The sequence below is a fragment of the Haladaptatus rarus genome (genome assembly GCF_054177585.1).
Genome location: NZ_JBPEHG010000009.1, coordinates 1 through 115,343 on the forward strand (window position 1 = coordinate 1; position 115,343 = coordinate 115,343).

The 115,343-nt window shown below is 54.2% G+C and carries 106 protein-coding genes and 11 pseudogenes (1 of these 117 running past the window's edge); 71 read left to right on the plus strand and 46 right to left on the minus strand.

Translation table 11 applies throughout. The annotated features are described in order from the left end of the window. Positions 1-110, plus strand: a 110-nt coding sequence (locus ACR3FE_RS17985; RefSeq protein ID WP_458208790.1) for an integrase core domain-containing protein, incomplete at its 5' end; no start/stop codon positions are given. 297 nt (positions 111-407) lie between these two features. Here the strand turns inward: ACR3FE_RS17985 and ACR3FE_RS17990 are convergent. The 3 genes and pseudogenes from ACR3FE_RS17990 to ACR3FE_RS18000 form a co-directional block, all read right to left on the minus strand. Further along, entirely contained in the window at positions 408-1,544 is a 1,137-nt protein-coding gene (locus ACR3FE_RS17990; protein ID WP_458208792.1) for a DUF1214 domain-containing protein, read from the minus strand. 106 nt (positions 1,545-1,650) lie between these two features. Beyond that, positions 1,651-3,171: a DUF1254 domain-containing protein gene (locus ACR3FE_RS17995; RefSeq protein ID WP_458208793.1), complete on the minus strand. Its 1,521-nt coding sequence runs from the start codon at positions 3,169-3,171 to the stop codon at positions 1,651-1,653. A gap of 392 nt (positions 3,172-3,563) precedes the next feature. Beyond that, a pseudogene (locus ACR3FE_RS18000) lies at positions 3,564-4,061 on the minus strand (IS5 family transposase); the annotation flags it as partial. Positions 4,062-4,280: 219 nt separating this feature from the next. On the opposite strand from ACR3FE_RS18000, the gene ACR3FE_RS18005 reads away from it, so the two are divergent. The 8 genes from ACR3FE_RS18005 to ACR3FE_RS18040 all read left to right on the plus strand — a co-directional run bounded on the left by ACR3FE_RS18005 (position 4,281) and on the right by ACR3FE_RS18040 (position 13,653). After that, positions 4,281-4,931 carry a helix-turn-helix domain-containing protein gene (locus ACR3FE_RS18005; protein WP_458208965.1) on the plus strand — a complete coding sequence of 217 codons (651 nt, stop codon included), beginning with the start codon at positions 4,281-4,283 and terminating at the stop codon, positions 4,929-4,931. Between the two features lie 241 nt (positions 4,932-5,172). Then, positions 5,173-7,074 carry an ABC transporter substrate-binding protein gene (locus ACR3FE_RS18010; RefSeq protein WP_458208967.1) on the plus strand — a complete coding sequence of 634 codons (1,902 nt, stop codon included), beginning with the start codon at positions 5,173-5,175 and terminating at the stop codon, positions 7,072-7,074. Between the two features lie 25 nt (positions 7,075-7,099). Beyond that, on the plus strand, positions 7,100-8,320 hold the full coding sequence (locus tag ACR3FE_RS18015; RefSeq protein ID WP_458208795.1) for a CaiB/BaiF CoA transferase family protein: 1,221 nt from the start codon (positions 7,100-7,102) through the stop codon (positions 8,318-8,320). Next, positions 8,313-9,170, plus strand: coding sequence for an HpcH/HpaI aldolase/citrate lyase family protein (locus ACR3FE_RS18020; protein WP_458208797.1), 858 nt, complete (start codon positions 8,313-8,315; stop codon positions 9,168-9,170). The genes ACR3FE_RS18015 and ACR3FE_RS18020 overlap by 8 nt, the downstream gene beginning before the upstream one ends. After that, positions 9,167-10,162 (plus strand): ABC transporter permease, encoded by a 996-nt coding sequence (locus ACR3FE_RS18025; RefSeq protein ID WP_458208798.1) that lies wholly within the window; start codon positions 9,167-9,169, stop codon positions 10,160-10,162. The genes ACR3FE_RS18020 and ACR3FE_RS18025 overlap by 4 nt, the downstream gene beginning before the upstream one ends. Next, positions 10,159-11,079 carry an ABC transporter permease gene (locus ACR3FE_RS18030; protein WP_458208799.1) on the plus strand — a complete coding sequence of 307 codons (921 nt, stop codon included), beginning with the start codon at positions 10,159-10,161 and terminating at the stop codon, positions 11,077-11,079. The genes ACR3FE_RS18025 and ACR3FE_RS18030 overlap by 4 nt, the downstream gene beginning before the upstream one ends. Beyond that, positions 11,076-13,154 carry a dipeptide ABC transporter ATP-binding protein gene (locus ACR3FE_RS18035; protein ID WP_458208800.1) on the plus strand — a complete coding sequence of 693 codons (2,079 nt, stop codon included), beginning with the start codon at positions 11,076-11,078 and terminating at the stop codon, positions 13,152-13,154. The genes ACR3FE_RS18030 and ACR3FE_RS18035 overlap by 4 nt, the downstream gene beginning before the upstream one ends. Positions 13,155-13,218: 64 nt before the next feature. Further along, on the plus strand, positions 13,219-13,653 hold the full coding sequence (locus ACR3FE_RS18040; protein ID WP_458208969.1) for a cytochrome P450: 435 nt from the start codon (positions 13,219-13,221) through the stop codon (positions 13,651-13,653). 4 nt (positions 13,654-13,657) lie between these two features. Here ACR3FE_RS18040 and ACR3FE_RS18045 read toward each other — a convergent pair whose 3' ends face one another. Both ACR3FE_RS18045 and ACR3FE_RS18050 read right to left on the minus strand, forming a co-directional pair. Next, positions 13,658-13,930 carry a hypothetical protein gene (locus tag ACR3FE_RS18045; RefSeq protein ID WP_458208802.1) on the minus strand — a complete coding sequence of 91 codons (273 nt, stop codon included), beginning with the start codon at positions 13,928-13,930 and terminating at the stop codon, positions 13,658-13,660. 47 nt (positions 13,931-13,977) lie between these two features. Then, positions 13,978-14,280: pseudogene (locus tag ACR3FE_RS18050) on the minus strand (transposase); the annotation flags it as partial. A gap of 359 nt (positions 14,281-14,639) precedes the next feature. On the opposite strand from ACR3FE_RS18050, the gene ACR3FE_RS18055 reads away from it, so the two are divergent. Then, a complete protein-coding gene (locus ACR3FE_RS18055) occupies positions 14,640-14,897 on the plus strand; it encodes a hypothetical protein (protein WP_458208803.1) in 258 nt (85 codons plus the stop codon). Between the two features lie 442 nt (positions 14,898-15,339). On the opposite strand, the gene ACR3FE_RS18060 is transcribed toward ACR3FE_RS18055, so the two are convergent. Continuing rightward, the gene (locus ACR3FE_RS18060) at positions 15,340-18,468 is read right to left on the minus strand and encodes a hypothetical protein (RefSeq protein ID WP_458208804.1); all 3,129 of its coding nucleotides are present in this window, start codon (positions 18,466-18,468) and stop codon (positions 15,340-15,342) included. Between the two features lie 786 nt (positions 18,469-19,254). On the opposite strand from ACR3FE_RS18060, the gene ACR3FE_RS18065 reads away from it, so the two are divergent. The 13 genes and pseudogenes from ACR3FE_RS18065 (at position 19,255) to ACR3FE_RS27790 (ending at position 28,214) form a co-directional block, all read left to right on the plus strand. Then, positions 19,255-20,388: an outer membrane protein assembly factor BamB family protein gene (locus tag ACR3FE_RS18065; RefSeq protein WP_458208805.1), complete on the plus strand. Its 1,134-nt coding sequence runs from the start codon at positions 19,255-19,257 to the stop codon at positions 20,386-20,388. A 403-nt stretch (positions 20,389-20,791) separates the two neighbouring features. Continuing rightward, positions 20,792-21,076 carry a DUF7344 domain-containing protein gene (locus ACR3FE_RS18070; protein WP_458208806.1) on the plus strand — a complete coding sequence of 95 codons (285 nt, stop codon included), beginning with the start codon at positions 20,792-20,794 and terminating at the stop codon, positions 21,074-21,076. 698 nt (positions 21,077-21,774) lie between these two features. Continuing rightward, on the plus strand, positions 21,775-22,002 hold the full coding sequence (locus ACR3FE_RS18075) for a hypothetical protein (protein ID WP_458208807.1): 228 nt from the start codon (positions 21,775-21,777) through the stop codon (positions 22,000-22,002). A gap of 47 nt (positions 22,003-22,049) precedes the next feature. Further along, a complete protein-coding gene (locus ACR3FE_RS18080) occupies positions 22,050-22,376 on the plus strand; it encodes a hypothetical protein (RefSeq protein WP_458208808.1) in 327 nt (108 codons plus the stop codon). 257 nt (positions 22,377-22,633) lie between these two features. Then, positions 22,634-23,200: a flavodoxin domain-containing protein gene (locus ACR3FE_RS18085; protein WP_458208809.1), complete on the plus strand. Its 567-nt coding sequence runs from the start codon at positions 22,634-22,636 to the stop codon at positions 23,198-23,200. A gap of 107 nt (positions 23,201-23,307) precedes the next feature. Then, positions 23,308-23,469 carry a hypothetical protein gene (locus ACR3FE_RS18090; RefSeq protein ID WP_458208810.1) on the plus strand — a complete coding sequence of 54 codons (162 nt, stop codon included), beginning with the start codon at positions 23,308-23,310 and terminating at the stop codon, positions 23,467-23,469. Beyond that, positions 23,444-24,177, plus strand: a pseudogene (locus tag ACR3FE_RS18095) (RNA-guided endonuclease TnpB family protein); the annotation flags it as partial. The gene ACR3FE_RS18090 and the pseudogene ACR3FE_RS18095, both read left to right, overlap by 26 nt. 192 nt (positions 24,178-24,369) lie before the next feature. Next, a pseudogene (locus ACR3FE_RS18100) lies at positions 24,370-24,936 on the plus strand (RNA-guided endonuclease TnpB family protein); the annotation flags it as partial. 86 nt (positions 24,937-25,022) lie between these two features. Further along, positions 25,023-25,421 (plus strand): DUF5518 domain-containing protein, encoded by a 399-nt coding sequence (locus ACR3FE_RS18105; RefSeq protein WP_458208970.1) that lies wholly within the window; start codon positions 25,023-25,025, stop codon positions 25,419-25,421. Between the two features lie 729 nt (positions 25,422-26,150). Next, a pseudogene (locus ACR3FE_RS18110) lies at positions 26,151-26,831 on the plus strand (IS6 family transposase). Positions 26,832-26,907: 76 nt separating this feature from the next. Beyond that, positions 26,908-27,441, plus strand: a complete 534-nt coding sequence (locus ACR3FE_RS18115) for a DUF7342 family protein (protein WP_458208811.1) — start codon at positions 26,908-26,910, stop codon at positions 27,439-27,441. 2 nt (positions 27,442-27,443) lie between these two features. Further along, positions 27,444-27,878: a toxin-antitoxin system TumE family protein gene (locus ACR3FE_RS18120; RefSeq protein ID WP_458208813.1), complete on the plus strand. Its 435-nt coding sequence runs from the start codon at positions 27,444-27,446 to the stop codon at positions 27,876-27,878. A gap of 261 nt (positions 27,879-28,139) precedes the next feature. Continuing rightward, positions 28,140-28,214, plus strand: coding sequence for a hypothetical protein (locus ACR3FE_RS27790; protein ID WP_472850188.1), 75 nt, complete (start codon positions 28,140-28,142; stop codon positions 28,212-28,214). Between the two features lie 589 nt (positions 28,215-28,803). Here ACR3FE_RS27790 and ACR3FE_RS18125 read toward each other — a convergent pair. Then, a complete protein-coding gene (locus tag ACR3FE_RS18125) occupies positions 28,804-29,316 on the minus strand; it encodes a helix-turn-helix domain-containing protein (RefSeq protein WP_458208814.1) in 513 nt (170 codons plus the stop codon). Positions 29,317-30,395: 1,079 nt separating this feature from the next. On the opposite strand from ACR3FE_RS18125, the gene ACR3FE_RS18130 reads away from it, so the two are divergent. Further along, positions 30,396-30,602 (plus strand): hypothetical protein, encoded by a 207-nt coding sequence (locus ACR3FE_RS18130; RefSeq protein WP_458208816.1) that lies wholly within the window; start codon positions 30,396-30,398, stop codon positions 30,600-30,602. 8 nt (positions 30,603-30,610) lie between these two features. Here ACR3FE_RS18130 and ACR3FE_RS18135 read toward each other — a convergent pair whose 3' ends face one another. From ACR3FE_RS18135 to ACR3FE_RS18160, 6 genes are all read right to left on the minus strand, one after another. After that, positions 30,611-31,036 carry a nitrile hydratase accessory protein gene (locus ACR3FE_RS18135; protein ID WP_458208818.1) on the minus strand — a complete coding sequence of 142 codons (426 nt, stop codon included), beginning with the start codon at positions 31,034-31,036 and terminating at the stop codon, positions 30,611-30,613. Beyond that, the gene (nthA, locus tag ACR3FE_RS18140; RefSeq protein WP_458208819.1) at positions 31,033-31,650 is read right to left on the minus strand and encodes a nitrile hydratase subunit alpha; all 618 of its coding nucleotides are present in this window, start codon (positions 31,648-31,650) and stop codon (positions 31,033-31,035) included. The genes ACR3FE_RS18135 and nthA overlap by 4 nt, the downstream gene beginning before the upstream one ends. Continuing rightward, positions 31,647-32,318 (minus strand): nitrile hydratase subunit beta, encoded by a 672-nt coding sequence (nthB, locus tag ACR3FE_RS18145; protein ID WP_458208821.1) that lies wholly within the window; start codon positions 32,316-32,318, stop codon positions 31,647-31,649. Before nthB ends, nthA begins: the two co-directional genes overlap by 4 nt. A 215-nt stretch (positions 32,319-32,533) precedes the next feature. Then, positions 32,534-32,746, minus strand: a complete 213-nt coding sequence (locus ACR3FE_RS18150) for a SprT-like domain-containing protein (RefSeq protein WP_458208971.1) — start codon at positions 32,744-32,746, stop codon at positions 32,534-32,536. Then, complete coding sequence (locus ACR3FE_RS18155) at positions 32,743-33,288, minus strand: YdeI/OmpD-associated family protein (RefSeq protein ID WP_458208823.1); 546 nt, start codon at positions 33,286-33,288, stop codon at positions 32,743-32,745. Before ACR3FE_RS18155 ends, ACR3FE_RS18150 begins: the two co-directional genes overlap by 4 nt. Positions 33,289-33,308: 20 nt before the next feature. Next, positions 33,309-34,253, minus strand: a complete 945-nt coding sequence (locus ACR3FE_RS18160; RefSeq protein WP_458208824.1) for a VOC family protein — start codon at positions 34,251-34,253, stop codon at positions 33,309-33,311. Positions 34,254-35,410: 1,157 nt separating this feature from the next. Here ACR3FE_RS18160 and ACR3FE_RS18165 point away from each other — a divergent pair. Then, a complete protein-coding gene (locus ACR3FE_RS18165) occupies positions 35,411-35,674 on the plus strand; it encodes a HalOD1 output domain-containing protein (RefSeq protein ID WP_458208826.1) in 264 nt (87 codons plus the stop codon). Between the two features lie 21 nt (positions 35,675-35,695). On the opposite strand, the gene ACR3FE_RS18170 is transcribed toward ACR3FE_RS18165, so the two are convergent. The 3 genes and pseudogenes from ACR3FE_RS18170 to ACR3FE_RS27795 all read right to left on the minus strand — a co-directional run. Next, entirely contained in the window at positions 35,696-36,040 is a 345-nt protein-coding gene (locus tag ACR3FE_RS18170) for a DUF7344 domain-containing protein (RefSeq protein WP_458208828.1), read from the minus strand. A 49-nt stretch (positions 36,041-36,089) separates the two neighbouring features. Then, positions 36,090-36,827, minus strand: a complete 738-nt coding sequence (locus ACR3FE_RS18175; RefSeq protein WP_458208830.1) for a helix-turn-helix domain-containing protein — start codon at positions 36,825-36,827, stop codon at positions 36,090-36,092. 81 nt (positions 36,828-36,908) lie between these two features. Next, a pseudogene (locus ACR3FE_RS27795) lies at positions 36,909-37,058 on the minus strand (PIN domain-containing protein); the annotation flags it as partial. 637 nt (positions 37,059-37,695) lie between these two features. On the opposite strand from ACR3FE_RS27795, the gene ACR3FE_RS18180 reads away from it, so the two are divergent. Beyond that, on the plus strand, positions 37,696-38,271 hold the full coding sequence (locus ACR3FE_RS18180) for a DoxX family protein (protein WP_458208832.1): 576 nt from the start codon (positions 37,696-37,698) through the stop codon (positions 38,269-38,271). A 265-nt stretch (positions 38,272-38,536) separates the two neighbouring features. On the opposite strand, the gene ACR3FE_RS18185 is transcribed toward ACR3FE_RS18180, so the two are convergent. Next, positions 38,537-38,899 (minus strand): SWIM zinc finger family protein, encoded by a 363-nt coding sequence (locus ACR3FE_RS18185; protein WP_458208833.1) that lies wholly within the window; start codon positions 38,897-38,899, stop codon positions 38,537-38,539. Between the two features lie 86 nt (positions 38,900-38,985). Between ACR3FE_RS18185 and ACR3FE_RS18190 the strand changes: the two genes are divergently transcribed. After that, positions 38,986-39,582: a winged helix-turn-helix domain-containing protein gene (locus tag ACR3FE_RS18190; protein ID WP_458208834.1), complete on the plus strand. Its 597-nt coding sequence runs from the start codon at positions 38,986-38,988 to the stop codon at positions 39,580-39,582. A 27-nt stretch (positions 39,583-39,609) separates the two neighbouring features. Further along, on the plus strand, positions 39,610-40,062 hold the full coding sequence (locus ACR3FE_RS18195) for a toxin-antitoxin system TumE family protein (protein ID WP_458208972.1): 453 nt from the start codon (positions 39,610-39,612) through the stop codon (positions 40,060-40,062). Between the two features lie 78 nt (positions 40,063-40,140). Here the strand turns inward: ACR3FE_RS18195 and ACR3FE_RS18200 are convergent, their stop codons facing one another. After that, positions 40,141-40,530, minus strand: a complete 390-nt coding sequence (locus ACR3FE_RS18200) for an SWIM zinc finger family protein (protein ID WP_458208835.1) — start codon at positions 40,528-40,530, stop codon at positions 40,141-40,143. Positions 40,531-40,702: 172 nt separating this feature from the next. On the opposite strand from ACR3FE_RS18200, the gene ACR3FE_RS18205 reads away from it, so the two are divergent. After that, a complete protein-coding gene (locus ACR3FE_RS18205) occupies positions 40,703-40,942 on the plus strand; it encodes a hypothetical protein (protein ID WP_458208836.1) in 240 nt (79 codons plus the stop codon). 78 nt (positions 40,943-41,020) lie between these two features. On the opposite strand, the gene ACR3FE_RS18210 is transcribed toward ACR3FE_RS18205, so the two are convergent. Next, entirely contained in the window at positions 41,021-41,188 is a 168-nt protein-coding gene (locus ACR3FE_RS18210) for a DUF1931 domain-containing protein (protein WP_458208837.1), read from the minus strand. 1,169 nt (positions 41,189-42,357) lie between these two features. Between ACR3FE_RS18210 and ACR3FE_RS18215 the strand changes: the two genes are divergently transcribed. The 3 genes from ACR3FE_RS18215 (at position 42,358) to ACR3FE_RS18225 (ending at position 45,279) form a co-directional block, all read left to right on the plus strand. Beyond that, entirely contained in the window at positions 42,358-42,492 is a 135-nt protein-coding gene (locus ACR3FE_RS18215) for a hypothetical protein (protein ID WP_458208839.1), read from the plus strand. 618 nt (positions 42,493-43,110) lie between these two features. Then, on the plus strand, positions 43,111-44,052 hold the full coding sequence (locus ACR3FE_RS18220; protein WP_458208841.1) for a malectin domain-containing carbohydrate-binding protein: 942 nt from the start codon (positions 43,111-43,113) through the stop codon (positions 44,050-44,052). 846 nt (positions 44,053-44,898) lie between these two features. Further along, complete coding sequence (locus tag ACR3FE_RS18225; RefSeq protein ID WP_458208842.1) at positions 44,899-45,279, plus strand: winged helix-turn-helix transcriptional regulator; 381 nt, start codon at positions 44,899-44,901, stop codon at positions 45,277-45,279. A 22-nt stretch (positions 45,280-45,301) separates the two neighbouring features. Here the strand turns inward: ACR3FE_RS18225 and ACR3FE_RS18230 are convergent, their stop codons facing one another. From ACR3FE_RS18230 to ACR3FE_RS18240, 3 genes are all read right to left on the minus strand, one after another. Next, complete coding sequence (locus tag ACR3FE_RS18230; protein WP_458208844.1) at positions 45,302-47,263, minus strand: S8 family serine peptidase; 1,962 nt, start codon at positions 47,261-47,263, stop codon at positions 45,302-45,304. Between the two features lie 171 nt (positions 47,264-47,434). Continuing rightward, the gene (locus ACR3FE_RS18235) at positions 47,435-47,893 is read right to left on the minus strand and encodes a hypothetical protein (RefSeq protein WP_458208845.1); all 459 of its coding nucleotides are present in this window, start codon (positions 47,891-47,893) and stop codon (positions 47,435-47,437) included. 168 nt (positions 47,894-48,061) lie between these two features. Next, positions 48,062-48,688, minus strand: coding sequence for a helix-turn-helix domain-containing protein (locus ACR3FE_RS18240; RefSeq protein WP_458208847.1), 627 nt, complete (start codon positions 48,686-48,688; stop codon positions 48,062-48,064). Positions 48,689-48,799: 111 nt separating this feature from the next. Between ACR3FE_RS18240 and ACR3FE_RS18245 the strand changes: the two genes are divergently transcribed. Together ACR3FE_RS18245 and ACR3FE_RS18250 are read left to right on the plus strand one after the other, a co-directional pair. Continuing rightward, entirely contained in the window at positions 48,800-49,174 is a 375-nt protein-coding gene (locus ACR3FE_RS18245) for a DoxX family protein (protein WP_458208848.1), read from the plus strand. A 491-nt stretch (positions 49,175-49,665) separates the two neighbouring features. Next, positions 49,666-50,487, plus strand: a pseudogene (locus ACR3FE_RS18250) (transposase); the annotation flags it as partial. Between the two features lie 132 nt (positions 50,488-50,619). Here the strand turns inward: ACR3FE_RS18250 and ACR3FE_RS18255 are convergent. The 3 genes from ACR3FE_RS18255 to ACR3FE_RS18265 form a co-directional block, all read right to left on the minus strand. Next, complete coding sequence (locus ACR3FE_RS18255) at positions 50,620-51,696, minus strand: rod shape-determining protein (RefSeq protein WP_458208850.1); 1,077 nt, start codon at positions 51,694-51,696, stop codon at positions 50,620-50,622. 71 nt (positions 51,697-51,767) lie between these two features. Then, a complete protein-coding gene (locus ACR3FE_RS18260) occupies positions 51,768-52,262 on the minus strand; it encodes a FlaD/FlaE family flagellar protein (RefSeq protein WP_458208851.1) in 495 nt (164 codons plus the stop codon). 1,273 nt (positions 52,263-53,535) lie between these two features. After that, positions 53,536-53,694 carry a hypothetical protein gene (locus ACR3FE_RS18265; protein WP_458208852.1) on the minus strand — a complete coding sequence of 53 codons (159 nt, stop codon included), beginning with the start codon at positions 53,692-53,694 and terminating at the stop codon, positions 53,536-53,538. Between the two features lie 499 nt (positions 53,695-54,193). Between ACR3FE_RS18265 and ACR3FE_RS18270 the strand changes: the two genes are divergently transcribed. Both ACR3FE_RS18270 and ACR3FE_RS18275 read left to right on the plus strand, forming a co-directional pair. Further along, positions 54,194-55,360, plus strand: a complete 1,167-nt coding sequence (locus ACR3FE_RS18270; protein ID WP_458208853.1) for an ISH3 family transposase — start codon at positions 54,194-54,196, stop codon at positions 55,358-55,360. Positions 55,361-55,698: 338 nt separating this feature from the next. Further along, positions 55,699-56,097 (plus strand): universal stress protein, encoded by a 399-nt coding sequence (locus tag ACR3FE_RS18275; RefSeq protein WP_458208854.1) that lies wholly within the window; start codon positions 55,699-55,701, stop codon positions 56,095-56,097. A gap of 27 nt (positions 56,098-56,124) precedes the next feature. Here ACR3FE_RS18275 and ACR3FE_RS18280 read toward each other — a convergent pair whose 3' ends face one another. Further along, positions 56,125-56,244, minus strand: coding sequence for a hypothetical protein (locus ACR3FE_RS18280; protein WP_458208856.1), 120 nt, complete (start codon positions 56,242-56,244; stop codon positions 56,125-56,127). Here ACR3FE_RS18280 and ACR3FE_RS18285 point away from each other — a divergent pair. The 6 genes from ACR3FE_RS18285 (at position 56,209) to ACR3FE_RS18310 (ending at position 60,297) form a co-directional block, all read left to right on the plus strand. Then, the gene (locus tag ACR3FE_RS18285) at positions 56,209-56,397 is read left to right on the plus strand and encodes a hypothetical protein (protein ID WP_458208857.1); all 189 of its coding nucleotides are present in this window, start codon (positions 56,209-56,211) and stop codon (positions 56,395-56,397) included. The two genes, ACR3FE_RS18280 and ACR3FE_RS18285, sit on opposite strands and share 36 nt — an antisense overlap. Before the next feature lie 191 nt (positions 56,398-56,588). Then, entirely contained in the window at positions 56,589-56,942 is a 354-nt protein-coding gene (locus ACR3FE_RS18290) for an HTH domain-containing protein (RefSeq protein ID WP_458208859.1), read from the plus strand. Then, a complete protein-coding gene (locus ACR3FE_RS18295) occupies positions 56,939-57,373 on the plus strand; it encodes a type II toxin-antitoxin system VapC family toxin (protein ID WP_458208861.1) in 435 nt (144 codons plus the stop codon). Before ACR3FE_RS18290 ends, ACR3FE_RS18295 begins: the two co-directional genes overlap by 4 nt. Positions 57,374-57,676: 303 nt before the next feature. Continuing rightward, complete coding sequence (locus ACR3FE_RS18300) at positions 57,677-58,951, plus strand: IS4 family transposase (protein WP_458208973.1); 1,275 nt, start codon at positions 57,677-57,679, stop codon at positions 58,949-58,951. A gap of 284 nt (positions 58,952-59,235) precedes the next feature. Then, the gene (locus ACR3FE_RS18305; RefSeq protein ID WP_458208863.1) at positions 59,236-59,658 is read left to right on the plus strand and encodes an ester cyclase; all 423 of its coding nucleotides are present in this window, start codon (positions 59,236-59,238) and stop codon (positions 59,656-59,658) included. An 18-nt stretch (positions 59,659-59,676) separates the two neighbouring features. Continuing rightward, positions 59,677-60,297 (plus strand): helix-turn-helix domain-containing protein, encoded by a 621-nt coding sequence (locus ACR3FE_RS18310; protein WP_458208865.1) that lies wholly within the window; start codon positions 59,677-59,679, stop codon positions 60,295-60,297. 89 nt (positions 60,298-60,386) lie between these two features. Here ACR3FE_RS18310 and ACR3FE_RS18315 read toward each other — a convergent pair whose 3' ends face one another. The 5 genes from ACR3FE_RS18315 to ACR3FE_RS18335 form a co-directional block, all read right to left on the minus strand. Further along, complete coding sequence (locus ACR3FE_RS18315; RefSeq protein ID WP_458208867.1) at positions 60,387-61,208, minus strand: IS5 family transposase; 822 nt, start codon at positions 61,206-61,208, stop codon at positions 60,387-60,389. 321 nt (positions 61,209-61,529) lie between these two features. Continuing rightward, positions 61,530-62,525, minus strand: coding sequence for a C45 family autoproteolytic acyltransferase/hydolase (locus ACR3FE_RS18320; RefSeq protein ID WP_458208869.1), 996 nt, complete (start codon positions 62,523-62,525; stop codon positions 61,530-61,532). A gap of 722 nt (positions 62,526-63,247) precedes the next feature. Continuing rightward, the gene (locus ACR3FE_RS18325; protein WP_458208870.1) at positions 63,248-63,730 is read right to left on the minus strand and encodes a hypothetical protein; all 483 of its coding nucleotides are present in this window, start codon (positions 63,728-63,730) and stop codon (positions 63,248-63,250) included. A 302-nt stretch (positions 63,731-64,032) separates the two neighbouring features. Continuing rightward, entirely contained in the window at positions 64,033-64,398 is a 366-nt protein-coding gene (locus ACR3FE_RS18330) for a hypothetical protein (protein WP_458208871.1), read from the minus strand. Positions 64,399-64,603: 205 nt separating this feature from the next. Further along, on the minus strand, positions 64,604-65,095 hold the full coding sequence (locus tag ACR3FE_RS18335; RefSeq protein WP_458208873.1) for a PNPOx family protein: 492 nt from the start codon (positions 65,093-65,095) through the stop codon (positions 64,604-64,606). Positions 65,096-65,602: 507 nt separating this feature from the next. On the opposite strand from ACR3FE_RS18335, the gene ACR3FE_RS18340 reads away from it, so the two are divergent. Both ACR3FE_RS18340 and ACR3FE_RS18345 read left to right on the plus strand, forming a co-directional pair. After that, positions 65,603-65,839: a nitroreductase family protein gene (locus ACR3FE_RS18340; protein ID WP_458208874.1), complete on the plus strand. Its 237-nt coding sequence runs from the start codon at positions 65,603-65,605 to the stop codon at positions 65,837-65,839. Positions 65,840-66,145: 306 nt separating this feature from the next. Next, positions 66,146-66,412: a nitroreductase family protein gene (locus tag ACR3FE_RS18345; RefSeq protein ID WP_458208975.1), complete on the plus strand. Its 267-nt coding sequence runs from the start codon at positions 66,146-66,148 to the stop codon at positions 66,410-66,412. A gap of 56 nt (positions 66,413-66,468) precedes the next feature. On the opposite strand, the pseudogene ACR3FE_RS18350 reads toward ACR3FE_RS18345, so the two are convergent. Further along, a pseudogene (locus ACR3FE_RS18350) lies at positions 66,469-66,982 on the minus strand (ABC transporter ATP-binding protein); the annotation flags it as partial. Between the two features lie 476 nt (positions 66,983-67,458). Continuing rightward, entirely contained in the window at positions 67,459-68,475 is a 1,017-nt protein-coding gene (locus tag ACR3FE_RS18355) for an NAD(P)-dependent alcohol dehydrogenase (protein WP_458208876.1), read from the minus strand. Between the two features lie 413 nt (positions 68,476-68,888). Here ACR3FE_RS18355 and ACR3FE_RS18360 point away from each other — a divergent pair, with 413 nt between their 5' ends. Both ACR3FE_RS18360 and ACR3FE_RS18365 read left to right on the plus strand, forming a co-directional pair. After that, the gene (locus ACR3FE_RS18360; protein WP_458208878.1) at positions 68,889-69,518 is read left to right on the plus strand and encodes a TetR/AcrR family transcriptional regulator; all 630 of its coding nucleotides are present in this window, start codon (positions 68,889-68,891) and stop codon (positions 69,516-69,518) included. Continuing rightward, entirely contained in the window at positions 69,511-72,225 is a 2,715-nt protein-coding gene (locus ACR3FE_RS18365) for a PEP/pyruvate-binding domain-containing protein (RefSeq protein ID WP_458208879.1), read from the plus strand. Before ACR3FE_RS18360 ends, ACR3FE_RS18365 begins: the two co-directional genes overlap by 8 nt. Before the next feature lie 649 nt (positions 72,226-72,874). Here ACR3FE_RS18365 and ACR3FE_RS18370 read toward each other — a convergent pair. The 3 genes from ACR3FE_RS18370 to ACR3FE_RS18380 form a co-directional block, all read right to left on the minus strand. Further along, entirely contained in the window at positions 72,875-73,366 is a 492-nt protein-coding gene (locus tag ACR3FE_RS18370; protein ID WP_458208976.1) for a metal-dependent hydrolase, read from the minus strand. A gap of 16 nt (positions 73,367-73,382) precedes the next feature. Next, positions 73,383-74,738, minus strand: a complete 1,356-nt coding sequence (locus tag ACR3FE_RS18375; RefSeq protein ID WP_458208881.1) for a cytochrome P450 — start codon at positions 74,736-74,738, stop codon at positions 73,383-73,385. A gap of 334 nt (positions 74,739-75,072) precedes the next feature. Next, a complete protein-coding gene (locus ACR3FE_RS18380; protein ID WP_458208882.1) occupies positions 75,073-75,876 on the minus strand; it encodes a cytochrome b in 804 nt (267 codons plus the stop codon). 260 nt (positions 75,877-76,136) lie between these two features. Here ACR3FE_RS18380 and ACR3FE_RS18385 point away from each other — a divergent pair, with 260 nt between their 5' ends. Together ACR3FE_RS18385 and ACR3FE_RS18390 are read left to right on the plus strand one after the other, a co-directional pair. After that, positions 76,137-76,946: a helix-turn-helix transcriptional regulator gene (locus tag ACR3FE_RS18385; protein ID WP_458208883.1), complete on the plus strand. Its 810-nt coding sequence runs from the start codon at positions 76,137-76,139 to the stop codon at positions 76,944-76,946. A gap of 199 nt (positions 76,947-77,145) precedes the next feature. Next, the gene (locus ACR3FE_RS18390) at positions 77,146-77,961 is read left to right on the plus strand and encodes a hypothetical protein (protein WP_458208885.1); all 816 of its coding nucleotides are present in this window, start codon (positions 77,146-77,148) and stop codon (positions 77,959-77,961) included. An 84-nt stretch (positions 77,962-78,045) separates the two neighbouring features. Here ACR3FE_RS18390 and ACR3FE_RS18395 read toward each other — a convergent pair whose 3' ends face one another. Further along, positions 78,046-78,168, minus strand: a complete 123-nt coding sequence (locus ACR3FE_RS18395) for a hypothetical protein (RefSeq protein ID WP_458208887.1) — start codon at positions 78,166-78,168, stop codon at positions 78,046-78,048. Positions 78,169-78,663: 495 nt separating this feature from the next. On the opposite strand from ACR3FE_RS18395, the gene ACR3FE_RS18400 reads away from it, so the two are divergent. Further along, positions 78,664-80,127 carry an RNA-guided endonuclease TnpB family protein gene (locus tag ACR3FE_RS18400; protein WP_458208889.1) on the plus strand — a complete coding sequence of 488 codons (1,464 nt, stop codon included), beginning with the start codon at positions 78,664-78,666 and terminating at the stop codon, positions 80,125-80,127. A 257-nt stretch (positions 80,128-80,384) separates the two neighbouring features. Here the strand turns inward: ACR3FE_RS18400 and ACR3FE_RS18405 are convergent, their stop codons facing one another. Further along, positions 80,385-80,921: a DUF6790 family protein gene (locus tag ACR3FE_RS18405; RefSeq protein ID WP_458208890.1), complete on the minus strand. Its 537-nt coding sequence runs from the start codon at positions 80,919-80,921 to the stop codon at positions 80,385-80,387. 69 nt (positions 80,922-80,990) lie between these two features. Then, the gene (locus tag ACR3FE_RS18410) at positions 80,991-81,314 is read right to left on the minus strand and encodes a hypothetical protein (protein WP_458208891.1); all 324 of its coding nucleotides are present in this window, start codon (positions 81,312-81,314) and stop codon (positions 80,991-80,993) included. A gap of 881 nt (positions 81,315-82,195) precedes the next feature. Here ACR3FE_RS18410 and ACR3FE_RS18415 point away from each other — a divergent pair. Together ACR3FE_RS18415 and ACR3FE_RS18420 are read left to right on the plus strand one after the other, a co-directional pair. Continuing rightward, positions 82,196-82,981: a hypothetical protein gene (locus ACR3FE_RS18415; RefSeq protein ID WP_458208893.1), complete on the plus strand. Its 786-nt coding sequence runs from the start codon at positions 82,196-82,198 to the stop codon at positions 82,979-82,981. Positions 82,982-83,008: 27 nt separating this feature from the next. Continuing rightward, positions 83,009-83,299: a helix-turn-helix transcriptional regulator gene (locus ACR3FE_RS18420; protein WP_458208895.1), complete on the plus strand. Its 291-nt coding sequence runs from the start codon at positions 83,009-83,011 to the stop codon at positions 83,297-83,299. 243 nt (positions 83,300-83,542) lie between these two features. Here the strand turns inward: ACR3FE_RS18420 and ACR3FE_RS18425 are convergent, their stop codons facing one another. From ACR3FE_RS18425 to ACR3FE_RS18435, 3 genes are all read right to left on the minus strand, one after another. After that, positions 83,543-83,881 carry a HalOD1 output domain-containing protein gene (locus tag ACR3FE_RS18425; RefSeq protein ID WP_458208896.1) on the minus strand — a complete coding sequence of 113 codons (339 nt, stop codon included), beginning with the start codon at positions 83,879-83,881 and terminating at the stop codon, positions 83,543-83,545. 218 nt (positions 83,882-84,099) lie between these two features. After that, positions 84,100-85,713, minus strand: coding sequence for a winged helix-turn-helix transcriptional regulator (locus ACR3FE_RS18430; RefSeq protein ID WP_458208897.1), 1,614 nt, complete (start codon positions 85,711-85,713; stop codon positions 84,100-84,102). 528 nt (positions 85,714-86,241) lie between these two features. Then, complete coding sequence (locus ACR3FE_RS18435) at positions 86,242-87,822, minus strand: hypothetical protein (protein WP_458208898.1); 1,581 nt, start codon at positions 87,820-87,822, stop codon at positions 86,242-86,244. A gap of 392 nt (positions 87,823-88,214) precedes the next feature. Between ACR3FE_RS18435 and ACR3FE_RS18440 the strand changes: the two genes are divergently transcribed. From ACR3FE_RS18440 to ACR3FE_RS18450, 3 genes are all read left to right on the plus strand, one after another. Continuing rightward, complete coding sequence (locus ACR3FE_RS18440) at positions 88,215-88,460, plus strand: AbrB/MazE/SpoVT family DNA-binding domain-containing protein (RefSeq protein ID WP_458208899.1); 246 nt, start codon at positions 88,215-88,217, stop codon at positions 88,458-88,460. Further along, positions 88,457-88,843: a PIN domain-containing protein gene (locus ACR3FE_RS18445; protein ID WP_458208900.1), complete on the plus strand. Its 387-nt coding sequence runs from the start codon at positions 88,457-88,459 to the stop codon at positions 88,841-88,843. Before ACR3FE_RS18440 ends, ACR3FE_RS18445 begins: the two co-directional genes overlap by 4 nt. A 304-nt stretch (positions 88,844-89,147) precedes the next feature. Continuing rightward, the gene (locus ACR3FE_RS18450; RefSeq protein ID WP_458208901.1) at positions 89,148-91,748 is read left to right on the plus strand and encodes a penicillin acylase family protein; all 2,601 of its coding nucleotides are present in this window, start codon (positions 89,148-89,150) and stop codon (positions 91,746-91,748) included. Positions 91,749-91,929: 181 nt separating this feature from the next. Here the strand turns inward: ACR3FE_RS18450 and hjc are convergent, their stop codons facing one another. Next, entirely contained in the window at positions 91,930-92,361 is a 432-nt protein-coding gene (gene hjc / locus ACR3FE_RS18455) for a Holliday junction resolvase Hjc (RefSeq protein WP_458208902.1), read from the minus strand. Between the two features lie 313 nt (positions 92,362-92,674). Here hjc and ACR3FE_RS18460 point away from each other — a divergent pair, with 313 nt between their 5' ends. Further along, positions 92,675-93,769 carry a NosD domain-containing protein gene (locus ACR3FE_RS18460; RefSeq protein ID WP_458208903.1) on the plus strand — a complete coding sequence of 365 codons (1,095 nt, stop codon included), beginning with the start codon at positions 92,675-92,677 and terminating at the stop codon, positions 93,767-93,769. Positions 93,770-94,006: 237 nt separating this feature from the next. On the opposite strand, the gene ACR3FE_RS18465 is transcribed toward ACR3FE_RS18460, so the two are convergent. Further along, a complete protein-coding gene (locus tag ACR3FE_RS18465; RefSeq protein ID WP_458208904.1) occupies positions 94,007-94,195 on the minus strand; it encodes a hypothetical protein in 189 nt (62 codons plus the stop codon). A gap of 601 nt (positions 94,196-94,796) precedes the next feature. On the opposite strand from ACR3FE_RS18465, the gene ACR3FE_RS18470 reads away from it, so the two are divergent. The 6 genes and pseudogenes from ACR3FE_RS18470 to ACR3FE_RS18495 all read left to right on the plus strand — a co-directional run bounded on the left by ACR3FE_RS18470 (position 94,797) and on the right by ACR3FE_RS18495 (position 98,765). Beyond that, positions 94,797-95,411, plus strand: coding sequence for a thermonuclease family protein (locus ACR3FE_RS18470; RefSeq protein WP_458208905.1), 615 nt, complete (start codon positions 94,797-94,799; stop codon positions 95,409-95,411). A 151-nt stretch (positions 95,412-95,562) separates the two neighbouring features. Beyond that, positions 95,563-96,018: pseudogene (locus tag ACR3FE_RS18475) on the plus strand (thiamine pyrophosphate-dependent enzyme); the annotation flags it as partial. A gap of 135 nt (positions 96,019-96,153) precedes the next feature. Beyond that, a complete protein-coding gene (tnpA, locus tag ACR3FE_RS18480) occupies positions 96,154-96,543 on the plus strand; it encodes an IS200/IS605 family transposase (RefSeq protein WP_458208906.1) in 390 nt (129 codons plus the stop codon). A gap of 1 nt (position 96,544) precedes the next feature. After that, on the plus strand, positions 96,545-97,717 hold the full coding sequence (locus ACR3FE_RS18485; RefSeq protein WP_458208907.1) for an RNA-guided endonuclease TnpB family protein: 1,173 nt from the start codon (positions 96,545-96,547) through the stop codon (positions 97,715-97,717). Positions 97,718-97,726: 9 nt separating this feature from the next. Further along, positions 97,727-98,395 (plus strand): annotated as a pseudogene (locus ACR3FE_RS18490) (thiamine pyrophosphate-dependent dehydrogenase E1 component subunit alpha); the annotation flags it as partial. Next, a complete protein-coding gene (locus ACR3FE_RS18495; protein ID WP_458208908.1) occupies positions 98,370-98,765 on the plus strand; it encodes a zinc ribbon domain-containing protein in 396 nt (131 codons plus the stop codon). The pseudogene ACR3FE_RS18490 and the gene ACR3FE_RS18495, both read left to right, overlap by 26 nt. A 739-nt stretch (positions 98,766-99,504) precedes the next feature. On the opposite strand, the gene ACR3FE_RS18500 is transcribed toward ACR3FE_RS18495, so the two are convergent. Then, the gene (locus tag ACR3FE_RS18500) at positions 99,505-100,038 is read right to left on the minus strand and encodes a hypothetical protein (protein WP_458208909.1); all 534 of its coding nucleotides are present in this window, start codon (positions 100,036-100,038) and stop codon (positions 99,505-99,507) included. A gap of 151 nt (positions 100,039-100,189) precedes the next feature. Here ACR3FE_RS18500 and ACR3FE_RS18505 point away from each other — a divergent pair. The 9 genes and pseudogenes from ACR3FE_RS18505 to ACR3FE_RS18545 all read left to right on the plus strand — a co-directional run. Continuing rightward, positions 100,190-100,285 (plus strand): annotated as a pseudogene (locus tag ACR3FE_RS18505) (IS5/IS1182 family transposase); the annotation flags it as partial. A gap of 203 nt (positions 100,286-100,488) precedes the next feature. After that, positions 100,489-104,691 carry a galactose oxidase-like domain-containing protein gene (locus ACR3FE_RS18510; RefSeq protein WP_458208910.1) on the plus strand — a complete coding sequence of 1,401 codons (4,203 nt, stop codon included), beginning with the start codon at positions 100,489-100,491 and terminating at the stop codon, positions 104,689-104,691. Positions 104,692-105,299: 608 nt separating this feature from the next. After that, positions 105,300-106,385, plus strand: a complete 1,086-nt coding sequence (locus tag ACR3FE_RS18515; RefSeq protein ID WP_458208911.1) for a DUF1616 domain-containing protein — start codon at positions 105,300-105,302, stop codon at positions 106,383-106,385. Between the two features lie 117 nt (positions 106,386-106,502). Then, on the plus strand, positions 106,503-109,391 hold the full coding sequence (locus ACR3FE_RS18520; protein WP_458208913.1) for an FtsX-like permease family protein: 2,889 nt from the start codon (positions 106,503-106,505) through the stop codon (positions 109,389-109,391). Beyond that, entirely contained in the window at positions 109,384-111,036 is a 1,653-nt protein-coding gene (locus tag ACR3FE_RS18525; RefSeq protein WP_458208914.1) for a sodium/phosphate symporter, read from the plus strand. The genes ACR3FE_RS18520 and ACR3FE_RS18525 overlap by 8 nt, the downstream gene beginning before the upstream one ends. A gap of 229 nt (positions 111,037-111,265) precedes the next feature. After that, positions 111,266-111,439 (plus strand): hypothetical protein, encoded by a 174-nt coding sequence (locus ACR3FE_RS18530; protein ID WP_458208915.1) that lies wholly within the window; start codon positions 111,266-111,268, stop codon positions 111,437-111,439. 17 nt (positions 111,440-111,456) lie between these two features. Further along, entirely contained in the window at positions 111,457-112,677 is a 1,221-nt protein-coding gene (locus ACR3FE_RS18535; protein WP_458208917.1) for a glycosyltransferase family 2 protein, read from the plus strand. Positions 112,678-112,805: 128 nt separating this feature from the next. Beyond that, positions 112,806-112,964, plus strand: coding sequence for a ribbon-helix-helix protein, CopG family (locus ACR3FE_RS18540; protein WP_458208918.1), 159 nt, complete (start codon positions 112,806-112,808; stop codon positions 112,962-112,964). Between the two features lie 138 nt (positions 112,965-113,102). Then, positions 113,103-113,504, plus strand: coding sequence for a hypothetical protein (locus ACR3FE_RS18545; RefSeq protein ID WP_458208919.1), 402 nt, complete (start codon positions 113,103-113,105; stop codon positions 113,502-113,504). Here ACR3FE_RS18545 and ACR3FE_RS18550 read toward each other — a convergent pair. Beyond that, a complete protein-coding gene (locus ACR3FE_RS18550) occupies positions 113,501-114,655 on the minus strand; it encodes a glycosyltransferase family 4 protein (RefSeq protein WP_458208920.1) in 1,155 nt (384 codons plus the stop codon). The genes ACR3FE_RS18545 and ACR3FE_RS18550 overlap by 4 nt on opposite strands. Positions 114,656-114,767: 112 nt before the next feature. On the opposite strand from ACR3FE_RS18550, the gene ACR3FE_RS18555 reads away from it, so the two are divergent. Then, positions 114,768-115,343 carry the start of a sulfatase gene (locus ACR3FE_RS18555; RefSeq protein WP_458208978.1) on the plus strand. The gene runs 690 nt beyond the window's last position, so the window shows 576 of its 1,266 coding nt (coding positions 1-576); the start codon lies at positions 114,768-114,770; the stop codon falls past the right edge of the window.

The window sequence follows — 115,343 nt, forward strand, 5'->3', positions numbered from 1 at the left end:
GTCGGCCAAGCGTCCAGCAGTGGCTTGAACAGTTTGTGCATTACTATAACCATCAACGACCGCATCAATCGCTCAACAACCGAACGCCTGTCGAGGAGGAGCTAAACTAGACAGTGCCAGTTAAGGTTATTTATAGATTTGTTTATGATTTCTATTTGGGAATGCTGGCTATACCCTCCGTCTCTATCGCTCCGAGATGCCGTCAAGGATGACGGGCCAGTGACCGATATGCGCCCTGTATCTTGCCGCGGTTCACCGAGTTACCGAGCGTCTATCACAAACGGCGTGCTGCATACAGAGGATGGGTTCAGCACGCCTGTCGACATGAGACGGCAGACGAGTCGACAGTCGACAGTGCGATGACATAGTCGCCAGCGGCAAGCACGCCTGCTATCTCTGCGCGTGCCTCACTCGACCGGCTGGGCTTCGGGGAACTGATAGCTTCCGTTGATGATTGGCTTGCGCGGTTCGTAGAGCCGGACGAGATAGCGCCATCCCTCTGGCGTGTAGAGGAAGTTCTTCTGCTCGGGGTCACCACCGAAATGGATTGTGACACTGCCATCTGCGTTCTGCTCTGCGGTCACGTTGTTCACGGAATAGGCGTCGTACTTGTTCTTCTCGAAGAACAGGTCACGGTTGTAGACGCTGACCGACCAGAACCCGTCGACGGGGACATCTTCGACGGTGAGCGTGTGTGGCGTTGTGCCGTCATTCTGGGCGGGAGTCCTGAAGAAGAACAAGGCTTCCGACGGTTGCGGAACGCCGGTCCACCCCGACGTAGAGAAGAGGAAAAACTTCACGGGATCGACCTGGCCGACGTCACCATACGCGCCCGAGTAGTTGTCTACCGTGGCCACGACTGTGTTGAGCGCGTTGTTCATTTGTTCGCGTGTTTGCTGATCCCAGTTTGGAATCTCGAACGACCCAGCCGATGCTTGCTCCACGCCGATCTCGTCCTGAAGTTGCCGGGCTCGTCTCACATCAGCTGGGTCGTCAGGATCGACAAATATGCGGATCGCGACGCCAGCATACCGAGTCCCTGTTAGCTCTTGTGTGATCGTGTACGGGCCAGGATCGTACACGCATAGCTTCCCGTATTGATCCTCGTTCTGGATGTTCATCGACAGGTATCGGTCACCGGTGTCTGGGAGCGTGATGGTAACTGGCTCGGTCAGATCGAACACCCCAAACGAGTAGAGCGTGTCACGATTCAACCCGATGGTAAACTGCTCGTCGACGGGGGTGAGACTTCGAAGATGATAGAACTGTCCGAACCCGCCATCGCTGACGGTCGACTGCCATGTGGTATGACAGTGGGCGCGCGGGAAATTCGCCCAGGTCACTGGGACCGGCTCATCGTCTTCTGACGGCTGCTGGCCCGTCTGCTGGACGTTTGCGCCCGGGACGACTTGGCGGGCGCTGGCGTTGCCGACGCCCATCACGAGCAAGCCGGCGAGACCTGTCCCGCGAAGCGCGGTGCGGCGGGTCGCTCGCAGCGGTTCGGCGTTCGATTCAGCTGTCGTCTCGTGTGTCTCGTTGCTCATGACGATTGGTTTCTCTTTGTGCGTGGGATCTGTCAGCACGACTCTGCGGAACCCGAGGATGCATGCAGCAGGCCATCCGTCCGGTTGAAGACGACGGTTGCAATCGTCACCCCTCCATGGGGACGACCTCGGGCATGTCATAGGATCCGTCGACCACTGACCAGCGTGGCCCATAGAACCGCGCTGCGAAACGCATGCCTCCTTCGGGGGCCGGCAGCCAGTTCATCACCGTCTCCGGATCGTCCGGTTTCTCGTGCTGGACGTAGATGACGAGTTCGTTGGCTTCGGTGTGTAACTGACCCGCTTCGAGCATGAAGCTGTTAATGCTGTAGCGGTCAAGTTCGTTCTCGACGAAGTAGCCCTGCGCGTCGTAGATCGGAATCGACCAGAACTCGGTGACTGGTGGGAGGTCGTCGAGGTCGAACGTGATGGTGTAGCGCGTCGACCCGTCAAGTTGCTCGCCGGCCGCGTCGGTGAATCGGAATCCAGCGACATGAGAGGCGGGCGAGTCAGGGCCCGCAAAGCCGATGTCGGCCATGACGGCCCGGGTTAACCAGTCGGTTCTGAAGTCCCCCGTCGGCACAAGGACTTGCCAGCCGTTCATGTCGACCAAGCCCTCCTGACCGGTGGTTCTGACGCGCTCGAACCCGTTCTCGAACCCGCAGATCAGTGCCTCCTGTACGTCTGTATCAAGGGCGGACCACTCGAACTCCAGTCCTGGGGCAATTCCGACCGCTTCCAACCGGTCGAGCATCGCAGCCTCCTTGCGTGAGTCGTCGATGAGTGACATGCTCGGGTCGTTCAGGACGAGGTTGAGGAGGGTGAAGAAATCCGCTGCAGTCTGATTTTCGACCTGCTGCGTCGTGAGTTCCTCCATGCGTGGAATCGTCTCGTAGTCGCCGGGGACGACTGGCTGTTCCGCCCGCGGCACGCCCGAGTGGTCGTTTGCGAGCCACTCGCTGAGCGGGGTAATAGTCGTCTGGTCTTGCAGATCGTTGACATGCTCGATTTCAGATTCGTCCGTGGGGTCGCGCAGCGCGTACCGGTTTTCGGCTAACAAGGTCTTCGTCCCTGCCTGGACGACGTCGATCGCGGCGAAGTCGTCCGGAATCTCGCCCTCGTAGCCGTCCGGCAGAATCAGGTACGACCGTGCGTCGGTGCCGTTGAACTGATTCCCAGCGTAGAGGGGGTAGATCCCGTACTGGTCCATCAACTCCAACGAAAAGTACCGGTCGGTGACTTCGGGCATCTCGATGACGACGGGTTCGTTCTGCAGGTCGAGGAAACCCTGCCCGTATAGGGTAGTTGCGTTCGGACTGACGACAGCCGTGAAGTCGGCCGTTATCGGTCGGCCTTCGTTGGGAAAGTACAACCGATTGACGCCCACGAAGACGTCGCTGTCCTCCTTCTGCGTGTAGTTGAAGCGCGTCTCGTAGAAGATGACCTGCTGGAGGCCGTAGAGGTACGCGTCTTCCGCGATCGATGCTATCCGGATATCCGTTCCGTTACCATGACTCCCACTGGAGTCTGGATCAGCGGCGACTGTCCGCGTCACCGGCAGTCCACCAAGTGTGAGTGCTGTGGTTCCGCCTCTCTGGAGCGCCTGTCGGCGTGTCAGTTGATCCATGTTGTCGATCCTCGATTGTGACCCCGTCCCAATGCAGCGACCTAAATGAGGCTACTCGGAGATACTTTGTTATGAACTGTGCCCAGAGCCATAATCTCATCTTTCGATGAGAGGATAGACACTGACTGGCCTTCGCTGGGCGGTAATCGATATTTCGACACACCTCACCACGGCAATCCGCTCTCCGGATGCTAGTAGCGTGTTCCTTGTGAGAACAATGACGAGAGGCGCGAGTGCCAATGTCGGGCCTCTCGGCAAACCATCCAGGTAAGTTGCTCGCTTGGAAGATGTAAGTCCACCTTAATCTACCGCAACGGTTCGTGCGAGACAAGCGCCTAGTATGCAGCACGGCCACTGAAACCGATCACCGAATGAGGGTTTCAACAAGGCCGGAGCGACGAAAATTCGCGGTGCTTGATGAGCGGTCGAACACCAGTCTCGCGGGCTAACGCGCGAACATCCTGGTCGTCGTATCCTTTGTCGCCGAGGAGAATCGCTACTTCGTCGGTATTCCGCTTGATAAGCGACGGCGCGATCTGCGAGTCGTGTTTTCTGGTCGTTGTCACGTGCAGATCGAGGATGGCATTCGCTTTCGTGTCCACGAGAAGTGTGACTTTCAACTGCTGAATCGTCAACTTCGCTCTCTTCGTGTAGTGCTTCGAGGCGTGACTACGGTCGAACCCGGAGGCGTCGATTCCGACGACCCCGTTAGTCGGAAGCAGCGTGATTGAGAGATTGAGAAGAACCCGCCAGACCGCCATGTCAAGACGGTTGAACGCCTTACATAACGTCGAAGGAGAAGGGAGTTCCTCAAGACCGATGGCGCTACGAATCCGGGGCATCTCGATAAGTTCGTCAAGAAGCATCCGGTACGTCGTATTCTTCCGAACTATCTTGCTCCTGCTGGAGACAGGTTCCTCAGGCCATTCCGCATACGCCGTGCCACCGTTACGGAGCGGATCGAACCTAGCAGTGAGAATCGTCGCTGGTGACACACCAGAACGATGACTGTTGCGTCGTGAAGCATAAATACGGGGACGATAGAGAGAGCGACCAGAGAGGCGAAAACCATCCTTCGTGTCGAATTCAAAACGATTCCGACGGGCGTGATAGAGAAGCTAGATGCTCATCTAAGCGACGTTCGGAGCATCGAACTTGATAACGCCTTCTATGTCGAGGATGGCACGTGGATCGAGTCGATCACGATTTCATCGACCACCGACTTTGATTCGGATGCCCTTATCTCCAACATCCCTGGTGTTTCACTCTATTACACACGCGATATTCCGACTGGGCCGTCCGGTGTTACTGTTCGGCGACTTACGATTCTCGCTAATGAATCGTATCCGTTTATTTTGGGGCTGATTCTTCGCAGAGAGGCGATTCCAAACCGTATCGTCCTCCAAAATGGCATGTTCGATGTGGTAGTCACTGTGCAGACCTGGGATCACTTTCGGTCGCTCGCCGATGAGCTACAGGATGCACTCGGTGGTTTCGATCTCAAGAGTATGAACGAGATCGATAATCCGGGAGAACCGCTCGACAGTGGCCGATTGACGGAAGTCCTTATTACGAAACTTGCCGACGAACAGTTGTCTGTTCTCGAAACAGCGTACAACATGGGATACTTCGAAGTGCCTCGAGAGGTATCTGCACAAGCACTTTCTGACGAATTGGATATCTCTCAGTCGACACTCAGTGAACGCTTACGAACTGCAGAGCGAAACCTCTTAGAGTTGATTTACGGGCCACGTGAGTGATCCACGACGAAAGTCGTAACCTCAGTCCCAGGGCGCTCGTGAATCCGAATCTCTCGTAGACTACAGTGCAACCAGCTTGCCTCGATGTTATAGTTATTTAAGAAATATTATCAACTTTATGCCCTTCCATTACTTAAATGTCGATAATCATCGACCCACTTCGGGAGTATCTTGAATATAATTATCCCTAATGGTGGTGTGTAGCATGGTATCAAAAGACCATGAGGGCAGGCAAGAGAGTATGGATGCACAAGAGATCAGCCGTCGCAACTACTTGGCAGCGTCTGTAGCTAGCACTGTTGGCTTAACCGCACTTGCTGGCTGTAGCAGTAGTGAGGATTCCAAGGGTGACGGTAAGGCGAAAGACAAGAAAGCAAAGGTTCCAGATGGAGTATCGAAAACGGTCGAGACGAAATACTGGCACGACTGGTCGAATATCGACGCGGAAAAACCGCCACTTCAGTACACTGCAAAGGCTGGGGCTGCACTTGATCCAATCCCTGTTGAGTTCTCCAGTGAGGATGACCCTTGGATGCGAGAACACGCGCTCATGTTCAAGCGAGGTGCTGAGGATCTCGGTGTGTCGGTGGAACTCAACGACCGGCCACTGAACCAGCTCTACGCACAGAGCTGGAATACCCCCGGACTTCAGGCAGTTATCTCCATGAGTACGCATGGGCCAGATCCCCAGCGTGGACTTGATCCGAACCCACTCCTCATGCGCCGGCATAAGGACAATCCATCCAACTACGATAACTACTACCATCCAAAACTGAACGAGATCCTCGAAAAACAACGAGAAGTGACCGGAGACAAGAAAAAACGGCAACAGCTTGTTTCTGAGGCGCAGCGCATCTTCGCTGAAGACGTCGGTGGCATCATCAGTATCTTCCCTGATGTCATTACTGCTGTCAACCGCAAGAAGTGGAAGGGATATGTGAAGACACCCGGCAACGGACCAACGGGCGATTCCTTCCAATGGACTGAGGTCAACCTGCAGCCACAATCAAGTGAGAAAACGTACGTAAAGGGCGTCACGACCTCGATGAATTCGCTCAATCTTCCGTGGGCGGCCGGCGGCGCTGAGGAAAAACGCCTCAAATTCATTTACGATGGATTGTTCGATGCGACACCGGATCTGGATGTGGTTCCTGCCCTTGCGACGAACGCGAAGTTCACTGACGACACGACAGTCGAACTCGATCTTCGGAAGGGCGTCAAATGGCACGACGGCGAACCATTTACAGCAGACGACGTCAAGTTCACCGTCGACCTCTACAAGAAAAACTCGTCGACGAGTCAGGTGTCGTTCTATGAGCCAATCAAGAGTGCCGAGGTTCTCGGCGAGCACAAGGTACGGTTTAACCTCAAGTATCCGGACGCGGCCTTCATGACCCAGCGTGTTGTTCGCAGTGTCATCATCCCGAAACACAAATGGGAATCGGTTGATAACCCGGCACAACACAACCCCCAGAATCCTGTCGGAACAGGACCGTTCACGTTCAAGAACTGGGATCAAGGCTCTCGCTTCGAGGTCGAGAGAAACGACGACCACTGGATGTTCAAAGATAGTTGGCGGAAAAACCATCTCGGTGATCAGGTGGCGGCTGGTCCAGGCATCGAGGGAGTCATCTGGGTCAACGTCGGCAACGTCGATTCGATGCTCGGAGCACTCCAGCAGGGGAAAATCCACGCCATCGGTGGCACGCTCTCAAACAGCCAAGCAGACCGCGCCGCTGGCACAGGTAGTATCGAGAAAATTGTGAGCGAGAATTTCGCCCCACTTGACGCGAAACTAATGTTCTCCTGTCCGCTGATCCGTGATAAGGAGTTCCGGGTCGCATTCGCAAAGGCTGTTGATAAGAAAGGGTTTGTCAAGGACGTTCTCCAGAATCGTGCGACGATTCCATCCGGAGAGAACCCGATTTCGCCGCTCACTCCGTGGAATACCGACGATACGAAAGATTATGCGTATAATATAGACGAAGCACGAACCATCCTGAAGAAGGCTGGCTACACCTGGGATTCGAACGGAAATCTTCAATTCCCGAATGGAAAAGCGTGGAAGGCGTTCGTCGACCGTGTCCAAAACGGGAACACGCACAAGCGCCGTGAGGAGCTCGGACAGGCCGACTTCTCGTAATTATCCCCAAACATCATTTCGAATAATGTTACCAGACCAACCCCTAGACGATGTAACGGTCATCGACGCGGCGAGTCTCTACGCCGGACCATTGACTTCGATGATACTCGGTGACTTCGGTGCGGAGGTCATCAAAGTCGAACACCCCGAGTATGGAGACGCACTCCGTGAGTTCGGTGACTCCTCCGAAGAACTCTCGTGGAAATGGGTGAATCGGAACAAAAAGAGTGTTCCTCTTGATCTCCATACCGAAGAGGGACAGGACATTTTCACCGACCTCATCGCCGATGCTGATGTCCTAATCGAAAACTTCCGCCCTGGAACGCTTGAACGCTGGAACGTTGGGTGGGAGACGCTCTCCGACATCAACGACGATCTCATTATGGTTCGTGTTACTGGATTCGGCCAGACGGGCCCGTATAAAGACCGTCCCGGGTTCGGAACGCTGGTGGAAGCGATGAGCGGATATGCGTATTCGACAGGCCATCCAAACGGTCCACCGACGCTTCCACCGACTGCGATGGCGGACTCGATATGTGCACTTCATTCGGCGTATGCAGTCTTGATGGCACTCTACTGGCGAGACGTCCACGGTGGTTCAGGTCAGTACATTGACTCGGCCATCCTCGAGACGATGTTCGGTGTGCTTGGCGACCACGTCATCGAGTACGATCAAAAAAGGGTCGACCACAAGCGATCAGGAAACCGAAGCAGTCGTACTGCCCCTCGGAACACGTATCAGACAAAAGATGGACGATGGGTGGCAATCTCGGGGAGTTCACCGAGTATCGCTGAGCGAATACTGCGCATCGTCGGCGGTGAGGAGTTAGTCGACGATCCACGGTTCCAGACGATGGAAGACCGTCTCGATCACGTTGAGGAACTCGATGCGATTATCGACGATTGGATGAGCAATCACACGCGGGATGAAGTCGTCGACATATTCGAAGAACACGAGGCTGCAATCGGTCCCGTTAACAGCATGGCCGATATCTTCACGGACGAGCATTTCGACGAGCGAGATGCCATCATTTACGTCGAAGATGAAAATCAGGACGAGGACATCGCTATGCGCGGCGTCTTCCCGAAACTGTCGGCAACACCGGGATCGGTCGACCATCCAGGGCCGAATATGGGGTCACATACACTTGATGTCATCACAGAAGTGACTGATCGAACTTCCGAAGAAGTGCATCGACTAGCCGCACAAGGTGTCACGACTCTTGGAGGTGATCGCGATGAGTGACCATCTCCGACGATCCTTCCTCTACACGCCAGCAGATGATATTGAGATGATGAAGAAGGCAGCCGGACTTGATGCTGCCGACGCAGTGATCTTTGACCTGGAAGACGCCATCCCGGATGACGCTGTCGCCGACGGCCGGGAGAACATCAACACGATTCTTGAGGACACACATTTCGATCAGACGGAAGTTTGTGTCCGTATCAATGGCCTTCAGACACGGAACTGGGAAACAGATCTTCGTGCAGCAGTCGCTGCTGGCGTCGACACGGTGATCCTTCCAATGGTTGAGCGACCCGCAGATGTCGACCAAGCAATACAGGTCGCGGAATCCGCTTCCGGTGGGGTCCCGGAATTCATCGTAACGATTGAAACGCCGAAAGGTCTGTTCGCAGTCGACGAGATTGCAACCCGTGGTGGTTCATTGCCCCCCGTCACGGGCCTTTCGTACGGGTTCGGTGATTACACACGCGCAATCGGAGCGACGGGTAAACCGACCCGGATACATGATTTCCTCAGTGAAATCATCGTCAGCGCAGCAGCTATTGGTGGTCTTGATCCAATCGCCACTGTGTATCAAGATTACACCGACACGACGGGGCTTCGTGAACAAGCGATGGAATGTCGAGAAATCGGCTATATCGGACAGAAAGCGATCCATCCGGCCCAGCTCGAGGTGATTAATGAGGTGTATACCCCAACCCTGGAGGATGTTGAGGAAGCCAGACATTTTGTCGACAGCTTCGACACTGCTGAGCGTGATTCGCTCGTTGTCGACGGTGTCTTTCTCGATACAGCGATCGTCGACCAGTACAGAACGGTTCTTGACCGACACGATGAGGTGGCAGAATGAGTGACTTTCGGAGATTCCTCCTGAAACGATTCGTGATCGCCGCAGCGCTGACACTCATCGCAGTATCAGTCATCTTCGTCGTCCTGCGTTTGTTACCTGGGAGTCCCTTTGAGGCGCTCATCACCGCCGGGAATCTCAGCCAGGAGCAGGTCGATGAAATCATGGGGATGTATGGGTTAGACAAACCGCTGTGGCAGCAGTACCTCAGCTACCTCAAGAGTATCCTGACGTTCCAGTTCGGATACTCCATCCTGCGAAGTCGTCCCGTCTGGGAGGTACTTGAGCCAAAACTCCTCAACACGCTTATCTTACTCGTCCCCGCGCTAGTCACGACGGCAATCCTGAGCTCCTTGCTCGGGATGTATGTCGGGTGGAATCGTGGTGGGAAATTGGAGAAGGTCAGTATCATCGCGACGACGTTCCTCCGATCGACGCCGGTGTTCATTACGGCTATTATCTTCGTGATCATCTTCTCATACACCCTTGGTCTCGTCCCCGCATTCGGGATGCGGGAAGTAACCGCGTCACCGGATGGGTATCTCGATACATACCTGTCGACCGACTTCCTGTATCATTATATCCTCCCGTTCTCGGTTGCCGTGTTGTACTATAGTGGTGACTTCCTGTTGCTTGCTCGAAACGGAGTGGTGGAGAAGAAAGGTTCCGAATTCCTCAAGCTCCACCGTGCGAAGGGACTCTCCGAGTTCGAGCAGCTTGCTCGAGCTGGTCGGAACTCGATGCTTCCCATCTTGACGTACTTCGCACTCCGACTTGGGATGATTTTCCAGGGACTCATTCTCCTGGAAGTCGTGTTCGCATGGCCGGGTATCGGTCGTGCGCTCGTCCTGGCAATTCAACAGCAAGATTACCCGCTTGTGCAGGCAGCTGTATTTATCATGGCGCTTGCAGTTATCATTGCAAACCTACTTGCAGACGTCCTGTATGCATACTTTGATCCGACAGTCTCTACGAGTGGTGGTGGTGCCGCATGAGTACTGATTCGAGGAACGGGGCCGTCATCTTCGAGCGAATCGACACGTGGCGAACTGCTCTGAAAGAGCAGCTCGACTTCATCCGACAGGATAATCTCGCGCTCGTTGGCGTTATCATCGTCGCTACGTTCATCTTACTCGGTCTCTTCGGGCCGGCGCTTGCTCCCCATAATCCCATCGAACACGATATGAAGGCAGAAGATGGGAGCATCATGCGGCTTACATCGCCGAACGCGAAGGCGCCGTTTGGAACGACGGCCTACGGGAAGGACATCCTTAGTCAGTTCCTTGCTGGTGCTCGTCCGACGTTGATTGTCGGCCTGTTCGGCGGTCTGGGAACAGGAGCAATTGGATTTCTCGTCGGACTCGTCAGTGGCTACTACGGTGGCTGGGTCGACGAAGTCCTCATGCGGCTGACGGACTTGACGTTCTCACTCCCGTTCATGCCGATGGCCCTACTACTCTTGACGTTCGTCACGCCGAATATCTGGCTTATCACGCTCATCATCGCAGGGTTCCTTTGGAAGATGCCCGCTCGCGTCGTTCGATCGGAAGTCCTCTCGGTTCGTGAGCGGACGTTCGTTAAGTCGGCACGTGCGAGTGGAGCCAGTGACCTACGGACGATGTTCTTCCACGTCGCACCGAACGTCCTGCCGATCGGATTTCTCTACACGGCGTACGGTGTCGCATGGTCGATCGCTGCCCAGGCGAGCCTTGCGTTCCTTGGGTTCGGCGACCCCACGATGACGAGTTGGGGGCGAATGCTTCGCATGGTATTCGACTCAGGTAATATACGAATCGCATGGTGGTGGGTATTCCCACCCGCACTGGGAATTGCCGCCATTACAACCTCAGTGTTCCTCATCGGTCGCGCCTACGAGGAAGTCATTAACCCCGAAATCGAAATCGAACAATGACGCTACTCAACGTTCAAGACCTCAAAGTAACGTACGGCACGCAAAACGGCACCGTTCACGCAGTGAACGGTATCTCGTTTAGCATCGACGAAGGCGTTAACTATGGCCTCGCCGGTGAGTCTGGGTCCGGTAAGTCGACTGCAGCAGAGGCAATCCTCGGCCTGCTTCCCGACAACGGTCAGGTAGACGCTGGAAAGATTCAATTCAAAGGACGCGACTTGACGACCCTCTCGCCTCGTGAACGACGCGATGTCTTGTGGGAGGAAATCGCGTACATCCCTCAGAGTGCGATGGACGCCCTCGATCCGGTGATGACGACTGGTTCCCAAATTCAGCAGGCGATACTGAAACACCGGAACGTATCGAAATCGAAGGCCCGTGACCGAGTGCGAGAACTCTTCGACCTCGTCGGTCTCGACCCGAACCGCATCGACGACTATCCCCACGAGTTCTCCGGCGGGATGCGTCAACGGGTAACCATCGCCATGGCGCTCGCTCTCGAACCGGAACTCATCATTGCCGATGAACCGACAACCGGGCTCGACGTCATTGTTCAAGACAAAATCATCAACAAAATTCTCGAGATACAGGACCGAATCGATAGCTCACTACTACTCATCACCCATGAAATCGGAGTCATCGCAGAAACATGTGATGACCTGTCGATTCTTTACGGAGGCAAGGTGATGGAACAGGGGAGTGTCGATAACGTCCTCATCAATCCGACAAATCCCTATACGATGGGACTGAAGAACTCGTTTCCGGAAATCGATGAGACTGATGATCCGGTCTCCATTCCGGGGTCACCACCAAATCTCAACCGAGAACCATCTGCATGTGTGTTCAAGGATCGATGTCCCTTTGCGACTGATGAGTGTGAGCAGTCTCATCCAGGGTTTGTCGATCTCCCGAACCGGAACCATCGCTCGGCGTGCCATCGCGTCCAGAAAGCCGCCCAAATGCGGCGAGACGCAATGGAGCCAGAAACGTGGGGCATCAACGATGAGGATGACGCCACTACTGAGAGCGGGGAAACGATTCTTGAGACACATAGCCTCGAGAGGTGGTACTCACAGAGTCAGTCACTCATGAGTAAATTCCGCGGTGAAGAGCCGAACCATGTACGCGCAGTCGATGGCGTTTCCCTGTCGGTACGACGCTCAGAAATCCTCGGCATCGCCGGTGAAAGTGGCTGTGGGAAATCCACGCTCGGTGAGACTATTGCACTGCTCGATGAGCCGACGGGTGGGGAGATCATCTTCGATGGCGAGTCGCACAACTACTACCAGAATGGGAATATGAAGGAATTTCGGCGGAAAGTGCAGATCATCTTCCAAGATCCGTTTGATTCACTCAACCCGCGTCAGACTGTGCGTCAGCTCGTCGGTGAACCATTGACTATTCACGATTATCGGACCGATGAGCGTGAAGTAGCCATCATCGAAACACTCGAAAGGGTGGGTCTGACGCCCCCGACAGAGTTCCTCGACCAGTATCCGCACGAGCTATCGGGCGGCCAACGGCAACGTGTCGCCATCGCACGAGCACTCGTCCTTGACCCTGATTTCCTGATCTGCGACGAACCTGCATCGATGCTCGACGTTTCTTTGAAAGTGAATCTACTCAATCTCCTCCGTGGGCTTGCCGACACGGAAAATCTCGGTATCATATACATCTCACACGACCTTGCGAGTCTCTTGCAGGTCTCGAACCGACTTGCGATCATGTACCTCGGGCGTGTGATTGAAACTGGTGACGTTGATCGCATCGCCGAGCAACCGAAACACCCCTACACACATTCGCTTCTATCGGCGACTCCAGAAAAAGATCCCTCGATTGACCGCGAGAGAGTTCATCTTGAGGGCGAACCGCCGGATCCGGTGAACCTCCCGTCGGGATGTACTTTCGCGCCACGGTGCCCGAAAGCGAAAGAGGAGTGTCGACAGGCCGAACCACAGCTAACAGAAGCTGCTGAAAATGGACACAAAGCGGCCTGTTACTTCCCAAAGGGAGAAGTCGAAAACATCACTAACGAGCGCCAACCACCCGATTACGGAGAATCAAGTAGCGACTGATTCCCACTTCTACAGGTGAAACAGGGCGAGTGCCTCGGGACGTGACCCCGAGGTGGTTCACTAGCTGACTCCTACGACACAGCGAATCATCACCGAGACACTGCGGATGTATCCGCCCGTGCATACGATTCCCCGACAGACGACGCGCGATGTCGAGGTTGGTGGCTACCAGATCCCGGCTGATTCACACATCTTTCTCGCCCTGTTGCCCGTGCATCGTGACGAGCGATTCTACGACGATCCCGATTCGTTCCGGCCCGATCGATGGACGTCTGAGCTCGAGGACGATCTGCCTGATTTTGCGTATATGCCATTTGGTGGTGTTCGACAGACGTGTCTCGGTCGCGACTTCGCCCGACTCGAAGCGGTGCTTGTGCTGGCGACAATTGGCCAACTCTGGACGCTGGAGTGGGCAGGTGATGAGACGACGGTCTCGATTGAGCCCGAGATTACCATGCAGACGAAGGATGGTCTGCCAATGCGGCTTCAATCACGCTGAGCAATCATCGTTGATTCGACTTCCAAGATGCGCCCTTACCAGTATCGAGTTTCGCAATGGAGGCTGGCGGGAGTGTCACCTCTATATTGCCGTTCGTGTTCGGCGCCATGTAGGCGGTTGTTTGGGTGAATGCATTAGGCCTGCGCCAGCTCGTCTTTCGTGTGAATGGATCATCGTTCGCTGGTGTTTGCAGGACGACCGGGACGTGCGCAGACGAGTCGTCAGTGGGTGACCAGCCAGCGACACGGACTTCGACCGTGTAGGAGTCCCTTGACATCCTCCCCGCCCTGAAGGGCGAGGATTCCCGCGTTGGGATATTGTGGTTTACGACGTGACCTGTTCTTGAGGTGCGAACGCACCAGTCTCCTTGTCAAACAAGAACGTCGAAGGCTGTGCCAACCAGCCGTTACTCCTATCACCGCCATCCGTGACGGGACTCGGAGATACTTTCTGTCGGATGTTCTCAGCACCGTTCACATCAGCGTTCGCCACCGTCCCACACTCGTCACAGACGTACAGTCCGCGCTCAACACGGTTCGCGTCACGCTTCCGCCCACAGCACGAACACGACTTCGACGTATCCCGCTCGGACACTTCCTCGACCGTGACGCCCTCCATCTCGGCCTCTACGACTGACATCCAACTCCGAGAAATGCACCACGAACGCACTAGCCAGTAGGTGTGGGATGAAAGATACGCGCCCTGTATCTTGCAGCGACTCAACGAACTACCCAATATCTGTCAAAAGTGGCGTGCTGAATAGGGAGGGTATATTTTCCAAAAAAGCTTTAATTCTCGTCTAAGCTGGGTAATATATGCCGACCAAATTGTCACGCCGACAAATTCTCCACCTTGGGAGTCTCTCTGTTCTCACTGGACTTTCTGGCTGTGCGTCATCACTTGTCGGGACAATCGGATTCAGGCTCCGCAATTACACGAGTACAGCCTACAACGCGCGAATCAAGATACAATTCTACGGACGAGTGATGTTTGAGCAGACGTATCAACTGCCCGCTGCCAGCAGTGCTGATCCATACATACACATAGAGGAGAAGGCAGTCTCGAACATCCCTTCTGGGGTATCATATTCTGTCATCTTGTTCCTCAATGGATCGGAGGAACGAACCATCAACGCAACTATGGATTGTATGGAACGCGAGACACAACCGATGGATGAGGAGATCGATATAAACATCGGATTTGGTGAGGATGACGAGATTCAAATGGCTGACTCCTCGTGTTAGGTTCGCACCATGAACGCACCAGCCAGTGGGGATGGGATGAAAGAGATGCGCCTTGGATCTTGCACGTCGCCTGTGATCTACCCAGTTCCTGTCAGAAGCGTCGTGCTGAATAGAGAGGATGAGTTCAGCATGGTCATTTCGTTCTCTGCATGATCGAATACCTGAAGTGACTGTTTTGATAGGAGTGCGAATGTGCAAAGAAGGGGCGTCCTGTTCCTCAATACCTCTCATGCGCGTAGAGTAGTCGCTAAGTTCTCAGCTCGCGGACACGGATTAACGTCTGTGGAGACTGTGACCGCTACGGACATGACTCACTTCAAGTCCGTGTCTGCACGTCACGTCGTCGAAACAGGAAACCTCGTCCCGTGAGGGTGGGGTGATTCACGGTGTGCCACATGCCTCCCGAAATATAGCACGTGAAAGGAAGTCAATATACCGAGTCTTATACGGAGTTCTCGAAGACAGCGTACCCGACCACTTCTGCGGTATGAGCCGTTTCATCGTCGGCGCTTTGCTCTTCTTCGACCTTGACATCGACACCCGTTCCGGAGAGGTTCCGATACCGGAGTGATGCCGTATCGGGGCCGTTGAACGTCTGCATGCTCGCAACGAACTTTGGAGTGTCGTATTCTTGTTGGAAGGTGATACGAGACCACTGATCGGTGATCCCGCTGGTTCGCTGTACCTCGAATGGTGTACCATTGAGTTGCCCTGTGAAAGGTTGAAGCGCAACGTACCCGACTGTCTCGTTCTTATGCCCATTATCAAAGGCCTCCTCTTCTTGGACTCGTACATCGAACGAACCACTCGAGACACGCTGTAATCGTGTGATGATTGGGTCGCTTCCATTGAACGACTGTGATTGGGCGAGGACGATGGGTGTTTCCGTGCCAAAGAAGTCGTCGAGTGAAACGGTAATGAACTCAGTTTGGGCTGCTACGGTACCAGCTTTCACCTGATATGAAGAACCATCGCCGAGTTGTAACTCACGTTCACCTGGTTGCATGGCGAGTGTGTGGAACGTCTCAGTGATGTGTGAACCGTCGAGATACGCCCATTCTTCAAGTTTATACTCGAAGTCGCCGTCACCGTTTCGGAGGCGGGTGTGACACGGTTGACCGCCATTATATGAGAGTGGCTTTGCGATGGCGACATCAGTCGGTCGTGCGACCGAATCGGCCTGCTGCCACACGTTTCTGCTTGGCTGGTCGTTAGAGAGAGTGTTCGCTATCAGTGTCGCCCCCTCGAAGACAGCGTACCCGACCACTTCTGCGGTATGAGCCGTTTCAGCGTCGGCGCTTTGTTCCTCTTCGACTTTGACCTCAACACCCGTTCCGGAGAGGTTTCGATATCGGAGATTTGCCGTATCGGGGCCATTGAATGTCTGCAGATCCCCAATGAACCGTGGTATTTCATACTCTTGTTGGAAGGTGATACGAGTCCATTCATTAGTGACGGTTGCCCCAGTTCGCTGTACCTCGAACGGTGTGCCATCAAGCTGGCCCGTCGTTTGTTGGAGCGCAACGTACCCGACTGTCTCGTTCGTATGCCCATCATCAAAGGCCTCCTCTTCTTGGAGACGTACCTCGAATGAACTGCTTGAGATATTCTTCAGTCGAGAGATGATTGGTTGGCTCCCATTGAATGTCTGCGACTGGGCAAGGACGACGGGTGTCCCCGTGCCAAAGAAATCGTCGAGTGAAACGGTAACAAAGTCTTCTCGAACGGATTCCGTTCCGGCTTTCACCCGATAGGACGTACCATCGCCAAGTTGCAACTCGCGCTCACCCGGTCTCGTGACGAGTGAGTGGAACGTCTCAGTGATGTGTGAACCGTCGAGATACGCCCATTCTTCAAGTTTATACTCGAAGTCGCCGTCAGCGATATTCCGCAGGCGGACGTGCGTCGGTTGACCACCATTGTACGAGAGTGGCTTTGCGATGGCGATATCAGTCGGTTGGACGACTGAATCGGCCTGCTGCCACACGTTTCTGCTTGGCTGGTTACTAGAAATGGTGTTCGTCGCGAGGACATTTTCAGTACCCGGATTGTATGGTTCTCCATCGACGGTCCAGATTGCCGGGCCGTTCGCCTCAGTCGAGACAATGCCGCCGGTCACGTAAAAGGCGTACACACTTCCTGCTGGAACCGTTCCAGTGGCTACCGCTGAATTCGGCGGCCGTCTCGGCTCGCCGTCCGGCCCCCACGCCATAGTTATCGTCGCACCGTCGTTGCCTGCCGGGAGGACGTACTCGCCAGCGGTGATTTGGTAGGTTGTCGGTGAGTTATTGCCCGTGTTATCGATACGGACGAGCTGTGACGGCATCATCGGAACCTCCCCGAGTGGTGGTGGACTCGGCAATGGCGGCGTTGTATCCGGTGGGGTCGGATTACCGTTGGTCGTCATTCGATTTCGGATGAACGAGGAGTTGGTCTGCGGCCCGCTCCCACCGATAATGCCGGAGACAGTCCCCCACGTGTCTGGAACCTGTCCAATGAAGATACCATACTCAGTATCGTGATCGTTAGTGACGTGGACGTCCTCGAGTTGGAAGTATTCGAGATTCGCGGGTGTGCCGTCGCTCATCCGCCCCTCATACGTGTAGATGGCATCATGATTTTTCCTGGAATCGTAGCTGATGCGGACGTTTTGCACATTGATGCGCTGACACGGTGTCGGTGCCGTGATTGCTCCGCCGCAACTGGTGTCCAGGTAACGGTGATAGAAGTCGCTATCTGCGATGGTGAGCGTGCCGTTGTAGGTGTCAATGCCCGCGGACGGATTCGCAGGGTCGGTGGCTTCAGCATTTACGCCACGTTGGAGCGACCCCCCCGACCAAGTCTGTATTGGGTGCTCGTCGTTTTTGATCGACACACAATTTCGAACAGCGGTGTTGCCACCGAGTCGCATCCCGTTTTGCGTGTTGCGAACGAAACAATTGAAGATGCGAAGCCTCCCTTCGGGTTTCTTCGCATAAATCGTGTTCTCACCCCAATGCTCGAACCAACAGCGGTTGAACGTGAGCGAACCCTTCCCAGACTCAACCAGGATCGCTCGGCGGTTGCTCGCTTCCGTCGGCGCGCACGACCCCTCGTGAAAGTAACAATCCTGTAAGAGCCCCCGGGTGTCTGCTGCCGACGATAACCGAAAGTACGTCCGTGCATCGCTCGAATCGTTTGACCCGATGTTCGTGTCGGTGGCTGCCCGAACCCGTCCGCGAGTGATTAATCGACGAAGTTCCCAGTTGCCCGCGCTAGAGTTCATCCGGACGAACGGCGGCACGGTAACGTTCCGCATGTCGAGCTCGAACCCATCCAGCACGAACCCGTTCGAGTACACGTCGATCCACCGGACTTTATCACCGAACCGGCCAGGGATGAGACGCGCGCCGTCCGGGGCGATCAGTTCGAGGTCGTCAGTGCCGGATTGAATGACGAGTTCGTTGAGTCGGTAGGTTCCCGGCGGGAAAATGATCGTCGTGTTGCTGCCGATGAGATCCGTAAGAATCGGATCGATGGCGCTGGTGCCGGTATCGTCCGCACCCTGCTCAACGATGTCATACGTCGGCATTCACATCCCCTCCTGCGACTGGATTTTGTGCCTGAAATCGGCGACCCGTGTGGCAAGGATGGACACGGCTGGTTGTGCGTTCTCGTCATCGAGACTCCTGCTGATCCACCGAATGTGCGTCCAACGTGTCTTCGTTTCTCGGCCAATGGTTTTACTCAAAACCATGATTTAACTATATTTCGGCCAGTAAATTGTTATGAAGAGCCTGATTACAAATACAGAGATTCACGTCACAACCCAAACTGCAGTAAAAGATGATTACCGCCAAGATTCATTAAATTCCTATCGTTATGATGTATCACTTTTGTCTGGTTGATAGCTTTCCTTCCTTCCGATCGATCTAGAAGCTGATCCCCGTCTAAAAACCACCGTAGCAGTCGTGAATAGGCTTTTTAGCTTCAGGCCTCTCCATTCTTGAAGGTTACCCCAGAACGACATGAGTATAAAGGTACTATATCTGTTCGCATACATTTAGGAGATAGGTTGCCTATAACAATATGGGAGTAGCTTGTTTTAGCATTGTATCATATGAGTGAGAAACAACACACGAGGAATGGTCGAAATGGTCGAAATGGTCGGCGAACGTTCCTAAAGACGATTGGACTTACGATGGGCATCATGGGCTATGGCGGAGCCAGCGCCGTTGCACGGAAGCCAGATGGCTGTCGGCAACCATCCACTGGGTGGACATCTTTTCGGGCGACCCCGGGGCAAACGGGCGTAATCACTGATGACGGCCCGACACCATACGCGACGACCGACTGGGAAATGGACTTGGACGGCAGCATGTACAACGTCGAGCCGGTCGTCGCCGACGAGACGATATATCTCGGCGTGCAGACGGACACATCCAGAAGCAAGGGGTATGTTGCCGCGTTTGACATCGAGACTGGCAATCAGCAGTGGAAACGAACAGATTTGCCTGCGCCACAGACGCCCGTGTTCGACGATGGAATGCTCTATTTCGCCACAAGCGTATTGGAAACTTCGGACGCAGGTGGCTTTTATGCTCTCAATGCCGAAACCGGTGAGACGGAATGGCGTCGAGCCGCCACCCAGGAATGGGGATCCCCCGTCGTTACGGAGCGTCACGTGTATACACTGAACGAACATGGCGCGTACGCGCTTGATCCAGCAACGGGCAGTACTGTCTGGAGAACGGACAGTGTCGGTGGCATAGCGAACGGCGGCGGTGGCGGCGCACTGTGCTATGGAGACGGTACCGTCTTTTTCGCTGATGGAACTGCACTAAACGCTGACGATGGTTCAGTGATGTGGCGTGTGGCCGACGACAAACCCCCACTCGGAAGTCCTGCGGTTAACGACGATATGGTATACTACATCCAAACCGAGTACATTGTCGGAGACGATAGTAATGTACGCGTGTCAGCGCGGTCAATAGACGATGGAACAGTCAATTGGACGCATGAATCTGACAGTAACGGGTGGGATGGACAGCTCGCGGTCACAGACGACCATGCACTGTTCCTTGAAGAGAACAACGGGACGACCGTCGTACAGGCACTCAATTCTGAAACAGGAGCATCCGTGTGGACGGCAGAATTGAATGGGTCATACTTCAGCAGTCCGACTGTAGCTGGTGAGACAGTGTACATCGGTGGCCAGTATACGCCAGGTTCGAACCGCTGGAGTGGGCGAGGAGTCATCTACGCGATTGACTTGGAGACCGGTATCCGAAAGTGGGCGTATTTGCTCGACAGCAGCGATCTCGAAACGTCACCCGAAAACCCACCTGCTGCCGGAACGCCTGTCATGGCAGATGGGAAATTGTTCACTACAACGTACCCAGCCGGTTCGACACTTGACTATGAGTATGTCTATTTCTCCAACTTCTTCGTTCTTGGATCGGGTGATGAACGGCCGGACTTCGACCACCTGCTTCCAGTATGCGCCAGATGAGAGAAACAATACATCGGTAGTGGAAGCCTCCATTCAGAGTCGAGCAACAACATCCGACCTCGGGGACAACCTTGATTGGACAGACAGTTGTTCACAGTAGGCCGAAGTGTGGTTTTTTGACGGATAAACGGAGTCGGCACTGTTTCCTTCTGATTTACCTCGCTAACAGTCAATGGGGACGACTGTAACAAATATATATCAATATTATAAAAATAAAGCATAAATATATGGTGCAAAACATTGGAATAGTAGTAAAGCATATTGAGAGCCACCCCTGCGAGAGGGCAACCGTACGTCAAAAGAGTTTGGTGACAATCCCACTTAATAATCCCACAAATAGCCCATGATTCCATCCTCCACCGGCCACACATCAACCCCCCGTCACTCAGTAGGAACCGTTTGCATGCTGCTCGCGGATGACCGGCGGCGGGCCGTCCTTCACTATTTTACCATGCGAGACACTGACGTCGCCGAACTAGCCGAGATTGTTGAACACGTCTACGAGAAAGTCACCGAGATTACCACACTCAGACACGCACGACTGTCTCTCATCCAAATCCATCTACCAAAACTTGCTGACTTCAGCGTTATTGACTACGACCCGCAGAAACACACTGTGCGCTATCGAGGAGGGACTAACCTCGAAGTGCTACTCGCAGTCGCCACACGCCTCGAAGATACTGCATAAGTCACAGGAGCCATTCGAGGCGGTACGTGCGCGGCCGAAAATGCTCGAAAGAACTCCGGCGCCCATGTCGGCTGCCGCAATCCTTTTGAGATGCCATCTTCAATTGATATTTTCACTGCGTTCATTAGTTTCTACCATAGTGCAGTATGTGAAAATCGAATCATACCTTGGTATGAACAGCCTGAAATCAATACTTAGGAAGTAATCAATAGTTATAACCAATTTTGGTATAATAATAAAAAATCTTAAAGCCCATTCTATTTAGAGATTTCAAAAGTTATGTCTTTATGTTTCAAAATATACAAAAGTCGCCCATTCTCCAATGGTAATCGTAGTACCATCGTTTGATTATTCTGAACGCTGTCGACACAACGAGGATGACAAGAGAGTAGCACGAGTGAGTGCGCTCGGCTAACACCGTCGACTGGAAGCACTGTAGATCGAAGTGAGCATCGTCCTAATTCCGTAAGCGGAAGTTCAACCACCCCGGTACCCGCGTCTCAATTTATACGGAATTCGTGGTTCGAATTTTACGTCCTGCTATTCTGAGATTGAATGAGAGACACCGTAAGTGGATAATTTATCGTTTTTAGGGCTGGCAGAGGCGCAACACAGGCGTATTGGAGAAGCGGAGTAGAGGCTAATTATTGTTAAAATATTAGTATAAATTATGCACATACTTTTGATTTAAAAGACCGATGCCAGAGCAGGGGTCAAACATCATGGGAGAAGAATCTGATAAGGCTGAATTAGAGGATGTTGATATAGAGAAATTAAGGCATATTAATGCAGATGAATTGGAAGATATAGATTACAAACCGGTGAATTGTCCGTCGTGTAACCAAACTGCACTCCAATGGACGAGTGACGAAAAATACGGAATCGAGTGCCCTCATTGCGGATTTATTGAATCATTTAGTAAGTGACATCCTCACCGCCGTAAACGGCGGGATTCTCTCCTCGCAAAAAGATAGTGAATCTGACGTTGTCCGCTGTCCCGACCGCGAACTACGCCGAGGCGTCCGGCGTCCTGCGAACGCAGGAGGTGACGATCTCGATGGAGCAGCGGTACGAGTTGGTGATCGCGCTCGAAGATGCGGTAGAGACAGCGACCGAAGCCACGCAGCAGCAGTTCCTGACCCAACTCACGCCTCCACAACGACAATTACTCGAAGGTATCTTTGCGGATGCGATGTTCGACGCACAGCAGGCGGCACTGCTCCTCCTCGTACTGTTCGTACAGCTCATGCTCGTTGCATCGTCGTTCCTGCCACGGTTTCTGCCCGAAACCGAAGAATGAGACACCACGTCCGTCAAGGTGTGGCATCCTTGATCCCGATCGGGCCGCTGACTCCACTCTCCAACGGTCGATGACGTCCGCGACCGATTCCTTTCGGGCCGTGTTCAGCGGCGCCAAGATGTATCGAGCGAGGTCACATCCTCTCGAATCCCGCTTCTAGAACTCAACTGCTAACGAATATCCCATTTTCAATCAAAAACAGGTTCTAGTCTCAAAAAGAGGACTCTATTTTTGGTCGATGGAGCCGTATGTGATCTATGGCGGGGATCATCACTATTTTCGGGACTGGTGAGGGACAGACCGCGAAAGTGGCCGAGCGAATCGACGCCGAACTCAGAGCTCGCGACCACGAGACGACGACAGTGAACGTAAAGGAGATTGACCACAGCCTTGGCATCGACGACTTCGACGCCGTACTGGTCGGGGCGTCGATCCACATGGGCAAACAGCAAAAGGCGATCCGCAAGTTCGTCAGAGCCAACCAGGACGTCTTGGCGAGAAAGCCGAACGGCTTCTTCCAGGTCTCCGGATCATCCGGGGAGGGAACCGAGGAGGGTGCGGCGGAGGCAGCGCGGTACGTCGATGAGTTCATCGAGGCCACGAACTGGCATCCGGATCGGATTGGCCTCTTTGGGGGTGCGCTGCGGTTTTCAGAGTATGGGTTCCTGATGCGTGCGCTGGTTAAATTCGTCGCCCGAGTGGAGTCGTCGGGAGAAAATCCCCTGGCCGACGTCGAGTACACCGACTGGGAGGAGGTGGAGGCGTTCGCCAACGAGTTCGCGACATTCGTTGAGCAACGGATGGGCGAGACGGATGAGGATTGAACGGTATTCATCTTCCTACAGGGAGGGAATCCGACAACTCCCACACTAACCACGCTCCGATGCTCGACCCGAATGCCACCCGTTGTCTTTAACTTACGCTTTGATGGATGAGAGCAGACTTCGACATGGAGCGAGGCGGGCCACTTCACGAAGCCGTGAAGGAATACGCCCGCGACAACGGGATACGCCACTCACGCGCGTACCCCGAACTCCTTCGCAAAGCACTCGAATCCGAAGGCTACGATGTCAACGACTCAGACAGCGAATAAAACGCTGGAAGCCACGCTCGCACCACCCACGCGGTGCAAAGAGCAACGCCTCCAGCAAACGCTGTCCGAATACCGAGACGCACTCCACGACGCCTTCGAGCAAGACTGTACGACGATGAGTGCCACGAACGATGTGGTGACTTCGTACAACCTGCCGTACCAAGCGAAAGACGCCCTCAAATCCTACGTCCCGAAACTCCACAACACGTAAAACGCGCAGGAGTTAGACAACGAACACCCGCTTCGATTCGTGAATCGAGCAGGGAAGTTCGACCACGACTCCTCACGCGAGTACGAGATTTGTTGGAACGTTCCCCAGCCCGGTCGCGGAACCAACTTCTGGATTCCACTCCGACTGAACTCTGAACAAGAGGAACTGTGGGACGACCTCCTCGATGACGAATCGAGTACGGAAGTTGGCGAACTTCGCTTGCAGAAACACCGCAAGACGTGGACGCTCCACGTCACCGTCGAATACGAGGTTGAAGTCACGACGGAGATGCCCGAGACTACGACTCGGGTGGGCTTCGATATTGGCGAGTCGATGCTGGTCACGGGCTGTGCCCTCCAGCACGACATACCTACCAAACCGTTGCTCATCAACGGGAAGGAAGCTAAACGACTCCCTGACATCCTCCCACGACTTCAGTCGTGGGGTTCCACGGTCATAGACCGTGCCCACGACGGAGAGGTTCCCCACTCGTCCGAGACGGTGGGGTTGTGGGCCGTGCCAGTACGGCCCCCGACCGAGATAGCGGGCTCATTTACCGCCACCGTGGCGTGCATATCCTTACCTCGGACTCGGTAGCACACCCGACGGAACGAACCGACATGGTGGTTTCGGCCACTGTCGGATTCATCCCACGGCTGAAGCCGTGGGCGTTCTCCTTGAACCACTGTAAGAAGATGTACACGACCCTCAAGCGTCTCCAAGAGCGAGACGCTTCTGAATGGCGCGTCGAAGAACGCTTCTCGTACTATCAGAACCGTCTCACGGACATCATTGAGAAGGTGTCTCGTGAGTCCGTTGAGTACGCCAAACAGTTCGAGAATCCCGTCATCGTGATGGAGGACTTGGCGTACATCCGCGAGTCGCTGGACTACGGGAAGTACATGAACCGACGCCTGCACGCATGGGCGTTCGCCCGCTTGCAGGGACGTATCGAGGACAAAGCACGAGGTGCGGGGATTCCGGTGCGGTACGTTCACCCGCAGTACACCTCGAAGACGTGTCACTCGTGCCAGCGCATCGGGTATCGGCCTCGACAAGCCGAGTTCAAGTGCAAGAACCCGGACTGCCACGTATCGACGTTCCAAGCAGACATCAACGCGAGTGCGAATATCGCACGTCGCATAAACCCGTGGGGAGAGAGCCTGCCGTGGAAACCGGTGGGCGATGACTCGCCTCGGGATGGGCGCGGTTGTGACACCGCCACGAGACAGTTGGCAGTGCTAACAAGATACTAACACAAAAATGGAAAATAAGAGTCGCTAACAAGACAGATGTTTTTGTACATTATTTATCATTACTGGTCGCCTACCCTATAGTGACCATGGAGATAAACTGGAAGGCTGTACTTAACGGATTTCTGACCGCGTTCATCCTCGGACTACTCGTCGTCTGGTTCGTCCCAGTTACGGCGATGTCAGGACTGATTCAGGCGCTCCCTGGCCTCATCGGTGGGTTCGTCGCCGGCTACATGGTTAGTGGTGGCGAACGTGGCGCTGTGCACGGTGGACTCGCCACGGTCATTGGAGCAGTCGTCCTCCTCATCGTGTGGGCTGTGCTCGGTGCCCTGTTTGCCGGTCTGTTCCCGGCATTTACAGGACTCGCACTTGGCCTGTTGGTTCTGGTTGTCCAGGCGATTCCCGGGGCCATCGCTGGTGCCATCGGTGGGTGGGTGAAAGATCGACGTACCACGACCCGTGAGGCTGCTGGAACCACTCGCTGACGAGCAACGACCAGCCATTACTTCACTCGCAATGGACTATCCCTTCATCGTCACACCAGTCTGTAGAAATCCCGCTTTTGAGGGACTGTCCCCCACACCACTTTTCATCTGTTTTGGCCTTGTTGAAACCCTCAAACGGTGATCGATTTCAGCGGTCGTGCTGAATATATGGCACATATCGTTCATACTCTCTTCACTGGTTGTTGAGTTCGTGGTGTCTAGTCAACAAGTGGAGACTCAAAGATTATGCCGCTAACAGCATATCAATATGTGAGTAACATGTCCGTTGAATATATCGCTCCGTTCGTACTCGGTGTTTTTTCTTCGTATTTGCAAAGGATATCTGCTTTGGTCGGCGTTTTGGCCCAATTATGGATGTCTCACATTCGCGTGAAACGGGTGGAATTGCGTTTCGTTTCATTGGTCTTCTTTTCAATAGTATTGCGATAATCAAATTCCTTTAAATAGTTATTCCGTGGTAGAACCCCATCGTCTACGCTCTCTATTCAGCACGCGGCTCCTCTCACTTGCTGAGGGTTTCAACAAGGCCTCTGTTTTCATTTCCACTTCCACTTTCACTTCCACTTCCGGCGTATACTCCCCTCTATATCTCACAAAATTGACCATCATAATCTTCGTGTAATTCGTGACTGTCGGCCTTGTTGTCCAGCCCGGCACTGTCTAGTTAGGCCAGTTTAAGAAGTGAGCAGTTCCGTGGTTTTGGTGTCTATGCTCAACCAAGAACTGCTCAGTGAAACGTTAGAGACGGCGAATCTTGAATGTTGGGAGAACGAGCGGACGGCGACGCCCGTCAGGGCGTTCGCCGTCCGCCTCCATGCGACCGGTTGTTCGCTCAGAGAGACAAAAGCAATTCTTCGACCATTCGGCGTAAAACGCTCACACCAGGCAATTTTTCAGTGGGTACATCGGCTCGCTGATAGCGTCTCAGACCCGCCGTCGGCTGCGCCGACGCGGGTCGCGGTGGACGAAACCGCTGTCAAAATCAACGGCGAGTGGTTTTGGGTGTACGCTGCAATAGACACTGAAACAAAACTGCTGCTCGGTATCGACGTGTTTGATCAGCATGGGACCGATCAAGCGGCTTCATTTCTGTCTGGATTGGTCGAGAAACACGATCTCTCGGACGCTGTGTTTCTCGTTGATGGCTACGGCTATCGGACTGCCCTCTTCCGAATTGGGTTGAGCGGTCACCTTGACTATACCGAGCGAAACCTGATCGAAAAGTGGTTTCACACGCTCAAACAGCGCATCGACCGCTTTCATACGTCGTGAGTGGGCAGTCAGCCCAGCGTCCAGCAGTGGCTTGAACAGTTTTCACATTACTATAACCATCAGCGACCGCATCAATCGCTCAACAACCGAACGCCTGTCGAAGAGGAGCTAAACTAGACAGTGCCCCCTCTCCATCAGAAGGGAAATAGTTCCTTGAAGTAAGAACTATATCCTGCTAGCTCGAACACCCAATATGGCCAATTCACCCACCGACGGGCCACCCCCCATCGAGGACGCATTCAGCGGCGACGATGTCGAACAAAAAATCTATGGAACCATCCTCCAGACACGCGAGCCTGTAGCAGCGAGTGCAATTGCAGACCGAACCGACTGTGACCCAAAGACTGCCCGGAAATATCTCAGTTGGTTCGTGGATCTCGGAATCGTCACCCAACACGACGGGCATCCAGTCACCTACGAACGCAATGACGCCTATTTCGAGTGGCGACGCATCAATCAGCTCGCGGCACGCCATTCGCTTGAGGAACTCCAGCAGCACGTGCGTACATTAACGACAACGATCAAAAGTTACGAAGACGAGTATGACGCTGCGACCCCGGCAGACGTTGATGCACTCGCCGTTGCCGAGACGAGTGTCGACACGTCGATCGATGACGTGTACAGTGATCTCGCCGACTGGATGACTGCTCGCGAAGAGAGAACACGCTATGAACGAGCACGCCAGCAACGTGCGGGTACCGCCGACCACGAACAAGCTTCAGGATAGCAATGGTACCGCCAACTGGTGATGGGGGCAGTCCTGCGCCCATCGACCGACCAATCCTCGAGTTTCTACAGACCAGGCTCATCGCCACACAGCAAGTCGAACAGGCAGTCATCACTGATGCCAACGGACATCTCGAACTCCGCGTTACGTTCGCCCAGCCGTATTATCCAATGTTGGTAGATGAGGCGACGCTCGCTGTCCGGTGGTACACGAACGACGACTTCAAAATTCACTATCGAGAAGTGCACGCCGATAGCGCCTGGGAGTGTCGCTGGGATCGCCATCGGAACCCGCACAATACTCGAGATCATTTCCATCCACCACCCACTATTCCGACGCTTGGCGAGGATGCGTCGTGGCCAACCGATCATCGCGACGTCTTGACGTTCGTTCTCGACGAGATTGAACAGCGAATTACAACACTGTGGGACGAATAGGCGTTTTGACCGTCGCCAACAGACAAAGTCTGCAAATACGGCAGCTTAGCATCGGACGATACGGATACGCCTGAAAGCAAAGCCCCAGAGCGTGATTTTCATCGCAGATTCAGACGCAATCGACGACACCATCGGTGATCACGAGCGATTCGAAACCAGAATTTATCGTCCAAGACCGAAACGCGGCTCGGTTCTCAACGGTGGCATTGAGGAGAGACTGCGCGACAGGTCGTCAGTGACCTCATCAACGACGGTTTCGTGATGGTGGTCGCCGAACAGCGAGTCCTCGTTCACGAACGGAGTGGCGGAGCCTTCGACTCGCATACTACCTTATGATGTAAGATTGCGTATGTGATCTCATGATTCAAAATCGAATCAGTACGCTCGGAACGTGGATCGATAACCAATCAGCAGTCGTCCGTATCATTGCATTCGTTGGAGGACTCATTGCATTCCGACTTGCACAGATGGGCTCCTACGTTGCTGAGGGAATGGGTGATGTAGGACTTGTGCTTGTTGGAATCCCTGTCATCGCTATTGCCCTCTTGTCGTTATACGTCGTCTTCGTCACTGCTCGCTCATTCTGGCGAGATTGGCGTGGTAGCCGGCCTATCGCCTGAGTAATAGACATGCATTTACTGTTTTCTAACGAGGAGCGACAATCATAGTAGCAAAGAGCCGTTGCGCTCATTCAGGATTTGAGGTGCTAGGGTTAGTATTATATACTAACCCAGGGTCATCGGATTCCTGGTTGGGATACGCATAGAGCAATTCGCTCTCACCACCATCATAATCACTCTCCGGACCACCGATGATGAGATCTAGCTCTCGGGTGATGCCACCGACCTCGATCGTCTCCGGAGAGCGACCATCATAGTCGAGAAACTGTGAGAAAGAGGAGAACGCGGCGGACTCCCTCAACGAACTACGATAGATCGGCGTTATTCACGATTTTAGTTACTTTTTGCTGTGTTGCATCGTCATGTGTCGTGGTTAGCACTTGGAGAATATCGATGATCGTCTCACGACGTTGGCGGGTTTCTCGCTCTAATTCCTCGATCCGATTCTCTAAGGCGGTCACACGCTCTGCTGTTGCGGCTCCAGCAGGCGGAGAGAGAACATCTGGATTCTCGTCGATGATTGCCCCTCCCTCTGTTGTGAGTTGCCAGACCCGTGCCTTGCGACCACCGCCGCCACTGTATTCTCGCCGCCCGGTGTCCTCGACCAACCCCCACCGTTCCAGTGTCTTCAGATGATGGCTCATGCTGCCGGTGGGAATGTCGGCACGTTGTCGGAGTGTTGAGGTATTGAGTTGATCCGTTTCAGCGGCGTCAAACACCCCGAGGATGTTGCGCCGGTGGGGGCTGCCATGATTCAGCTTCTGCTCAATCTCGTCGGGAGTGAGGTCCGTTGTGGAGTTGGATGTATCAGATTCCATAATTGCACACACGCAACGATAATGAACTGAGACAACTATAATATTATGGTTGTACCCAATTGTATCAGCAACTCCCGATAGCTGTGCATGAAGCGGAAAACAACACCAAAAAATAACGGCAAGGGGGCACACCCTCAGTTCTATCAGAAACTGGAAAGGAGTGTGCGCGACACAACGCGGGGACTACCGCCCCCGAATACAGAGTAAATAGACCCGCGACGAAAGCAGGCAAATCCAGGATAGCGAGAGCCAGTGGGCACCCCCAATCTATCATAAAACAGATGATGAACAACACACGCGAAAAGAGGGCACCCCAACAGGCTACCAGCAGGGGCATCAGCAAGGATGCGACAGAGCAGACAGCCGAGAAATAGCAGCCGGACAGTCTGCCAGAGCGAATCCTCGACGACAACCAGGACACGAAGAAGAGGACAGTCCACCATGCAGAACAACTGGGGAAGAAGGACACCGAAAGAGGGGACAATCCACCGAGGTCACACGAGGGACACAGAGGGCGAGACAGTGGGACAGTCAGGCCGTGCTGGATCCAGAGAAGAACAGGAGAGTGACAAAGGGGACAGTCCAACAGTGCGAGCAACGGGGCCACAGTAGAGAGCACACTACCAGCCGGGACAGCGACAGAGCACTAGCGGCAAGCCGCCATGAGGAGCACCAAGCAGTGTACCGCACAACAAGAAACCGTCCAGCAGGGAGGCTACAACAGTACAGCAACAGCACACCGACAGCAGAGGTGGAATGATGGCCAACACAAGCGAGTGTGGCCGTGATTACCCTTGAGCCAGTGATAGACGAGAAAAGTGGACAGTCTGCCCTGCCAGGACATACTGAGAAACCCGCGAAGCGACGATGAGGGGTGCCAGTATCCACACTGGAGTGGGGTGCCGACGAGCGACACGCAGTCAACCAGTCTTGGTACACTAGCTGGGGTACCAGTAGCACGTACCCACGGAATGCCCGTGTGACGGCAGAGGTGGGATGACACATGGGCGCCATACTGGGGTGCCAACAGGAGAGACACCACGGTTTCAATGAACTAACGAGTGGGGAGCAGTAAAGCATTGCGAGACCGTCCACCAGAGATGAGTTTCGACTGCGGCCATGTGCTTGCAGGAGACGTTGCGGTGGACGTGGTGCGGGCAGGTGCAGGCCATCAGTTCCTCGGTCACGTCGTCGATGGAGACAGTGTACTGGTGGTCTGCGGGCGTCTCGTAGCTCTCGTTGGTGACGTCGATGAGCCCGGGGGCATCGACATTAGAACATTGTGACCTGAACCTCAGTGTCGCTGTCTATCGCCGCTATTCGCGGTAGTTCCATGGTCATGATGATTTCCTTCGGCGTGGCTGGCTGGCAGGCGGTCTGTGTGGGCGTGGGGATCTCCCTCAACGAACTCGTGGCCGTCTCGGTCACCGTTTTCGAACGCCGCGACGCGGGCCGTGAGATCACCGTAGTCAAGAATCCCCCGTTCGACCAACGACCGTTCGAGCGCGGTTAGCCATTGGCGGTAATAGACCGCCTCCGGTCCGCCGTTCTCCCGGTCGGCATTCACTTCCTCGACGAGACGGGTCTGGAACTCCTGCCACGTGAGGGTCTCATCGGCTTGTTCGTCGGTAAGGGCAACCGCGAGGGCAAATGCACGAGCCTGCCACGGGGCGTCGAACGTTGGTGCATCATCTCCGGGTTCAGGCGTGGAATCAGTCATACGAACCGCTCCACCCCTAACATGGCGTTGCGCGTCACGAGGTCCCGGAGTCCGGTCTCGCTCAGTCGGTCGGTTCCGGGCGGGCGTTGGGGTAACACCATATACCGAATCTCGGAGTTACTATCCCACACTTCCAACTCGACATCGTCGGAAATCTCGGTGTCGAACTCCTCGCGGAGCAGTGTCCGGGGTTCGTCGACGGCCCGCGAGCGGTAAGCTGGCGTTTTGTACCAGGTCGGCGGGAGTCCGAGGACCGCCCACGGATAGCACGAACAGAGCGTACACACCACGAGATTGTGCGTCTCGGGTGTGTTCTCGACGACTCGCAGTTCCATCACCTCGTCGCTGACCTCCACGTCAAGTTGAGCCACTGCCTCGATTCCGTTCTCGAGGAGGCGCTCTTTGAACTCGGGGTCGGTCCAAGCTCGCACGACTACTTTCGCGCCGATCAACGGGCCGACCTCCTCCTCATAAGTGGAAATCACGTCGTCTACGGCATCGGCGCTCAACAAACCCTTCTCGGTCAGCAGTGATTGGAGTGCCCTGGCTCGGGCCTCGGGGTCGTGATCACGAAGGTCGTTTGTCTCAGTGGTGGAATTGGATGTGTCGGTCATGGTTCTATAACGTAGCTTTCCCAGAGTTCGATGTGGACGGTGTCGGCATCGGTGTGGTCGGCACCCCAGAGGTCGGCGGCGTCGAATTTGACGTTGTAGAGTGGTTCCGCGTGATCCTCGCCGCGGGCACTCGCGTCTGGCAGCACGTGAGTGCCCCGGTGGGCCTGAATCGTTCCCCGGACGCCACGAATGTATCTCGGACACCGGGTATGGCCCTTAGGATGATTATTGTGAACCCTAACCTCATCACCAGGTTCAAAAACGGGGTCTTCCGGTTCGCGTTCCGATTGGTAGACCTCAGCAACTCCCTCAGTGAGCTCGTCCAGCGACGGACCGGATTCGTCGGAGATCTCGGCCTCCCCACGCTCGAACGCTGCTGCTCGGTCTGCGAGTTCGTCACGGTCGACGACACCAGCGTTGAGGAGGAGCGACTCAATACCTGTGAGCCAGCGTTCGTAGTACGGCTTCTCCAGATAAAATTCGGGGTCGTGTTGTTCGAGCGCGTAGCGGAATTCGTCCAAATTGAACGCACCACTGGCGATACCGGCGACGAACAGCGCGTAGACGCGTCCCTCCCAATCGTGGTGAAACGGCGACGCATCGTCGGGTTCGTCCAGTGGGAAGTCGCCGAACCCGTCCATCCCACCAAGGTCGTGGATACCGTCCATACCTCTTTCTCGATGTCAGCGGGGAAAATCCTTATCCAATCGGTAACAAGGATCATTCACGCCAATTCCTCATCACGACTATTACTCCTCGATCACTCCTTCGTTTCGTCAATTATTAACTCATTCACTGACGGTTCAATCGGAATCTCAACGCGTTCGGCCAGCTCGTGCTCGAAAACCTGATCGGGGCACCATTCTCCCCGACCTCCGCGGCCTCAAGACGCTCCGCGCGCGGATGGCGTTATGCCAATCGGCGATTCGAACCGCTCGCAGCACTGCGAGGTGTCGAAGCGGTCTGTCCAGCGGGCGAACGTCGAACCGTGATCCACATCGCCGAACTCGTGGTACTGCCACGCGTGGATGAGTTCGTGCCGGACGGTGGAACTGAATTGCTCCCATTCGTGTTGTTCGTCGGCTTTCCAGGTCAGCGATTTTCCATCGGCTCAATCAGCACTCCACTCTTCGATATATCGGGAACAGTACAGGAGCTGCTGTCAAAACAACATGGTCTGCGCTGACCGTCTTCCAGTTTCGAACAGGCAGTCTCGATCCGTCGCTCGCGTGTTTCGGACTTTTTAGCGGAGCGGATCCAGCGGATATATTCCCAGCGTGCTGTCGTTGTGATATCATTCCAGAGAGTCTGTGCCTCTGGATGGTCTGCAAAAGCATTCTCCAAGTCCGCTGGCACCGTGGGTTCCGGCCAGTCACTTACCGGCTCAATCTCCAATGTTACAGTGTCGCCGACGTCTGCTCCAGCGTTTTCACGCATGGCTTTGTCGACCTCGAACCAGTGGCTTCCTTCACCGTCCGGTTCAAGCGGGGTCTGAAAGTGGAACCCGTTGATGGTTCCGCGGCCCATCACCATGCCGCGAGATGGGAGCTTTTCACTCGCGTGCTCGGGTAGCCTGAGGACGGTTCGTGATCCGATTGTAACCAGTTGAGCGGTAAAGTTGATTTTTGATTTTGACATTGTTCTTTGGTTAACGCAGCTTAGTTACCATCATATGCTGTTTGCAGTTCTGCAATGTCGAGCTTCTTCATCTCCAGCAGTGCCTCCATCATGCGCGCATTGGCCTCTGGGTCGTCGTCCGGCAACTCGTTCAGCATCGTCGGCGTAATCTGCCACGAGACACCGTATTTGTCCTTCAGCCAGCCACACTGTTCGGCCTCGGGTGCCGCGCTGAGTGCGTCCCAGAGTTCGTCGATTTCGTCCTGGGTTTCACAGTTGACGATGAGGGAGATGGCTTCGTTGAACGCGAAGTCCTGTTCAACGCCGGTATCCATAACAGCCAGCCAGACGTCCTCAACTTTGAAATCTCCGAAGGCAAGCGCCCCTTTCTCGGCCGGACCGGTGTCTTCCGGGTAACGTTCCAGGTGGCCCAGTTCGGTATCCGCGAAGACACTGGTGTAAAAGTCGATAGCTTTCTCGGCTTTGTTGACGTTGTCCTGTGTAAACATGAGGGACGGCACCAGATCCGGCCGCCAGTCGCCTTCGTTGCTGGGGAGAATGAGCTGCCACGTGACACCATATCGATCCTGCACCCAGCCGTAATAGTCGCTGAATGGATGTTCATCAAGCTGGATGAGCACTTCCCCACCATCAACAAGTCGTGCCCATAACTCATCGATTTCCTCTTTTGTTTCTCGACTCACGAAAAACGATATCGACGGGTTGAAACTGAACTCCGGCCCACCGTTGAGCGCGACAAACGAGAACCCCTCAACCTGGAAGGCAACCGTCATCACGCTACCGGCTTCCCTGCCGGTTATTTCCTGCCCGGCATCCGGGTAATGGGTCGTGCCCTTGATCTCCGCGTTGTCAAACACGGAGGTATAAAACTCTGCGGCTTCCACTGCCTGGTCATCGAACCAGAGATTCGGAGTGATTTTTTGCCTGGATTCGACCGCATTTTCTGTTTCAGGATATGATGTCATGCCTACACCTCTCCAGTAGAGATAGGCTAGCAAGCGTCATATAAATGCGCCAAGTGCAGTGAAAGTGAACCTGTACTACCCGTGCTTCCGTTTAATATAGAAGAAAAACATGTGATATTTAATATTAGATAGAAGAACGAACAAGACAGGTTTTGATCCTGCCTATATTTTTCCTAAAAATACGATTATTGAGCCTGATCGGGGAATATCAGTTGAACTTGACAAACAAGTACTGAGTACGAACGAAGGAATCGTCTATCTTTATGATAGTGATGACAAATAGCGTGGAAGCCACAGTTATTTTTAGAATACGATAATATTAGATAGCACGACAAATCCACACACGATACCGTCCCAAATCAAGCGATTTTTTTGCTACGACGAGGTTAACTCGCTTCTTTCACAATCAAGTGTTGAAGCAGTCGTTGCTCAAGTATCAACATCTATTACGCCAACGAGTCACACTGAAACCAATTTGAACCTCTGAATTGGAACGTGTCGAACTTACTCGATTGAATGAGTACTATGCTGATTTGCCCCGACTAACGAAACTTATTCTGCGAAAATGGACTCTGGCTGTCCGTTCCTGACCAGCACAACAGACGTTGGTAGTGGTACAGCCCGTGGGACAGTCATCCTAGTACCTGCGGGTGATGGTCATATCCGGCGTTGACTGAAGGGACTGTCCAGTGTGCTACAACGAGTTTGAAGTGGACTGGTTGAGGCCAATGGATTGTCTTCTGTGAAGTAGTAGCAGGACTGTCATTGGTAGTGGGTCGATGGGCTGTCTGTTAGAGCGCAAATGATTGTGGAAGAAGAGGGCGTCTTCCGGTAGTGTACCGCCGAGTTACTCCGGAACTATGGTGTGGCAATAGTGGACTGTCAGGCTGGCTGGTGCTGGTTGTCTGTGCTGTTGGGTTTCACGTGAAAGACGGGGTGTTTGACGTCAGGGTGGGCACCCTGTGTCTGCCTGGCCGACTGTCCATAGGGTGAGAGTTTGTAAGGGGGTGACATGCTAGTGAGTTGGTGGTAGGCGTGGGCAGGGGCTGTTATCGGGAAGACGAGGTGTTCGACTCAGTGAGATTGTTCGGAGAGTGTGTGATATGTTACCGAGTAGCCCCTAAAAACTATTAGCACACCTTGCTTGAGCAGAGCGTATGGAGAACACGTCATCATCGCAGCCAGAGCTATCGATACGAACGACAGGTCCAGACACCGAGTCGATCACTGCTGCTGTGGTGACGGCAGTGACTGAAGCGAATGGCACGAAGCCTGCGACGCCCCTCTACGAGGTGATTGACCCAGATGCCCTCGAAGCGCTCTATCAGCATGGGTCACCGGAAGTGAGCTTTGAGTATATTGGGTATCACGTTACGGTGCATTCTGACCGAACGGTTTCCATTGCTGACGTAGATTCGTAGAGTGCTACGAGTTGGTTTCGTTCACATCCGATTCATGCCACCGTCACCGAGGCTCTGTCCTGCCTGCAATAGTGCTTCGAGACGAGGATGTTCCGTGTACGAAACGAGCTGCAGTGAGGAATTGTACTCGATCACGCCATGATCAGCGAGTTTGGGCAGATGGAGATGATGGAGCCGAATCACGAGGGGCTCTCGGTCAGTGTCTGTGTGTCTCTCGAGATGTTCAGCGAGTGCCTCGAGCGGCACAGGTTGATCGGCATGTGTAACAAGGTACGTAAGGATATGACGGCGGTGTCTATCTGCCAGGAGTTTGAATAGCTCGTCAAGCGAACATCGCTTGTCTGGGTGGTCCGAAGAAGAGTCCATCAATTTCACTGCCAGCAAAATGGATTTGCTGGCAGATTAAAATGGTACTTTACTGGTCAACCTCCATGCTAAATTCACTGTCCTCCAAGAGGTGTTCGAATACTGTTGCATATGCCTTTCGGAGATGTTCATGAAAGGCTTGCTTTGAAATACCCATCCTCTCTGCTAGTTCCTCACCCGTACTCATCCGGGGTTGCCCGTAGTACCCACTGAAGTACGCGATCCGCAATGCGGTCAATTGTCGTTCAGTTAACTGGTCTTCGATGATGTGTCGAAAGACATTGACTGTTTGAATTGTGTGAGAGGAAACAAGATCGAGATCCGGATAGATGTCGTGAACAGCATCGATAACCATGTCTGTTTGAACACTCGACGGAAATTCTGCGACGACATGGACTCCATCCTCATCATACACGGCAGCTTTGGTGTCGCCATCGAATGTATCGAAGGCTGAGAACAACGACGAGGTATCACCGTGAACCTCAAGGCGATGGGTATCGCCAACCGTGCTCAATAGTCGGGCATCGAGAGTAGTTGGGAAGTTTACGACTGTTGTGCAAAGTCGATCGGGGGAGGTGTGAGTGACCGTCCAGTACTGGAGGTGAGTCCCATCGTCTAGTTGGACGACAGAATTCACTGTAATTGTTACCGGTTCATCGAACGCCTCTCGAAATGGCTTTGCGAGATCATCGGAATGAAATTCGAGTCTGAGGCGTGGATCTCTGGGGGGAACGTCGTCACTCGCTGTTGAGCGTTCTGTGGTGTTGTCTAGTGGTTTATCCGCCATTAGCAACGGGTAGGTATCGTGTCGTCAAAACCCTCCTGTCTTCTGTACACCGCTACGATGAAGAATCGAGCTCGTGGAAGCTTAGTCGTCAAACTCAGCTGCGGTAATCGTCTCGAGGAATTCGACACTGACATACCGATATTCAATCCGGTTTGTAAACCCATGATTGGGAAGTAACGTTTCAGCAGCCCGTCCTGCTGGTTTGTCTATGGTGAAGAGGACAACAGAGTCTGGAAATCAGCGTATGGCTTGCGAATTAGTTTCAAGCGTCTTCCTACGTTCACCGAGTACGATCTACTGGCTCGCACTCGGTACACTATTTCCGTGTCCGAACCACCTGAGAATGTTGGTAGTCCCGTTTTGAAACGTGGAGTGGATAGCAGTCCGCGGGAAATCAATTCCCCCACGCTTGTCGAGCTGACACCATCTTTTTTGTGAGTAACTTGTTTGCGCTCGACACGCAAAGTTTGGTACTGGGTGGCTTACGCTCACTGGCTCAACGATTATATATCGGTATCTGACTCTGTGATTGGGGTTTGTTTGACAAATTAGCGACACTGAGATTCGACGAGACATAGACTAAAACGGAAGCGCAGGTTTGCTCGGCAGTTCCTTCCGTCTCGCTTTCACGATGGATCGCCTGGGAAGCCATCGAGGCCATCGCAGTCACAGTCCTTCGGTGGCCCGCTCTCGTCGTCGATCGGTGTCTTAGTATCTTCACTCTCGTCGCTATTCACTGAGACAAAAATGAGTCGATAGTAGAGCTAAATAATTTCTATAACCATACAAATCCATGATACAGCCTATCTAAATACAGTTATATACTTCGTCGTTGTTTTAGAAAGTAGGAAGTTTTTCTTCCGATACCATGACTGCATCCACCATCTCTCCAGACACTCGCAACACCTTCGAAAGTACCATCGGCGGCTACACGGTCGGCACCCGTGCGCACAGCCTCTCTGCCTGGTTCGTCCTCGCGCTTCGGCTCATGATGGGGTGGGCGTTCGCCTACTCCGGATTTACGAAGATCGTCGCAGTTGAACCATTCAGTGCTGGCGGCTACCTTACCAACGTCGCTGCGACCAACGGTAACCCGATCGCAGGCCTGTTCGCCTGGATGGGCGCGACCCCGTGGTTCGTCGAATTCGCGAACGTCGCCGTCCCGTGGGGCGAGCTGTTCATCGGTCTTGGACTGCTCGTCGGCGCGGTCGTCCGTCTTGCGGCGTTCTTCGGCGCGCTCATGATGCTCATGTTCTACTTCGGGAACTGGGACATCGCTCACGGCGTTATCAACGGAGACTTCGCGTACATGCTCGTCTTCCTGGCCGTTGCGGCGTTCGGTGCCGGCCGGATCCTCGGTCTCGATGCCTGGATTGAGAACTACGAGATCAGTGGGCGGTCACTCCTCGAGCGCTACCCAATCCTCGAGTACGTCCTCGGGTAGAATCTGACAACTGAGCCTATACCGCTTCCCTGTTAGAATCGATCCACCATTCGTTCTTCGCCTTTATTACTATATGCCAAATTTAGTAACCACGTCGTGTATATATACGTACGTGCGCCTAGACGGGAAGACCAGCGGTGTCTCTGGTGCGGTACGGTCGCAACTCTTCGCATCCACGTTGTCGATGCACACCGTGAGCGTGTACTGGTCAGCGATTTGCGAAAGCGTTTGTTAACGAGTCTTCGAAAAGAGGGTTTGAGCGGAGTTACTCCGGCAGTTCCTTCCGTCCCATTCGCCCGCATGGCCAGCACGGGAAGTCACCGAGACCAGCGCAGTCACAGTCTTCCAGTTCGGCATCGTTGTCGTTCTCGGACGGGAAGGCCTCAAGCGTCCCGTCGTCCGCCACGTTTTCGACGGCAGCCATGTGTTTGCAGTAGGCGTTGCGGTGGACATGGTGCGGGCAGGTGCAGGCCAGCAGTTCCTCGGTCACGTCGTCGATGGAGACGGTGTACTGGTGGGCTGCAGGGTTCTCGTGGCTCTCGTTGGTGACTTCGACGAGTCCGGGGGCATGGATGTCGAAGGCGAATTGTTCGGCCTGTGCGCGTTTCTGAGCGATTTCGAGAAACACGGAGATGGTATCTTGGAGGCCACAAGGTGAGAAAATATGGGTTCTTGGGAAAATCTATATTTGCCTGTAGCTCTTAGAGGGGTATAATGCCGGATACAGATCCACCATGGGAAGGAGACGTTAACGAAGCAGTCGTTGAGGAATGGAAAGCGGAGACGACACCATTCGAACGTGTCCGTGAGGTACTGCTGTCAACGACTAACCCACAGTACGCCAAGGAACTCGCCGAGCGTGCCCGTGTAAGTGAGCCAACTGCTCGAAAACATCTTCAAATCCTCGCCGAAGCAGGTATCGCTCAGACGGTGAGTACAGGACGCGGAGAACAATACAAGCGCTCACGACAGACCGTCGCGATGCAGCGCATTAGCGAGTTGCATACCCAGCTCTCCCGCGAAGAGCTCGCAAATGGTATTCAAGACCTCCGAGAGCAGGTACAGGCGTATCAAGACGAATATAGTGCAACGACTCCAGATGATCTTGCACTCCAAATAGAGTCCGCAGAGACTGACGAGTGGGCAGCCGTTTCTGAATGGCGAGCACTCGAAAAGAACCTTCACGTTGCACAGGCGGCACTTGCACTCTATGATTTCACTCCCGATAGTGGTGATCGTACCGAGGCAACGGGAAGTAATGGATCTCGTGGAGCGTTCGCCCATGGAACCGATTCGGGAACACTCGTCTGAGAGATGGTAGGCGATTCAACTGCCGGAATCTCTTCTGACGAGCTAACTGGTGCTATCGGGCCGCCTGATGCGGCTGAGATGCAGACGATACGAGATATTGTTCTTCAGGAAGAACCCCTCGTTGAGGGCGCGGTGTTCGATAATGTTCTCTCTCCGAAAGAACTCCATGGTACATTTGCTGATGGAATTGGAGACGCTACGTGGTGTCGATTCGATATCACGTGGTACGCATCCGGTGCATACCGATTTCACTACGTGGATGATGCCGATGTTAACTGGCGATTCGATCGCCATCCGAATACTCATTCTCCCGAAAAGCATTTCCACGAACCACCGGAAGCAAACTCGCAAACGGCAATTCGGTCATGTATAGAGGTCGAGGAACCGCACCTTGTTACTCGAGCCGTGTTGAAACTATGGCGTCGGGGTTACGAGACTGAGAGTTTTGCCGAGCTCAATACCGCTCAAAACCCACCGTGATGGTGTCCATGAGCATTCGCTGGTCGATGAAATTCAAAATTAGAAGTTGATGTGATAGAGAAAAAAGCAGAGTACGGGTTAGTTCGGCAGTTCTTTTCGTCCCGTTCGCACGCATGGCCAGCACGGGAAGCCGTCGAGACCGTCGCAGTCACAGTCTTCAGGTTCGGCATCGTCTTCGTCTTCCGAAGGGAACACATCGAGCGTCCCGTCGTCCGCCACGTTTTCGACGGCGGCCATGTGCTTGCAGAACGCATCACGGTGGACGTGATGCGGGCACGTACAGACCATCAGTTCGGCGGTCACGTCGTCGATGGAGACGGTGTACTGGTGGGCTGCGGGGTTCTCGTGGCTCTCGTTGGTGACTTTGATGAGCCCGGGGGCATCGACATCGAAGGCAAATTGTTCCCACTGTGCGCGTTTCTGTGCCGTCTCGTCAGCTTCAAGTTCACTAGGCAATTTCGTTGACATGGTCTTCTGGTCCTATTGGAAGACCGGTGCCGGGTGCTGGAACACCCGGTGCGTTTCTACACACGCCCAAGGGCACCGTTCTTCCTACTTATTCCTTGTACGGCATAGGTGATAAAACCATCGGTTCCTTACAAAGAATAAGCTTATATCGTGCGGAAATGAATGAGTGGGTATGACAGAGAACGATGAGAGGGCGCGTAATGAGAGCGGGGAATATGTCCAAGAGCACACTGAAGAGGCCGTGTTAGAGGTCATGAAACCGCTCGAACCCTACATGACGAGCGAGATCGCGGACGAGCTTGGATGGTCCCGACGGTCGGCCTACAACGTTCTCACTCGACTGCATGAGAACGACGAAATTCGGAAGAAGAAGCCCGAACCACGGCGTGTTATTTGGATTCGACCGGAATAGCGGTCCGTCAGTAGGGAAATGAGTGCTGTATAGCGACGAACAAAAAACAGGTTGCTGCTACTGTGAGTCGATGAGCGGCTACAAATCGCGCGCTTGGACGGTTTTGCGATCGTTTTCTTCGGCTCGACGAGCAGCGTTGTCGAGGACTGCTGCGACTTCCTCATCGAGCGCGTCGTAGAAATCACTCGCCACATTCTGTCCTTCGAGCTGTTCTTTCACTGCCGCTTTGACGATCAAATCGCCCATACAAGCATTTAGATGATATAATACTACAAAAAGACAGCGGCAAAATAGTCGAGAGGGGACCAGTAATTCGGATCACTGATGAGGATATTCTTCGAGTGATTCGTGCGTCCGAGTTTCCGGCAGTGACCGCTCGGTGGGTTGCAGATACGGTTGAAATAGAGCGGCGGCCAGTGCATCAGCGGCTCGAGGAGTTGTATGAACAGGGTGCGTTAGAACGTTGAATCATTGAGTCCGTGGGTGGTTATCTGGTGGATTAAAAAGGAATAGTTCACATGATACCCAACTCCAAGAACTGCTCGCTCGTTGGCTAGACATTGCCCTTTCTGGAGAAAAATACAATTCAAAACAAAATACAAATATAGTATTATCATATACATATAAAATCAAATCATTATGAAATCTATCGGATAGTCGAATTCTAATAATTCAATAATTGAAATTCATAGATTCGGGATATTAGTTGTAAAGAACATTCGAAAACGTTCAAAAGTACCTTCTGCGATATCAAAGTCGGGATTCATGGCCTTCATACTAAAGCGAACGGAACTCGGAGCTACGGTTGTAATAAGTTTAGTGATGGCTATCATTTATTGGTATGCGTCCAATGTCGGCGGAAGACAACGGTGGTTTTCGGTTGCCACTGCGATTGTAGGTACGTTTGTTGGAGCGTATGTAATCTTTCGAGTACGGCGGAATACACTCGAAGGGGCACTTACCGAATCCGATGAAACACGTGAGAGCGAATTAGTCGATGAGGCCGTGGAGTGATACTCCGACTTGTCCCGTTTCGAGTTGAGAACGTCACCGAGCGAGCAAATCGACAAAATCCGTCGAACGACTGAACATATACTCGAACAGCACAACATTCTCAGGAAAATCAGCTGGGAGAGAGGACGTCCATCTCGAGTCATCCTCCGGATTTGGACAAAAAACTGACAAGCAGGGGAGAGCCGCTGCGAGACGAATTCAACCGTAGGTTCGCAGCGACGTGTTCCACCGCGTGCGGAATCGTTCGGATCGTGTCCGGCACACCACCCCGCAGTGAGTGGCGCTGCCGAACCACTCGGTCATCACATACCCGATCAACGTACACACAAGGGTTATGTGTCTATCGACCGGGATACACCCTTATCGAAGCCGTCTTGTCACAGCCGCGAGTCCTCCAGCGCATGAGAGCGGCACTCGTCATCATCGACAGCCAGGAACTCGCGCCCGGGCAGGAATGGGGGCGCGTACGATATCACTCACAGCCCATGGTCGGCAGGTCGGCCTCCTCGACGGGCAGATGGGGAACGGCGAGGTAGGTCACGTCAACATCGCACCGGACGCGTCGTCTACCAGGCGGACCCCCGAACCAACGACCCCATCGTGAACCGCGAGGCCGAGTACGAGGCTGCCGTGGAAGTGGTCGAGGAAAACTACGTCCGCGGCGAAACCGACGTTCGTCGCCGACGGGCCGGCGCTCCAAGACGGCGAGATCTACATTTGCACAACGGACCAACAGGCTGAATTGTCTCGTTACACTGCTATATTGGGAACTATCGACAGTCGGGAATATGTGATGACTACTCAGACGTGACGATAACGTGCAGGAATTGGTTGTATTCTTCAATCGCCCTGTCTTCCCAGCTGACGGTTGCATATGCAGCGCGGTGCTTATCACTTGGTTCGTTTGTTTGATGATCAACCCTTTCTCCACAAGTCGGTCAATGCTCGGATAGAGGCGACCGTGATTGAGTGGCTCTGGATATATCGTTTCCAAGGCTACCGGAGATCGCTCCCCCTCAGCTGGCCTCAATTGATAGATGAGACAGAAGAAGTGAGCGACGCGATTCGTTCCGCCTGGATTGCACTTTAATCGGCATATAATTAACTCAGTAGGGTGATGAACCATCAAAAATGAAGCGGATCACTTGCGGGGTGTGAGAGACGTGCCAGGTTCTTCATCCGATGGTTTCACACACGGCGTCCTGATCGGGGGTGGCATCGTCTTCTTCGTCGCAGGACTCGTCATCGTGGCCGGAGTTCCGGGTGGTATCCTGGGCCCAGCAGTTGGTGGTAGCAACCAGACGACCGCCGCTCCAGGTTCGACGATGTCCACGGTAGTGCAAACCAGTGCCGAATCGACCAAACATTCGGCGACGACGAACAGTCCTACAACGAAAAAATCGACGACAGCGACGTCGACCTCGGTGTCTTCGACCACGGCGGCACCGACCACGTCAACCACGCAGTCGACGTCAACCACGCAGTCGACGTCAACCACGCAGTCGACGTCAACCACGCAGTCACGGAGTCCGGTGATTTACCGGATCAACGTCGGTGGGTCGCGACTTCCGGCGATGAATGGCGGGCCAGATTGGTTGTCCGATAGCGAACAAAACCCGTCACGGTTCGGCAATGCACTCTGGAGTGGAAGTCACACGAACACCACCGACGATTCGGTGGCGATGACGGCCGCGGTTCCGGCCGGGACGCCCGAAGCGATATTCCACAGTCAGCGATGGGACGCAGACACGAAAGATCACAATGACGATACGGAGATGCAGTATCGCTTCCCGGTCGAAAACGGTCAGTACGAAGTTCGACTGTACTTCGCCGAGACGTATCTCGACGATTCGCTCAACAAGCAAGTCGGCCCACGTAAGTTCAGCGTCGAAATCGGGGATGAAGAGGTCCTCCACGATTACGACATGTACAAAGAACTCGGCCACGACAGAGGGACGATGAAATCGTTCACAGTGAAAGTCGAGGAGGGCGTCATCAACGTTCGATTCAAACACAAGGAAGAAGATCCGATACTGTCGGGTATCTCGATTGTCCGTGTGGAGAGCGGAAAGGAGAAAAACGATCACCAGCAGTGACCGCTCGCTAGGTGGCGGATATGTTTGGCATTGAGCGGCCGTCTGCGCATCGATGGCTCGAGGAGTTGCATGCAGAGGGTGAGTTAGAATGTGGGAAATTGAGTCCCCGGATGGTTACCTGGTGGATTCCAGAGAAAGAGTGAATAGATTTCTCGATTCACGGATTACGTCGAAATGCGTGGTGACAGACAGGACACTTTCGTTCGAGTTCATCGATCACGCAATCACTTGTATTACCGGTCCATCCACAGTCAGGACATTGAGTGAGGCCTGGACTCATTTCGTTTCTCAACGGCTTCCTGTTCTAACTACTTTGGGAATGCAAGAGATGCCCTGATTCGATGATCGGGTCAACGATTATATTTCCAAGCCACAAATATACAATATTATATTTATAGGATTGTAATATTCCATATCAAAGGCTGAGTAGAGGCGCTCTATTCCGCGATACTACCGAATTGAGCCAATATCGACCCATAAAACCGAGTTGGGATGGTGACATGAATACAAGAGTATAAGGTTGGATGAGTAATAGGAATCGGGATTACTCGATTTAGTCCTGTTTTCGGTTGTCTGAAGCCGTGGAAGACTGCATTTATGATTTCGATCCAGCTTCAGAATCCTGAGGCTGGATTCTATCACCGGAAACCAGCCCTAAGCGATTATATGCAATTTTAAAGCCGTCAAACTGGTCTACGTACCACCAAATTCTTCCAAAGTAATAGGAGGTGCGAACAAATGGAATGAGGATCGATAGTGATGGGAATATTATGGGAGCAAGACGTTATTGTTCTAGGGGGTTTGATCCCGCGGCGGTTTTTTCTGGTTGGTCGTCGTGAAAAAGGTATGAGTGACACTAGCGGGACTGGCTCAGGCGCTTCTGATTGGATTGAGAACGATAAGGTTCGAGAGATTCTCCAGGAACACCTTGGCGAGACAGATTACGCTATCTACCGAGAGCTCAACACTCTCGGTCGAATCTCGGATACGGAACTGGGCGAACGAGTTGGCCTCTCCTGGACTGCTGCTCGTCGCCGGCGGAAGAAATTGATCGAAGAGGGAATCATCGATATCCTCGCTGTGATGGTGTTGCAGCGTGCAGAACTGGCGTACGCAGATATCCGGTTATGCTTCGATACAGCAGCCACAAACGAGGACGTCAACAAATTCATCGATCAGTTCATCCAGGAAGAACTCATCTACGAAATTGACGAGTACATACTGTGACACGGGAGAGAACACGTGTGGTTTAAATCAATCCACGTCCCCGTAGTGCGAAGTAGCCGACTTGCTCTGAAATGTGATTCGTCTCAGTATCATCGCTCTTTTCTTCTTCAATACGCATCTCAACGCTGTCCCGTCCAAGATTTCGACATCGAACGCCAGCGGTATCAGATCCGTTGAACGTCTGTATATTCGCTAGGAAAATCGGATTAACTCCATATTTTCGTGTCAGTGTAGTTGATTTCCATGTATTAGTACAGTTCGAGATACGCTTTGCCTCGTAGATCTTCGCTCCGTTGCGACCACGGCCATGATCGATAGCGATATATCCGACTCGCTCACCCGTATGCGAACCCTTGGTCTCTTCTTCTTGGAGACGAACGTCAAACCCGTTTGTTTCGATATTCTTCAAGCGCGTAACGATCGCGTTCGGTCCGTTGAACGTCTGAGCCTGGCCAAGAACGATCGGCTTCCGATTGAACGACTGGGGGAAGTCGACGAACTCGAAGGTCTGATTCACTCCATTCACTTGGTGGACTTCTACGTGCGTGCCGTCCTCAAGGATGTGCGAACCAGCCTCCATGACGAGATAGGATACTTCCTCGGTTGTATGGCTTCCATCCAGATAATCCCATTCTTCAAGTTTATATTCGAAGCTGCTCTCAGTCACGTTGCGAATTCTGACGTGACACGGCTGAGTACCATTGTACGACCCCGGAGTCATGATTACGACCGGATTGGCGTACGAGCCTTCAAAAGAGATAGTATGCCACGCTCCAGGGCTTGATTGATTACTGGACACCCGATCGACTTCACCGATGTTAGGGGTCTCCTTTGCGGCTACAGCGTCGACTAATCCGAACCCTTGTTTGTCTTCCGAGAGACCAATGTCTTCGGCAGTGTTACGGAGCCGGTGGCGAGCTTGCGTATGTGAAAGGCTACCCCCTTCTGGGGACATCAACAATCCAGCTACACCGCTAACGTGTGGACACGCCATCGACGTACCCGATTTGTATCCATAACCACCGGGAAGAGTCGAGTATATCTCCGATCCAGGGGCAGCCAGTTCAACCTCGGAACCTACGTTCGAGAAGTCAGAAAGTGTATCATTTTTTGTCGTCGAACTAACCGCGATCACTTCTGAGTATGCAGCCGGATATGTAACTGGGCCGTGATTGTCATTTCCCGCACACGCTACGAGAAGAACACCGTTGTCGTGGGCGTATTTGCAGGCATCCGCAACCGTTTGTGAATAATCATCGCCGGTAATGCTCAGATTCGCAACATCATATCCCTGGTCGGCCGCCCATTGGATACCCGCGGCAATCCACGACCATCGCCCCCAGTTGTCCGAGTTAAGAACTTTCCCGGCGTGAAGCTTTAGTGCAGGCGCAGCTCCGATGATACCCTGTAAATTGTCGTTTGCAGCAGCAATGCCCGCACAGTGGGTTCCGTGTCCCGTATCGTCATCCCAGGAATTAGTATTTGGAACAAACGATTTCCCAGTCCCGAGATGGGCTTGTAGATCTGGATGATTCTTATCAATTCCCGAATCGATAACGGCAATGTGAGCGCCGGAACCGGTGAATCCAGCATTACTGGTTTTATTGGCATCAATCCGATCAACGCCCCAGGGCAGAGTCTGTCCACCCCCCCGGTATTTACCATCTCGCTCGATATAACGTACATCAGGACGCCGCTCAAGTGCTTCGATAGCCTGTCTTGAGAATCTACCAGCTACCGCTTGCTTGTCTGACTCAAGTTGCAGAATATGATCAACTGAGTGAGCATGTCTTCTCGCGGCGTGCGTGCTACCAGACGATTTAGTCCCAACAATATACTGATTGGAGTCTGAAGCGCCGGTTTGTTCCTGGACTTCCCCGAGTCCAATAATCCCTTTGAAAACACTACTTGTTGCGACCCCTCTTAATAATTTTCGTCGCGAAAATATCCCATCAACATTTTTACTTAAGTCTGTCAATCTCATATCGTAACTGCATCAATTAGATACTATTATAAATATTTGTGCGATGTTACTTGGTTAACGCCAGCACTCGGCATAACGTCTCCTCTCACAACCATTTCGCGTACATGGAGTGCTTTCTTCTGGTTGAAAATGCAGATCATGCGAAAGTGAGCACGAGAGGAGATGACGTGGTTAGCGAGTGGGAATGTCGACGCCGTGTGGATTGTCGAGAGAGTCACCCGTGAGTGGGATGTCCCAGTATTTCTCTGCGTCAACGTCTGCGATGGAACCGTCGGCCATCGCGTCGAATATGGCCAGGAAACCGGCGGTCGTCGCCTGAATCATCTGTCCGATGCCTTGCTGACCTCGGTCATCAGTCTGCCCAGTCGCTTCGTAGAGAAGCCCTGCCGCGCCTGTCTGCGGACAAACTGTATCGAGGTACGACCCCCACAGCGGATAATAGCCGTATCGAGTAATACTGTCGAAGATGCTATCGCCACGTTCGGCGAGTGCGTTTTCAATGAGTACGTTCAGCTGGAGCGACCGTTCGCTCGTTTCTGCATCGATGAACGGGTCAACGATCTGCTCAACCGGTGCGTCGGGATCGTTGAATGGAGATCGATTGCGGTAGACTGGCCCATATGCGGGCATCACGCTCATGATGGTCTGTTTCGGTGGTTGATAAAGCCACCCCAAGTATTCGGCAGCATTCGTATGCTCGTGCGTCGTCTGAGTAGCTACGAGTAGTATGAAACAACGAACCACTTCAACGGAGATTGACTTCACTCCCGACTCCCTTGATTCGTCTCCCTCTGCCGCCTAGGAGATGAATTCCTTGATAATCCGCCCTTCAGCCCGATGCAGAACGCTACTTGCCGCCGATTGATTGACCCCGAACGTTTCTGCAAGCTCGACGAGCGTACAGCCGCGAGGACTGTCGTAATAGCCGCGTTCGACCGCTTCAGTAATGACCTCCCGTTGGCGCTCGGTCAGGAGTCCGCTCGCATCGTATGATTGCGTGACCGACACGATCTGATAGAGGATGTCAGCCGCCGCTAACTCGGTAGTGAACTCCGACAACTGCTCCTGTGAGCCGATTAGTTCGCCTGATATCCACCCGTCTCGAATGATGAGGGGAAGTTGCGGAAGGTTCCCCGTCGCACGCCCCGCCTTATACGACGACGGCATCGGAAACACGCACTGAATCAGTATTATCTCCTCGTCGGAATGGAGCACTTCGGACCAGCGCACTTCCGGTGCCTCGTTGAACCGGCGAACGATGGCGTCCCCGTCCAATGTCGTTACTTTGACCAATTCGAGCACGTCATCGTCAATGGGATGGGTCGCCAGGATTTTGAACTCGGCATCCGAGAAATCGGTCGAGACACCAGCCAGCCAATTGTCGTCGTCTGCCCCAATTTTGACGTTGAGGTGTACACGAGGCATACCACACTTGAGTTGGCTGACGAGTGGTTTAACAGACTCGCAGATGACTTATAAAGGTGAATCTATTCACGCGTGAATCCGTGGTCTCGCCCAACGTAGTAGAGAACATCTATGAGCACAATTAAAACGGCCATCCCCGTCGTGCAAGGACTACTCGGACTCATCATGGTGGGTGCAGGCAGCGTGAAGTTACTCGGCGTCGAGCTCGCGAAAAAGGATTTCGAGCGGTACGGCTATCCAGAGTGGTTCCGATTCGTTACCGGTGGCATCGAAGTTAGTGGGGGTCTCGGGTTGCTCGTCGGTCTCGCGTTCGCGCAGATTCTCGCTGTTCTCGGCGGAATATTAATCATCGGCACGATGATTGGGGCCATCCTGACACATCTCTTCCGGGTTGATGATCCACTCTGGCGATCAGTCGGGCCAGCGATCTACCTCATCGCCGGACTCTTTGTCACGAGTTTCCTGCTGCTCTCGTCCTATTCATAACTCAATAGCTGAGCCTGAGAGAGGGGTTGTACTGCGATTAGAAAGGTGTTCGGGGCGTCAGCCATCGCCACGATTCACGGTTCGGCTGATAATCATCGATAGACTGTGTGTGGCCTATTTTTAAGTCATGACGACGAATAAGACCCGTGCAAAGTTAGCGCGAAAGGTGCTCGACCACGACACGGTGGGGTATGTGGAGAGTCTGACGACGCCAGACGTGTTCCTGCCGCGTGAGTACCTTAGACGGAAGAACTCTCACTAGCGAACGAATTCGAGGCGGGAACATTGAATCGAGAATCGTTTGTCTCCCCATTGGCTGTCGTCTCGCTCATGGATCTCGATATTGACCGTGCAGTTGCTCGACTTACAGAAGATACAGGAGAAAGCGCACGACTAAAATCGTGGGATGAATCCGTCACTATAGCAGACAATCACACTCCTATGCTACCTGCAACCCTAATATTCACAATTAAAACGTTGAAATATAACAGGTGAGCGACCGGCCACAACGCACGAACGAGTACACTGCCAGATCCGATAGCAAACGGTATTGGCAGTGTTTGTTCGAGTGGTTGGCCGCCCACGCCCCCTTGTGGAACCAAGTCACCTACCGACGCCGACAAGAGTACTTCACCGAGGACGGCGACGTCTGGGATGCCGAGTATACGGACTTGTACGATGTGTACGCGCCTATCCTCGGGAAAGCAGCGTGCCAACAGGTCGCCCGCAAGAACAGCGAGGCATGGCGGAGTCACTTCCGCTTGTTCGATACGTACCACAACGACGCAGACTCGACAGTCACCGAGAAACCCAGTCCGCCGGGATACTGGGGAAACCGTGTGGACGGATACGAGCTCCACGGCCTCGTCCGCAACGACCTGTACGCGTTCGACTGGGACGAGGATGCGAGTACCCTCGAATTCGGTGTTGGTACCGTCCTCGAAGAGAAATACGACTTCGAGTATTAAGAGCGCGTCACACTCGAAGTCCGTGGTACTCCACAGTGGGATGGTGACGATTCGCGGGTAGAACTCGTCTACGACGACACAGCAGACGTGCTTCGTGTCAAGCATCCAGTTCGCATACGACCAGACAAATTCCAGGAACAGCGACTGGATGCCTTCACTCACACACTCACCCCCGAGAACACGACACACTCTGTCGCCATCGACGTGGGCGCGAACAACACGCTCGCCATCGTCACCACCGTTGGAGAAACCGTTGTGTATCACGCTCGTCCAGAGTTCGACCAATTCCACATCTTGTCCGAGTTGATTGCCGAGTTGCAATCGGAACTTCCCGATGACAAGTACATCGCCATTATTCACGATCTTAATTGTAGACAAAACAGATGACTGATGGAACTACTGGACTATAAGCGAAATGAGGACCGTACAATCGCTGGGTAGTAAGTGAGACGTATTCTATGACACGCTCACTTTATGTTATTGAGTATAGTACGAGTTGTTTTCAACAAATCGATCGGCGATACGCTGGGCGCCGCGGGCGGCAGCCGTCGCGGGATCGTCGGGTGCTGTCACTGACACCTCGTGTTGAAGCTCCTTACTCAGGCGGGTCTCGAATTCATCGACTAGCCCCGGGATACACGCCATCCCGCCCGTGAGGACGATGTCCTCGTTGAGCGCCCGCTTGTAGATTTTGATGTGATCATTGGCCAACTGGGGGAGGAACGTGTCGGCGATTTTATCGACGGTTTCGTCGACGTACGCGTCGAGCCCGTCCATTACGCTGGTTTCGATAGTGAACTCGTGGGTACCACCGCCAGGCTGCTGGATGATGTCCGTGAACGGCTCGAAGTTCTCGAAGTCGCCGTGCGTCTCCTTATACTCGCGGGCGGTCTGTGTGTCAACGTTGACCCGTCCCTGGGTCTCCTCCTCGATATTGTTGCTAATGTACCGATCGACTTTGTTGCCTGTGACCGCGCCCGTCGCGACCCGTGACAACTGCTGGCCCCGGCGGTAGGCACACACCTCAAGGTTGGTCGAGCCCAAGTTGATGCCGATAAAGACCTGCTCGATAGCATCCACCCCGATGCCGGGGGCGGCGATAGCGCCACAGAGTGATTCCGGGTAGCTCCGGATGAGTTTGTTGCCGATGTTGCTGCTCTCAATAACCGTCGCGAGGTTGTCGAGTCCTCGTTCGTTGTCGATGGTTGGGATGGCGTAGACGACGACGCTATTCGCGGGGATGTCATTGGTCTGAGTAAGCTCATCGAAAAAGCGCTCCGCGACCCTTACGTCGTCGTCATTCTCCGGTAGCCCTGACCGAAGCATGTATTGCACTCGGTCGGGGTATTCCAGAGACGCCTGCTCGCCATAGAGGACGCGCTCCTCATTGGTTAGTACGTCCTCGTACGTCGCGAGGCAGGTGAGTGCATCGATGGTCTGTACAGTATTCCCTTGCGGTAGGGCGATGACGGTGCGCGTGCTTCCCAGCTTGACTCCTACTGGGATCGGCGTTCCCTCATCTGTGGTCTCCTGGTTGCTTCGCTCGCTGCTCATACATCTTCGACCAGCAATACTGGTATTATAATACTACTGTTTTCGATTTGGGATATGAATCAAAATGTCAATCATACTAGCGCAGCGAGCTTAGCTACGTACGCGAAACTTAACAGGTGGTCGGCCGTGTCAAGCGCCTTGTAACCGTCGCCGTTGCTCATGGCGATACCGAACAGGTGGTCGTGCAGATCCTTCGCAACCTGGGGTGTGAACCAGCCCAGCGTTTGGTAGAGTATTAGCGTATCAACCGTTCCCCAAAAGCCAGCTGTCTCGGAGAGGAAATGAAGCCAGTCGAATGTGAGCGCAGAGGCCTCTTTGTCCTTCGGGAACTCGTGCAGGTACGGCTTCGACCCTAGCATCGACGGGTTGACCCCTTCCAGCAATTTGCACAGCCACTTATGTTGCTCGGGTGTTGGATCCTCGATACTCAGTGCCGGGTATTGGGCTTTCGATGGCCAGAGGACCACGTCCTCTTTGACCTGACTCTCCAATTGCCCAACTTCACCCTCCCTATCGAAGAGTTCGTGGAGCTCATCCACGTCGTAGTTGATCGGATCAATCTTCATACGACTCTACATACGAGGTGAGAAAATCTTTTCCAGCCTAGCATAGAAGACTGTAGCCGATGACGAGTACGTAGGTCGGTCCGAATGGCATCCGACGATGTATTTTCCATTTTATATCCGTTCATCACTGATAGCTCAGTAGCTACACCAATTTAATAACTGTGATAATCAACTTTGTATCACCATTGAGAAACCGATCCTAAGGCTGGATTCTACGGCGTGAACAGTAGTCGCACTCAGGACGTACGTCGTCGGTCATTGACGAACCTCTACAATGAAGCCAGACCGAATGCGTCCTGATCGTTAATCGATCCTTACAATTCAACCACTGATTTCACGAACTGCCTCATTGAAGGGTGGCATCGAATCGTTGGTTGGCTTTGTTGAAATTCAATTATCCGGGCCTTTCTATGTGTGAAATAGCCGTTGAGTGGTTACGCGGACCTACTAGAGAGATTTAACGCACTTATTATTATTTCTACATATATCTATCGAACTCGATTTCTTCTGTCCTAAGCCGTTCGGAGTCATGCGACTTGTAAAATCCCACACCCACCTCGTTTTCAGCAAGGATGGACAACCGGAGTTGGTTTCCTCTCTGTGTGCATCATCGTTCGTTGACGATGGCCCATCGAATGGGTAGTTGCTCGTTAGACGCGAAAATCAAGTGTGTCAGTACGATGATCAGGGGCGGTCTATGAATGATATTCTCGCAGCAATACATTAGTCTGAGTGTCCTGCTGTGATCGCTCGCTGGACTGTAGATACGGTCAAGGTGAATCGGCTATTATAACATCAATTTAATGATTTATAACCTCTCATCGAATCAAAAAAGATTGACTATTCTTCACAGGAAGTGAGTTGTAATGTTCAAATTGATCAACGAAAAAGAGCGCAGAATAGACGAGCAGACCATGGAGATACGCTACGAAGTTGAAGATGACCGCTGTGAAATCGTTGTTCGCTTCGAAATCCACGACACGACCGCGATACTTGTTCGAATTAATTTGAAAAATAGCTCCCATCCATACGTGTTTCACCCAGCGATAGAACGGGCGATGAAGCTATGCGACCGACGGTCCGATGTCGAGAGAGTAGAATCAATCACTTCCAGCGTTAAAAACTAATAATTTACAAAATCCACTATACAGGTCAATCTTACATTATGGTATGTTATTAATACATATATATAATTATAACTTATATGTTTAATATTTTTGATCTTCTCTCATGTACGACCAGCAGGAGAAGTCGTCGAGGCCGTCACAGTCCTCTAGTTCGGAGTCGTTGTCCTCGGAGGGAGGGCCTCGAGCGTTCCGTTGTCAGTTGCGTTGTAGACGGCAGCCATGTGCTTGCAGAAAGCGTTGCGGTGGACGTGGTGGGGACACGTGCAGGCCATCAGTTTCTCGGTCACGTCGTCGATGGAGACCATCTATTGGTGGGCTGCGGGGTTTTCGTGGCTCTCATTGGTGACGTCGATGAGTTCGAGGGTTGATATCTGGCATATTTTTCAAAGAAAAATATTAACCATGAAAAGAATCCTTGGGTAGCATCTGTTTCAATACACGGTTGTTATTTATTGCTGGCTCTGATGGCGAGTGTGACGACAGTTGAATCACCTTTTGACGAAGGTTTAGAATTAGCATCCAGTGGGTACCGAATTACTGTTGATGAGGGTCGTGATTCATTTTTTGCGGTCTGTATCGAAGAACCGGATAGTGAGACGGCGTGGACCATGTCAGATACCGTCCGATCACTGGAGAAGATGCCGTAGACCTTCAAACTCACCCTCAGAGCCATCGATACGTATTGGCGCCTCGAGCAACCGATCAATCACCAGTGCTGTCGTGACAAGGTTGGCCGCGGCCAACTGAGACCCAGAATCAGTACTTCACAAAGCCGGTTAGTTGAGACGTCTGCTTGCTGAAGGTGTGTTTACAACCCAGCAAGCAGACGGTGAAATCCACGAGGACCAGCTCCTTAACTTCCTCGTCAACGCGCTTGACGAGGAAGTTGCTCTCGACCTCGGCAACAATGCTGAAATCGATGCTGAAGACATCTACGAGGTCCTCGTCGGCGCACGCGCCGACGGGACCTCGGTCTCCAAGCTCTGTGAGAACAGCAAAGATGCACCCCACGAAAACACGGTTCTGTATCATCTCCGCGAGAAATTCGATCTTGAGTCGGTTGAACGAGTCGGAAACATGCTTCTCCAGAGAGATGTACTTGAAGTCCTCCCCGAACAGGTGGAGGTCGTCGCAGACCTCCACCTGCGGCCCTATTACGGTGACGAAGATGACACAGACAGTCTCTATCACTCGGAAGCGAAACGCGGAACCACTGCATTTCACGCTTACGCAACACTCTACGCACGCGTGAGGAACAAACGCTACACGCTGGCGGTGCGCCGTCTCGAAGACGGCGACACCGCCAGCAGTGTCCTCGCAGAGTTTCTCGGTATCCTCGACGGCCTTGACCTTAGCGTCAAGGCCGTCTACCTTGATCGCGAATTCTACGATAGCAAGTGTTTGACGCTGCTTCAGGCACACAACCACGCCTACGTGATGCCAATCGTCCGCTGGGGAAAGACGATCAAGCAGGAACTCTCGGAAGGCTGGAGTCGCGTCATCCAACACGATCTGACGGCGAAACTCGACGGTCATAGCTGGACCGTCGAGTTTCCTGTCTACATCGACTGTACCTACCAGCAAGGACGCTACGACGACCATGGTGTGGCGCGTCACGGCTACGCCGCTGACGCGCCGTTTATCGACTCGCCACGAGATGCTCGATACCATTACGCGAAGCGTTTCGGTATCGAGGCCAGCTATCGGCTCTCCGAGCAAAGTATTGCGACCACCTCAACACAGAATCCAGTCGTACGGCTATTGTTCGTCGTGGTGAGCTTGCTGTTACAGAACGTCTGGCGGTATCTGCATTGGGAGTACGTGGCGACGCCCCGCCGAGGCGGGCGTCGCCTCTGGCAGTGGTCATTCAAAGAGTTCATCAACATCATCCGACGGGCAGCGGGGACGGCCCTCGCGGTGCGTCGGGCCGTCCCCGCAAATCGGCCCCCGGACGATCGGTTTGTCCGGTAGCCACCGACCGGGCTAGCCTGCGACATGAGTGGCGACGCTGTCGCGTCGGCGGCGGATCGCCGCCGACAGCGACGGCACCCTGTCGATCCGTCTTTGCTCGGCTCACCAAGAATCGTCAGTTCAACTGGTGGGACACAGAACTTGGGCTTCAGAAGCGGTTAGGCGAGGATGCTTTGTGAGGTACTGAGAATAGGTAGATATCAGATATATATTGGCGCATGGATCGGGTTTCTGTTTCTTTGCGACCGAGCATATATCGTGGCTCAAATCGATATTAGCTCGGGGGAGTTCGCGTGTTCAACCGAATACTCATTCCAACTGATGGTAGTGAGGCAGTTATGCCAGCTATTGAGACGGCCTTTAACATCGCAGAAACGCACGATGCTACATTGCACGTTCTCTACGTTGTTGAACCACCGTCTGTTGCTAGTGATGGAGACAGATTCGCGGGTCTGGACAGCCTTATTGAGAAGCTTGAGCAAAACGGCCACCGCGTAACAGAAGCGGTTGCTGCGCGGGCAAAAGAGAGTAATATCGAAGCCACAACAGCTGTTCGTCGGGGAATTCCCCGCGATGAGATCCTTACGTACGCACCTGAGCACGATATCGATTTGATTGTCTTAGGTACTCACGGCCGAACAGGTGTCAAACGAACGCTTTTAGGAAGCGTTACTGAAGCTATAGTGCGGCACGCCGACATCCCTGTTCTCACTGTGCACAGGGATCCAGCCGAATGACATCTCCCTACGCGTAAAGAGCGAGGTTTAAGCGCCTGCAATCTCCCTAACATCGCCGATGGCGTCGTTGACGGCGGCCATGTGTTTACAGAAGGCATTGCGGTGGACGTGGTGCGGGCACGTGCAGGCCAGCAGTTCCTCGGTCACGTCGTCGATGGAGACGGTGTACTGGTGGGCTGCGGGGTTCTCGTGGCTCTCGTTGGTGACTTCAACGAGTCCGGGGGCATCGACGTCGAAGGCAAATTATTCGGCCTGTGCGCGTTTCTGTGCCGTCTCGTCAGCTTCAAGGGCTGCGGATAATTTTGTACTCATGGTCTTCTAGCAGGTTTTGGAAGACCAGTGCCGGATGCTAGAACACCCGGCGCGTTTCTACACGCCCGAGAGCACCGTTCTTCCTACCATATTGTATACGCCACATGGTCATAAAGGTTGGTATTCGCCACATGGCATACACCACCAGGACTATACTTCAGTAGTGTGTACTGTGGAGTATGTCCAAAGACCGCAGTGATTCTGGGCGGTACGTCGAGACGGTGACGCTCGCCGACGTACTCGCTATCTTCGAGGAGGTAGAGGGACCAGTAGTGACTTCTGGTGATGTCGCTGATGCCCTTGACTGTTCACGAGAGACTGCCCGGCGGAAACTCGGACAACTCGAGGAACAGGGCCGAGTGAAGAGCCGTCAAACTGCCGGGCGAGTCGTGTGGTGGCTTGTCGATGAGGATTCGGTGAGTGAAGTGGATCCGAGCGACCCGATCTTTTCACGGACGACCTACAGCTCTGGAGAGCCGACTGATGCGTCCGAGCACGTGGATGACATCCTCTATGGGAATCGGTCGAAATGAGTCGTCCACTACCGTTGTTTGTTGATACCGGTGGGTTGTACGCTGCCTTTGACGAAAACGATGTAAATCACGAACAGGCAAATGCGGTCTTCGATGGCATGGAAGCCGGTGAGTATGGGCCGATGTTCACCAGTCGCTATGTGCTTTCGGAGTTTGCGACGTTGATGTTGTACCAGATTGGTCACACAGCGGCCGTTGAGGCCCTTTCGACGGTTCGCCAATCACGGACGTTCAATATCCTACTGGTGGGCAAGGCGACGTTCGATGCGGCGTGTGAGGAGTTCGATCGCTTTGGCGACCAGCAGATTTCCTTTGTCGATCAAACGAGTGCAGTGCTTGCTCGAGAGCACGAGATCGAGCATATGTTTGCCTTCGACAGTGACTTTTTGACGATGGGATTCGAGCGGGTGCCAGTCGATACAGAAGCGTAACTCTCCAGAATTCATTTAGCTGAGCGGTTCCTGTGTTGTGATATGCACCGCTCACATTCGTGCATCAATACGATCGTGCAGTCGGTGAGCGGTATCTCTCTGTTTTCATAGCTGGTGGCAGGGGTCATTGGATCGACCTCACGGCATCGCCAATCAACTACTCACAAGCTACCAGTATACAACGTCACCATCCGTCTTTAGCTAAGAGTAGAATCACGTGATAGCCGCGGCTTATCGAGGCTACTTTTCGAGAGGAATGAGGAGATGTCCGCTGTGCACACAAACGCCTCCTCATCGAGAATCATGCGTCGGCTTACTACACTGTTTCCCTCCGAGTTCCTCGAAGATCACGCCGAGGAACTCGGTGTGGTCGAACGAGACGGAAAGCTCCAGATTCCTGTCCTCGTGTGGGCGCTCGTGTTCGGCTTCGCCGCAGGCGAGAGCCGAACACTCGCTGGATTCAGACGGAGCTACAACTCGACAGCTGACGAGACGATCTCTCCCGGCGGCTTCTATCACCGGTTGACGCCAGCACTCGCAGAGTACCTCTGCGACCTCGTCGAGCGCGGTCTCGACGAGGTCGCTGTTCACGACACTGTTGATGCTGATATCGACCGATTCCGAGACGTGATGATCGCGGATGGAACGGTGTTGCGGTTGCCCGAGTTCCTTTCCGAGGAGTTCCAAGCCCGCCACGAAGAGCAGGCTGGAGCGAAGCTCCACCTGCTCCACAACGCCACCGACCAAACGATTGAACGACTCGACGTGACTGACGAGAAAACGCACGACAGCACGCTGTTTAAGACGGGGTCGTGGCTGTGCGGACGGCTCGTTTTGTTCGACCTAGCGTACTTCAAGTACCGCCGCTTTGCGGTAATCGACGAGAACGACGGCTACTTCGTGAGTCGGTTGAAGAAGAGCGCTAATCCGGTGATAACGGCAGAATTACGGGAATGGCGCGGGCGCGCCATTCCCTTGGAAGGCGAGCAGATCCACGATGTGGTCGATGACCTCTCGCGGAAGTACATCGACGTTGAGGTCGAAGTGGAGTTCAAGCGCGGGCAGTACGAGGGAACGCGCTCACTGGACACGAAGCGGTTCCGCGTCGTCGGCGTCCACAACGGGGACGCCGACGACTACCATCTGTACATCACGAACCTGCCGCGAGAGGAGTTCCTGCCGGCGGATTTAGCGACGCTGTATCGGTGTCGATGGGAGGTAGAAACGCTGTTCCGTGAGTTGAAGACGCAGTACGAATTGGACGAGTTCAACACAAGCAACCCGGATGTCGTGGAAATTCTGCTGTACGCGGCGTTGCTGTCACTGTTGGTGAGCCGTGAGTTGTTGGATCTGGTCACCGAGCAGGCCGATGATGAGATCGTGTTTCCGCCGGAACGCTGGGCGGCGACCTTCCGGTCGCACGCCCAGCTCATCCTCCACGAACTGGGTGAGTATCTCGGCTACTCGCCACCACCGCTGTTGGAGCGGTTGATCGAGGACGCGCAGAAGATCCACAAGCAACGATCGATACTGCAAGAGACGCTCGCTACCGCTACGCAACCGAGGTGTGAGTCTTAGCTAAAGACGAATGCTATTCTGGCTCTGTTGAAATCCTATTCTCTCAACATCTTTCCTGCCGGAATATCCGTTAGGTAGGTGTGCGAGCTGATTGATAGAGAAACTACCAATACCGTAGATAATTACGCGAACCTGCTGCATACACAACGCTTATCCATCATATCAGACGAGCCAGTCGGAGATTTTGAGCGCGGAATAATGCCATTCACACCGGGAATTTCCAACACGCCGATGGCAACATGTTGACCATAACTACCAATCTGGGTGCAGGAGTAACAGGTGATATGCAGACACCGGAAGACACACTCATCCGGCTGTATGAAGATGTTTGGAACGAATCGAACCCAGGAACAGCAAACGAATTAGTTCATGAAGAGTACCATATCCACGACCGGGAACTGGCAGCCGAAATGCAGGGGCCCGCCCTGTACAGAGCACTGGCGCGCAGAACAAGAGACATCTTTCCGGACATGACGATCACGGTAGAGGATATACTGGGGTCTGACGAGAAGGTCGCACTGCGGTGGACGATGACGGGCACCCACGAGGGAGGGCCGATGTTCGGTGTCGAACCAACCGGACAGGAAATTGAACTCACAGCCATCGAGATCAATCGCTTCGAGGACGGGAAACTTATCGAGACGTGGACGCAAAGCGACCAGCTCGGACTCGTGCAACAGTTGGGCGGAGAGGTAGAGAACAGTTGAGTCATAGTAACTGGACCCATGCCACAGGCGACACTGAAAATCAAGTCCAACGAAGCACTCGTTGCCCTGTCAGAGCAACATCCTGAAACCGAGTTCAAGATGCTGGGTGCATGGCCGACTGATGGCAACCTCAGGGTGCTCGTCGAAACGTATACTATTGGGTTGCCCTCTCTCAAGGAGACGCTTTCATCGATCCCCACTCTCACCGATGTCGAAATCAGACACTCGACAGCCGGAAAGATTCTTTTCGAGGTGGGTACGCCAACGCCTCCACCGCACGGAGCAATGGCGGATTCGGGGGTCGTTCCATCGTTTCCGCTACGACTGGAAAACGGATGGTTTGTCGGAGACATCACGGCGTCACGAAAGCAACTCTCGGCGTGCCGCGATGAGCTAGACGCTGGGGAGATAGAATACCACCTCGTCCAGATTTCTGGGATAGACGGAGCAGGGGATGCACTTACTAACCGGCAACAGGAAGTCGTTGAACTGGCAGTTGAGCACGGATATTATGACTCACCTCGCCGGTGTACGTTGAGCGATCTCGCTGACCGACTGGACGTGAACAAATCCGTTGTCAGCCGAATCCTCCAGCGGGCAGAGGGGCACATCATCACCGAGTACTGTTCTTCATGCTGATTTCGTGCTCTATCTCGGTCACGGCGCTTCTGACGAGAACCAGGGATATCACAACTTGGTTCGATCTATCTTTCATCTCTATCCACTGTTCAGAGTGTCTTATCGATGTTGTGAGCGAGACAGCCGATAACGAGTTCACGGAACTGCTTCCACCAGTGACGTGAGCGGACGAATGCCCCATATCTCCGTTTGAGACGGGAGTTCACCGTCTCATTCTGACTCCGTTGGCTGTAGAGATCGGTCTCCAGCCGAGCGTTCCATGCCTTGTGGAGCGAAGAAAATTCTCGGTGCTTGATGAGCGGACGAACATCTTTTTCACGGGCTAACGCGCGGATCATCTGGTCGTCATACCCCTTATCTCCGAGGAGAGTCCCCACTTCGTCGGCATTGCGCTTGATAAGCGACGGTGCGATTTGGGTGTCGTGTTTTCGTGTCGTTGTTACGTGTAAATCGATGATAGCATTAGCTCTCGTGTCCACGAGAAGTGTGACTTTCAACTGCTGAATAGTCAGCTTCGTGCGCTTCGTGTAGTGCTTCGAGGCGTGACTGCGGTCGAATCCAGATGCATCAATCCCGACGACACCGTTGGTCGGGAGGAGTGTGACCGAGAGGTTGAGCAGGACTCGCCAGGCTGCCATATCGATCCGGTTGAACGCTTTGCACAACGTTGAGGGCGAAGGGAGTTCGTCCAGATTGATGGCTCTCCGAATGCGGGGCATCTCAATGAGTTCGTCGAGAAGCCTCCGGTACGTCGTGTTCTTCCGAACTTTGAGACAGAGTAGAACGATGTGCTGGTGGAGTGTGTAGCGGCGTTTTGAAAACTTTGAGGAGTAGCGGGCGACAGCTCGTTGAGCCAAGTGGAATGCCTGCTCCACGAACCGAAGTAACCGCGACTTCGGGAGGGACTGCATCTAGTCAAACTATCGGGCGAACGTGTAACTCACTGAGGATTTCAACAGAGCCAATCCACTGTATCTCGCACGCCGGTTCTAACCGATATTCGGTAAAATGCGTCTCGGCGTGATAACTCGGACCTCTGTATCGATCGCTCCAATCGAATCGTTAGACCACTCGCTCGTGACCGACTCGCGCCCTGTATCTTGCACGTCGCCTGTGATCTACCCAGTTCCTGTCAGAAGCATCGTGCTGAATAGAGAGGCTGTATGCAGCACCGGTTGTTGGTTGATTTCACGGTGTGAGGGCTGATTCAGCCGATATTGTGTGGGGCGCATCTACCGATTGTGCTCCATCATAACGGGGACGTACGGATTCTTGTCGGGTCGCCCGCTTGCGAGGTGAGCCTCTGGCGGATCCAGTATCGCCGTCCACGACCAGAGAGTCTCGACCGATGACTTATCGCTTTCGTTCACGCACGAACAGATACCCGTCTCGGGGTTCGCTAACGTACGCTGCAAGTCTGTAAGCTGAACCGGGCCAGACGCGGCATTCGTCCAATCGTGAATGGCTGTCAGTCTCGCGTCGCTATCCGAGCGTCCGTCATCGTCAGGCTCGTGGACAGCCATCGCTGGCGTCTGGAAGTGGTTAGTCGCCACCCCCATGCCATCGAAAACGGTCGTCGTCACCTCGTCCGGGCTTGCCTCAACGAGTGCGATTGATCCTGTCGAATCAGCGAGCAAGAAGTTGGTGTTGCGGGCGTGAGGCACTCGTTCGAGGAAGGTGACCCCATCATCGACCGACTCGCAGGTTTCAAGCACAGTTCGAGCGGCGAGCGCGAACATGACCCCCGGTTCGAGCCCCCGATGGGGAACAAAGCTGTGCCCAACTGCGAGTCCAGCTTCGTTGACACCGTCGTGGCGACCGGTCCAGTGATCCGAACACCCAACGTGCGCCAGCCCTTTGTCTGGATCCGTTCGATAGAGTGTCGCGTAATCAGCGAACTCGGTGGAGAAATCGTAGTTTCGACCGAAAATTGGTGTTCCATCTGCGGTTAGCTCCCCAGAGAGGGCGACGACTGTACACCCGGCATCCCATCCGAGCGCGAGTGGTATCACGCGGATACGTTCGAGCGACCAATCCCCTGCATCTGCGATACCACGAAGCTCGTCAAGTATGGCAGGGGCGGCATCCTCCACCAGCGGAACACAGTCTGCAACGAACTGGCGCTGCTCGTCGGTAATGGGTTCCGGTCGAAAACCCCCCTCTTTCAACATCTCTCCATACTGTTCTCCGATCTCGTAGGCGGATCCCGAGAGCGCCACTTCGTTCATGAGTGTTCAACAACGGACTAACGCGTGACATCCTCCCACGACTGAAGTCGTGGGCTTCCCACGCCCGGTTGCGTTGGTTTGGGAACCTCGGGTTTACGACCCGACACGCCGATGGGAGTGCCACGCCCCCGTTACTCCTATCATGGGAAAGACTCGGAGGTACCTGATTGTTTTGTGTCGGTCTGCATGTCCGAGGGCTCACGTTTTGATGCGGCAAACACCGAGTCAACTGCCAATTTTCGGACTGTCAGAATCCGATGGGAAACCATCGAATCGACAAACCCAGATGCGTGGTGAGGGCACTCAAATCTATTGATTTCAGTGTTTGAAACCGATGACGGCGATTCATCCCACGACTGAAGTCGTAGGTTTTCTCGCACTGCAATTCTATAATTCCGAGTGATAGACCAGCCCTCTGTATCGAACGATCCATTCGCCTCGTTTGTGACCACTCGCTCGTGATACACTTGCGCCCTCTATTCAGCACGAGTGCGATGACCTACCCAGTCGCTGTCAGTAGTGCCGTGCTGAATACAGAGGATGAGCCGTGTTTAGACGCTTTAGAAGACACTGGTTAGTGGCTATGTCGGTCAAACAGAGCCAGCCCGTGAGGGTCTCGCAACCAGATTTCGTTGGTTGGATAACGGCCGTAGAAGACGATCTGCACCGCGTCTAAACAAGGCCCAGAGGATGTATCTATCAGTTGCCACAGGGCGTTCGCCCTATCGGTTGAATCGACCAGCGTTTTCCGTCGAACTCACCTGCCACGAGAACTCACCGGATGGGAATACAACTCCGCCTAACACATTGTAGTTTTCTCGCGAAGACGGTGACGGATTGAATGGAATCTGCCCACTAGTCTCGGGAACCGCGCCGTCGAGTGTGAACTCGACTAGGTAGTAGACGGATTCAGTGAAGATGTGTTTGAACGTCTGCGTCTCACCGGGAGCGACTGACGAGGAGGCCGTCAGTTCTCGTTGCTGAGGTCGAACGGTCACGTCACCAGAGACGCTGTATCCATCAGAGTCCGTCCCTGATTCAGCGCCAACGTCTACGACCGACATTCCAATGATGTGAGGGAGGCTATCTTGATTCTCGAACTGGAGACTCCCGGCAGGGATGTCGTCGTTTAGAACACTCGAACACCCGGCAACCCCCGAGATACCGAGCGCACTAAGCGATGTGAGGAGGGCACGGCGGTTCATGCACATGAGTTGTGCGGTAATCGAGAAGTATGTTGTGAGTTGATTGTTTGAGGAGCCCGATGGGCGGGATGACCGAATCACCGCGCCCCGAACTCCCCAACCAGAGAGTAGGGAATGGAAGATACGCGTCCTGCATGCAGCATAGCCCCGACGAACTACTCGAATTATGTCAGGAACGTCGAAACCGACGCAGAGGGTTGTAGTCAGCAAACCGTCGCACTTCGTCTCCCACTATACGAGTGGAACTGACCGATAGGGAGAGCGTATGTGTATCGCGGCAGTAAGATGCGAATCCGTGCAGATTAGGCCGGACTCACGGTGCGGATACGGGTCCCGATGTGGTAGACCATACTGACTGTATAGCTCAACACACCGAGCGTTGCGAGCGCTGCCCCGACGAGAATCGCTGAGTCGCCCACTCCGAAAATCCCATCCACACTTGCGGCAGCAAGGGCAAATCCGAGAGCTGCCACCCCCGCAGTAAGCGCTGGTGTCCGTGCATCAATCTTCACAGCACCGAGAGCAGTCGCCCCTGCGATCGCCGCGAACATGAGTGGCGCATCGAGGTCGAACGGAACGATACCCATTAGGACTGACCAGTACGCTCCAGCCGAGAGAACGAATAGCCCGAGCGGCATGAGTATCGCTCTGAGTTTCCACTTTTCCATATTCCTATTGATGAGGTGAACAGACAAATATTTACGGCGACTCTGAGTGATGTGAAGCGATACACGTACACTCTGTGTTTGTCATTTTGAGTCCACCCTAGACTGCGACTACTGGTGACCGATTCGCGCCCTCTATTCAGCAGCGACTTGACGAACTGCCATGCTATTGTCAGGAGTCCCGTGCTGAATAGAGAGCGTGTATCAATCAGATCTCGTCGAGGGTGAATCGAACGACGGCTAAGTTCTGGTTCGCTGCGGCGAGTTTGGCGGGTGAGGCTGCTGAATCAATATCAGACCCGAGCATTCGTCCGAGGAGTCTGTGGTTCTCGAAGTACTCACCGAGAAGCAATCCACGTTCGTCACTAGTGACGAGTTCTCCGGTGGCGGTGTGTTCGGTGCCACGGAGCCATACGCGACATTCTCGAGAGTCGTGGAAATTTCGCCACCAGTTACTTTCATGTTTCGGCGTGACGGCAACGACCGCATCGTCGATTTGGCGATACGCGACCGGGAATGTGTACGTTCGTCCGCTCCGACAACCGACATATGAGACGAGTATCAGCCATTTGCTCACAATCCAGTGGAAACGTGATTGGAGTGCCGACCGGAACAGCGGGTTCGCAATTCGTTCTTCTATCGCGCGCTGCAACGACGATACTCGAAGAGACGACTGGGTGGTACTGGCGTTTCCTGCCATAGGTATATGTGGGTTCGAAGTAACGTAACACCCTCCCACAACGTTGGTCGTGGGCTTTCTCCTCGAATTTCTGTACGTACAGAAGACTGGTACGCCAAGAGCCGCCCGGGGTATGGGGATGCGGCCGTGACGTACAATGTTGTGATCGAAAGACATAGCAAACAACTTCCGCCGTGACGAGAGAGCCACCACTAATGAGCCAATCAAACTCATATGCAAAGACATCCAATTTGGCTTTCTCGGTTTTTATCGTTGGTAGCTCTCTCTGCAGTGTGCTCTTATTCGGCGCACTGATCTGGGTACTTGGTTCGTCGGCCGTGAATCAGAGTGGTGTGATCACACAGACGAGAACGGGGATGGCGTTGCTGCTAATGTGGTTCGGGATGCTAATACTCACGATCGGCGGATCGCTCTATTTCTCTCGAATATGACTATGTAGCCGGCGAACGACTTACCATCACGATTGCCGCCTTGATTGTATATAGTCGTTCGGCAAGAAGTAGGTATATGGATTTCACAGAGGCTATCGAACGCCGACTCGAAGTTCGAGAGTACGGCGACGCGCCAGTTTCAGACGACATCAAACATGCAGTCGTCGATGCTGCACGATTGGCACCGTCGAGTCGGAATCGACAAGATTGGCACTTCCTTCTGATCGACGACGCTCTCGATGACCTGGCCGCGATGAGCCCCACCGGAACGTGGGTCGCCGACGCTGCCTTTGCCGTTGTCGTCCTCACATAAAATGCAGGGCGAGGAAGCCCACGATGTCAGTCGTGGGAGGAATCGCCCGTCTTTGGTTGCAAAGACGGAAATCGCAAGGCTTGAGTGCCCTCGATGCGTTTTTCGAATACTCCTTTCCGGCCAAACGTGTCGGGTGGGATGGGCTGAGAGTCAGCCAGCCCCAAAATCAGGGTTTCGGCCACTGATAATTAAATCGAGAGTATCGGCCACACCGGACGTGGCCGGTTGCAATCAAGGTCTCAGCCTCCGATGGCGTGGGCCGACTTCCCACTATGGGGACAAGCCCACGACGTCAGTCGTGGGTAGCTGACTGGCGACTACCCCTCTCATGGGGTTGACGTCGGTCGCGCGATCACTCACATGCAATTTGCAGCCTGGGATCATGGCGTTGGCTCCTGCATCTACACCGGTGTCGAGAAGGGCGTCTTCAACGATCGATTCGATATTCCGGACGAGTTCGTCGTCGGTGCAATTGTCGGCTTTGGCTACCCGAACGGGTCGGGGATGGGTACGAAACACCGACGGACGTTAGCGGACGTTGCTTCGTATAATCGATTTGGAGAACCACTGTAAGAGTACAGTGATTCGAGGAGAATGCTCATGGCTTCAGCCGTGGGAGAAGTCGTACACGGTTCATTTGCGAGCGCGCGAGCGATGGCGACGCGCTGGCGCTGGCCGCCCGAAAGTTCGTTTGGCGCGTGATCAAGACGATTACCAAGTCCAACGCGTTTGAGGTAGCTGTAACGCGCGCGATCGGTGACCCTCGCTGACAGCGTCGTGGAATACCATCGGAAGGGTGACGTTCTCAGCGGCACTCAGTCGCGACATCAGGTTGAATGTCTGGAAGACAAATCCGATTTCAGTGCCACGAAGCCGTGCTCGCTCATTCTCGGAAAGCGTCGTGACCGATTGGCCATTAATCTCGACAGTGCCCTCGTCGGGCGTGTCGAGGCAGCCGAGGAGATTCATCAGCGTGCTCTTTCCCGAGCCACTCGGGCCCATGACGGCAGTGAACGAACCTTCAGGGAGGGACAGTGAGGCACCGTCTAATGCATGGACAGGTTCGCCAAAATGATACGTTCGGCGAATATTTTGAGCGGAAACCACCGATGAACGGCCGGTGTCACCAGTTTTATCATTCATATAAATATTCTAGAACAAGTAAAAATAAACCATTAAAGTTCCGGATGACTTCAGTCGAGAACTCGCTTGGCTCGAAGCGACGCTTGTGCTGACGACGATTCAATCGAAAAACTCCTCGCCCTACTGAAAGACGTGAAAGCAGCGTAGTCCACACCCTATTCAAACACTCTTCCACATCATTCAGCCAGCACCAGATTGAGTAGCATGTCACCTCTCTAGAGGACAGTTCGTTTCTCGACTGTTGTTATACGATCCTTCTATACGACCACTCGAAGCCTGACTATAGCAGAAAATTAGCGAGGACAGGAGTGCTATGGTTCTGGTACACACTTTTCGATAGATAGTTCCAAATAGATATAATATCAGCTTCCAGTAAGACGAATGGCGAGTATTATCCTACCGACGACGGGTGGACTGACTCCTCGACGTCTCCCACGCTGCGTTCGGTGGTCTCGACTCGTCTGAGGTTTGGCCAGTCAGTCGATCGTAACCACGGCAGTCCCGCGCTTGTGCCCGGTGTCGACGTAGCGGTGCACCTCGACGATTTCCGCTACCGGGTACCGCCGTCCGATCACTGAGCGGATCACCCCGGAGTCGAGGAGCTCCCTTAGATCCCCGAGGTATTTTTTCCGCACACCCGTCGGCTTCATCCCCGTGGCTGCGAAGACAGCCCGCCTGTCGCCGACCAGCCTCGTCCGGGCCATGTCGAGGAGGATCCTTACCGAAGGGACAGTCGTCATGTACAGCCCGCCCGGGTTCAGCGCGTTCTCGAACTGCGCGAACGACCCCTTGCCTACAGCGTCGAAGATCACGTCGTACGTCTCGCCCGTCCCGGCGACATCGGTGGTCGTGTAGTCGACGACTGCGTCGGCGCCGAGCGACCGCACGAGGTCGACGTTCCCGGTGCTGCAGACGCCGGTGACCTCGGCGCCAACGTGGGCGGCGAGCTGGACGGCGAACGTCCCGATGCCGCCCGAGGCACCGTTGACGAGGATGGACTGGCCGGACTGGAGGTCGGCCACGTCCCGGAGGAACAGCATCGCCGTGAGGCCGTTGTCGGCGACGGAGGCGGCCTCGGCGTCGCTCACCCCGGCGGGCGTCAGTTCGAGCGTGCTGTCCTCGGGGACGCAGACGTACTCGGCGTGCGCGCCCGACTCGGGCGCGGTCGTCCCGAACACCCGGTTGCCGACGGCGAAACGCGTAACGTCCCTGCCGACGCCCGCGATCTCACCGGCGAACGCGTCGCCCGGGATAGACGTGGGTCGTCGGAGGCCGCTAAAGAAGCGAACGGGGAACGGTCGTCCCTCGCGCATGGCCGAGTTGGCCGGTCCGACGGTGGACGCGCGGACGCGGATTAAGACCTCGTCGGGTCCCGGAGTGGGTTTCGGCGCCGAGTAGAGTCGGAGTACCTCCGGTCCGCCGTACTCTCTAGCCGTTACGGCTTTCATTCGCGTGTCGGTTCTGGTCGTTCGTTCGGTGGCAGTCGTCGGCATCTCGAAGGAGAAGTAGGGCGGCGAGTGGCGTAAGCTGAGTGCTCGGTAAGAGGGCTGATACGCTCGGGTCGGGAAAACTTGGTGAGCTGGAGGGTCGTTCCCGGTGCGACGTTCCCATCGACACAGTACACGTCGGATGTTTCCATTGCAGACATGGAGTTCGATCAGCGTGCCCTCATACTGTGCGAACGAACACTTACTCGCGTCCTCTAAGAGGACGAAAGAGTCTCTTCGTTCGATGAGGGGAAGCGAACTAGCCCGAGACAGCAAGATGGACTGTCAGCATTACTGTACCAGAATCTTCCCAGCGAAGAAACCCGGTTGTGACCGTCTGAACCAAACGTTCAAATATTCAGATAGCGCAAATCTAGTAGTCACGAAGCAGATCGCACTATCAAGACTCACCAGAAACTATGCCTTCATTTTCAGAGGAGAAACGAGACCAAGTCAAAGAATCGCTCCGTAATACCGGTCGAGAACTGTTCACTCGACAGGGTATCCGTAAGACAACAATATCCGAACTCACCGAACCAGCGGGCATTGGCACTGGCACTTTCTATCAGTACTTTGACTCTAAAGAAGCGCTCTACATCGATATCCTAGAGCAAGAGAGCAAAGAAGTGATTCCCCGATTGTTGCGGGAATCGTTCGAGACACATGATGATCCAGAGACTGCAATCGCGGCACTACTCAAACAGTCTCTCAACGAAATAGAGTCCAATCCGATATTCCGTCAAGTCCTCATAGACGAACAGGAACTTCCCCGTATACGCGAGCAAATTCCGGACGAAGAAGCAACTGAGAAACGAGCGAGTGCGATAGACCACTTCCTTCCGTACATCGAGAGCTGGTACCATGACGGCAAAATCAAGGGATCGGACCCAGAAACGATTGCCCACACGATCAGGGCTGTCGTTCGACTCGCCCGGCAAAAAGACCGCATCGGGGACGAACGATATCCCCAGGTTCGAGAGACACTCATTACGGCCGTCGCAGCAGGGCTGACGCGAGAGCAGGACTCCGAGGACTTCTCTAATGAGTGAAATCGGGGGAGCGCGATTTGATAACCCGGCCGTCATTTCATTAAGCGATCCTGCAGCGACTGACCGTGAGCTTGTCGGCGGGAAAGGAGCAAACCTCGCACGACTTGCGACTTCGCGGTTTCCGATTCCGGACGGGTTCTGTGTGACAACCGTCGCATATCAACAGCTCATCGATACACCGACGAGAGAGGTGATTGCGTCGCTATCCGAACTCGAACCGACGGATTCAGAAGCGATTGCAGACGTTGGCGCGACCGTGCGGAAGCAGATACAGGAACTAGAGTTCCCAGAGGACGTTCGGGATTCCATCAGGGGGATATTCAAAAAGGAAGGAACCTCCTCAACGGAGACATACGCAGTGCGGTCTAGTGCGACGGCCGAGGATCTCCCTGATGCCTCGTTCGCTGGGCAACAGGAGACATTCCTGAACGTACAGGGGGTGGATGCGGTCATCGACCGCATCCGTGACTGTATGGCGAGTCTGTTCACTGATCGAGCTATCGCGTATCGAGCGAAGAATGGGATTTCACAGGAGGATGTCTCGATTGCAGTCGTCGTTCAGCAGATGGTTTCTCCGGACGTCTCGGGGGTGCTCTTCACAGCCGACCCACGGACGGGGAACCGCCACACTACCTCCATCGAGTCGGTTCTCGGTCTCGGCGAGGCGCTTGTCTCTGGAGAAGTGAACGCGGACAGCATCACAGTCGATGCTCGGACGGGCGATATTCGCACCTACGAGGTCGGTGACCAGCAGGTTGCAGTTCGCCGCAGCCTCCACGGAGGGACGGAGACGGTCGAACTTCCGAGCTCCGAACGATCGAGTCGGGTACTCACCGACGACCAGGTGCATACACTGGTCAAGATCGGACGAGAGATCGAGGAACTCTTCGATCGACCGCAGGACATCGAGTGGTCAGTAACAGACAGCGAGGTCATCATCCTGCAGTCCAGACCGATTACGTCGTTGTTCCCGCTGCCCTCACCCGCTCCAGATGACGATCGTCTCCATGTCTACATCAGCATGGGACACGGGCAGTCGTTCGCTGAAGCGATGCCTCCACTCGTGGTAGACATCTGGAAGTCGTACGTTCAAACACTGTTTACCGAATACGGATTTGACCCCGATACACAGTGGGTGGTCGAGGCAGGCGGGCGCATCTACCTCAACGTATCACCTCCACTCCGCTCCAGTCTGTTGCGAAAACGGTTTCCTGAGAGAATGGGTGAGGCAAACAAGCAGATGGGAGCCGCTATCGGCGACCTCCTTGACCGACGGGGCGAGGAGTTTCATCGGGACCGGACGCTCTTGGAACGACTTGCTTCACTACCCACTGTTGCGAGTTCGGCCTGGACGCTGCTGCGGGAATCCATCCCTCACCTAATCACGGTGTTTGGTGGATTCGTTGGCGCGTTCATTGGTGACCCTGTGTCTCCAGAGCGCGAACAGGCAAAATGGGAGACGTGGGGGCAGAACATCGCCTCCCAGGTGCGGTCTCCTGAAGACACAGCTGGGCAAGTTCGTGCTGTCTTTGACATTCCCAGGGAGGCCACGCAGTTTCCAGCAATGGGTTCACTTATCGCCGGAAATGCCGCAGAGGGCAAACTTGAACGACACTTCCCTGATGCTCCTGATGACATCAACGCTGTCGGGAGGGGCTTGCCAGAGGAAATGCTGACGAAGGTCAATCTCGGAATCGGTGACCTTGCGGATGTAGCGCGAGAGTATCCTGCCGTCGTCGAAGACCTCAATCGTGATGCATCACTCGAAGCAATCGAAGCTGTGGAAGGCGGAGACGAATTCTGCGCTGAACTTGCAGAATTCCTCGATTCCTTCGGTCACCGAGCGACCGGAGAGATGGACATTAGTCGTCCTCGATGGCAAGATGATCCGTCGGTAGTGCTGTCAATTGTTCAATCAACAGTCAAGACGAGCGACGTTGGAGAACACCGCGACCGCGTCCACGAATTGGAACGGGAGGCGGCGGCGGCAGGAAAACGGCTCGAGCAACGAGCAGGCAACAGGCTCTTTGGTTCACTCCGTCGACGCCTCGTCAGTCGACTGATCCGGACGTATCGCGATGGTATTCAAACTCGTGAGTATCCAAAACACGGTGTTGCATACTTCTACGCGGCATGGCACGATGTACTTCGTGACGCTGGCGAACGGCTGGCCTCGCAAGGGAAACTCGTCGACTCTGACGATGTATGGTTCCTTCGTAAAGCGGAACTGTTCGACCTACTCGATGACGAATCGGTCGACGTCGATGTCGCAGCTCGCCGCGCCGAATTTCAACGTCACGTCTCGATGGATGCACCGCCGGTCCTGGCGAGTGACGGTGAAGCTCTGAGCGGTGAGAGTGAACGCGAAGACATTCCAGCGGGGGCACTGATGGGAACTGGTGTTTCAGATGGGACTGTTGAAGGCGTCGCTCGGGTTGTTCGGAATCCGAGTGAAGAGCGGATTGAAAAGGGTGAGATTCTCGTTGCCCCATCTTCCGACCCGGGTTGGACGCCGCTGTTTCTGAATGCAGCCGGAGTCGTCGTGGAAGTGGGTGGGCAGATGAGTCACGGTTCCCTTGTCGCACGCGAATACGGGATTCCGGCGGTCGTCTCTGTCCGCAATGCAACCCGGAAAATACAGTCAGGTCAGCGGATTCGTGTCGATGGCACGAACGGGATTGTTGAACTACTAGACAGTGAATCATGAGTGAACTACCCCACCCTACCGCTCGCCTGACGGCTCGCGCTTGAGGGAGGGGCTTCCTGTTTCGATGACGCACTGTGTAGACACGAGTAATCGGCTCTGCGGTCGTACCGCCGAGAAAGTTTCTCATAAGCCTCTCAGCTTCGATCTACACCGAGCTTCGTTTTGAGATCAATTTGCTGGCGACGTCTTAACAGGCACTAACCCCTCTCATAAACAGAAACAGAACCCAAGAGAACGGCAACGTAACACCCTGAAGTCATACTTTTGCTATCTCTACCAGAGCAGTCGTGACTTCAGATCGGCGAGCTTGCGTCGAAGAGACGTCTTTGAATAGGAAGTCGATGGATCCCATTCGACATCGTGACCAGTAACACCGTCGACAATTGCCGCGTTGTCTAAGGTCTTGCCATACTTGATTCTGAGAAACGCAGCGTCTCGCGGTTTTGTCTGCAGTGCGATCTCGTGATAGGTTGAATCTTCGACCAAAATATATTCACCTAGCTAGGTAAGTGAGTGATATCATTCCCGTATACGGCGGGGCTTTCTCGCCACCGCAGAGATGACTTGTTCCATGGATACTCACCGGGGGCAAGTGGTAGACTGTATACTATAATCTCCCTTTCTTCCCATATCTTCTGCGGAGAAGTGGTCAACGCTGTGAACGATAGCGCGTGACAAAGTGAAGTACACGCGCAACAGTGGCAGCGACGAGCATCGGTTCGGCCTGCGTGCTCAAGTACAGCCCCGGCGTCGGCGGATGATACTGGGTGAGCGGCCAGACTATCGCACACGAGTGTCCGGACGGCTTCTGGAGGAGGCCATCGGCGAGCGGGTGCGAGAGTGCGCCCACACTCAAGAGGGCGAACACCCGTCTTCGTTCGTGCGGTGCGACGATTGTCACACCGATGAAGACTGCGACGAGGGCACCGCCAGCAGTGTGGAGTGCACCCCAGCCAAATGGGATTCCCAGTAGCTGTTCGACCGTCCCGCTGTTGATGACGAGCTTGATATTCGTCAAATCGGGGATGAACGCGCCAGCCATCGCAACCGTCGCATACGCGGGCGAAATCCAGCCGTGTACGGTACCGGAGAACGGACGGACTATGCCTATCGCTCGACCTCCCCCTGAAGATGGAGGTATGCGCTATTAATCTCTATCACGCCGACTCGGTGTATGCCTCCCGCTCGTGAACTTTCATCCAGATAGGACGCTTGGGACGTGTCGTGATCACTGCTTCCACTTCCAACGACGTCTCCGGGCAGAGTTCGAGATGACATCGCTGGAGGATAGTCGCGAGTACCACGGTCGTCTCCAGAAGGGCGAATCGATCCCCGATACACCGGCGAGGACCGGCCCCGAACGGAAAGTACGCGAGTCGTGGAAGCTCCGCTCGGAACTCATCGGTCCACCGGTCGGGTCGAAACGCCAGTGGATCAGAATACCACCGTGGGTCTCGGTGAACGACCCATGGTGGGAGCGAAACGGTAACGCCTGCAGGAATGTGATATCCACCAATAACGACGTCTTCAACCGGTTCGCGGTGGATATCGTATGCCGGAGGATACAACCGTAGAGACTCCGTTACCACCCGTTCGGTGAACGGTAAATCACTCACTTCATCCATCGACGGTGGCGTCCCATCGAGAACAGTGGTGAGCTCCTCGACGAGGCGCTGCTCGACGCCAGGATGCGTGGCCAACAGATAGCACGTGTAGGTTAACGCCAGCGCGGTCGTTTCATGGCCCGCACCCAAAAAGGTCATCACCTGGTCTCGCAGTTGTCGCGTGCTCATCGGCTCTCCTCGTTCATTCTTGGAGGCAAGGAGTCTCGACACCACATCGTCTCCGTCTGGGTCACCTCGCCGTTCATCGATAATCCGATCGACGACGGTTTCCAACTCGGTGACTGCCCGTTTGAAACGCCGGTTCCCGGGTGTCGGGGCCCAGGATGGGCAGATGTGATACGAGATGCTACCGAGACGGTTGAGAACGATTTCGAGATTCCGCCCTATCGTTTCGACATCACGGCCGATATCGGCACCGAGGAGCGCTCGGGCAACAATGTCGAGCGTCAGTCCCATCATCGCCTCGTGGGTATCGATTCGATCCCTATCGGACCACGAGTCGCATAATCGGTCGGTGGACTCGGTCATGAGGGCCGAATACACAGCAATCTGATCTGGATGGAAAGTCGGTTGGATGAGTTGTCGTTGCTCCCGCCACGCATCACCCTCGCTAGTGAACAACCCCGAACCGAGAATGGGGCCGAGCACGTCGCGAGTCAGGTGGCTCTTGACGAAATCCTGATTGTTTGCAACGAGCACAGATTCGATGTCGTCGGGATGATTGAGTTGCCAAATCGATTCATTGAGGAATTCGTAGTAGACGACATCACCATACGTGCGCGCATTCTCGGTGATGAACTCGAGTGCCCTCCGCGACTGCAACGCGGTTCCGATAAGTGGCTGCCCCTGCGGACCAGGGGGGCGGTCAGTTTCTGAAGTGATTCCCATGGGTTCGAATCCTTTGATGGTTAGTCACCTTTGGTCCGAGACGATATATCTCATAGTATAATTATTGGTGATTGTGCGTGTCGATGGGCGCGAATCGATTCCGGACATGGCACCTGATGGCAGGAGTCGGCCAGTCGCGCAGCGAAGGTAGCGCATCATCGATGAATCGCAGTCCAGCGAGTCACCCGATTGTGAATCCTTTCGGCAGGCAGCCCATTCGCGTTCACGGTCTCTAACTTCAGCGCCAGCTGACTGGTGGCCGTCTCGCACGAGCGTCGTGCCAGTTCCTGACGAGCAGTCACAGTTGGCGAACACGGAGTAAGATGGCCCCGCATCAGTGTGGTTCTGCGATACCCTGCAGCCAGACGATGCCGATGTGGATCGCGATGAGCGTGGTCATGACGAACGGCAACAGGAAGACATGGATGATGTACATCCGCTGTAGCGTCGCCTGACTCAGGCTGAAGCCGCCGAACAGTAGCTGGGCGATCCATTCACCAATGAGCGGGACGGAGAGGAACAACTCGACGCCGATCTGTCCAGCCCAGAACGCGAGCTGGTCCCACGGAAGCAGGTAGCCCGTGTATCCGAAGATCATCGTGAGGCTGATGAGGATGATGCCGAGGAGCCAGTTGATTTCGCGGGGTTCCTTGTACGCGCCCGTGAAGTAGACACGGAGCATGTGGAGGAACACCGCTGCGACCATCACCTGTGCCGACCAGCGATGGATACTCCGAAGCATGAACCCGAAGTTGAGGTCAGTCATGATCAGCGTCAACTGTTGGTACGCTGCCGATGGATCTCCCTGGGCGGCCGCCGTCGAGGGCGAGTAGTAGAACCCGAGCAGCGCGCCACTGATCGCTGCGACCACGTACGCAATCACTGAGAACGATCCGAGCGCGTACAGTGGATACCAGTACCAGAATTTGTTGTCCAGTCCGTACTGCTCGGTGTGGCTTTTCGGCATCTGCATGTTGACCTTATAGTACAAGGTCTCCAAGAACTCCAGATAGTCCACGATACGGAGTCGTCGGTCGAGCCACAGCAGAACTATCAGATACCCCCGCTCAACCGGCGTGAGGTCACGCTCTTTTAGCCACTCGCGGTGATTGTGGGGGTCCTTGCGTTCTAGACTCATGGGAGTCTCCGGCAAGTGCGACCGTTCCCCGTGCCCCGAACGACTCCGGTAAACGTCGGACTCATGATACCATCTATCGCAGTCGCCCACTATCATGATGCCGTCTGATAGAGTTTCACCCCCTGAAACCGAATCGAACCCTCTACAGGTAATTGAAACCGTTTGCTGTCACCCGAAACGAGTGTGCAGGCGAAGAGCGAGGCATGTATATTTATTAGGCGAGTCGTTCATAATTAGTCATTATCGAGGTTCAGCATTCAATGGTGACCGATACTCCACTCGACGACGTTGATTTTCTCGCCCGGTCGCCCCACCGCGTCCAGGTGCTCCGAACCCTCGCATCGGGGCCACGAACGCGGGGCGATCTCCACGACGAGACGGGCATCTCTCAGCCGACGCTGGGGCGCGTTCTCGGAGCGTTCGAGGACCGCAACTGGGTCGCACGGCGAGGCCACGAGTACACACTCACCCCGTTTGGTGAACTCGTCTTCGAGGAGTTCACCGAGTTACTGGGCACAGTCGAGACCGTCCAGCGCCTCGGCGACGTAATCCAGCAATTCCCGACCGACCAGATCGATTTTGATATTCGACAGTTCGGCGACGCCACCGTCACGACGCCGGAAGCGGGTGACGTGTTTAGCCCCGTCGACCGATTGACGGAGTTGTTCTTTGGAGCCAAATGTGGCAAAATCTTGGTCCACTCGGCCCCACCGGGAACTCAGGAAGATCACCGGAATCGCGCCGAGGGCTTCCAGAAGAGTGACCGACGGGTCGAATCGATCAACTCAGCGGAGACGCTCGACCAGGCGTTGGCTGATCCGGAGTCGGCGAAGTTAATTCGCGAGGGTCTCGAATCGGATCGTGTAAAGATATACAAGTACGACGACGCGATTCCGTTCATTCTCGCCATCGCAGACGAGACCACAATGCTGGCACCGACCGACGACCACGGCATTCCCGTCGCACTTATTGAGACAGAAAACGAAACCATCCGGTCCTGGGTCGAGGCTACACTCGACGAGTATCGTGAGCAATCGACTGAGGTGACGGTGGACGATCTACCGCCGTGACCGCCACTCGAGATGGACAGGCCATCGACGGAGTGGGATCGATTGTCAGCGAATTTTTAATTGTAATCCGTACTAATGGAGACACATACTCGAGACGTATGTCTTCCCAATTATCAGAAATACGTGAAATAAACTATTCCAATTTTCTTATCATTTTATCCGACAAATTAATGTCGCTCCATCTCCGAGAGAACCGATAATGCGGGGGGAACAGTATCAATTCAACGGGGACGCAGGGATTCTGCATCAGCAAGCGGTCAGAACACCGCTTCCCGATAAAGAGACTGAGCGAGTTTTTCACGAGAATATGATGTCTGTGGCAGACGCGCGAGAGCGGAAGGCAGAGCTGCTCGCTGACCCCAATGTCTCAGTGCTCGATGCATACGAAACTGAACTTGATAGTGTCGTGGAGGGTTTCAAGCGGCGGCTTCGCCATATCGCAGGTAACGACTACACGGCGGTTGCGATGGCGTATAACCGTGGTGAGCAAAACGACCGGATTGGGGCATTGACATCGTACTATCTCGAGGGACTGTGGCGGGTTCAACAGCGTATCACTATTACTGCTATGCTGTTTTTCCCGATCATCATTCGATATCCGGATAGCTTCACAGTGAACATTCGATTTGCCGATGAGCACATCACGACAGAGTCGGTCGTCTTCGAGTCACCTGAACACTTGAGTGAAGAACTCGACGACAAGTACGCCACGACGTACTACGAGGAAAGTCTGTACACACAAAAGCAGGCGGCAGACTACATCAGAGAAACGGCACAGATCATCCGCGAGGAGTTTCCCGACCCGGATGAGACACCGTTTGAAGAACGTAAATACGGTGGCATCGTTACAGCAGGTGGTCGGCGGGGGTCGGTCTTTTCGGACATGCTCACGCGTATCGAACCGGATCCGAATCGATTTACAGAATCAGTCAGTGAACCGACGCTCGTCAAAGAGGGCACCGAAGCGAAACAGACAGAACGAGAATTATTGCCCGATGGTGACGTTGTTATCTAATCTGGAATCCGTTTTGATGGTCGCAATCATGTAAGTTTTATTCCCACCAGCCAAGCACCCTTAAGATAGCAGAAATCACACTCGTTACATCTCTTCAACGAATTCCACTTCAACGTCACCATCATCCTGCCGGACAACCTCATAGAGAGCCGCACAGCGGAAACACTCGTAGCCCATCGGCAGCGCGTCCTCATCGTACACCTCCACATCGGCACCACACCCGGGGCACTCCACGCGAATAGCCGGTTCGTCGTCGGGGTTTCATGAAGTTCATGACGTTGCTGTTCAAATGCAATTTCTACGATGAACAAGGCCGAGTGCCTCGAGGTTTGTCTCCGATGGTAAAGCCAGCCGCGAATCTTTCTACATCACCGATGGATAGGGAGTTGCCAGTCATGATCGGCGTTATCGACTGTCCCATGTGAGGGAATCGACAGTGGGAAACTCCTGTTTCGCTGTCTGTGGTGGGTTGTAGTACCGCGATTCAATCTCGTAATACCCGAATTCGGGAGGAATGCAAGCACAGGCTTTCGCCAAACTCTCATCCGCCGTGTGCGTAATTACCGAATTGCAAGGTGAAAGCCCACGACTTTAGTCGTGGGATGAAACCGACATGGCGACGACACAAACCAAAGGACTGCGTGATGACTGCAACCCCGCTGGTAACTACGTTTATTATCCTTGCAACGAAAAAGAGTGGTCATGCGGCGAGCAAACAAACTCACAGCCCATGCCCGTGAAAAGTGGCAGAATGCGTGCCTGTGCGAGTGCCTCGCCGCGACCGATGCCTTCTGGAACGAAATCAACTACCGACGTATCACGGCCCAGAAAGAAACCGGAAACTGGAATAGCGCCACCTACACCGACTTGTACGATGACTACGCAGCCGTCATCAGTAAAGCAACGTGCCAGCAGATCGTGCAGAAGAACGCTGAGGCGTGGCGCAGCTACGACGATTCACCCCACGACAACCCAAGCTTCCCCCGGTTCTGGGGGAACCGTCGTGAGGGATATGACATGCGGACAGTCATTCGGAACGACCTCTACCAAATCAACTGGGGCGCTGAAGAGTCCACGATTAAGATTCCGGTTGGGAAGGCACTCAACGACAAATACGACATCCCCGGTCGTGGGTATCTCGTTGAATTGGAACTGAAAGGCGACCCACGATGGAAGGGGAAACCGGCCCGACTTGAAATGTCGTATGATAAGGATTCTGATTGTTTCCGTGTCAGTCAGTCTGTGAAAGTCCAGCCAGACTACAAACAACGCGTACAACAGACCGACTTCCCACACACCACTACACTCCAGATGGAGAACACGGAACAGCAACCATCTAATTCGGCGGCAATCGACGTCGGAGCCAACAACACTCTCTCCATCATCACTGAAGACGGAGATATCGCCGTCTTTCACGCTCGCCCAGAATTCAACCGGTTCAATACTCGGTACAACCACATTTCACGACTCCAATCCAAACTCCCCTCGGGCGTGTATTCGAGTGAACAAATCCGCACCGAATATGCCGAGATGTACGGACAACGCGATCATCACCGTGACGCGGCGATTAAGAAGACCGCGGTGTGGTTGGGTGAACGCGGTGTTGACGACGTGTACGTTGGAGACCTATCGGATGTATTGTCGACACATTGGTCGGCAGAGGTGAGCCAGAAAACGCACAATTTCTGGAGTCACGGACAACTCACCGAACAGCTCGAAAACACACTGGAAGTTGCCGATATCAGTCTCGATGAGGTATCAGAAGCGGATACGAGTTCGACATGCCCCCACTGCGGGTCAGAGGACGTGAACCGACAAGGTGATGAATTGATATGCGAAGATTGTCTGCTCTTTTCGCACTCAGATATCGTGGGCGCAGCACTGATTCTCCACGAGCAGGCAGGTGTAGAGGTTTCTGAGTGGTTTCGGCCGATGGCACGGCCCGCTGCCCGTGACGCTGAACGCGCACGGGACGAAGACAATGACAACGACACCGGGTCGTTCGACGTCACGTACTTCCAGTGGAACGACCACGAGTGGACACCACGCACCAACGAGGTGATGGGAACACTCGGGTCATTTGACCAACGAAGCGTCAGCGAACCGCAAACATCCTCCGGGCAGCACGCTGGCTGGGTTGCCCACAGAGGAATCCCACGGCTTTAGCCGTGGGAGGATGTCAAGCTTGGTGCAGGCGAGTCTGTGACCCTGTATACGGAGAGCGGATCAAATTCGGCACACAAGCTGTACTGGGGCTCTGGGAGTGCGATTTGGAATAACGGTGGCGATACGATTATCGTGACGACGAGTAGTGGCGAGACAGTGATTCAGAAAGAGTATACCTAATACATCAAATTTATAATCTGTATGGTTTGTCCGTTTTGAACTCTCTGCGGAGGAATATATACGAAACACGTGGTAATTCACAGAGAATAGAGAGTCACTAAGACGAGCAAGACAAGCGCCGTCAGGATATCGGTCCACAGGATTGCGCCAGCGTTTCCAGGATTTCGATTCTGTGTTGTACGAATCTCTTTGATATGGACGACTGCAGCGCCAAGCATGAACACTGAGACACCAACTGCCGTTGCGATCCAAAATCCACTGCGGAACCAGAGACAGAGAACGCCCAGTACACCAAAGGCAAGATTAGCGAATGCGACTTCTTTTTGGAACGGGTTGCCCGCCGGCCAGCCGATGAACGCGGCTATCTCGTCCGATCTAAAGTAATGACCGAGGAACGCCCAGATTCCTTGGAGGCCGACGACCACGACTAAAAATGCGAGTAAGAACGCTTCGACGGCCGGGGTACTCCAGAGGAGAACCTGAATTATCCCAGCAAGGAGAGCTCCTGCCGGAAACAGAAGTGGGGTATAGTCACCAATTGTTCGATTAGTGCTCGGTCGATCAGCGGTTGATGCATCGGTTGTGCGTGTGGATGATTGTTCCTCGTGGGCCATGGTATTCCCCACCCCTAGCGGATCATCTAGAATCTACGCTGTACGAGTTGATAAAGATGATATGCTTGATCAGGATGTAGCTCCAACGGCTTTCGTCGAACAGTGACGATTGCTATCCGCATCCGTATCCGGCTTGGTCGGATCAGAGCCCAGTTCCATCACCTCTCGGCCATCCTCGAGGCCATCGCTATCCGTGTCTTGCACTTCCGGATCAGTCCCCATCTGCTCCTCCTCCGCATCAGAGAGGCCGTCGCCATCTGTGTCGACGCTCTCGTTCGTGGTCGTGTGCGTGGTTGTCGTCGAATGTGCTGCCGTAATGCTCGCCAAGAGGAGGCCGTTTGCAAGGAGGGCACCCCCGCCCGCAGGAGTCTTATTCGTTTTTCTCCATCTCAAACAGGGACTTCTCTCTGGTAAAATAAGTTTTCTGTCGCAGCGATCGACCGTACCCACTATTTCAGGACATCGATAGGGGGTCCAGCAGTGGGTTGTCGATGGTTGGCGGATTATCGAGATACAAGGAGAATACCTGCGGCTTGACGAGCAAGAGCTCAACCGATTCCAGACATCGCTCGGGAGCACAGATTCTGTTGCTTCGGTAGTAGCCAACTGCTTACCTTGGTGGATTGCCTCCCTACCTTTCGATGATCGGCGTTTTCCCTTGGTCTGCAAACTGATTGCGGCAATCGGGTTCGCATGCAGCTTCGCAGAAGCTATGAATGGACGCATCTGCGCCTGATCCAGTTACGCCGTTCATCCCGAGATAAACCTGCCTATCGGCTACAGCAGGATGTTGAACGTCGTGCTCGTGTTGAGTGTGAGTTTCCTGTGGCTTCGTATGAGGGAGAACGTCGATGTGTTGCATAACTAGCTTGACTAACGAACTAATGGGAACCGGATAAGCGATACGCACCCTGGACCTTGTTTAGACGCGTGAAATTGGGCGTATTCGAATCAGTCTTGGCGAAGTCGGTCACCATTGGCTGAAAATGGCCGCTTGGGTCTGTGTTCGGAGATAGGCCTTGCGCTCACACTTTGTTTTCACCCCTAAGAGTTTATACAAATGACTTATTTGTTCGAGTATGAAACGGCGAGACGTACTTGCCGGACTCACCGCTTCAGTAGTTACCTCGCTGAGTGGCTGTAGCGGGGGGAAACCAGGAGGAGGTGGAGGATGTCTGGGTGAAACCTAGACGGGTCTCGGCTACGACGTTCAGCTTGACGATATCTCCCATAACGCCATGACAAGCATATGGAGTGGAAAGTGTTCGCTCTCGGTGTATCTCAACTACGTGCGTGGGGGTGATGCGGGGATTACTGCTGCTGGCGTCGCTCTTTACTCCCAATCTGGACATCGGTTTGACCTCGTTTCGTTAGGAGATATGACATGGGATCAGGTTCCAAACGAGCAGCGCTCCGAAATGGATTGTGGGGGGTTCCAACACGGTGTGATCAGCCGCGCAGGAGCGTTTTCGGTCAATGAGTTCCCGTACTACCTTGGCTTGTGGTTCTCGGAGATACACGCAGGTGCTCCTGAAGGGCAAACCATGCTCGAATATAATGGAAATATGCCGCCAGAGACGCCAGTCGCACTCAGCGACTGGAAATCCGTCAGAGTCGAGTCGCCCTATTCCTTCCCACCGCTTCCCGATAGTTCACCGGAACTCGGTGTCGGTATCACAGCTGGAGAGATGATTTCGTATGATCGAGCGTGTCGTAAACGAAACTTGACGGTTCATGATGTCCACTGCTGTGATATCGGCATCTCCGGCTGGATCGAATCGTCGAATCCACACTACCTTCCCGGCCTTCGGCGAGCACAGATGAAAGAAGATGGCGAGACAGCCCTGGTCGAAGTGGCGATTCGTGACTTCCAACGGCCTCCTGAGCGTCATTGTGAGACGATGTATCTTGAGTATACCGTGGGGCTTTCTTTTTCGGAGGGTAGGCCTACGTCCTTTGAGGTCGTCCATTTAGACTCCCACGGAGAAGAGCTTGAGCGGAACCAAGTCACAAGCCGCCAATTTGAGGGGAGTTCAATGTGGCCAAAAGAACTTAATTGACCGCTGACAATCACTAGTCGAATACCAATGTACGATCTGACTGGTTTTCAACGTGACCTGCTGTACGTCGTGAGTGGATTAGACGAACCACACGGACTCGCGATCAAAGAGGAGCTCGAAGAATACTACGAGAAGGAAATCCATCACGGCCGCCTGTATCCAAACCTGGATTCACTCGTCGACAAAGGGCTAATCGAGAAAGGCGAAAAAGACCGACGAACCAACGTCTACAATGTTAGTCGCCGCGGCCAACGGGAAATCGAAGACCGGCGAGACTGGGAGCAAGAGTATCTTGACCAAGAACTTATTCCAGCCTGACAACCACGTTCTAAAGTCACCAATTTGGCAGTCTGTCACCTCACTTCACATATAATGCAGGGCGAGGAAGCCCACGACATCAGTCGTGGGTAGCTGACTCCTCCGTCGACAGCGACGTACAACCTTCTGTCCGCCATTCACCGACTCACAAAAACCGGTCACCAACCACCTTCACTCGCCGTTTGATCCCGCTCTCGTCCCAGACCGTTCCATCATGCTCGATTTTGTCATTGTCAATCCCCTCTACGGTTTCTCATCCTGCTTATATCTTTTGCTGGGTTTTTCACTCTGTGACTCGATCCGTACTACACCATCACTGGTCACAGTAACATAGTGGTCATGATATTGAAACCTGACCTGCCCGGCAGATCGCTCCGTTCCGCCGTGTGTGGGAGCAAAGAGGTCGTCTAGCGCTTCGAGGTCGATCGACTGAGACAGCCTGTCGAGTTCGGTTATGTGAATGTCTTCCCAATCTGCGAGTGCGTTGATGAGAATCGTACTGAGCTGTGTCTCCGTTCTTCGATCGGACTGGCTGTGATCTTCATCTAGAGCTGTCTCTTGTATCGCAGTGTACTGCGTCATAACACAACGCGTCCATAACATCGATGGTAAAAAGAGAAAATGGCAAAACTCTCCAAACGTCTTTTAATGAGGGAGGAATTTTGCTGTAAACAGCGGATCTGAACCCAACACTACTCAATTTCACATAAAATGCAGGGCGAGAAAACCCACGACTTCAGTCGTGGGCTTTCTTCTGCACCCCTGTAACGCAGATTGGCATCGTGAGTAGTCCGGGCAGCTCAGTCGTCTGCACTGATACTCGGCTGTCTCGAGAACACTGCCCGTGTCTTCGACGTCAACTGGTTATAAACGGTTCTCCCGTTCCGCTTGCGTTCGACGAGACCGTCCTCCGCCAGCCGCTTCAGGTGATACGTGACAGTACTAGGATCGCGGTCAAGTTCATCAGCTAGCTCACCCACCGTAACTGGCTCCTGTCGTGAGACACCGTCAAGTACGGCGGCAGTCGCGGTTTGGGCGAGCGCCGCTCTGAGTTCGACCTTGTCATCGGAAGCCGGATAATATCGTCGTTTACCCCGGATTTTCGCGTTCGTCACAATTTTCTCGTCTTCGAGTATTCGGAGGTGATGGCGGATGGTCGACAGTGAGACATTCATTCGGTTGTCCAACTGCGAGAGATAGGTTCCAGGCGTGCGCTCGATGTGATTATAAAGCTCCGCCCGCACTTCTTGTTCGAGTGGATCAGAGTCATCATACTTGCTGTATCTGAGCGGCATAAACGGCCACCAGACCCGGCCTTCGACCTTTGGTCTGGGGAAGACACTGACAGTACCGGCGTGGGTGGCCAGCGTTCCGATCTCTAGGTGATGGAGGACGACGCCGGCAGTGACAGTCACGCCGATGAGTTCGGCGGTTTTCGTAGGATGGGCCGGAGTCGCCGGAACAGATCCGTTCGGGTGTGTCCCTGGATCGTTCACCTCTGTTGTCCTCATCGTTCCGTCCGCGTTCGCATCATCGCCGGATGTGGTGTCGTTCAATTGCGCCGTGGTGTTAGGAACAGTGTTCGACTCGACTTTTTCGCTTTGCGCCACGGGCAATGATGCGGTTGCAATCGGTTTGGACGAACGACCTCTGGCGGTCTTCTCTTCGACGGTGACAGGTACGTTCTCATCCGTTTTCGTCATACGTGGCGACGCGTTGATCAGATTGTCCTCGATGACGCCGCCGGTCGCCTTGCTTGCGATATCGAGTCCCGAATGCGCGTTTGTTTTTGCGTTATCGGCCCTTTGGCCCACCTTTTTGACGACTGTGTTGCTCACTTCCCCGGCATTGCCGCGTTCCGAATTGACCGCATTGGTCGTGATGGAGTCGGGTTTCGTTCCCTCGAATGAGTTACCAGTCGACACCGGTCTGTTGTTGACGGCGTCAGGGGTGGCTTTGTTCTCGTCCACATTCTCGCTCGGCTCAACTGTATCGTTGGTGTCACTCGTCGTGGTCACTGAGGAGAAGCCAGTGGTATTGGTACTCGTCTCACCAACTGTGCCGGTTGTGCCGGACACATTGGTTTTGCCGGGAGTGTCGCCGACGTTTGTTGTGTCGGTCGTGCCGTTCTTTTTAAGAGTCGTCGTCTCAGGGTCTGTCGTGGACTGTGTCCAGTCAGACTCGTTCGCATCATCGGCAGTAGTGGACACGTCCGACACCGCGGCGGTCGTCGCGATCACTGGTGCGTTAGCTTTCGATTGACTCACCGTCGACTTTGGAGTCGTCGTTATATTGGTCGTGGCCGTGACAGTCAACGTGTTCGTGGTTCCGTTTACGTTTTCACCGTGCAAGTTCTCGGTGGGGAGCGCGACCGTGAACCCTGGAAGACACAGGAGTACGGCGAACAATATCACTGAAAGCCTGTGGTTTTCCATTCTCTCTTAATCCTGGCGTTCTAGATTATTCTCACCACCAAATAATTATGGTATTCACGTAAAAATAAAATTAAAATCAATCGATAAATTGTATCTACGAGAATTTCATCCCTGACTACACACCATCAGTCTCCTCGTCTACCAGCTCAAAAGAGAAGTGTACGAACGAGGTGTGTTGGGTGTCGGAGTACCAAGCGGATTTGAACGGGTAGCGAACATAGCCAATCGGCTAAATCCGTGGGGAGAGAGCCTGCCCGTGAAATCGGCAGGTGATGACTCGCCACGGAGCGGGGGCCAGTGGCAGGCCCGCAAAGACACGTCACCGAGCGAGGAACTCCCGTCGGAGACGCGGGCTTCCGATGACAAGGGTTCGTCTAGCTCACCAGCGGTGGGAGTGGGGGCGGAGCCGGAGACCGGTGACGCGCACCCGTCTTGAAACCTCACTCCCAGTCAGTCTGGGTATTCCACCCGTGGTGGAAGCCCCGGCGTTCACGGCAGGCGAGGATGTTACCCCCCGCTGTTGCCGTTGTCCTCTGGGCAATGCACTCGGAACCAACAGATTTTGGACTTTCGTTTTTCCTTTTTACAATCGCTATCCCCGGCACTGGAGATGCTGGCACAGAATTGTCCGTCGACTTGCTCAGCAAGAACTGGCTCCTGTTCTTTACAGTCATCGAAGCAGCCACACGATTTGGAGTCGTGGTGCTTGTGGTGCTTTTTGCCGTGCTTCTCGTGGTGCTTGTGGTGCTTTTTGCCGTGCTTCTCGTGGTGCTTGTGGTGCTTTTTGCCGTGCTTCTCGTGGTGCTTGTGGTGCTTTTTGCCGTGCTTCTCGTGGTGCTTCTTGTCCTTGTGATGGTGCTTTTTCCCGTGCTTTTTGTGGTGCTTCTTGCCGTCCCAGTCGTGGTCTTTCTCTCGAGTCGCATAGCTGACGACGAATGGGAAGGGTGCACAGATCGTCACATCCTTTTTGTCACCCTCGATCGAGAACACATCCGGGTCGACCTCCTCACCGATATCGTCGTAGGTATCCGGCCACCACGTTCCGTATTTGAATTTGAACGCGATATTGAGATCCGGTGGGCACTTCGGCTCTTCTCGACACGGTGCATCGTCTGCTGTCACAAACTGATCAAATAGCACCTGCCCTTGATACTCCACAACGACACGGGTCGGATCTAGATCTCCTGGGAGTTCGACCACTGCAACGCCGTTGGCATCAACTGTCGGCGTGTACGGTTGGGTGGAATCGTCGCTAAAGGTTACTGTCACATCCAGCTCTTCACCTTCATCAATGTTCGCGGTCTGAATGGTGATCTGCGCACACGTGACCTCGACATCGGTGACTGACGGTCCCTCTCCACATGGTGCATCCGATGCCGCCACACCTGAGTCGAACAGAAGTAGCCCGTCATACTCAATCTGAACGTGTACTGGGTCAACGTCACCGGGCAATTCGACAGTTGCCTGATTATTTTGAACCTCCACATCTTCGGTCTGCGACGTTCCGTCTGAGAACTCTACGGTCACGGTAATTGAATCACCATCGGGAATGTTCGAGGTGGTAATGACTATTTCATCACAGGTGACGTCCACGTTGTCAACTGACGGGGGGTTCTCCTCCTCGCACGCGTAGAATGTCGCGTTGCTGATGTCCTGTAACATCGGTGGTTGATTGTTGACCTGTTCCAGGCAGAACGTGACGTCCCCTGTCGCGCTGTCAGGGACTTCCGCGAGGAAGCAATTCTCGCCCGCCTTGAATGTCAGGTATTCGGCACCCTCCGGGATGTCATCGGCCGCAATCGTGAAGCAAGTGCCATCGAAATCCCCCGGACTGTTATACAGGGGCGCTAAGGCAGTTGCCCCTGTACAGGGAACACATCCAATACACTGTCCCGCCTGTCCCCCTGGTGGATTCTGTGGTGGGGTACTGGCTTCATCGCAGAACGGTGCGGGGATGGGTTCGCCATCCTGTGCGATGGACGACATCGAGAGTCCACCGATCCCAGCAATGGCAATGCTCCCTGCCGTGATTCCTTTTATGTAATCTCTTCGATTAACGTTTCCGTGTTTTCGATTGGTTTCCCTCATAGTGCAACCTTCCAAAAATCAGCTTGAGGTATTGTTATGCGGCCCCTGAAGTTTGTTATTACATCGTAAGGTGTAGTTACATCCCAAATAGAGAATATAATTAAATGACATCTCTCCACTCTAACAGACGGAGATCCCCGTTTCAACGACACAATGTGCAGAGACTGGCATATCCGGTGGGTACTCAATCACGAAAGACGCTCTCTTTGAGTGTCGTTGAACGAACTCCAATATCTGATCTCCCAATCCGGCTCTGCTGATGATCTTCGACTCCGTCAGAAACCCAATGGTGAGTAGGCGGTGCTCACTCTGACATGCAAACAGGTTAATCGAGTTCCAATAAAGTCAGTTTGATGGAAACATTCTTCATTAATGCCATCGTAGTTCCCTCTATGTCAACAGAGACAGACAAGCAGGGACGATTGTACATCCCCAAAGAGGTACGGGAGAAGTACGGCGATAAGTATCATATCGTCACATACGAAGATAGGATCGAACTCATCCCGGTTGCAGATGATCCCCTTGCAGCCGTTCGCGAGGCAGCGGGTGACCTCCGTGACGCATCCATCGAGACGATTCGAGAGGAAATTGACGCAGAAGCGAAAGCCGAAGCCAAAGAGAAGGACACAGATAGATGACAGTCTACGTAGAAACGGACTTTTTGCTCGCACTTGCGAAGGATTCAGATTGGTTGCAGCAGCCGGCCGAAGCGGCCCTTGACAACTACGAGGTCGAAACGTCGGCGTTCTCGTACCTTGAACTCATCCTCGCTCGCGAACGCTACGAGTTCGATTATGTTCCATTGGTGGCGAATCTCCTCGAACTTGTTCCTGTCCGGGATGAGGAAGAGAAACAAGTCGTCTTGAAAGCCGTTAACTACTACGAGGAAGGAATGACACCGTTCGACGTCTTCCATACGGCAACAGCAGAAACACGTGGGATGGACGTGCTTTCATCCGAGCAAGACTACGAGGACATCGAGGTATCGCGAGTCCCAGTAGAACCGTCTGATGAGGAGTGATTTGGGAACTGCACACCTGAAATCTCCAACGCTCAGGTATTCCTCCGCGTGAACGCGGAGGAGGATGTCAATTCCGCTGTCTGCGGTTGGAATCCGCAGGAGAGGTCGTGCAGGTAGACTGCTGGTTGTGCACTGCTGCAAGCAGCCACAGATGCATTCTACCGACATTTGTTTGCACTCGCTCGAGCAGATCCGAAGAGACAATTTTGGACTGTGGTACTAGCAGCTATCAATATTGAATATTAGTATACACCTATTCCAACACAAAAACTTATCACGTGAACACACGTGGTAACGCACCACAATGGATGAAAAATCATTATTCACCAGTCGACGGAATTTTCTTCACGCAGGCACAGGCATTCTCGCATCAACAACGCTCTCATCGGTCACTCTCGCGTATGGACAAGGAAGCACGGCCTCTAGGGTGACGGTTAAGCGCGATAGTTACGGTGTCCCCCACGTGTATGCTACTGGGGGTGCAGAACGTCCGGCAGTTTATTTCGGACACGGATTTGCGGTTGCAGAAGACAGACTGTTTCAATTAGAGATGTATCGTCGCTTCTACCACGGTACTGTCGCCGAGATTCTCGGAGCGGGGGAGGAAGGCAAGTGGGTGGCGTTCGATCGCGAAGCGCGACGCAATCGATCGACTACCACATCGCTTGAGCTCCAAATTGAGGAGCAGCTCAACGAGGAACACCAAGCTGTCCTTGAAGCGTTTGCCAAGGGAATCAATCGATACATAGACCGTGTCGAATCAACTGACAAAGAATTTCATAAGGGGTTCTATGAGTATGATTTCCGACCGAAACGATGGACTCGCAAGGATGTTGCCGGGATCTTTGTCGCGAGTATGTCCTTTTTTAGCGACTATCAGTTGGAGACATTGAACGCTGCCGTCCTTGATGGGTTGAACAGCGAGTATACATCAGCAAAAGCCATCAACCTGTTTTCAGATCTCAATTGGGGTGATGACCCAGGTGCACCCACATCGACGGAACCCTCGACAACTGGATACACACCCCCCTACACACCTGCTGGGAATGCGAATCCAATGGCAACGTCAGAGACAGGCGAAAATAATCAACCAGCAGAGCATACCGCTCCCTCCGGCGAAAAACGGATTCCGACCGATCCACAGAAAGTTCACGAGGCTGAAATGGCTCGTCAACGGACGCTCGCGACCGGCCTTGACGCATTAGGTTTACCGTTTAAACTCGGTAGTAATGCACTAGCCGTTGCTGGGACACATACTGAGAGTGGTGACGCTCTCTTGTTCGGCGGCCCGCAGATGGGTTTTACAACGCCGTCAGTCATGTACGAGGTGGGTCTTCACGGATCGGATTTCGATATCACTGGAATCACCGTTGCCGGCTATCCATTCGTCATGTTCGGACACAATAATCACGGTGCCATTACGAGTACCGCTGGTCTCGATAACAGCATCCAGACGTTTGTCGAGACGATTCGAACCGACGGTGAACAAGCACAGTACAAGTTCCGTGAGGATTGGCACAACGTAGCGGTACACTCTGAAACGATCCCGGTCAGCGGTGCGCCAGACGCCGAGGTGACGATTCGGCGAACACGCCACGGCGTCGTCACACAATGGCGTCCTGATGAAGGTGAGGCAATCTCACAGACGAGAAGCTACGAGGGTCGCGATATGAATTCGTGGAAAGCATTCTACGAGGCCCAGTATGTGACCAATGCAGACGAGTTTGTCACTGCCGCCCAGAACTGTGATTATTCGTTGAATTTCATGTGGGCCGGTGACGATGGCGATGTGGCCTATGTCCATCTCGGTCGGTACCCCGATTGGGAGCAGGTACCGTGGGATACACGCTTCCCCGCTGATGGCACGAAATACGAACTCACCGATGCTGACTATCTACGTGCTGCTGACGGTGCTGTTCCGTTTGCAGTTACTCCATCGACGGGGTACACAGCCCAGTGGAACAATAAACCGGCACCCGGATGGAACAACGGTGACATGAGTTATGCGTGGGGAACTGATCACCGTGTTCAGCGGATAATAAACCTCGTTGAGAATCGACTTGCAACTGAGGGCGTAGTGGACTATTCATTCCTCAAGGAGATCGTCTATGACATTGCCTTCGTCGATCTCCGAGCAATTCGATATAAAGAGCCCCTTGTGGCGGCGCTTGCCGATGCTGAGTTAAGTGACATTGAACAGTCGGCGTTCAAGGCCGTGGCAGACTGGGATAACTTACGGCAAGGAGATGGGACGGACTATCTGGGAGAGTATTCTGTTGGATACACTGTCTTTGATGCATTCTTTTCTCATCTACTTGATGAAACATTCGAACCCACGTTCGGGGTGCTTGGGTCGTTGTATGGGCCGGTTCGGAGCGTCTTTTTGAACTACCGCTACGGCCGTCCAGTATTAATGCGTGCCCTCCATCCGACTGATGTGGCACTCGAACCGGCCATTGACTACTTTCATGGCAATCAGCCGACGGTGTTCCGTCAAGCCTTCCAAAAGGCGGTCGAGGATCTGCGTGCGAAGTATGGCGACGACGTTTCAACATGGCAGGCACCAGCTCGCGTCGATAACTTTGATAACATGGCCCTCTTTGGGCTGCCCATCGGTGTTGGAGACGCTGGAGAAATGCCGTTTCTTAATCGTGGTACAGAGAATCACTTTGTGCGCGTTGGTCGGACGAATGGCCAATCGAATCAGCAGTCACGTCACGACTTTTTTGCTGAGAACATCCTCCCACCAGGTAATTCGGGATACCTCTCTCCTGACGGAACAAAAGAGACACATTACGCTGATCAGCTCAAGATGTTCATCGATTTCGAATATAAGCCCCTCCGTTTTACCACCGCGGAAGTAGCTCGCGATACAGAAGTCACCGAATCGCTGCGAACAGACTGACATCCTCGAACGGCTTTCGCCGTGGGCATTTTCCTTGACTTTCTGTAACATCCTCCCGCCGTTTACGGCGTGAGAATGTGCCAGTACGCTACCACGCCCTAAAGGGAACTTGCGGGCCGAGGACACGCGGTACCGTGAACTTCCCATCGCGGGTTCCCGTGCGTTAGCGTGGGGGCGGATGTCAATTAGCGTTCCCCAAATCGTCTAGTTTGGTTTGGACGGAGTGGCCAGTGAGTTCGTCAAAATCAGTGCCAGCGGCAATTGCGGTGGCACGTTTGACGCGGTAGTTCCCGCCATCGGTGACATAGAGGTCATCCGGCAGGAAGAAATACCACTCCTCGTGATCAAAGCGTACTCCAATTCGGGGTTCAGCGCCGAAACTACGCGCGAAATACTCGAGGTCAGTGATTTCTTCGCCGTCGATGTATATCGGGTTTCCACTACTTGCTTTGGCTTCGATTGCGTAGAATACTTCTCCGTTACCAGCGAGCACGTCGGGCAACTCACGCGGGGTTGCACTCCCACTGGCTGGGGCCCGCATGACGGCGAAGCCAGCGTCATCTAGTTGATTGACGAGTTCCCGTTCCCGGTTGGCGCCTTTCTGACTCGACATCGATTTGTCTCTTGTGTCATAGTCTGTGTGCTGGGGGTATGAAGTTCATGCTGTTGCTGTGCAAATGCAATTTCTACGGATAAACAAGGTCAGAGCCCCGAGGCTTGTCTCTGATGGTGAAGCCACCCTCGAATCTACCTAAACCACTGACAGATGGGGGGTGCCAGTCATGATCGGCGGTATAGACTGTCCCGCGAAGGGTCACTGGACAGTACTCACCAATCGGCACAATTACCTCCAATCAACCTCAAACTTACCGTAGTTCGGTAATCTTCACCATAGTACTAATTTGAACTCGGTGCCTGTGTTTCGTATGGCTGTGGATATCGGTCAGAGCCAACTCCGGACTGCGATTCTTGTGAGTGGACTTGTGGTCGTCCTTGGTGTCACTACATACGCCGGTATCCACCTCGTTGGAACAGAGACCACAGACTCACAGAATGTGTCCGAGATCGATTCGTGCACAACGATCGATGAACCTGGCCGATACGAACTCACGGCGGACATCAGAGACAGCAGCGCCAACAAGTGCATTCGAATTGCGTCAAGTAACGTCGTATTCAGCGGGAACGGCCATTCGATCGACGGGACGGGAGCGTTCGGCACCGGCGGTGTGCTCGTCGGATCGTTCGATGCATCGATCTCGAATGTGACCGTTCGGAACGTGAATGTGACTGACTGGGACGATGGGATCCGCTATATCCACGTTGTGAATGGAACGGTCACAAACACAGTCACTGCGAACAATCGCGTCGGTCTCACACTACTCAGTTCGAATCAGACGACGGTTGTCAATAACACGGCCACGAAAAACGCGGTGTATGGGATATCGCTTCAGGAAACGAGTCACCACAACGCAGTGGCGAATAACACTGCAACAGCAAACTCGCTGTTTGGCATTCATCTCGTTCGGAGTGGCGTGCGAAACAATACAATCGCCTCAAACGCCGCCTCGAAAAACGAGTATGGAATCGTTCTCATTGGTGCCAACGCAAACACAGTTATCAATAATAGTGCGACCGCGAATCGGATTGCTGGCATTTGGTTATCTGAGGCAGACGATAATCGGCTTTCGAATAACACTGTCTCGAACCGATTCTACGGATTGTATCTCGGTGACCAGTCGAATCGGAATCGCCTATCAACCAATACCGCCAGCCAGAATGCCGTGGGCATTCGGCTTCTGCACAGCGATAATAATGCTATCACTGGCAATACAGTCACGGATAGTCGCGTGCAAGGAATCCTTCTGATTGCAAGTAATAATGGTCTTATCACGGACAATCAGCTATCGAATAATTCAGACGCCATCGCACTGAAACGGTCGAAAAACATTACTCGATCGACCAATTCGAGTCAAAATCGATTCGACGAGAAAATCGATGCTGGCGGTCAGCACTGGACGTGACTCGGGATGTATTGGTTGAGCAGACCACGACCCAATTGTGGGCTCGGTAGCCAGATTGAACCAGCGAGTCAAAGCTGCGGACGTCTACGAGGTGCGTGATCACTACAGGCTGAAGAGAGCGAGTGCCTTGGGGCGTGACTCTGAGGTAGTTGACTGAAATTCACGCCATTCATTCCCACTCAGAGAAGACTTATATCCGTACATAACCCATCGATATTTGGTTACAACTCCGATGAGTTATCGCTCCTTCACTAGAAGTATCTCCCTCTTGCTCGTGGCGTTGATGATAGTGTTCTCCGGCTGTATCGGCGGCACAACTGCCAACTCTGAACCCACGGCTACGGCAGCGGCTGATACGACGACAAAGATATCAACAACCGCTACCACGACAAACGGAACTTCAGTACCCCCCAACACGACTACCACAAATCGGCAGTTTGACGTCCAGATTATCAACAAACAACCGAATCCCGCTGGTTCTGCGATTCAAAATTTCGATCTTGAAGTGACTGTCGACACGCGAATGCCGGATGCAGATACAAACGGCGCTAGTGAACCAGCACTCGCCGTCAAGATTGATGGTAACTGGATTGCCGAGACGCAAGAACTACCACAAAAGCCCACTGGAACGTACACAATCCAGCTAGAGCAGCACGATCTTGAACAGTACTCTGGGACACAAACCATCCGTGTCGAACTTCTCGATAAAGACGTGTTTGGTGATGATGTGATTGCTGTCTGGGACGGTCAGGTCAAGTTCGGTGCGAAGCCAAAACCAACAGCCACGGCGACACAAGCGATAGAGACAACTGCAGCAACGGAGACCCAAGAAACGAGCACGACGACTACGCACCCACCTACTACGACTACACAACCACCACCATCCACGACAATACAGACAACCACATCTACAACAGTATCCACCACAACGAGTCCAACACTGACCACGACCCCTAAGTCGTCGGTTAATTCGGATCCGAAGACATCGTGGACGGTTGAAGTCGTACGAGTAATCGATGGCGATACGATGGAAGTACGGTTTCCAAACGGTGAAACCGATACACTCCGCCTCCTCGGAGTCGATACACCGGAAACGGATTTGTGGCGAGTGGATCCTGCTGAATTCGAAGGGATTCCAGAGACGACAGCAGGACGCGACCATCTCTTCAATTGGGGAGAGCGTGCCAGTCAATTTGCCACCGATAAACTCGACGGTGAATCGGTTCGGATTGAGATGGATCCAGAAGCCGATCGTCGTGGAAGCTACGGACGCCTGTTAGTCTACCTCTATGTTGATGGCGAGAACTTCAACCACCGATTGCTGACTGACGGCTATGCACGACTGTATGAAAGCTCGTTCTCGAAACAGAGTGACTTCGAGAGTGCTGAAGCGCACGCACAACAAGACAACGTCGGGGTGTGGAATTTCGAACGAACGACCCCGACTTCGACGACTGAAACGACTGCGGAATCCTCTGATGGCGGCGACGGAGTGAATATACCGCCACCCCCGTCAGATGGGGACTATGATTGTAGCAGCTTTGACACACAAGAACAGGCCCAAGCTGTGCTCGACGATGACCCGAGTGACCCCCACCGACTCGATGGCGACGATGACGGCATCGCATGTGAGTCACTCTAAGTCGGTGTCTTCAGTCGAATAGCGAACTTCTGACCCTTTAGGATCAGGTATTCTCCTTAAATCTCTATAAACGGAGGGCACTAATTGGGCAACTTCGTAGTTGACGGCCCGACGTTTCTTGTAGCCAGTTGAGCAACGTGCTCGATAACGAATGACAAACACAACTGAGCTATTAGCACGTAATCCGAGCGATCGGATACAAGTATTGGACGCTGACGGCCACGTTGTCACGCCAGAGCTTGTCCCCGACCTCGATGACGAGACGTTCGTGGCAATGTACCGCGATATGCAGTTTTGTCGTCGATTCGATGAGCGCGTCATCAGTTTGCAGCGACAGGGTCGCCTTGGAACCTACTCATCGCTTGCTGGCCAAGAGGGTGCACAAATCGGCTCGACGTATGCACTGGCCGACGATGATATTATCTCGTATCAATACCGCGAACACGGAGCTGTTGTCGCACGAGGGTTCCCGTGGAAACACTTGCTGTATTGGGCTGGTGATGAACACGGGAACGCAGCCCTCGCGGACAAAAACATCTTGCCACTCAATATCACCATCGGCGATCACCTCCCCCACGTCGTTGGGATGGCATGGGCAGCGAAATTACGAAAATTGAGGAGAAAGCCCACGACTTCAGTCGTGGGATGAATCCGACAATCTCGACACAATCTATCCCCGATAGCACGGCATATGGTTGATGGAATCGTAACACCTATAATTGGATACCATCCATCTATTGATGTGCCACGAGGATATAGTCGAGAACGAACGTCGGTACACAACCTCCACTACCACTTCATCTGGTGTCCGAAATACCGCAAACCAGTGTTGACAGACGAGGTTGCCGACCGCCTCGAACAACTCATCGAGGAGAAAGCCAACGAACTCGATCTCGACATCCTCCGACTGGCAATCCAACCAGACCACGTACACCTGTTCATCACAGGCAATCCGAAACTCGCCCCGAACAAAATCATCCAACAGGTCAAGGGCTACACCTCGCGGAACCTCCGCGAGGAGTTCGACTTCGGCCTTCCCTCGCTGTGGACACGTTCGTACTTCGTTTCCTCAGCGGGAGAGGTTTCGAGTCAGATCATCGAGGAATACATCGAAGCGCAGACTGGACAGTAAGATGCGTCGAGAAGTCACCACGACGGTACGGGTCAAACTCCACTCGCTCACTGAGCGGAAAGCCCGTCTTGTCGAGCGTGAATATACCGCGTTCCAAGATGCCGTTCACGGTGACGATGAAGCGAACCTCTACTCCGCCACCAACCAACAGGCGGGCAAAGTCCGCTCGAACAAGAATCCACGAGAGGACACCGAGCAACCCGTCGTCCTCCGCAACGACTGCATCACCATCGAATACGACGAGGACACAGTTCTCTCGTCTTGGTGGTTCAAACTTCCCGTCTACAATCCCGAGCGAGAACGGGGTGATAGCATCTGGGTGCCCGTCCACGTCCCCGAGAAGGACACACACTTGCTCCGTGACGAGTGCATCCGCGACTCGGAACTTGTTCACCGAGACGGGGAGTGGTACGTCCACCTTGTCTGCAAGCGGTCTGTGACCGTCGCAGACGAGTACGACGACGTACTCGCGGTTGATATGGGTGCGAAATGGATAGCCGTCAGCACGTTCCTCTCTGACCGCGATACGCAGTTCCATGGCGCGGAAGTTCGTCGTATTCGTGAACACTACAAGCAACTTCGCAAGTCCATCGGGAAAGCAAAGGTTCGCTCGGGGACACAGGTCATCGAGCGCCTCGGTGACAAGGAATCGCAGTCAGTCGAACATGAGCTGCATCAGGTGGCGAACGAACTCGTCGCCCGCGCTCGTGAACGCAACGCTGTCATCGTGTTCGGTGATATGACGGGATTGCGCTTCGACAATGACAAGGGACGGTACGTGAACGACAAGACCCACAAAATGCCGTATGCAAAGATGGCGAACATCCTCACGTACAAAGCCCACCTCAATGGGCGAGAGTGCCTGCCAGTGGAGGAATACGACACGTCTGTGACGTGTTGGCGCTGTGGCTCGCGGGACACGAGTCGTGACGTTCAGGGACGACTGGAGTGCCACGATTGTGGGTTGGACGATAATGGCGACAAGAATGGTGCGTCGAATATCGGTCAACGAGCCGTCGGTAAGAACATTCAGAGTCCGCTATCGACGGTGGGGGCTGTTGTGGCTCAGCCCGGAACGCAGGTCAAACTCAAGGGAACTAACGGTGAGATAGAACCTGCGAACTCCCCAGACGACGTGGGCCTGACTCTCAGTGAGGGAAGCCCACGACGTTAATCGTGGGAGAAGTCACGAAATGATGACAACGTGACGGTTGCACACTTCGGTGACGGTGCTACTTCGGAGGGTGATTTCCATGAGGCACTCAATTTCGCTGGCGTTTTTGACGTTCCGGCGGTGTTCATTTGCAACAACAACCAGTGGGCTATCTCTGTCCCCACAGAGCGCCAGACCGCCAGTGAAACCTTTGCACAGAAAGCTCATGCCTATGGGTTCGAAGGCGTCCAGGTCGACGGCATGGATCCACTTGCGATGTATGCCGTAACAAATGCTGCTCGCGAGAAGGCAAAACAACCGACTGACGGTCGCCCACGTCCGACTCTGATTGAGGCGGTTCAATACCGATTCGGCGCACACACGACTGCCGATGACCCCACTGTATATCGTGATCAAGCAGACGTAGAACGCTGGCGCCAGCGTGACCCACTGAGTCGGTTCGAATCGTTCCTCCGCAACACGGATCGCATTGACGACAACGAGATCAACCGCATTAATGCTGAAATCGACGATACCCTTGCAAATCTGATCGAACCGGTGGAGGCACACGATGCCGACCCAGATGAAATGTTTGACTATACGTACGCTGACCCGACTAATCGACTTTGCGATCAACGCGAGTATTTACGCTCGCTCCGTGAGAAGTACGGCGATGAAGCATTGCTACAAGATTGTTGACATCTTCCTCTGTCTGGAACTCCTTGGAATACCAGTCGACACGGTGAACCCAGAGTATACGAGTCAGCGGTGTTCCCACACAGAGTGTGATTCATGTATACGGGCGAATCGTGACGGGAAGGACTTCGAGTGTGTAGAGCGTGGCTTATCGTTGCAAGCGGATTACAACGCGGCACGAAACATCGCCTTCCAATGGTTCACGGAGAATCGAGAAGACGCTCAGCGAGACCAGTCGGGCCGAACGTGTCAGGCTGGTCGGGCCACGAGTCAGCTGGCCCTGAAGTCAGGGACGCTGTCACCGAGCGGGGAGTTCATCGCTCGAGACTGGCTGTCCACTGACAAGCCCACGACGTCAGTCGTGGGTAGCTGACCCACGGTTCATTGGAACGTTCAGGAGGCTCACGTGACACTCTCCACTGTAGCTCGCCGTTCTGCTGGAGCGCGTGCGTCGATGACGCCCTCTGCACGTTGCTGGTGCCGGGAACGTCACCTGAAGGATATCCCCATGGTCGTCCGGTGCGTCCCGCGAGATGCACAAAAATCGAGAGTAGCAACATGCCAAGGATCAGCCACCCTAAGCAGGGAAGACTGCTGGTTGCTGCCGAAAATAAGAACGGTGCGAAAATCACGAACGGGGATGGAATCGAACCACCGGGGCCACAGAGTGGCCCCCATCGACGATCCAAGTCAGAATATTGATGGTGTTTATGCCAACAAGCAACCAGTTCACGCCCCGGACACTCCCCCCTAAAGCGTGGAGACTGGTCGTGCCAAGAAGGCACGACCTGCCACGACTCAACAGGCGACATGCCATGATGGCAATCATTGGTTTTCGCACTGTGCTTGAACGGTGCAGGGACATGCGAGCGGGTTCCTGCCACGCTCGCAGTTGGTACAATGACCGCATCCAGTATTGTTATACGGCGCCTGTTACCAAAATAGCTGGACAAGAAAACGACTGGTAGAAAAATGCGTTGCTGGCCTCCGAAAAAAGTGAAAGCGCTCATCCGACTCGGGAGTATTGGACTCCTCGGCGCACTATCGACACTCATCTTTGTATTCACACGAAACAAGAAAGGACGGACTGATACGCGGGGAAAAGAAGCCGATTACCGGTGCCGCACGAAGAAACCAACCCCACACACGCCCAGGAGCCCAAACGCACCCAGCGCATACGGATTCTGCACCGGAATCCCACCACTCTTATTAGACGACTGGCGCGCGGTCGTCGTGGCCGTCGGCCCGTTCGGATCATGCCGGTCAGTTGGATCGGTGTTCAGTTCTTCGTACTCGCGCTGATCGCTGATCCCATCGCCATCGGAATCCGCGCTCTTAAAATCAGTCCCGATCGTGAGTTCCAGGCCATCCTCGAGGCCATCCGCATCCGTATCCGGCTTGGTCGGATCAGAGCTGAGCTCCATCACCTCTCGGCCATCCTCGAGGCCATCGTCATCCGTGTCTTCTTCTTTCGGATCAGTCCCCATCTGCTCCTCCTCCGCATCAGAGAGACCGTCGCCATCCGTGTCGACGCTCTCGTTCGTGGTTGTTGTCGAGTGTGCTGCTGCAGTGCTCGCCAGGAGGAGACCAATCGCCAGGAGGGCAACTCCCGCCCGCAGGATTCTTGTTATTCGTTTTTTCTCCATCTCAATCAGGGACTTCTCCCTGGCGAAATAAGCTTTCTGACGCAGCAATCGACCGCACCCACTGTTTCAGGACATCGATAGGGGGTCCAGCAGTGTGTTCTCGATGATCGGCTGGCAAGTGCTGACCAGAAATCTCCCCCTGCTGAACACGGTGGTCGCCGACAAAGGCTACGACAGCTAGTGGTTACGTGAGAAACTCCGTGAGCTTGGAATTCGTCCCTTGATCAAGCACCGAATCATCGCACCTAGAGCCGAGAGAACCGATGACTTCGTCCGCTACGCCTTTGACGTCCGAGGCCGAAAGATAGCCGTCTGGTTGAGGGAGGTTAAACACATTTCCGCAACCGGATATCTTCTCCAATCAGACCAACGGTTCAACACCCTCGCTCAACTCGGTTGAAATGTAACGAAAATATATTATACTACAGCTCGTCTTTGTCAGATGTCACCATGCCAGATCATCCCGAAGAAGTGGGACAATGGTCCGATGTAATTAAAACACCGGGAGATGCGAGGGCTATAAACGACAATGAAGGTGTCTATGCAGTCCACGGAATCTTGCTCCATACGGGGGAAGTCCTACTCTTTTCAGGGCGGCTCGAATCCGCCCAATCGTTGTACGAGGGATGGGTGTGGGAGCCAGGGGATCCCGGCCCGCCAGGATCCATTACAACTGAGGAGGAGGCAGAGGCGTTTACTGCGGACGCGGAGCGCGCCCCGTTCAATAACGAAAATCCCGAAGAACCTGAGGGCTGGCTTGACGATGAGGGCCATGCGACCGCGAGTTTCGAGCCGGGACTTGACCTGTTCTGCTCCCACCATATCCATCTGGAGGACGGCAAAGTCTTAGTCGTTGGAGGTGCCGGCGCGAACAAACCGGGTGACGCCGCTGGGCTCCCCGCAGTATACGTGTTCGACCCCGAAGCCACGCCTCCGGGGGCTGATGATGAGTACCGAAACTATTGGACAAAACTCCAGGACATGGCCCTCGGCCGCTGGTATCCGACCTCCGTTATGCTTCCGGACGGACGAGTGCTCGTCTTTTCCGGACGCCCGAATAGCGAGAAGGATGTTGACCGAGACGGAAATCCCGAGCACGGGATCAATCCCCGTGTCGAGCTCTTCGCTCCTCCGGAGTACGATCCCAGAGATCTCGGCGAAGCGCTCGATCGAGAGTTCTACATCTATCCTGGCATGCACTTAGTCCGAGGTGGCGAGATTTTTTACACAGGGACGAGCTGGCACCAGCACGGACCCGCATTCCCCACGGTTTCTTTCGAAATGACGGGACCATACGACGCTCAATGGAACCAATACAACCAACCCGGCGTCGGGGACGCCCCGCTCCTCCCGAGCTTTCCGGAACGACAAGAAGGGATGTCCGTCCTCATGCCACCCGGACAGAGCGGACAAATCCTCCTCATCGGAGGTTCACGGCGAGCCCCGGATGTCCAAGCGACGGATGACGACGGTAACCTGCTGTGGCGGATTGAGGGCGACGAGGAGCTCATCGTCGCTGCAGACCCGAATACCGGCACGGTGATTGGGATCACCGACAGGAATGGGAACCCCGTCACCGACGACGAAGGGAATCCAATCCCGGTTGGCGGGACGATCACGCCGGGAGAACACGACGACGGCGACGTGGAAGGAGGGACAGGTGCCCTTGACGGGGTCACGCACGTTGAGGCTGTGTTGGAGTGGGGCGGGCTCACCCCGGCTTCGAACCCGGCCGCCGTGGAGGTTCTCCATACCCAAGGGGAACCCGACAACCCCGCTTCCACGGACCCGACTTGGGAGACGGTCGGCGACATGAACATCGGTCCCGATCCCGACCCCGAGTCCGATCGCCCGGAGGGGGTCCGTGGCCGCGCGAACGTGAACGTCGTGTTGCTCCCCGACGGCAAGGTGTTCATCGCTGGGGGAAAGTACGACCACAAGAACGCCCCCTACGGTTTCGTGCGTAATGCAGAGATCTTTGATCCGGAAACGGGCGACTTCAAAACAGTGGCAGCTCAAGGAGCCAATCGCGGCTATCACTCGGTGACGCTCCTTCTGCCTGACGGGCGGGTTATGGCAGCGGGCGATGGTCGGACGATGGAATTCTACAACCCACCCTATCTATTTACCGAACCGGACGTACCGCGGCTCGAGATTCGGGGAATCGATGTCCCAAATGGTCCGGAAGGCCATGCACATTACGGGGGACGATTCGAGGTGCGAGTTGACGATGCCAGTCGGGTCCGGGAAACGGTTCTGATGCGGCCAGGTGCCGTCACCCATCACACTGACAGCGATCAACGGTACGTCCCCGCAAGCTTCACCCGCCGCTTCAGCGACGAGGGCGATGACGTCCTCGAGGTGACGGTACCGCACGATTCCAGCGTCATCCCGCCGGGCCACTACATGGTCTTCCTGATCGACGAGCACGACCGACCCTGCGAGCGCGCTGAGTTCGTCCGAATTTCACACCGCAAATGCGAGATCATCAACAACCGGAGCACGTTCAGTCGAGACGAAATACAGACCTACATCGACTCCGATGAGGAGCCGATCATTCAGGAGACGTTCTACGTGCATGTCGATGGTTTCCTCCCAGGCGAGTTGGAGATCGGTGACACGCTCCCAACGGGGTCTGCAATCGACTCACTACCACCCAACATGTCCCTTACGGATTCTGTCTTAGGGATGACAATCGAGCCCGAGAGGATCATTCCCGAATCGACTGACCTTGACCCCGGGCTTCGACAGCGCTTCACGTTCGTCTACAACGTCCGCTTTGAGAACCTCGAAGATTTCCCGGATGCCTCCGCTGGCGACGATTTGCGAGAGATCGGGGTAGAGTTCGAGGTAAACGGACACCGGTGTACCCAGACGCTACGCCTGATCGACCAGCCGAATCCCTACATGCTCGACGGGCCAACGCACTGGCTCAGCGTTGACTTACGTGTCTTCCGAGTGCTAGACGACGAGAAGAAGTTCGGGGAGCGGGTGGAAGGCGACCCGCATGCCTTCATTCAGCAAGTGATCGATAACCTCGAGAGTCCATCGCACGAAGGCGGGTTTGAGACGCTCCCGACTACTCAGGAGGACGCACGACTCAACCTTGCCTCCCACGAGGATGGAAAACCTGTTTGGAATTTCGCGCTGGCGCAGGTCCGGTACCGTGGGAGTCCCGGCGTCGATGCGAGCGGAGTCCGGTGCTTCTTCCGGATGTTCCAGACGGCGGTCACTAACTTTGAGTTCGATCCCGATACCACGTACCACCGGACGGAAGGGGAGAACCCGGTTCCGCTCCTTGGACAGGTCGGCGGCGAGGTCGTCACGATACCGTTCTTCGCTCATCCCCGGGCAGACGACATGTCGGAGCAGACCGTTGAGGAACGTAATTTGGAAGGAGAGGGCGAGGAGTCAATCCGGTACTTCGGGTGCTGGCTGGACATCAATCAATCAGATGCCCTACGATTCCCCGAGCGAATCGATCCGGATAATACGGGCCCGTACACTGCAACGACGGATAATCCACTACGGAGCATCCAGCAGCTCGTCGCGCGTGGCGAGCATCAGTGCCTCGTCGCAGAGGTCGACTTTCAGGATTTGTTAAAGCCTGGGGATACGCCAAGCTCGAGCGACAAGCTCTCACAGCGGAACCTTGCCTACCTTCCCTCCGATAACCCCGGGAGCGAAACCTCGAGAGTAGTTCAACACACCTTCGACCTGAAACCGAAGGTTCCAGGACGATTTGTCCGGGCACTCCTTGGGAAAGAGGAGGCGACCGAAGTTCTTACGACGAACCGCTTAGCTGCGTTTGTCCAGCGTCCATCACGGTTTACCCACGACGAACTCCAGATCTTCTGGAATGGCATTCCGAGCGGTACAGAGGTGGAACTGTTCATGCCGAACGCTGACCTCGATTCAGTCTTAGAGCTCCACCGGCGTCGATACGGCCCTGAATTCATCGAGAAGGTGGACGCGAGCACTCTCCGAGTTCAGGCCGACGGTGCGACTCATCTACCTATCGTCGGGAATACCCCGGGGAACATCGCGGGCCTCATGACCCTGCATCTTCCGGAGACGATCGTAGCCGGAGACGAGTTTCACGTCGTGGCACATCAAATCGACGGCATTCAGCGGCGAGTAGTCGGGTCGTTCGAATTCGACATTCCGGTCCAGAAGGCCGAGGAAATCGTCGGGTGGCTCTCGAACAGCTACGCTGTCCTCAAGTGGGCCGGCGAGTCAATCGCCCCCTCCAGTCGGTGGTATCCGGTATTCCAGGCATATCTCGAAGAGTTCGCGGCGCGGGTCAGGGGTCTCGGCGTTGATCCCGACGCCATTGATGCCTCACCTGCCGGGACAGGGCGGACCAGAGATGATGAGCAGCCGACAGAGCCTGAAAAACCAGTCGATACTGGGCCGCTCGTGCCGCCTCGGGGTGCACGGAGCTACACCGGTAAGGTGTCGACCGTGGTCTACGATTGTTTCGGTGACTTCGAGGGGTTCATTCTCGAGTCCTGTCCTGGGCGGCGTTCATTCCGTTCCACCGAGGAGTCGATGGAAGACGTGATCCAAAAGGCGTGTGCGGAACGGAATACGGTTACCGTGTACTGGGACGAAGATTCCGAGCGGATTCAACGCGTCGTCGTTCACTGTTGATACGGGTAGAGCCTGTTCGGTAATTATCTCTACCCATCAACCTAACGCAGTCTGCTGATTTCAGGATTGATCGATGGGAACCAGCAACTAACCGTCAATCATCACCTCGATTCCTGCCGACTGTTAGAGTAGTGATGGATTTTTGTTGGCGTTGTGCTGCTTGTTGAAATCGATACAATGTGGCGCGACATCATTTCCTCGGTGAAGCGGGTAGTGAGGTTCATCCCAACCACCACTCACCCGCTTCAACTCCTCTGATTTACCGACCTATCCTGACGCCATCTAGTGATTGAATAGAACCGTTCTGAGCGTCATCAGTTTTCACCTGTCCGACCATCAGTCCGGTAGTGGATGTTCCCCCACTGCTTGGAGGAGCGTTCGTCAATTAAGAGCCATCAGTGAAATTCACCGAGTCGCTACTCCATTTCTATCCTTGAATTTTAAATATCGTTGCCATAGAAAGGAATACTCTGAAAGAACACCTTCGAACGACGTTCGGTTCTTATAGCTGTCGTGACATTTATTAAGATTGCGTTGTGGTTTTTAATCAATCAATTGTAATGTTACTCCGGGAAGTTTTTATCCGGGTACTTCCCAAAGAGAAGTGAATGTCTCGCGATATTGATCCGTGGCTTCTCCTCCCCGACTCAGTTCGGCGTCTCCCCGCGGATCTTGCTGCTATTATCTGCTTTGTGATCGCGACCTGTATCGTCGTTCTCGTTCCGGGGCTCAATGAGACGCCGATCCGGGCCGTTCTCGGGCTTCCATTCGTCTTATTTCCACCGGGATATGCGTTTATCGCGGCGCTGTTTCCGGAAGCGGGGGGCTCTCCTGTGGATGACGAGGAACTCGAGGATGACACTGAAGAGACGGACGGCGGCACGGATGTCTCACGTTTTCACGACGGTATCGATGGCCTCGAACGGGTTGCATTATCGTTTGGGACGAGCATTGCGATCGTCCCGCTGATCGGTTTGGTGTTGAATTTCACGCCGTGGGGAATCCGGCTCGTTCCCGTCCTTGTGAGCATCAGTGCGTTCACGCTCACCATGACGGGAGTTGCAGCCGTTCGACGATGGGAACTTCCCGAAGACGAGCGGTTTGCAGTCCCATACGAACTCTGGCTTGGTGACGCACGGTCTGAGTTGTTCGAACCGGATACGCGGGCTGATGCGATATTGAACGTCGTGCTCGTGGTGAGTGTGGTACTTGCCGCAGCGAGTGTGACGTATGCCGTTGCAGTTCCAAAGCAGGGAGAGTCATTCTCCGAGTTCTATCTGCTGACCGAGGACGACGATGGAAAGCTAGTGGCAGACGGGTACCCGACGAATTTTACCCAGGGTGAGAGCAAGCCCGTCATTGTCGGCATCGAGAATCACGAACACGAGCGCGAGAATTACAAAGTCGTCATGCTGTTGCAGAACGTCACGATGAAGAATAACTCGACGACGATTCATGACGAGCGTGAGCTCAAGCGATTCCAGACGACACTCGATCAGAACAAGACGTGGCGAACGACGCACCAGATTACGCCGACACTGACTGGAGAGCGATTGCGGTTGGTGTACATGCTGTATACTGATGATGTCCCACAGAATCCGTCTGTTGATAATGCGTATCGGGAACTCCATCTCTGGGTGAACGTGACTGCGAATGGATCCACAGCACAGGCACGAGGCGTTCCGGCATCGTGAGGTGACTTCGTGGGATACCGACGCGCGTTGTTAACGCGGTGGTCGCGACGGGATAAGCTGGCAGTCGTGGTTATTGCGGTTACTGTGGGGTTTTTGACCGGGACGACGCTGGTTGTCATGGCCACAAGTTCGCAGACAACCACGATCGCCGAAGAGTACGCACCGACCGGGCAAGTGATACAATACGAGTCAGTCAGTGCAGCGCGAAACGGAGCACCACAGTCTGCACTCGTCATTCCGATTGCGGAGGTCACACTCCCTGATGGAAAAACACGCTACGTCGCAGGAATTTCACCCGAGAGGCGAGACGCATTTGCAGGGCAGATTTCCACCCCTCCTGAGACGGGTGTCTCGAGTGGGATTCGACAGACTACCGGGAAGCAACAGCTTCAGGGACACCAAGGGAGTGAGAGTGTTCGCGTCGAACCACGACCAACAGAAAACGATGTGCTGCCACCACAGTGGTATCTCGGTCGTCCGGCGGTAGTCGATCAATTGGGGCCAACGGGTGCAGTGGTTATCACACCGGCAAATGCACACTCACCAGTGCCTGATAACGGCAGTCCCATTCGTGCTGCTCTCGCCTTTTTCATCGCAGGTACACGTCAACTCCTCGCCGTCGTGACAGTGACGGCAGTCGGTGGGGCTGTCCTCACCGCCGTGACGGTACACAGTGTGACGCGAATGACCGTCCGTGATCGACGAGAAGCGATTCGCGTCCTTCGGGCGACTGGTGGGACGCCGAGCACGATCCGGCGGTTGTTCGCGCTCAGGTCGGGGTTACTCACACTCGTTGGAATCGCACTCGGGTACGCGTTCGGTGTGATTCTCACCCGAAGTGCTGCGAATCTGGCCGTCTTTGCAGGTGTGCCAACATCGTTGGCGATTCGGGTGACAGGGGAGATCGCGATGATTTTGATCGGGATATTCCTTGGTGTCCTTGGTGTTGGGATTGTTGCTGGGTGGCTTGCGTCGTGGCCGGCGACGAATCGACCGCCCGCGGCCCGTTGGGACACCACAATTTCCGCTGCTGACCATCATGATGACGATGGACTGTGGCACCGGCTTCGATCCCCGTTTCACCTACTTGATTGGCGACCCCTCGTTCCGAGTGTCGCATCGCTTGCTGTATTCGCGACGATTGCGATCGTCCTCCTCTCGTTTGTCGGTGTCGCAAGTCCGCTATTGACGACCTCAGGGACGACGATCACTGAACCTGGGGCGGTACATCCCGTCGCCAGTAAAGTACCGACACAGTATGCCAGTGTGCTTCGCGCCGATGGCATTGCAGCAAGTCCCGAAATCCTCGTTTTCACTGTCCACGATGGAAATCCGGTGGTGGTTCGGGGTGCGAACTATAGCGCGTTCGCGACGGTGTCGAATGCGACCCTCGTCCGTGGGCAGAGGCCAAGCGGTTCGGAGGAGGCTGTCGTTGGGGCCGACCTCGCACGGACATTGGATGTCGGTGTAGGTGATCGATTAACGCTCGGTGGGAGTACGACGTCAACGGTTGCACAGGTGCAAGTTGTGGGCGTTTTCTCTGCACCCGGCCCCTTTGATGACCAATTGCTCGTCTCGTTGCCGACGGCACGGCATTTGTCGAGAGCCCAGTCGGGGATGGTCAATTTCATCCGGACGAACCAACGGCTCAAGCAGTCCAATACGTCGGCTTCGGGGATTACCGTCCTCGACGTGAGTGCCTCAGACCGAGTGACCGAGAATCAGTCACTCCCCGTTCGAATCACGGTCAAGAACCTCGGGGCGTCTAAGGTAAGACGGGAGATTCCGGTCACGCTTGGGACGGAGACGAGGACAGTGTCCGTTCACCTAGAGCCGACTGCACAGCGGACGGTCACGGTTCAGTTTGCGGCGAATCAAACCGGGGCTAAGACGCTTCGCGTGCGTGAGTATACACAGAATGTCACCATCGTCGAGTCTGATTCGCTTCAGCTTCGTGGGTTGCCCAGGCAGGTTCCACCCGGCAGTGAACCGCTTGTCACAGTCACGACAGCATCTGGAACCCCTGTTCAGGGGGCGACCATCAGTGTTGGGAACCAGACCGTTCGAACGAATGCGAATGGATCTACCCGAGTGCCATTTGAATCGGTGGGTACGGTACAGGTAACCGTTCAATATCAGGATCAGACCATCGAACAAATGGTTCGTGTTCGTCACACTGCCGAGCGAGTCCCGAGTGCGACGATTCAAATCCAGCCGACCCGCCCGACGATCACATCGCAGCCGACTGCACGGGTACAGTTACGAAATCCGTGGAACACCACCATTGACCGGCAGATTACGCTGACCTATGGTGGGAAGACGTACACGCGGAACGTTTCACTCCCGCCGGGGGGACGAACAACATTCGAGATTCAAGTAGGGCGGCACACACCCGGGACGCACACGCTTCGGGTCACGAGTGAGGGGCAGTCACTGGGGACACACTCGTTCACCGTCACGGGAGATGACCGCCTGGTCGCGGCGTACATGCACAGTGGAAACGGTGCGACCGGCACTGGTATCGGGAATGCACTCACGACCGCTGTTGGGAATCTTAATCTCCTTGTAGGGATACTCGTGGCACTCGCTGCGTTAATGACGATTGGGAGTACGACGGCCACGCTCGCGTATGCTGTCCACACACGTCGACGTGCGATTGGTGTGTATCGAGCGACCGGTGTGGCTCCGTGGCAACTCGTCAAACTCGTCCTGTCCGATGTCCTGTGGCTTGCCGTCCCGACGATAGGGCTCGCACTGGTTATTGCATTCCTCGCAACTGTTGCGTTTGCGCACTTCGATTTGCTCACGCTCTATGGGATTCGGATTAGACCGATGCTGTCGCCTGTGGCGGTGGTCGGAATAGTCGCCGTTGGAATCGTGATTATGCTAACGAGTGCACTCCTCGTTGTCGCTGGATTGCTCAAACAGACCCCAACGACGTTGATGGCTACTGATCGCGGTGGCAATCCTGAGACGGGACAGGCACGGGGGGAGTTGTATGAGTAATCGTCGGCCGTATCTGCTCGTTGGTGTGGCGGTGTTCATGGTCGCAGTTGCGATGCGAACGATACCCCTGTACTGGAGTTATCTCCCGTTCAATCTCGACGGGTTCCAGTTCGCTGCACCAGCTCGGTATGCGCTTCAGCATGGCCATCTTCCGAGTGCGGAACCGTATTTCCAACCGGATAAATACAGCTTCTCGGCGTTGCTCACTATCGTGAGTCAGGTAACCGGTGTCTCACCACTTCGCATTGCACAGCCGTTGATCGCGGTCATCGGGGCAGTACCATGTCTTGTGGCTGTGATTTTAGTGCGCCGTATCGGGATGCAGCGTAGATGGCAAGTATCACAGACACGCCTCACGGCGGCTGTTGCCGGGCTTGTCTTGGCCGTCGAGGGGATCTATCTCGGTCGGTCTGCTGCCGTGACGAGTGAGGGCGCTGGTATTGTTTTCGTGGCGGTTCTTGCAGTGGTGTTCTACCGTGCCTTGCGGACAGGACGGTTTTCGTGGATGCTTCTATCGTTCGTGTTCGTTTTTCTGTTACCATTGACGCACGTCCTTGCGACGATTGAAGGTGCGTTGGTGGTCACTGCGTTGCTCTCGCTCTCCGTGCGCCGATTCCAGGTACGTGACCTGCGATTCGGTGGGCTCCTTGTTGGGATGTTCTGGCTCTATCTGGTGGGATATTATTCGATCTTGGGGATGGGGGAGATGGGACGTCTGACGGCCGCTCCCGGATTATTCGTGGCGTGGCTGGTCGTGCTTGTAGTGCTCAGTATGTGGGTACCGACGACAAGGACGCGACTGCAACGTGGGCTTCCACTGGGACTCTTGATCGTCGGATGTGCAGTGTTCGTCGCGAATTTTTTCGTACCAGTGTTTCCTGGCACGGCTGCAACACCATCGCTGGTCTTGCTGTTGACGGCACCCGTCGCACTCAGTAGCATCATTGCTAGTTGGGGACTCCCGTATGTCACGACTATCGATACAGACGGCGAAGTCGTGGTTGCCTTGCTGTTTGGCCCGCTTGCGCTGATTGGCTTCGCGCTCACTGGCGGTCTCACGGTTGCGTATCAGGATATCGTCGCTCGAGGGCAGATATTCCTGCATCTAGCTGCCGTGGTGCTTGCGGCGCTGGCAGTCGTTGCCGTAGGAAATCGATCTGTGACTGGAAGTCGGTTTATTGGGGGGCTTCGGGCTACTCTCATTCCGTTCTTGGTACTGAGTGCGGTTGTAAGTACTCCCCTGGCATTTCTTGGACTGCACGCCACACCCGCCCAACCTGTGACGACACCCGACGAGTTTGAGGCGACTACGTTCGCTACGACGCATGTGCCAGAAGCATGGAGCAGTGATGGACACATCTCTCGCATAGCATCGTACTACTATCCGACGCGAACGAACGCTAGCTATCGCCCGGTGTACCAATGGCTATATGGCAACGAGCAGCCACCGCGCTGTCTAGTCGTTTCACAGTCGTCATGGACAACTGTTGGCGCACAACTCTTTCCAGCAGCACCAACACAACTTAAAGATGAACGGTACACGATGTGGCTTCTCTCCAGACAAGTAGTGTATACAACAAGTAGCAGTGATTCGATTGTGTTTTCTCGCTCACAAGGCGCTGAGTCTGAATTTTGTCGAATTTAAATTCCGTTCCCAACCGTCAGTAACCTACTTATATCTTTCGTCTTCACTTAAATTGGTTTTGATCAGTTGCAGAAAGCTTATGCCGTATTGCTGAAAATGAATAAGGTGCACAAATATCACAATATCAGACATGTGGAGAAACCATTATTAATATGACACTTAGAAGCGAGTTAACTCTTCAAGCACGACAAATGGGCTCGAATTTGAGGAAATCGAAGTAGTTTGAACTATGTCACGATATCCAAAACCAGCACGCGCAGCAGCGATCAAATGTATTGCCTGCAACGCGCCCGTCACTAAGACGGTCGATGGGTCGTACGCCTGCGTCGGATGTGGCGAATCTCCCATCACGCCACGTGCACCGACCCGACAAGAACGAGAACCAGCACCAGCAGACGATTGAAACAACTGACACGCTAAATGGCAACACAAGAGTACCACAGTACCACAGAAACGGACGAACAGTATACCAAACAGAGTAGCGCCACTGGCGACGAGTTGCTCTTCGGGGCGGATAGCGAAGTCACGCCCACGTTGAGCGTTATCATGCCGACGCTCAACGAGGAGGGGGGCATCCGTAAGTGCATCGAGATGGTCAAGCGCGGGATCAGTAAAATCGGCGTGACGACCGAGATCATCATCAGTGACAGTTCGAGTGATCGCACGCCCGAAATTGCTCGTGAGATGGGGGCGATCGTCGTCGAGCCTGACAAGCCGGGCTATGGGTACGCCTACCAGTATGCGTTCAAACACGCTCGTGGGGAGTACATCGCAATTGGTGATGCGGACACGACGTATGACTTTGAGGATCTTCCTCGGTTGATGGACAAAGTCATTGACGGCGAAGCGGAGATGGTAATGGGCAGTCGGCTCGGGGGTGAGATCAAGCCCGGCGCGATGCCGAAGTTGCATCAGTACATCGGGAATCCGTTGTTGACGAAGTTCCTGAACGTGTTCTACGGGGCAGGAGTGAGTGACGCCCACAGTGGGTTCCGTGTTATTGACCGTGAGGCGCTTGACAAGTTGGATCTGAAGACGAGTGGCATGGAATTTGCGAGCGAGATGATCATGGAAGCGGGGGCGCGGGACATGACGATCGAGGAGGTTCCCATCACGTATCACGAACGTGAAGGAGATGCGACGCTCGACAGCTTCAGTGATGGCTGGCGGCACGTGAAGTTCATGCTCGTCAACGCGCCGGGCTATCTGTTCTCGGTTCCGGCGATGGTGTTATCCGGGATTGGGTTGCTTGTGATGGCGCTCGCCTACTTTGGGATTTCGATTGGTGGGGTGCATGTTGGTCTGCATTCGATGATCGCTGGGAGTTTGCTGGCGATCGGTGGCTATCAGGTCGGGAGTCTCGGTGTATTTGCGACCGTTGCTGGAAATCCGATTAAGCAGTCGCAACAGCCCGTGATGGGATGGTTGTTGAAGCGGTTGCAGCTCGAGCACGCAGCGACGCTTGGGTTGTTGATGTTTGCTGGAGGTGCAACGTATGCTGGGTACTTGCTGGTGCAGTGGGTGACGAGTGGCTTCGTTGAGTTGCCGCTGTTGATGGACGACATTGTGGCGTTCACGGCGATAATACTGGGTGTGCAAACGGTGTTCTCGTCGTTCTTCATGAGCGCAATTGCTGAGTAGGCCGATCCTCGGTTCGTTTCTTATTGATTCTCATCGCTCTGTGGACACGCTCGTCATTCGTTTCATACCGCGCTGGCAGTCGTCCGTCTGACGTACATATTTATGCTTTGTCGACAGACATCTTTCACATGCAATCTGGGGATCTTGATATGCCGACGGTCACGATCGAACTCACGGAGGAGGAACTCGAACAGATCGACGACATCGCGTTCGCCGATCATCGCGACAACCGCGACGCAGCGATACGCACCCTTCTCGACGAGTGGCTGAAAGAAACGGACGACTAGAGCCGTCGCAGGTTTCGACCACGTAGTTCTAGTCTGCAGATTCCGGACTGTGTGTTCGTAGGGCGTCTCCGGGTCAGTTGCGCCGCTAGTTACTCGAGGCAGAGTATCATTATCTGATTGGCTGTCGAACAGTCACCTATGCTTGAACGACTGCTCGTGGTGTTCGGGTTGATCGAGATTTTCGCTCCGGATCAGCTCGTCGACCGGTCGGAATCGCTCGCGTTCGAGAATATGGGGGACTGCACGCTGAAGTCGTGGGTTCGAACGGCTGTTCGGGTCGAGGGAGTCATATTCGTCGTACTTGGCGTGCGAGGGCGTTCGTCAGCGTTTAGACGGTGGCTCGGTGTATTGGGTCTCCCCGCCCTCTTGATGCCGAGACGGTATCTCGCGTTTAGTATGAACATCGCCTACGAGAACCCGACTGAGTGTGAATGGAAGCCGTGGGTCGTTCCTCTGACGCGTCTGTTAGGATTGGTGTACGTGCTTGTTTCACTTCGAGAGGTGAGTAGTCGGTCGGAAGAGACCAATAACGAGAGCTAGCTTTTGAGGGTGTTTCGATAGACAGTCTCAGCTCGTGCGGCAACTCTATCCCAGTCGAATTTCTCGGCCCGCTTGGTTGGTGACTGCACAGGACGTTCGTTGTTCAATGCATGCCCGAGTGCACTGGCAACACCGTCAACGGTTGGTTCGGTGAGATATCCTGCGTTTTCAACCACTTCTCCGGCTGCAGATTCGGGATGGTCGGCCGCAATGACCGTACAGTTAGCTGCCATCGCTTCAGCGTAGGTAATTCCGAAGCCTTCTCGGGTAGAAGGCGATGCAAACACGTCTGCAGCCCGCATATGTCCTAGAACGTTCTCATACTCGTCGAGGAATCCGAGGAAGATTACTTGACTGGTGTGGTTAAGTGTCGAAGCTTGTTTTCGGAGCCGGTCAGCCTCAGGGCCGTCCCCAATAATTCCAAGTGTTATCTCGTGCTGAGCAGCCACTCGGTCAAAGGCGTTGAGAAGGACGTCAACCCGCTTGTCAGCAATCAGTCGCCCGGCAAAAAGTACGTCAAACCCAAATCCACCGTCAGCGCGGTAGGGTGTTTTGGGTATCGGAGCCGATTGGATTTGATTGACGTCGATACCATTATGGATCACCTCTATCTCGTCTTGGGATGGGCCAATTTCTGCAAGACGATCCGCGGTGATGCCGGAGACGGCAATCGGATGTTGCGGGACACGGGCAGTAAGATGTTCAATGATTTTGCCCCCCGGTGCGAGTACACCGAGGTAGTCGTCCCAGTAGTCTCGCCAGACCTCATGCCAAGTAGTTACAACAGGTGTGTCAGTGCCGAGACTAGCGATCTTTGAACTCAGTACTGGGAAATAGGGAAAGACACTTGCGACGACAAGATCGTGTTCGTTAATTCGGCGACGGAGAATCGGAGCGAGCCTGGTGGCAAAGTCGATTGCTTCGGTGATAGAGCGGCGCCCTTCCTCTTGATAGAGCTCAGCAGCGGGAGCCGCAGCTCGGAGAGTGAGCCCATCCTTGGTGATTTCGGTGGGGCCATCCCAGAAGTGCCGCCCATAGACGGTAACCTTGTGTCCTTTGTTTGTGAGGCGCGTCCCGATCTCATGGATTCGTTTCTGTGCGCCTCCAGTTACGTAGGGATAGACAACATTAGAGACGAAAGCAATATCCATTGGTCATTCTTCAATACTACAGTACCAATGACTTTTCGATACTGAATTAGAGACAACCGACGACTCTTTGAAATACAAAAATACTTTTATTACTAAGCAGGAGGTGGAGATGATGACTGATAATTGGAACAACGTGATTCTTCTTTCTGCTGATGCCCTTCGGGCAGATCACCTCTCCTGCTACGGTTACGATAGGAAGACGTCTCCTGAACTCGATAGGCTTGCCTCCGAAAGTCTCAGGTTCACAAATGCGTACAGCGCAAGTTCCCATACCCGCGAGGCTGTCCCTGCGCTTTTGACCGGGAAGTTCCCCGATAAGGCAATCAATAAGAGCTATCGCTTGGCCAGTGAAACCGTTGCTTCCGTTCTCTCCCGCGAAGGCTTCGCAACTGCCGGGTTCCACTCAAACCCCTACGTCTCACGAGCGTACGGGTTTGACGAAGGATTCGATAAGTTCGATGATGACCTTCACTTTGGGAAGCACAAATTCATTGCGCTGGCACAGCGAGCGTTCGATAAACTCCGAAACCGACACTACGCGAGGGCATGGGAAATCAACGAACGATCGCTGGAGTGGATCGATTCGTTAGACGATGGACAGCCATTCTTCCTGTGGAACCACTACATGGATACTCACGGGCCATACGAACCACCTGAAGAATACCGAGAAATCTTCCATGATAAGAGG

Bases quoted from the DNA above. Each gene is read 5' to 3' on its own strand.
- ACR3FE_RS18405 (WP_458208890.1), bottom strand. From the start codon at position 80,921: ATGGCCCACGAGGAACAATCATCCACACGCACAACCGATGCATCAACC.
- ACR3FE_RS18380 (WP_458208882.1), bottom strand. From the start codon at position 75,876: ATGAGTCTAGAACGCAAGGACCCCCACAATCACCGCGAGTGGCTAAAA.
- ACR3FE_RS18335 (WP_458208873.1), bottom strand. From the start codon at position 65,095: ATGGCAGGAAACGCCAGTACCACCCAGTCGTCTCTTCGAGTATCGTCG.
- ACR3FE_RS18400 (WP_458208889.1), top strand. From the start codon at position 78,664: ATGCGGCGAGCAAACAAACTCACAGCCCATGCCCGTGAAAAGTGGCAG.
- ACR3FE_RS18445 (WP_458208900.1), top strand. From the start codon at position 88,457: ATGACAGTCTACGTAGAAACGGACTTTTTGCTCGCACTTGCGAAGGAT.
- ACR3FE_RS18355 (WP_458208876.1), bottom strand. From the start codon at position 68,475: ATGCCGACGACTGCCACCGAACGAACGACCAGAACCGACACGCGAATG.
- ACR3FE_RS18290 (WP_458208859.1), top strand. From the start codon at position 56,589: ATGTCCAAAGACCGCAGTGATTCTGGGCGGTACGTCGAGACGGTGACG.
- ACR3FE_RS18155 (WP_458208823.1), bottom strand. From the start codon at position 33,288: ATGTCAAAATCAAAAATCAACTTTACCGCTCAACTGGTTACAATCGGA.
- nthB (WP_458208821.1), bottom strand. From the start codon at position 32,318: ATGGACGGTATCCACGACCTTGGTGGGATGGACGGGTTCGGCGACTTC.
- ACR3FE_RS18525 (WP_458208914.1), top strand. From the start codon at position 109,384: ATGAGTAATCGTCGGCCGTATCTGCTCGTTGGTGTGGCGGTGTTCATG.
- ACR3FE_RS18015 (WP_458208795.1), top strand. From the start codon at position 7,100: ATGTTACCAGACCAACCCCTAGACGATGTAACGGTCATCGACGCGGCG.
- ACR3FE_RS18375 (WP_458208881.1), bottom strand. From the start codon at position 74,738: ATGGGAATCACTTCAGAAACTGACCGCCCCCCTGGTCCGCAGGGGCAG.
- ACR3FE_RS18535 (WP_458208917.1), top strand. From the start codon at position 111,457: ATGGCAACACAAGAGTACCACAGTACCACAGAAACGGACGAACAGTAT.
- ACR3FE_RS18305 (WP_458208863.1), top strand. From the start codon at position 59,236: ATGCAGACACCGGAAGACACACTCATCCGGCTGTATGAAGATGTTTGG.
- ACR3FE_RS18205 (WP_458208836.1), top strand. From the start codon at position 40,703: ATGACAGAGAACGATGAGAGGGCGCGTAATGAGAGCGGGGAATATGTC.
- ACR3FE_RS18460 (WP_458208903.1), top strand. From the start codon at position 92,675: ATGGCTGTGGATATCGGTCAGAGCCAACTCCGGACTGCGATTCTTGTG.
- ACR3FE_RS18295 (WP_458208861.1), top strand. From the start codon at position 56,939: ATGAGTCGTCCACTACCGTTGTTTGTTGATACCGGTGGGTTGTACGCT.
- ACR3FE_RS18365 (WP_458208879.1), top strand. From the start codon at position 69,511: ATGAGTGAAATCGGGGGAGCGCGATTTGATAACCCGGCCGTCATTTCA.
- ACR3FE_RS18010 (WP_458208967.1), top strand. From the start codon at position 5,173: ATGGATGCACAAGAGATCAGCCGTCGCAACTACTTGGCAGCGTCTGTA.
- ACR3FE_RS18035 (WP_458208800.1), top strand. From the start codon at position 11,076: ATGACGCTACTCAACGTTCAAGACCTCAAAGTAACGTACGGCACGCAA.
- ACR3FE_RS18315 (WP_458208867.1), bottom strand. From the start codon at position 61,208: ATGCAGTCCCTCCCGAAGTCGCGGTTACTTCGGTTCGTGGAGCAGGCA.
- ACR3FE_RS17995 (WP_458208793.1), bottom strand. From the start codon at position 3,171: ATGGATCAACTGACACGCCGACAGGCGCTCCAGAGAGGCGGAACCACA.
- ACR3FE_RS18200 (WP_458208835.1), bottom strand. From the start codon at position 40,530: ATGTCAACGAAATTGCCTAGTGAACTTGAAGCTGACGAGACGGCACAG.
- ACR3FE_RS18510 (WP_458208910.1), top strand. From the start codon at position 100,489: ATGCCAGATCATCCCGAAGAAGTGGGACAATGGTCCGATGTAATTAAA.
- ACR3FE_RS18470 (WP_458208905.1), top strand. From the start codon at position 94,797: ATGGAAGTACGGTTTCCAAACGGTGAAACCGATACACTCCGCCTCCTC.
- ACR3FE_RS18425 (WP_458208896.1), bottom strand. From the start codon at position 83,881: ATGACGCAGTACACTGCGATACAAGAGACAGCTCTAGATGAAGATCAC.
- ACR3FE_RS18160 (WP_458208824.1), bottom strand. From the start codon at position 34,253: ATGACATCATATCCTGAAACAGAAAATGCGGTCGAATCCAGGCAAAAA.
- ACR3FE_RS18245 (WP_458208848.1), top strand. From the start codon at position 48,800: ATGAGCACAATTAAAACGGCCATCCCCGTCGTGCAAGGACTACTCGGA.
- ACR3FE_RS18030 (WP_458208799.1), top strand. From the start codon at position 10,159: ATGAGTACTGATTCGAGGAACGGGGCCGTCATCTTCGAGCGAATCGAC.
- ACR3FE_RS18265 (WP_458208852.1), bottom strand. From the start codon at position 53,694: ATGGTCTCCATCGACGACGTGACCGAGAAACTGATGGCCTGCACGTGT.
- ACR3FE_RS18255 (WP_458208850.1), bottom strand. From the start codon at position 51,696: ATGAGCAGCGAGCGAAGCAACCAGGAGACCACAGATGAGGGAACGCCG.
- ACR3FE_RS18260 (WP_458208851.1), bottom strand. From the start codon at position 52,262: ATGAAGATTGATCCGATCAACTACGACGTGGATGAGCTCCACGAACTC.
- ACR3FE_RS18540 (WP_458208918.1), top strand. From the start codon at position 112,806: ATGCAATCTGGGGATCTTGATATGCCGACGGTCACGATCGAACTCACG.
- ACR3FE_RS18125 (WP_458208814.1), bottom strand. From the start codon at position 29,316: ATGGAATCTGATACATCCAACTCCACAACGGACCTCACTCCCGACGAG.
- ACR3FE_RS18515 (WP_458208911.1), top strand. From the start codon at position 105,300: ATGTCTCGCGATATTGATCCGTGGCTTCTCCTCCCCGACTCAGTTCGG.
- ACR3FE_RS18175 (WP_458208830.1), bottom strand. From the start codon at position 36,827: ATGGCGGATAAACCACTAGACAACACCACAGAACGCTCAACAGCGAGT.
- ACR3FE_RS18300 (WP_458208973.1), top strand. From the start codon at position 57,677: ATGCGTCGGCTTACTACACTGTTTCCCTCCGAGTTCCTCGAAGATCAC.
- ACR3FE_RS18340 (WP_458208874.1), top strand. From the start codon at position 65,603: ATGGATTTCACAGAGGCTATCGAACGCCGACTCGAAGTTCGAGAGTAC.
- ACR3FE_RS18215 (WP_458208839.1), top strand. From the start codon at position 42,358: ATGAGAGCGGCACTCGTCATCATCGACAGCCAGGAACTCGCGCCCGGG.
- ACR3FE_RS18320 (WP_458208869.1), bottom strand. From the start codon at position 62,525: ATGAACGAAGTGGCGCTCTCGGGATCCGCCTACGAGATCGGAGAACAG.
- ACR3FE_RS18485 (WP_458208907.1), top strand. From the start codon at position 96,545: ATGCGTCGAGAAGTCACCACGACGGTACGGGTCAAACTCCACTCGCTC.
- ACR3FE_RS18060 (WP_458208804.1), bottom strand. From the start codon at position 18,468: ATGCCGACGTATGACATCGTTGAGCAGGGTGCGGACGATACCGGCACC.
- ACR3FE_RS18275 (WP_458208854.1), top strand. From the start codon at position 55,699: ATGCCAGCTATTGAGACGGCCTTTAACATCGCAGAAACGCACGATGCT.
- ACR3FE_RS18120 (WP_458208813.1), top strand. From the start codon at position 27,444: ATGGTACCGCCAACTGGTGATGGGGGCAGTCCTGCGCCCATCGACCGA.
- ACR3FE_RS18210 (WP_458208837.1), bottom strand. From the start codon at position 41,188: ATGGGCGATTTGATCGTCAAAGCGGCAGTGAAAGAACAGCTCGAAGGA.
- ACR3FE_RS18090 (WP_458208810.1), top strand. From the start codon at position 23,308: ATGAGAGCAGACTTCGACATGGAGCGAGGCGGGCCACTTCACGAAGCC.
- ACR3FE_RS18550 (WP_458208920.1), bottom strand. From the start codon at position 114,655: ATGGATATTGCTTTCGTCTCTAATGTTGTCTATCCCTACGTAACTGGA.
- ACR3FE_RS18190 (WP_458208834.1), top strand. From the start codon at position 38,986: ATGCCGGATACAGATCCACCATGGGAAGGAGACGTTAACGAAGCAGTC.
- ACR3FE_RS18500 (WP_458208909.1), bottom strand. From the start codon at position 100,038: ATGGAGAAAAAACGAATAACAAGAATCCTGCGGGCGGGAGTTGCCCTC.
- ACR3FE_RS18310 (WP_458208865.1), top strand. From the start codon at position 59,677: ATGCCACAGGCGACACTGAAAATCAAGTCCAACGAAGCACTCGTTGCC.
- ACR3FE_RS18520 (WP_458208913.1), top strand. From the start codon at position 106,503: ATGGCCACAAGTTCGCAGACAACCACGATCGCCGAAGAGTACGCACCG.
- ACR3FE_RS18530 (WP_458208915.1), top strand. From the start codon at position 111,266: ATGTCACGATATCCAAAACCAGCACGCGCAGCAGCGATCAAATGTATT.
- ACR3FE_RS18020 (WP_458208797.1), top strand. From the start codon at position 8,313: ATGAGTGACCATCTCCGACGATCCTTCCTCTACACGCCAGCAGATGAT.
- ACR3FE_RS18165 (WP_458208826.1), top strand. From the start codon at position 35,411: ATGGAGAACACGTCATCATCGCAGCCAGAGCTATCGATACGAACGACA.
- ACR3FE_RS18045 (WP_458208802.1), bottom strand. From the start codon at position 13,930: ATGTCAAGGGACTCCTACACGGTCGAAGTCCGTGTCGCTGGCTGGTCA.
- ACR3FE_RS18545 (WP_458208919.1), top strand. From the start codon at position 113,103: ATGCTTGAACGACTGCTCGTGGTGTTCGGGTTGATCGAGATTTTCGCT.
- ACR3FE_RS17990 (WP_458208792.1), bottom strand. From the start codon at position 1,544: ATGAGCAACGAGACACACGAGACGACAGCTGAATCGAACGCCGAACCG.
- ACR3FE_RS18330 (WP_458208871.1), bottom strand. From the start codon at position 64,398: ATGGAAAAGTGGAAACTCAGAGCGATACTCATGCCGCTCGGGCTATTC.
- ACR3FE_RS18440 (WP_458208899.1), top strand. From the start codon at position 88,215: ATGTCAACAGAGACAGACAAGCAGGGACGATTGTACATCCCCAAAGAG.
- ACR3FE_RS18135 (WP_458208818.1), bottom strand. From the start codon at position 31,036: ATGACTGATTCCACGCCTGAACCCGGAGATGATGCACCAACGTTCGAC.
- nthA (WP_458208819.1), bottom strand. From the start codon at position 31,650: ATGACCGACACATCCAATTCCACCACTGAGACAAACGACCTTCGTGAT.
- ACR3FE_RS18075 (WP_458208807.1), top strand. From the start codon at position 21,775: ATGCCAGAGCAGGGGTCAAACATCATGGGAGAAGAATCTGATAAGGCT.
- ACR3FE_RS18360 (WP_458208878.1), top strand. From the start codon at position 68,889: ATGCCTTCATTTTCAGAGGAGAAACGAGACCAAGTCAAAGAATCGCTC.
- ACR3FE_RS18170 (WP_458208828.1), bottom strand. From the start codon at position 36,040: ATGGACTCTTCTTCGGACCACCCAGACAAGCGATGTTCGCTTGACGAG.
- ACR3FE_RS18105 (WP_458208970.1), top strand. From the start codon at position 25,023: ATGGAGATAAACTGGAAGGCTGTACTTAACGGATTTCTGACCGCGTTC.
- ACR3FE_RS18225 (WP_458208842.1), top strand. From the start codon at position 44,899: ATGAGTGACACTAGCGGGACTGGCTCAGGCGCTTCTGATTGGATTGAG.
- ACR3FE_RS18115 (WP_458208811.1), top strand. From the start codon at position 26,908: ATGGCCAATTCACCCACCGACGGGCCACCCCCCATCGAGGACGCATTC.
- ACR3FE_RS18495 (WP_458208908.1), top strand. From the start codon at position 98,370: ATGAAGCATTGCTACAAGATTGTTGACATCTTCCTCTGTCTGGAACTC.
- ACR3FE_RS18450 (WP_458208901.1), top strand. From the start codon at position 89,148: ATGGATGAAAAATCATTATTCACCAGTCGACGGAATTTTCTTCACGCA.
- ACR3FE_RS18385 (WP_458208883.1), top strand. From the start codon at position 76,137: ATGGTGACCGATACTCCACTCGACGACGTTGATTTTCTCGCCCGGTCG.
- ACR3FE_RS18420 (WP_458208895.1), top strand. From the start codon at position 83,009: ATGTACGATCTGACTGGTTTTCAACGTGACCTGCTGTACGTCGTGAGT.
- ACR3FE_RS18180 (WP_458208832.1), top strand. From the start codon at position 37,696: ATGACTGCATCCACCATCTCTCCAGACACTCGCAACACCTTCGAAAGT.
- ACR3FE_RS18070 (WP_458208806.1), top strand. From the start codon at position 20,792: ATGCTGCTCGCGGATGACCGGCGGCGGGCCGTCCTTCACTATTTTACC.
- ACR3FE_RS18085 (WP_458208809.1), top strand. From the start codon at position 22,634: ATGGCGGGGATCATCACTATTTTCGGGACTGGTGAGGGACAGACCGCG.
- ACR3FE_RS18055 (WP_458208803.1), top strand. From the start codon at position 14,640: ATGTTTGAGCAGACGTATCAACTGCCCGCTGCCAGCAGTGCTGATCCA.
- ACR3FE_RS18235 (WP_458208845.1), bottom strand. From the start codon at position 47,893: ATGCCCGCATATGGGCCAGTCTACCGCAATCGATCTCCATTCAACGAT.
- ACR3FE_RS18390 (WP_458208885.1), top strand. From the start codon at position 77,146: ATGCGGGGGGAACAGTATCAATTCAACGGGGACGCAGGGATTCTGCAT.
- ACR3FE_RS18325 (WP_458208870.1), bottom strand. From the start codon at position 63,730: ATGAACCGCCGTGCCCTCCTCACATCGCTTAGTGCGCTCGGTATCTCG.
- ACR3FE_RS18025 (WP_458208798.1), top strand. From the start codon at position 9,167: ATGAGTGACTTTCGGAGATTCCTCCTGAAACGATTCGTGATCGCCGCA.
- ACR3FE_RS18435 (WP_458208898.1), bottom strand. From the start codon at position 87,822: ATGAGGGAAACCAATCGAAAACACGGAAACGTTAATCGAAGAGATTAC.
- hjc (WP_458208902.1), bottom strand. From the start codon at position 92,361: ATGTCGAGTCAGAAAGGCGCCAACCGGGAACGGGAACTCGTCAATCAA.
- ACR3FE_RS18240 (WP_458208847.1), bottom strand. From the start codon at position 48,688: ATGCCTCGTGTACACCTCAACGTCAAAATTGGGGCAGACGACGACAAT.
- ACR3FE_RS18065 (WP_458208805.1), top strand. From the start codon at position 19,255: ATGTACAACGTCGAGCCGGTCGTCGCCGACGAGACGATATATCTCGGC.
- ACR3FE_RS18230 (WP_458208844.1), bottom strand. From the start codon at position 47,263: ATGAGATTGACAGACTTAAGTAAAAATGTTGATGGGATATTTTCGCGA.